Annotated in this window: 106 protein-coding genes and 1 pseudogene; 67 read left to right on the top strand and 40 right to left on the bottom strand. The window is 73.1% G+C overall.

Features of this window, described 5'->3' with window-relative positions:
• Window positions 1–136: 136 nt before the first annotated feature.
• Complete coding sequence (locus tag Q0994_RS27595; protein WP_299539602.1) at window positions 137–1,966, top strand: bifunctional UDP-sugar hydrolase/5'-nucleotidase; 1,830 nt, start codon at window positions 137–139, stop codon at window positions 1,964–1,966.
• Between the two features lie 127 nt (window positions 1,967–2,093).
• Here Q0994_RS27595 and Q0994_RS27590 read toward each other — a convergent pair whose 3' ends face one another.
• The 5 genes from Q0994_RS27590 to Q0994_RS27570 all read right to left on the bottom strand — a co-directional run bounded on the left by Q0994_RS27590 (window position 2,094) and on the right by Q0994_RS27570 (window position 7,580).
• The gene (locus tag Q0994_RS27590) at window positions 2,094–3,521 is read right to left on the bottom strand and encodes a cell wall metabolism sensor histidine kinase WalK (protein ID WP_299539600.1); all 1,428 of its coding nucleotides are present in this window, start codon (window positions 3,519–3,521) and stop codon (window positions 2,094–2,096) included.
• On the bottom strand, window positions 3,518–4,249 hold the full coding sequence (locus tag Q0994_RS27585) for a response regulator transcription factor (RefSeq protein WP_299539597.1): 732 nt from the start codon (window positions 4,247–4,249) through the stop codon (window positions 3,518–3,520). The genes Q0994_RS27590 and Q0994_RS27585 overlap by 4 nt, the downstream gene beginning before the upstream one ends.
• A 117-nt stretch (window positions 4,250–4,366) precedes the next feature.
• A complete protein-coding gene (locus Q0994_RS27580) occupies window positions 4,367–5,584 on the bottom strand; it encodes a S1C family serine protease (RefSeq protein WP_299539595.1) in 1,218 nt (405 codons plus the stop codon).
• A gap of 112 nt (window positions 5,585–5,696) precedes the next feature.
• Window positions 5,697–6,740 carry a LacI family DNA-binding transcriptional regulator gene (locus tag Q0994_RS27575; RefSeq protein ID WP_299539593.1) on the bottom strand — a complete coding sequence of 348 codons (1,044 nt, stop codon included), beginning with the start codon at window positions 6,738–6,740 and terminating at the stop codon, window positions 5,697–5,699.
• 24 nt (window positions 6,741–6,764) lie between these two features.
• The gene (locus Q0994_RS27570; RefSeq protein ID WP_299539591.1) at window positions 6,765–7,580 is read right to left on the bottom strand and encodes a response regulator transcription factor; all 816 of its coding nucleotides are present in this window, start codon (window positions 7,578–7,580) and stop codon (window positions 6,765–6,767) included.
• A gap of 301 nt (window positions 7,581–7,881) precedes the next feature.
• Here Q0994_RS27570 and Q0994_RS27565 point away from each other — a divergent pair.
• The 8 genes and pseudogenes from Q0994_RS27565 to Q0994_RS27535 all read left to right on the top strand — a co-directional run.
• Window positions 7,882–8,778 (top strand): annotated as a pseudogene (locus Q0994_RS27565) (alpha/beta fold hydrolase); the annotation flags it as partial.
• Between the two features lie 18 nt (window positions 8,779–8,796).
• The gene (locus tag Q0994_RS27560) at window positions 8,797–9,141 is read left to right on the top strand and encodes a MoaD/ThiS family protein (protein ID WP_363325582.1); all 345 of its coding nucleotides are present in this window, start codon (window positions 8,797–8,799) and stop codon (window positions 9,139–9,141) included.
• A gap of 340 nt (window positions 9,142–9,481) precedes the next feature.
• On the top strand, window positions 9,482–10,927 hold the full coding sequence (locus tag Q0994_RS27555) for a hypothetical protein (RefSeq protein ID WP_299539702.1): 1,446 nt from the start codon (window positions 9,482–9,484) through the stop codon (window positions 10,925–10,927).
• Between the two features lie 168 nt (window positions 10,928–11,095).
• Entirely contained in the window at window positions 11,096–11,788 is a 693-nt protein-coding gene (locus tag Q0994_RS27550; protein ID WP_299539589.1) for a DUF2993 domain-containing protein, read from the top strand.
• 260 nt (window positions 11,789–12,048) lie between these two features.
• On the top strand, window positions 12,049–12,129 hold the full coding sequence (locus tag Q0994_RS34200) for an Ms5788A family Cys-rich leader peptide (RefSeq protein ID WP_350751515.1): 81 nt from the start codon (window positions 12,049–12,051) through the stop codon (window positions 12,127–12,129).
• Between the two features lie 156 nt (window positions 12,130–12,285).
• Window positions 12,286–13,125 carry a sulfurtransferase gene (locus tag Q0994_RS27545; protein WP_299539586.1) on the top strand — a complete coding sequence of 280 codons (840 nt, stop codon included), beginning with the start codon at window positions 12,286–12,288 and terminating at the stop codon, window positions 13,123–13,125.
• Between the two features lie 43 nt (window positions 13,126–13,168).
• Complete coding sequence (locus tag Q0994_RS27540; RefSeq protein ID WP_030925040.1) at window positions 13,169–13,456, top strand: DUF1416 domain-containing protein; 288 nt, start codon at window positions 13,169–13,171, stop codon at window positions 13,454–13,456.
• A gap of 278 nt (window positions 13,457–13,734) precedes the next feature.
• Window positions 13,735–14,196 carry a DUF3099 domain-containing protein gene (locus Q0994_RS27535; RefSeq protein WP_299539580.1) on the top strand — a complete coding sequence of 154 codons (462 nt, stop codon included), beginning with the start codon at window positions 13,735–13,737 and terminating at the stop codon, window positions 14,194–14,196.
• 118 nt (window positions 14,197–14,314) lie between these two features.
• Here the strand turns inward: Q0994_RS27535 and Q0994_RS27530 are convergent, their stop codons facing one another.
• The gene (locus Q0994_RS27530; RefSeq protein ID WP_299539578.1) at window positions 14,315–14,677 is read right to left on the bottom strand and encodes a DsrE family protein; all 363 of its coding nucleotides are present in this window, start codon (window positions 14,675–14,677) and stop codon (window positions 14,315–14,317) included.
• Between the two features lie 104 nt (window positions 14,678–14,781).
• Here Q0994_RS27530 and Q0994_RS27525 point away from each other — a divergent pair, with 104 nt between their 5' ends.
• From Q0994_RS27525 to Q0994_RS27500, 6 genes are all read left to right on the top strand, one after another.
• Window positions 14,782–15,753, top strand: coding sequence for a hypothetical protein (locus Q0994_RS27525; RefSeq protein WP_299539575.1), 972 nt, complete (start codon window positions 14,782–14,784; stop codon window positions 15,751–15,753).
• Complete coding sequence (locus Q0994_RS27520) at window positions 15,750–16,796, top strand: hypothetical protein (protein WP_299539573.1); 1,047 nt, start codon at window positions 15,750–15,752, stop codon at window positions 16,794–16,796. The genes Q0994_RS27525 and Q0994_RS27520 overlap by 4 nt, the downstream gene beginning before the upstream one ends.
• Entirely contained in the window at window positions 16,793–17,749 is a 957-nt protein-coding gene (locus Q0994_RS27515) for a hypothetical protein (protein WP_299539571.1), read from the top strand. The genes Q0994_RS27520 and Q0994_RS27515 overlap by 4 nt, the downstream gene beginning before the upstream one ends.
• Before the next feature lie 248 nt (window positions 17,750–17,997).
• Complete coding sequence (locus Q0994_RS27510) at window positions 17,998–18,570, top strand: FABP family protein (RefSeq protein ID WP_299539569.1); 573 nt, start codon at window positions 17,998–18,000, stop codon at window positions 18,568–18,570.
• Between the two features lie 101 nt (window positions 18,571–18,671).
• On the top strand, window positions 18,672–19,130 hold the full coding sequence (locus tag Q0994_RS27505; RefSeq protein WP_299539567.1) for a Fur family transcriptional regulator: 459 nt from the start codon (window positions 18,672–18,674) through the stop codon (window positions 19,128–19,130).
• Between the two features lie 97 nt (window positions 19,131–19,227).
• Window positions 19,228–20,193 (top strand): folate-binding protein YgfZ, encoded by a 966-nt coding sequence (locus Q0994_RS27500; protein ID WP_299539565.1) that lies wholly within the window; start codon window positions 19,228–19,230, stop codon window positions 20,191–20,193.
• 47 nt (window positions 20,194–20,240) lie between these two features.
• Here the strand turns inward: Q0994_RS27500 and dtd are convergent, their stop codons facing one another.
• On the bottom strand, window positions 20,241–20,690 hold the full coding sequence (dtd, locus tag Q0994_RS27495; RefSeq protein ID WP_299539563.1) for a D-aminoacyl-tRNA deacylase: 450 nt from the start codon (window positions 20,688–20,690) through the stop codon (window positions 20,241–20,243).
• Between the two features lie 115 nt (window positions 20,691–20,805).
• Here dtd and Q0994_RS27490 point away from each other — a divergent pair, with 115 nt between their 5' ends.
• The 7 genes from Q0994_RS27490 to Q0994_RS27460 all read left to right on the top strand — a co-directional run bounded on the left by Q0994_RS27490 (window position 20,806) and on the right by Q0994_RS27460 (window position 29,457).
• Entirely contained in the window at window positions 20,806–21,492 is a 687-nt protein-coding gene (locus tag Q0994_RS27490; RefSeq protein WP_299539561.1) for an ABC transporter substrate-binding protein, read from the top strand.
• Window positions 21,493–21,534: 42 nt separating this feature from the next.
• Complete coding sequence (locus Q0994_RS27485) at window positions 21,535–22,515, top strand: asparaginase (RefSeq protein WP_299539559.1); 981 nt, start codon at window positions 21,535–21,537, stop codon at window positions 22,513–22,515.
• Between the two features lie 131 nt (window positions 22,516–22,646).
• The gene (locus tag Q0994_RS27480) at window positions 22,647–23,897 is read left to right on the top strand and encodes a GNAT family N-acetyltransferase (protein ID WP_299539557.1); all 1,251 of its coding nucleotides are present in this window, start codon (window positions 22,647–22,649) and stop codon (window positions 23,895–23,897) included.
• Window positions 23,898–24,016: 119 nt separating this feature from the next.
• On the top strand, window positions 24,017–24,946 hold the full coding sequence (locus Q0994_RS27475) for a GntR family transcriptional regulator (protein WP_299539555.1): 930 nt from the start codon (window positions 24,017–24,019) through the stop codon (window positions 24,944–24,946).
• 243 nt (window positions 24,947–25,189) lie between these two features.
• Complete coding sequence (locus Q0994_RS27470) at window positions 25,190–27,580, top strand: hypothetical protein (protein ID WP_299539553.1); 2,391 nt, start codon at window positions 25,190–25,192, stop codon at window positions 27,578–27,580.
• 51 nt (window positions 27,581–27,631) lie between these two features.
• A complete protein-coding gene (locus Q0994_RS27465; RefSeq protein ID WP_299539551.1) occupies window positions 27,632–28,657 on the top strand; it encodes a phosphotransferase family protein in 1,026 nt (341 codons plus the stop codon).
• 146 nt (window positions 28,658–28,803) lie between these two features.
• Window positions 28,804–29,457, top strand: coding sequence for a TetR/AcrR family transcriptional regulator (locus Q0994_RS27460; RefSeq protein ID WP_299539549.1), 654 nt, complete (start codon window positions 28,804–28,806; stop codon window positions 29,455–29,457).
• Window positions 29,458–29,613: 156 nt separating this feature from the next.
• On the opposite strand, the gene Q0994_RS27455 is transcribed toward Q0994_RS27460, so the two are convergent.
• From Q0994_RS27455 to Q0994_RS27445, 3 genes are all read right to left on the bottom strand, one after another.
• Window positions 29,614–30,210: a hypothetical protein gene (locus Q0994_RS27455; RefSeq protein WP_299539547.1), complete on the bottom strand. Its 597-nt coding sequence runs from the start codon at window positions 30,208–30,210 to the stop codon at window positions 29,614–29,616.
• Between the two features lie 49 nt (window positions 30,211–30,259).
• Window positions 30,260–30,892 (bottom strand): DUF4328 domain-containing protein, encoded by a 633-nt coding sequence (locus Q0994_RS27450; protein ID WP_299539699.1) that lies wholly within the window; start codon window positions 30,890–30,892, stop codon window positions 30,260–30,262.
• Between the two features lie 219 nt (window positions 30,893–31,111).
• On the bottom strand, window positions 31,112–31,744 hold the full coding sequence (locus Q0994_RS27445) for a DUF4328 domain-containing protein (RefSeq protein ID WP_299539545.1): 633 nt from the start codon (window positions 31,742–31,744) through the stop codon (window positions 31,112–31,114).
• A gap of 430 nt (window positions 31,745–32,174) precedes the next feature.
• Here Q0994_RS27445 and Q0994_RS27440 point away from each other — a divergent pair, with 430 nt between their 5' ends.
• On the top strand, window positions 32,175–32,996 hold the full coding sequence (locus tag Q0994_RS27440) for a sulfurtransferase (protein ID WP_299539697.1): 822 nt from the start codon (window positions 32,175–32,177) through the stop codon (window positions 32,994–32,996).
• 66 nt (window positions 32,997–33,062) lie between these two features.
• Here the strand turns inward: Q0994_RS27440 and Q0994_RS27435 are convergent, their stop codons facing one another.
• Both Q0994_RS27435 and Q0994_RS27430 read right to left on the bottom strand, forming a co-directional pair.
• On the bottom strand, window positions 33,063–33,746 hold the full coding sequence (locus Q0994_RS27435; RefSeq protein WP_299539543.1) for an aminoglycoside phosphotransferase family protein: 684 nt from the start codon (window positions 33,744–33,746) through the stop codon (window positions 33,063–33,065).
• Between the two features lie 185 nt (window positions 33,747–33,931).
• Entirely contained in the window at window positions 33,932–35,632 is a 1,701-nt protein-coding gene (locus Q0994_RS27430; RefSeq protein WP_299539541.1) for a bifunctional 3'-5' exonuclease/DNA polymerase, read from the bottom strand.
• Window positions 35,633–35,778: 146 nt separating this feature from the next.
• Here Q0994_RS27430 and Q0994_RS27425 point away from each other — a divergent pair, with 146 nt between their 5' ends.
• The 3 genes from Q0994_RS27425 (at window position 35,779) to Q0994_RS27415 (ending at window position 39,897) form a co-directional block, all read left to right on the top strand.
• The gene (locus tag Q0994_RS27425; protein WP_299539539.1) at window positions 35,779–36,981 is read left to right on the top strand and encodes a DUF2786 domain-containing protein; all 1,203 of its coding nucleotides are present in this window, start codon (window positions 35,779–35,781) and stop codon (window positions 36,979–36,981) included.
• A gap of 98 nt (window positions 36,982–37,079) precedes the next feature.
• Window positions 37,080–39,377, top strand: a complete 2,298-nt coding sequence (locus Q0994_RS27420; protein WP_299539537.1) for an FUSC family protein — start codon at window positions 37,080–37,082, stop codon at window positions 39,375–39,377.
• Between the two features lie 277 nt (window positions 39,378–39,654).
• Complete coding sequence (locus Q0994_RS27415; protein WP_299539535.1) at window positions 39,655–39,897, top strand: DUF397 domain-containing protein; 243 nt, start codon at window positions 39,655–39,657, stop codon at window positions 39,895–39,897.
• 159 nt (window positions 39,898–40,056) lie between these two features.
• Here Q0994_RS27415 and Q0994_RS27410 read toward each other — a convergent pair whose 3' ends face one another.
• Window positions 40,057–40,605: an ATP-binding protein gene (locus tag Q0994_RS27410; protein ID WP_299539533.1), complete on the bottom strand. Its 549-nt coding sequence runs from the start codon at window positions 40,603–40,605 to the stop codon at window positions 40,057–40,059.
• 339 nt (window positions 40,606–40,944) lie between these two features.
• Between Q0994_RS27410 and Q0994_RS27405 the strand changes: the two genes are divergently transcribed.
• The 3 genes from Q0994_RS27405 (at window position 40,945) to Q0994_RS27395 (ending at window position 44,072) form a co-directional block, all read left to right on the top strand.
• A complete protein-coding gene (locus Q0994_RS27405; protein ID WP_299539531.1) occupies window positions 40,945–41,808 on the top strand; it encodes a helix-turn-helix transcriptional regulator in 864 nt (287 codons plus the stop codon).
• A 58-nt stretch (window positions 41,809–41,866) separates the two neighbouring features.
• Window positions 41,867–43,324, top strand: coding sequence for an aldehyde dehydrogenase family protein (locus Q0994_RS27400; RefSeq protein ID WP_299539529.1), 1,458 nt, complete (start codon window positions 41,867–41,869; stop codon window positions 43,322–43,324).
• 106 nt (window positions 43,325–43,430) lie between these two features.
• On the top strand, window positions 43,431–44,072 hold the full coding sequence (locus Q0994_RS27395) for a PadR family transcriptional regulator (RefSeq protein ID WP_299539527.1): 642 nt from the start codon (window positions 43,431–43,433) through the stop codon (window positions 44,070–44,072).
• 19 nt (window positions 44,073–44,091) lie between these two features.
• Here the strand turns inward: Q0994_RS27395 and Q0994_RS27390 are convergent, their stop codons facing one another.
• The 4 genes from Q0994_RS27390 to Q0994_RS27375 form a co-directional block, all read right to left on the bottom strand.
• Window positions 44,092–45,513, bottom strand: coding sequence for a glutamate decarboxylase (locus Q0994_RS27390; RefSeq protein WP_299539525.1), 1,422 nt, complete (start codon window positions 45,511–45,513; stop codon window positions 44,092–44,094).
• A 42-nt stretch (window positions 45,514–45,555) separates the two neighbouring features.
• Window positions 45,556–46,179 carry an NAD(P)H:quinone oxidoreductase gene (wrbA, locus tag Q0994_RS27385; protein ID WP_299539523.1) on the bottom strand — a complete coding sequence of 208 codons (624 nt, stop codon included), beginning with the start codon at window positions 46,177–46,179 and terminating at the stop codon, window positions 45,556–45,558.
• Window positions 46,180–46,293: 114 nt separating this feature from the next.
• Window positions 46,294–47,580: an ion channel protein gene (locus Q0994_RS27380; RefSeq protein ID WP_299539521.1), complete on the bottom strand. Its 1,287-nt coding sequence runs from the start codon at window positions 47,578–47,580 to the stop codon at window positions 46,294–46,296.
• 91 nt (window positions 47,581–47,671) lie between these two features.
• Entirely contained in the window at window positions 47,672–48,037 is a 366-nt protein-coding gene (locus Q0994_RS27375; RefSeq protein ID WP_299539519.1) for a YbjQ family protein, read from the bottom strand.
• 149 nt (window positions 48,038–48,186) lie between these two features.
• Here Q0994_RS27375 and Q0994_RS27370 point away from each other — a divergent pair, with 149 nt between their 5' ends.
• Window positions 48,187–48,888: a DedA family protein gene (locus tag Q0994_RS27370; RefSeq protein WP_299539517.1), complete on the top strand. Its 702-nt coding sequence runs from the start codon at window positions 48,187–48,189 to the stop codon at window positions 48,886–48,888.
• Between the two features lie 66 nt (window positions 48,889–48,954).
• Here the strand turns inward: Q0994_RS27370 and Q0994_RS27365 are convergent, their stop codons facing one another.
• Window positions 48,955–50,652 carry a threonine/serine exporter ThrE family protein gene (locus tag Q0994_RS27365; protein WP_299539515.1) on the bottom strand — a complete coding sequence of 566 codons (1,698 nt, stop codon included), beginning with the start codon at window positions 50,650–50,652 and terminating at the stop codon, window positions 48,955–48,957.
• A gap of 237 nt (window positions 50,653–50,889) precedes the next feature.
• Window positions 50,890–51,381, bottom strand: a complete 492-nt coding sequence (locus Q0994_RS27360) for an inorganic diphosphatase (protein ID WP_299539695.1) — start codon at window positions 51,379–51,381, stop codon at window positions 50,890–50,892.
• An 86-nt stretch (window positions 51,382–51,467) separates the two neighbouring features.
• Here Q0994_RS27360 and dacB point away from each other — a divergent pair, with 86 nt between their 5' ends.
• The 6 genes from dacB (at window position 51,468) to folE (ending at window position 59,099) form a co-directional block, all read left to right on the top strand.
• Entirely contained in the window at window positions 51,468–52,955 is a 1,488-nt protein-coding gene (gene dacB, locus Q0994_RS27355) for a D-alanyl-D-alanine carboxypeptidase/D-alanyl-D-alanine-endopeptidase (protein WP_299539513.1), read from the top strand.
• A gap of 49 nt (window positions 52,956–53,004) precedes the next feature.
• A complete protein-coding gene (locus Q0994_RS27350) occupies window positions 53,005–54,138 on the top strand; it encodes a zinc-dependent metalloprotease (protein WP_299539511.1) in 1,134 nt (377 codons plus the stop codon).
• Between the two features lie 191 nt (window positions 54,139–54,329).
• On the top strand, window positions 54,330–55,427 hold the full coding sequence (tilS, locus tag Q0994_RS27345; RefSeq protein WP_299539510.1) for a tRNA lysidine(34) synthetase TilS: 1,098 nt from the start codon (window positions 54,330–54,332) through the stop codon (window positions 55,425–55,427).
• A 99-nt stretch (window positions 55,428–55,526) separates the two neighbouring features.
• On the top strand, window positions 55,527–56,066 hold the full coding sequence (hpt, locus tag Q0994_RS27340) for a hypoxanthine phosphoribosyltransferase (RefSeq protein ID WP_299539693.1): 540 nt from the start codon (window positions 55,527–55,529) through the stop codon (window positions 56,064–56,066).
• A gap of 242 nt (window positions 56,067–56,308) precedes the next feature.
• On the top strand, window positions 56,309–58,342 hold the full coding sequence (gene ftsH, locus Q0994_RS27335; RefSeq protein WP_299539508.1) for an ATP-dependent zinc metalloprotease FtsH: 2,034 nt from the start codon (window positions 56,309–56,311) through the stop codon (window positions 58,340–58,342).
• 151 nt (window positions 58,343–58,493) lie between these two features.
• Window positions 58,494–59,099 carry a GTP cyclohydrolase I FolE gene (gene folE, locus Q0994_RS27330; RefSeq protein WP_299539505.1) on the top strand — a complete coding sequence of 202 codons (606 nt, stop codon included), beginning with the start codon at window positions 58,494–58,496 and terminating at the stop codon, window positions 59,097–59,099.
• Window positions 59,100–59,164: 65 nt separating this feature from the next.
• Here folE and Q0994_RS27325 read toward each other — a convergent pair whose 3' ends face one another.
• The 6 genes from Q0994_RS27325 to Q0994_RS27300 all read right to left on the bottom strand — a co-directional run bounded on the left by Q0994_RS27325 (window position 59,165) and on the right by Q0994_RS27300 (window position 63,690).
• Window positions 59,165–59,647, bottom strand: a complete 483-nt coding sequence (locus Q0994_RS27325; protein WP_299539503.1) for a DUF3180 domain-containing protein — start codon at window positions 59,645–59,647, stop codon at window positions 59,165–59,167.
• A 103-nt stretch (window positions 59,648–59,750) separates the two neighbouring features.
• Complete coding sequence (gene folK, locus Q0994_RS27320; protein ID WP_299539501.1) at window positions 59,751–60,362, bottom strand: 2-amino-4-hydroxy-6-hydroxymethyldihydropteridine diphosphokinase; 612 nt, start codon at window positions 60,360–60,362, stop codon at window positions 59,751–59,753.
• Window positions 60,359–60,718, bottom strand: a complete 360-nt coding sequence (folB, locus tag Q0994_RS27315) for a dihydroneopterin aldolase (protein ID WP_299539499.1) — start codon at window positions 60,716–60,718, stop codon at window positions 60,359–60,361. Before folB ends, folK begins: the two co-directional genes overlap by 4 nt.
• A gap of 199 nt (window positions 60,719–60,917) precedes the next feature.
• A complete protein-coding gene (locus Q0994_RS27310) occupies window positions 60,918–61,424 on the bottom strand; it encodes a nuclear transport factor 2 family protein (RefSeq protein WP_299539497.1) in 507 nt (168 codons plus the stop codon).
• Window positions 61,421–62,281, bottom strand: coding sequence for a dihydropteroate synthase (gene folP, locus Q0994_RS27305; protein WP_299539494.1), 861 nt, complete (start codon window positions 62,279–62,281; stop codon window positions 61,421–61,423). Before folP ends, Q0994_RS27310 begins: the two co-directional genes overlap by 4 nt.
• Before the next feature lie 152 nt (window positions 62,282–62,433).
• On the bottom strand, window positions 62,434–63,690 hold the full coding sequence (locus Q0994_RS27300) for an ABC transporter ATP-binding protein (RefSeq protein WP_299539691.1): 1,257 nt from the start codon (window positions 63,688–63,690) through the stop codon (window positions 62,434–62,436).
• A gap of 141 nt (window positions 63,691–63,831) precedes the next feature.
• Here Q0994_RS27300 and Q0994_RS27295 point away from each other — a divergent pair, with 141 nt between their 5' ends.
• The 4 genes from Q0994_RS27295 (at window position 63,832) to Q0994_RS27280 (ending at window position 67,646) form a co-directional block, all read left to right on the top strand.
• Window positions 63,832–64,572, top strand: coding sequence for an ABC transporter permease (locus Q0994_RS27295; RefSeq protein ID WP_299539492.1), 741 nt, complete (start codon window positions 63,832–63,834; stop codon window positions 64,570–64,572).
• 2 nt (window positions 64,573–64,574) lie between these two features.
• Complete coding sequence (locus tag Q0994_RS27290; protein ID WP_299539490.1) at window positions 64,575–65,249, top strand: ABC transporter permease; 675 nt, start codon at window positions 64,575–64,577, stop codon at window positions 65,247–65,249.
• An 89-nt stretch (window positions 65,250–65,338) separates the two neighbouring features.
• Window positions 65,339–66,316, top strand: coding sequence for an ABC transporter substrate-binding protein (locus Q0994_RS27285; protein ID WP_299539488.1), 978 nt, complete (start codon window positions 65,339–65,341; stop codon window positions 66,314–66,316).
• A 232-nt stretch (window positions 66,317–66,548) separates the two neighbouring features.
• Entirely contained in the window at window positions 66,549–67,646 is a 1,098-nt protein-coding gene (locus Q0994_RS27280) for a hypothetical protein (RefSeq protein WP_299539486.1), read from the top strand.
• A 49-nt stretch (window positions 67,647–67,695) separates the two neighbouring features.
• On the opposite strand, the gene Q0994_RS27275 is transcribed toward Q0994_RS27280, so the two are convergent.
• Window positions 67,696–68,838: an NADH-quinone oxidoreductase subunit D gene (locus Q0994_RS27275; protein WP_299539484.1), complete on the bottom strand. Its 1,143-nt coding sequence runs from the start codon at window positions 68,836–68,838 to the stop codon at window positions 67,696–67,698.
• Window positions 68,839–68,935: 97 nt separating this feature from the next.
• Window positions 68,936–69,907 (bottom strand): SAM-dependent methyltransferase, encoded by a 972-nt coding sequence (locus Q0994_RS27270; protein ID WP_299539482.1) that lies wholly within the window; start codon window positions 69,905–69,907, stop codon window positions 68,936–68,938.
• A 95-nt stretch (window positions 69,908–70,002) separates the two neighbouring features.
• Between Q0994_RS27270 and Q0994_RS27265 the strand changes: the two genes are divergently transcribed.
• Both Q0994_RS27265 and Q0994_RS27260 read left to right on the top strand, forming a co-directional pair.
• Entirely contained in the window at window positions 70,003–71,205 is a 1,203-nt protein-coding gene (locus Q0994_RS27265) for a sensor histidine kinase (RefSeq protein WP_299539480.1), read from the top strand.
• 41 nt (window positions 71,206–71,246) lie between these two features.
• The gene (locus tag Q0994_RS27260; RefSeq protein WP_299539478.1) at window positions 71,247–71,921 is read left to right on the top strand and encodes a response regulator transcription factor; all 675 of its coding nucleotides are present in this window, start codon (window positions 71,247–71,249) and stop codon (window positions 71,919–71,921) included.
• Between the two features lie 12 nt (window positions 71,922–71,933).
• On the opposite strand, the gene Q0994_RS27255 is transcribed toward Q0994_RS27260, so the two are convergent.
• Complete coding sequence (locus Q0994_RS27255) at window positions 71,934–73,043, bottom strand: DUF5937 family protein (RefSeq protein WP_299539689.1); 1,110 nt, start codon at window positions 73,041–73,043, stop codon at window positions 71,934–71,936.
• A 104-nt stretch (window positions 73,044–73,147) separates the two neighbouring features.
• Between Q0994_RS27255 and Q0994_RS27250 the strand changes: the two genes are divergently transcribed.
• On the top strand, window positions 73,148–73,312 hold the full coding sequence (locus tag Q0994_RS27250; protein WP_299539476.1) for a hypothetical protein: 165 nt from the start codon (window positions 73,148–73,150) through the stop codon (window positions 73,310–73,312).
• A gap of 63 nt (window positions 73,313–73,375) precedes the next feature.
• Here the strand turns inward: Q0994_RS27250 and Q0994_RS27245 are convergent, their stop codons facing one another.
• A complete protein-coding gene (locus Q0994_RS27245; RefSeq protein ID WP_299539474.1) occupies window positions 73,376–74,539 on the bottom strand; it encodes a low specificity L-threonine aldolase in 1,164 nt (387 codons plus the stop codon).
• A gap of 178 nt (window positions 74,540–74,717) precedes the next feature.
• Here Q0994_RS27245 and Q0994_RS27240 point away from each other — a divergent pair, with 178 nt between their 5' ends.
• From Q0994_RS27240 to Q0994_RS27195, 10 genes are all read left to right on the top strand, one after another.
• Window positions 74,718–75,665 (top strand): Rossmann-like and DUF2520 domain-containing protein, encoded by a 948-nt coding sequence (locus Q0994_RS27240; RefSeq protein WP_299539472.1) that lies wholly within the window; start codon window positions 74,718–74,720, stop codon window positions 75,663–75,665.
• 74 nt (window positions 75,666–75,739) lie between these two features.
• Entirely contained in the window at window positions 75,740–76,768 is a 1,029-nt protein-coding gene (gene panC, locus Q0994_RS27235) for a pantoate--beta-alanine ligase (RefSeq protein WP_299539469.1), read from the top strand.
• Window positions 76,765–78,441, top strand: a complete 1,677-nt coding sequence (locus Q0994_RS27230; protein ID WP_299539466.1) for an L-aspartate oxidase — start codon at window positions 76,765–76,767, stop codon at window positions 78,439–78,441. The genes panC and Q0994_RS27230 overlap by 4 nt, the downstream gene beginning before the upstream one ends.
• A 97-nt stretch (window positions 78,442–78,538) precedes the next feature.
• Window positions 78,539–79,588 (top strand): carboxylating nicotinate-nucleotide diphosphorylase, encoded by a 1,050-nt coding sequence (gene nadC, locus Q0994_RS27225; protein ID WP_299539464.1) that lies wholly within the window; start codon window positions 78,539–78,541, stop codon window positions 79,586–79,588.
• A complete protein-coding gene (locus tag Q0994_RS27220; RefSeq protein WP_299539461.1) occupies window positions 79,588–80,385 on the top strand; it encodes a type III pantothenate kinase in 798 nt (265 codons plus the stop codon). The genes nadC and Q0994_RS27220 overlap by 1 nt, the downstream gene beginning before the upstream one ends.
• Window positions 80,386–80,522: 137 nt before the next feature.
• Window positions 80,523–81,104, top strand: a complete 582-nt coding sequence (locus tag Q0994_RS27215) for a hypothetical protein (protein ID WP_299539687.1) — start codon at window positions 80,523–80,525, stop codon at window positions 81,102–81,104.
• 80 nt (window positions 81,105–81,184) lie between these two features.
• Complete coding sequence (locus Q0994_RS27210) at window positions 81,185–81,361, top strand: hypothetical protein (protein WP_299539459.1); 177 nt, start codon at window positions 81,185–81,187, stop codon at window positions 81,359–81,361.
• Between the two features lie 240 nt (window positions 81,362–81,601).
• On the top strand, window positions 81,602–82,036 hold the full coding sequence (locus tag Q0994_RS27205; protein WP_299539457.1) for a BlaI/MecI/CopY family transcriptional regulator: 435 nt from the start codon (window positions 81,602–81,604) through the stop codon (window positions 82,034–82,036).
• Between the two features lie 9 nt (window positions 82,037–82,045).
• Window positions 82,046–82,615 (top strand): amino-acid N-acetyltransferase, encoded by a 570-nt coding sequence (locus Q0994_RS27200; RefSeq protein WP_299539455.1) that lies wholly within the window; start codon window positions 82,046–82,048, stop codon window positions 82,613–82,615.
• Between the two features lie 145 nt (window positions 82,616–82,760).
• Window positions 82,761–83,096, top strand: a complete 336-nt coding sequence (locus Q0994_RS27195) for an Lsr2 family protein (RefSeq protein WP_299539453.1) — start codon at window positions 82,761–82,763, stop codon at window positions 83,094–83,096.
• Here the strand turns inward: Q0994_RS27195 and Q0994_RS27190 are convergent.
• Complete coding sequence (locus tag Q0994_RS27190; RefSeq protein WP_299539451.1) at window positions 83,075–83,710, bottom strand: SCO3374 family protein; 636 nt, start codon at window positions 83,708–83,710, stop codon at window positions 83,075–83,077. The two genes, Q0994_RS27195 and Q0994_RS27190, sit on opposite strands and share 22 nt — an antisense overlap.
• A gap of 428 nt (window positions 83,711–84,138) precedes the next feature.
• On the opposite strand from Q0994_RS27190, the gene Q0994_RS27185 reads away from it, so the two are divergent.
• Both Q0994_RS27185 and Q0994_RS27180 read left to right on the top strand, forming a co-directional pair.
• Window positions 84,139–86,667, top strand: coding sequence for an ATP-dependent Clp protease ATP-binding subunit (locus Q0994_RS27185; protein WP_299539448.1), 2,529 nt, complete (start codon window positions 84,139–84,141; stop codon window positions 86,665–86,667).
• A gap of 1,257 nt (window positions 86,668–87,924) precedes the next feature.
• The gene (locus Q0994_RS27180; protein ID WP_299539446.1) at window positions 87,925–88,638 is read left to right on the top strand and encodes a M23 family metallopeptidase; all 714 of its coding nucleotides are present in this window, start codon (window positions 87,925–87,927) and stop codon (window positions 88,636–88,638) included.
• Here the strand turns inward: Q0994_RS27180 and cseC are convergent.
• The 5 genes from cseC to Q0994_RS27155 all read right to left on the bottom strand — a co-directional run bounded on the left by cseC (window position 88,595) and on the right by Q0994_RS27155 (window position 93,035).
• The gene (gene cseC / locus Q0994_RS27175) at window positions 88,595–89,962 is read right to left on the bottom strand and encodes a two-component system sensor histidine kinase CseC (RefSeq protein WP_299539444.1); all 1,368 of its coding nucleotides are present in this window, start codon (window positions 89,960–89,962) and stop codon (window positions 88,595–88,597) included. The two genes, Q0994_RS27180 and cseC, sit on opposite strands and share 44 nt — an antisense overlap.
• A complete protein-coding gene (gene cseB, locus Q0994_RS27170; protein ID WP_299539442.1) occupies window positions 89,959–90,669 on the bottom strand; it encodes a two-component system response regulator CseB in 711 nt (236 codons plus the stop codon). The genes cseC and cseB overlap by 4 nt, the downstream gene beginning before the upstream one ends.
• A 54-nt stretch (window positions 90,670–90,723) precedes the next feature.
• On the bottom strand, window positions 90,724–91,347 hold the full coding sequence (locus tag Q0994_RS27165) for a hypothetical protein (protein ID WP_299539684.1): 624 nt from the start codon (window positions 91,345–91,347) through the stop codon (window positions 90,724–90,726).
• 47 nt (window positions 91,348–91,394) lie between these two features.
• Window positions 91,395–91,958: a SigE family RNA polymerase sigma factor gene (locus tag Q0994_RS27160; protein WP_299539439.1), complete on the bottom strand. Its 564-nt coding sequence runs from the start codon at window positions 91,956–91,958 to the stop codon at window positions 91,395–91,397.
• Window positions 91,959–92,126: 168 nt separating this feature from the next.
• Window positions 92,127–93,035, bottom strand: coding sequence for an A/G-specific adenine glycosylase (locus tag Q0994_RS27155; protein ID WP_299539436.1), 909 nt, complete (start codon window positions 93,033–93,035; stop codon window positions 92,127–92,129).
• Window positions 93,036–93,266: 231 nt separating this feature from the next.
• On the opposite strand from Q0994_RS27155, the gene Q0994_RS27150 reads away from it, so the two are divergent.
• On the top strand, window positions 93,267–94,133 hold the full coding sequence (locus tag Q0994_RS27150) for a hypothetical protein (RefSeq protein WP_299539432.1): 867 nt from the start codon (window positions 93,267–93,269) through the stop codon (window positions 94,131–94,133).
• A gap of 196 nt (window positions 94,134–94,329) precedes the next feature.
• Here the strand turns inward: Q0994_RS27150 and Q0994_RS27145 are convergent, their stop codons facing one another.
• From Q0994_RS27145 to radA, 3 genes are all read right to left on the bottom strand, one after another.
• Window positions 94,330–94,854: an ATP-binding protein gene (locus Q0994_RS27145; RefSeq protein ID WP_299539430.1), complete on the bottom strand. Its 525-nt coding sequence runs from the start codon at window positions 94,852–94,854 to the stop codon at window positions 94,330–94,332.
• A gap of 393 nt (window positions 94,855–95,247) precedes the next feature.
• Window positions 95,248–96,372, bottom strand: coding sequence for a DNA integrity scanning diadenylate cyclase DisA (disA, locus tag Q0994_RS27140; protein ID WP_299539428.1), 1,125 nt, complete (start codon window positions 96,370–96,372; stop codon window positions 95,248–95,250).
• A 79-nt stretch (window positions 96,373–96,451) separates the two neighbouring features.
• Window positions 96,452–97,864: a DNA repair protein RadA gene (radA, locus tag Q0994_RS27135; protein ID WP_299539427.1), complete on the bottom strand. Its 1,413-nt coding sequence runs from the start codon at window positions 97,862–97,864 to the stop codon at window positions 96,452–96,454.
• A gap of 340 nt (window positions 97,865–98,204) precedes the next feature.
• Between radA and Q0994_RS27130 the strand changes: the two genes are divergently transcribed.
• Entirely contained in the window at window positions 98,205–100,190 is a 1,986-nt protein-coding gene (locus Q0994_RS27130; protein WP_299539425.1) for a BACON domain-containing protein, read from the top strand.
• Between the two features lie 127 nt (window positions 100,191–100,317).
• Here Q0994_RS27130 and Q0994_RS27125 read toward each other — a convergent pair whose 3' ends face one another.
• The gene (locus Q0994_RS27125; RefSeq protein ID WP_299539423.1) at window positions 100,318–101,175 is read right to left on the bottom strand and encodes a hypothetical protein; all 858 of its coding nucleotides are present in this window, start codon (window positions 101,173–101,175) and stop codon (window positions 100,318–100,320) included.
• A gap of 41 nt (window positions 101,176–101,216) precedes the next feature.
• Here Q0994_RS27125 and Q0994_RS27120 point away from each other — a divergent pair, with 41 nt between their 5' ends.
• The 4 genes from Q0994_RS27120 to ilvD all read left to right on the top strand — a co-directional run bounded on the left by Q0994_RS27120 (window position 101,217) and on the right by ilvD (window position 105,879).
• On the top strand, window positions 101,217–102,170 hold the full coding sequence (locus Q0994_RS27120; protein WP_299539421.1) for a Ppx/GppA phosphatase family protein: 954 nt from the start codon (window positions 101,217–101,219) through the stop codon (window positions 102,168–102,170).
• Window positions 102,171–102,333: 163 nt separating this feature from the next.
• Window positions 102,334–103,146, top strand: a complete 813-nt coding sequence (locus Q0994_RS27115) for a sugar phosphate isomerase/epimerase (protein ID WP_299539682.1) — start codon at window positions 102,334–102,336, stop codon at window positions 103,144–103,146.
• On the top strand, window positions 103,143–103,808 hold the full coding sequence (locus Q0994_RS27110; RefSeq protein WP_299539419.1) for a TetR family transcriptional regulator: 666 nt from the start codon (window positions 103,143–103,145) through the stop codon (window positions 103,806–103,808). The genes Q0994_RS27115 and Q0994_RS27110 overlap by 4 nt, the downstream gene beginning before the upstream one ends.
• A 220-nt stretch (window positions 103,809–104,028) precedes the next feature.
• Window positions 104,029–105,879, top strand: coding sequence for a dihydroxy-acid dehydratase (gene ilvD, locus Q0994_RS27105; RefSeq protein ID WP_299539417.1), 1,851 nt, complete (start codon window positions 104,029–104,031; stop codon window positions 105,877–105,879).
• A 78-nt stretch (window positions 105,880–105,957) separates the two neighbouring features.
• Here ilvD and Q0994_RS27100 read toward each other — a convergent pair whose 3' ends face one another.
• Entirely contained in the window at window positions 105,958–108,168 is a 2,211-nt protein-coding gene (locus Q0994_RS27100; protein WP_299539415.1) for a protein kinase domain-containing protein, read from the bottom strand.
• 140 nt (window positions 108,169–108,308) lie between these two features.
• Here Q0994_RS27100 and Q0994_RS27095 point away from each other — a divergent pair, with 140 nt between their 5' ends.
• The 6 genes from Q0994_RS27095 to proC all read left to right on the top strand — a co-directional run bounded on the left by Q0994_RS27095 (window position 108,309) and on the right by proC (window position 112,914).
• A complete protein-coding gene (locus Q0994_RS27095; RefSeq protein WP_299539413.1) occupies window positions 108,309–108,743 on the top strand; it encodes an SH3 domain-containing protein in 435 nt (144 codons plus the stop codon).
• Window positions 108,744–108,776: 33 nt separating this feature from the next.
• On the top strand, window positions 108,777–109,325 hold the full coding sequence (locus Q0994_RS27090; protein WP_299539411.1) for a hypothetical protein: 549 nt from the start codon (window positions 108,777–108,779) through the stop codon (window positions 109,323–109,325).
• Between the two features lie 171 nt (window positions 109,326–109,496).
• Window positions 109,497–110,309, top strand: coding sequence for a class I SAM-dependent methyltransferase (locus Q0994_RS27085; RefSeq protein ID WP_299539409.1), 813 nt, complete (start codon window positions 109,497–109,499; stop codon window positions 110,307–110,309).
• A gap of 65 nt (window positions 110,310–110,374) precedes the next feature.
• On the top strand, window positions 110,375–111,196 hold the full coding sequence (locus Q0994_RS27080; RefSeq protein ID WP_299539406.1) for an ABC transporter ATP-binding protein: 822 nt from the start codon (window positions 110,375–110,377) through the stop codon (window positions 111,194–111,196).
• A complete protein-coding gene (locus Q0994_RS27075; RefSeq protein WP_299539403.1) occupies window positions 111,193–111,948 on the top strand; it encodes an ABC transporter permease in 756 nt (251 codons plus the stop codon). Before Q0994_RS27080 ends, Q0994_RS27075 begins: the two co-directional genes overlap by 4 nt.
• A gap of 156 nt (window positions 111,949–112,104) precedes the next feature.
• Complete coding sequence (gene proC, locus Q0994_RS27070; RefSeq protein WP_299539400.1) at window positions 112,105–112,914, top strand: pyrroline-5-carboxylate reductase; 810 nt, start codon at window positions 112,105–112,107, stop codon at window positions 112,912–112,914.
• Window positions 112,915–113,261 lie beyond the last annotated feature (347 nt).

Raw genomic sequence — 113,261 nt, 5'->3', positions numbered from 1 at the left:
CGGCAACGCGCTCGTAACCCCGAACACCTGTCGCGCTACGCGCGTTGACCCTAGGCTTCCGCTCGCAGGATCCAGCCGTGTCATCACACGCCGGCGCCACACCACCGACCCTCACGCTGAACTCACAAGGGGACCGATGTCAGCGACTCCGCAGAAGAAACGCGCTTCCCGGCGGGTGCTCGCCGCCGCGACCGGCCTGGCCGCCGTGGGCGCCCTCGTCGCCGCGATGCCGGCCAACGCCCACGGCGGCGGGACGGGCCACGGGCCCGGCAAGGGCCACGGCCACGGACATCAGTCCCGCACCGTCGACGTCCAGCTCCTCTCCTTCAACGACCTGCACGGGAACCTGGAGCCCCCGTCGGGCTCGTCGGGCGCGGTCTCCGAGACGCAGGCCGACGGCACCGTGAAGTCGGTACCGGCCGGCGGCGTCGAGTACCTCGCCTCCTCGCTGCGCACCGCGCGCAAGGGCAACCCGTACTCGATCACCGCCGCCGGCGGCGACATGATCGGCGCGAGCCCGCTGCTGTCGGGCCTCTTCCACGACGAGCCGACCATCGAGGCGCTCAACGGGCTCGACCTCGACGTGACGGCGGTCGGCAATCACGAGTTCGACGAGGGCGTCGACGAGCTGACCCGCATGCAGAAGGGCGGCTGCCACCCGGTCGAGGGCTGTTACGAAGAGGGCAAGGAGTTCGGCGGCGCCGACTTCCCGTACCTCGCGGCCAACGTGACCAGCGAGAAGACCGGCAAGCCGGTGCTCAAGCCGTACACGGTGTGGAAGAAGAACGGCGTCAAGATCGGCTTCATCGGGGTGACCCTGGAAGGCACGCCGGGCATCGTCACCGCCAACGGGGTCAAGGGGCTGAAGTTCCACGACGAGATCGAGACGGTCAACAAGTACGCCAAGGAACTGGACCGGCAGGGCGTGAAGTCGATCGTCGCGCTCATCCACGAGGGCGGCGCCCCGGCCTCGACCTCGTACAACTACGACTGCGACAGCCCGGCGGCCGGCGCCGGCATCTCCGGCCCGATCCTGGACATCGCCAAGGGCATCACCCCGAAGGTCGACGCCCTCGTCACCGGCCACACCCACCAGGCGTACGTCTGCACGGTGCCGGACCCGGCGGGCAAGCCGCGCATGGTCACCTCGGCCGCGTCGTTCGGCAAGCTCTACACCGACACCACGCTCACCTATGACCGCCGCACCGACGACATCGTCCGTACGTCGGTCCAGTCCGCGAACCACGTGGTCAGCCGCGACCAGGCCAAGGCGACGGACATGACGGCGCTGATCGCCCGCTGGAACGCCCTGGCCGCGCCGATCGCCTCCCGGCCGCAGGGCTTCATCAGCGCCGACATCAACGGCCGCGGCTCCACCGCCCTGGAGAAGCCGCTCGGTGACCTGATCGCCGACGCCCAGCTCGAAGGGCTCGCCCCGGCGGACAAGGGCGGCGCCCAGTTCGCGCTGATGAACCCGGGCGGCATCCGCGCCGACCTCGTGTACGCGGCCACGGGCAGCGAGGGCGCCGGTGTGGTGACCTACGGCGAGGCGTTCGCCGTGCAGCCGTTCACCAACATGATGAACGTGATCGACCTGACCGGCGCCCAGGTGATCACCGCGCTCCAGCAGCAGGTCAGCGGCTCCAACGAGGCCAGCCCGAAGATCCTCCAGATCTCCGAGGGCCTCACCTACACCCTGGACCTCACGAAGACCGGTGCCGCCCGCGTCGTCGTGGACACGATCAAGCTGAACGGTGCGGCGATCGACCCGGCGGCCACCTACCGGGTTGCGATGAACGAGTTCCTCGCGGGCGGCGGCGACGGCTTCGCCGCCCTCGGCCAGGGCACGAACAAGCTGGTCGGCCCGTCCGACCTCGACCTGTTCAACGCGTACCTGACCGCCCACTCCACCGCTGCGGCCCCGCTGGCACCGCCGGCGGCGGACCGGATCACCGTCGTCCAGTAGCCGACCGGACGCACACGCACGACGCACACGCACGAGCACACGCACGACGTACGGACAGGGCGGCCCGGCCGGGAAGGCGGGGCCGCCCTCGTGCGTAGGGCGGCGAAGGAACTCCCCGGTGGTGCTTTCACGCCCCCGTCGTCAGCTCCGGCGGCGGCTGCGGGGCGCCCGGGAGGCGGATGACGGCTTCGGTGCCGTGGCCGTCGGGTGCCGGGCGGAGGGCGATGTCGCCGCCGGACTGCTGGACCGTGCGGGCGACGATGGACAGGCCGAGGCCGGAGCCGGGGAGCTGGCGGGCGGACGGGGAGCGCCAGAAGCGCTCGAAGACGTGCGGGAGGTCCTCGGCCGGGATGCCGGGGCCGTGGTCGCGCACCCGCAGCTCACCGCGGTGCAGGGTGACCTCGACCGTGCCCCGTGCGGGGCTGAACTTCACCGCGTTGTCCAGCACATTGACGATCGCCCGTTGCAGCGCGGCCGGCTCTCCGCGGACGTACCAGGGGGCCAGCTCCTCCGTGACGGTCAGCTCGGGGCCGCGCAGCCGGGCGCGTTGCAGGGCGGTACGGGTGATGTCGTGCAGCCCCACCACCTCCAGCGGTCCGGGCTGGGCGGCGTCCGGGCGGGCCAGCTCCTGCAGATCGCCGATGAGCGCGGCCAGTTCGGTCATCTGGGCGGTCACCGAGGCCATCAGGGCCTTGCGGTCTGCGGGCGGGATGGCCCGGCCGGTGTCCTCGCTGCGGGCGAGCAGCTCGATGTTGGTGCGCAGCGAGGTCAGCGGGGTGCGCAGCTCGTGCCCGGCGTCCGCGATGAGCTGGGCCTGCCGGTCGCGGGAGACCGCGAGGGACGCCGTCATCGAGTTGAAGGAGCGCGACAGCCGGGCGATCTCGTCCTCGCCCTCGACCGGGATGCGCACGGTGAGGTCCTCGGTGCGGGCCACGAGCTCGACGGCGTCGGCGAGTTCGTCCACCGGCCGCAGTCCGGACCGGGCCACCCACAGGCCGGCCGCGCCCGCTCCGACGACGCCGAGCCCGCCGACGCCGAGCAGCAGCCAGGCGAGCGAGGAGAGCGGGTCGGTGACCTCGTTCATGGGCCGGGCGATGGAGACGGCGTACTGGCCGGGGGGCCTGGTCGGCAGCTCGTAGGTGTAGACACGCATCTTCACGCCGTTCGCGGCGGTCTCGGTGTGCAGCGCGTAGGCGTGCCCGGCTGCCAGGACCTTGCGGTCGTCATCGGTCACCGGCAGCGCGGAGGAGTTCGGGGCGGTGCAGGCGGTGCCCTCGGTGTCGATGATCTGGACGGTGGTGGAGGAGGGGTTCAGGGACTGCGGCGCCTGCGACTGGCCGGCCCCCTGGCAGTAGGCGAGCAGGTCGCGGACGGCGTCCTCGTCCACCCGGGAGCTGCGCAGCGAGTCGTCCAGCCGGTGTTCCAACTGCTCGCGGGTGACGAACCAGCAGGCGACCGCGACCGCGGCGACCGCCACCGCGACGGCGGTGGCGACGAGCAGGGCGAGGCGGGAGCGGAGCGGCAGCGAGCGGAGCCGGCCCAGCAGGCGTCTCACCCGTCACCGCCGCCGGAGCGCAGGGCGTACCCGACCCCGCGCACGGTGTGCACGAGCCGGGGCTCGCCGCCCGCCTCGGTCTTGCGCCGCAGGTACATCACGTACACGTCCAGGGAGTTGGAGCTCGGCTCGAAGTCGAAGCCCCAGACGGCCTTGAGGATCTGCTCGCGGGTCAGCACCTGGCGGGGGTGCGCGAGGAACATCTCCAGCAGGGTGAACTCGGTCCGGGTCAGTTCCACGGGACGGGTGCCGCGGGTGACTTCGCGGGTGTTGAGGTCCATGCGGAGGTCGGCGAACGACAGCACGTCGTCGGGAACCGCGTCGGCGCCCGCCGCGGACGCGTAGGAACTGCGGCGCAGCAGGGCGCGGATGCGGGCGAACAGCTCGTCCAGCTCGAACGGCTTGACCAGGTAGTCGTCGGCGCCGGCGTCGAGTCCGGTGACCCGGTCGCCGACGGTGTCGCGGGCGGTGAGCATGAGGATGGGCGTGGTGGCACCGTTGGCCCGGAGCCTGCGGGCGGCGGTCAGGCCGTCCATCCGGGGCATCTGGATGTCCAGCACCACGAGGTCGGGGGCGTACGCCTCCGCCTTGGCGAGGGCGTCGTAGCCGTCGACGGCGACCTCCGTGCCGTAGCCCTCGAACGCGAGGCTGCGCTGCAGCGCCTCACGCACGGCCGGTTCGTCGTCGACGATCAGGATGCGCTGCGGATCGTCTTCGGCGGGGCTCATCGCTCGGCGTCCTCATCTCGTTCCGGTCCGGCGGTGGCGCCGGAGGTGGTCGTTCCAGCGTCGCACGGCGGGGGAAGGATGCCGAGATCCCCGCTCACGACCCGGTCGGGGTGCCGTTCAGGACCCGTCACCGGCACGGAGGGTACTGAGATCGGCCTTGACGGTGTCGATCGGGATGGCGAAGCCGAGGCCGACGCTGCCGGCGCTGGAACCGCTGGTGCTGCTGGACGAGGTGGGGGAGTACATGGCGGAGTTGATGCCGATGATCTCGCCGTCCATGTTGATGAGGGCGCCGCCGGAGTTGCCCGGGTTGAGCGAGGCGTCCGTCTGGAGCGCCTTGTACGTGGTGGTCGAGGTGCCGGTGTCGCCGTTGAACTGCCGGCCCCCGAACTCGAACGGCCACTGCTCGCCGCCGCTGCCTCCCTGACTCTGGCTCTGGCTCCACTGGTCGGAGCCGGAGGAGCCGCTGCCGTCGCTACCGCTGCTGCTGTCGTCCTTGGCGACGGTGACGTCGCGGTCGAGCGCGGAGACGATGCCGCTGGTGACGGTGCCGGTGAGGCCCTCGGGCGAGCCGATGGCCACGACCTCGTCGCCGACGGCCACCGAGGAGGAGTCGCCGAGGGCGGCCGTCTTCAGCCCGCTCGCGTTCCGCAGCTTGATCAGCGCCAGGTCCTTGTCGGGGTCGGTGCCCACGACGTCGGCGGTGTACGTCTTGCCGGTCGAGAGGGTCACCTTGATCTCGGAGGCGCCGGAGACGACGTGGTTGTTGGTGACGATCTCACCGTCCGAGGTGATGACGACCCCGGAGCCGGTCGACTCACCGGCGGTGGAGGTGGCGCCGATCTCGACGATCGCCGGGGAGACCGCTGCCGCGACGCCCGCCACGGTGCCCTTGCTGCTCGCCGAGACGGTGGTGCCGCTGACGGCGCTGACGGAGGAGCCGGCAGGGCCGCCGTCGGTGAACTGCCCGATCAGGGTGGCGGTGCCGCCTCCGATCGCGGCGGCGGCGAGGGCGACCGCGGCCAGCAGGGCGGTGGGGCCCTTCACGCGGCGCCTGGGCCCGGCCGGCGGCAGCGGGGCGGCCCAGGCGTGACCGGTCGCGGCGCCGTCGCCCCCGTCGCCGCCGTCCGCACCCGGTCCGGGCCACACGGTGGCGCCGGACTCCAGCGCGACGGGCTGCGACGGCCGGTACGCGGGCGGCGGCGGGTAGCCGGCCGGCGCGGTGGGGGTCGCTGCGCCGTACGCGTCGGTGCCGTAAGTCTCGGAGCCGTACGCGTCGGTGCCGTACGGGGGATACGTCGGGTACTCGCCGCTCGGGCGGTGGCTCTCAGTCATGTCCAGAGCCTGTCCAGCGAACATGAGAGGAGCCTGAGCCCCTGCTGAGAAGCCCGGCAGAACCTCGTGAGCCCGGCATAAAGGTCCCCCGTCCCGGTGGGGGGCCCAAGGGCTATCGGGCTTCGGGCGTCGCCTCTCCGCAGCCGCAGGAGCGCCGGACCACCAGCGCGGAGGGGAACTGCCGCAGGCGTTCCCGGCGCGAGCCGGAGACCCGCAGCGAGTCGTCCAGCACCAGGTCGACGGCGGCGCGGGCCATCGCGGGTCGGTCCGAGAAGACGGTCGTCAGCGGCGGGTCGGTGAGCCCGGCCTCCTTGACGTCGTCGAAGCCCGCCACGGCCAGCTCGCCCGGGACGTCGATGCGCAGCTCGCGGGCGGCCCGCAGCACCCCGATCGCCTGGTCGTCGGTGGAGCAGAAGATCGCCGGCGGCCGGTCCGGACCGGACAGCAGCCCGAGCGCCACCTGGTAGGCGTCGTACCGGTTGTACGGGGCGTGGAAGACCCGGCCCTCGGTGGAGCGGCCGGACTCCTGCATGGCCCGCCGCCAGCCCTCGACGTGGTCGGCGACCGGGTCGCCGACCGCCGGGGTCGATTCCATGCCGCCGAGGCAGGCCACGTAGGCGTAACCGTGTTCCAGCAGGTGGCGGGTGGCGAGCTGGGCGCCGCCGACGTCGTCCGTGACGACGGCGACATCGTCGATCGCCTCCGGCCGCTCGTGCAGCAGCACGACCCGGGCGTCCCACGCCTCGATCTCGGCGGCGGCGCGCTCGCTGGGGCCCTGGCTGACCAGGATCAGCCCGGAGACCCGCATGCCGAGGAAGGCCCGCAGGTAGTGGACCTCGCGCTCGTCGCGGTAGTCGGAGTTGCCGACCAGGACCATCTTCCCGCGCTCGGCGGCGGCCTGTTCGACGGCGTGCGCCATCTCCGCGAAGAACGCCTGCCGGGCGTCCGGCACGATCATGCCTATGAGGTCGGTCCGCCGCGACGCCATGGCCTGGGCCACCCGGTCGGGGCGGTAGCCGAGCTCCTTGATCGCGGCGAGCACCCGCTCGCGCGTGGCCGGGGCGACCGGCCGGGGTCCGTTGTTGATGACATAGCTGACGACGGCGGTCGACGTCCCCGCCAGTCTCGCCACATCGTCCCGCGTCACCTTGGCCACGCGCGGCAGTCTACGCGGATGGAACTACCTCTTGGCAGGCGCTGCCGGGGCTTCTTCCGCGATCTCCGACACCTCCGGCTGCTCCGGACGGGTGACGACCGCCGCGGTGGCCGCGGCCACCGCCTTGTCGTCGCTCCCGTCGCTCCCGTCGTTCTTGGAGCGGTCGCCCTTCTCCGGGGCGACGAAGCGGTACCCGACGTTGCGGACGGTGCCGATCAGCGACTCGTGCTCGGGGCCCAGCTTGGCGCGCAGCCGCCGTACGTGGACGTCCACGGTGCGGGTGCCGCCGAAGTAGTCGTAGCCCCAGACCTCCTGGAGGAGCTGCGCGCGGGTGAAGACCCGGCCCGGGTGCTGGGCGAGGTACTTCAGCAGCTCGAACTCCTTGAAGGTGAGGTCGAGGACCCGGCCCTTCAGCTTGGCGCTGTAGGTCGCCTCGTCCACGGAGAGGTCGCCGTTGCGGATCTCCATGGGGGAGTCGTCCGAGGTGATCTGCTGCCGGCCGGTGGCCAGCCGCAGCCGTGCCTCGACCTCGGCGGGCCCCGCGGTGTCCAGCAGCACGTCGTCGATGCCCCAGTCGGCGGTGACGGCCGCGAGACCGCCCTCGGTGACGACGAGGATCAGCGGACATCCCGGCCCGGTGGAGCGCAGGAGCTGGCAGAGCGAGCGCACCTGCGGAAGGTCACGCCGCCCGTCGATCAGGATGACGTCGGCACCGGGGGTGTCGACGAGAGCGGGTCCTTCGGCGGGGGCGACCCGCACGCTGTGGAGCAGAAGACCGAGGGCGGGAAGCACCTCCGTCGACGGTTGAAGGGCATTCGTCAGGAGCAGCAAAGAACTCATCGCCGTCCACCTGCCTGGGTCGTCGGTCGATCGTGGTGCACGGTTCGCTCGCCCATTACGTCGGTCCTCCTCGTTCCCTGCGAGAGGGGCACTCCCGGGTCGGACCCGGGGGAGTATGCGGCACTGCTTCGTACTGCTGTACGGCTGTGCCCTGCGGCATCCGTCATACAGTTTTTACCGGTGCGGCCCCGCGCCCTGGGACCGCTGAGCTTGTTGAAACGTCTCCGTAACAACGAGCCGAAAGCACAAAAGGACCCGGGGGCTGCTTTGCCCGGATCCTCTTCGCAGCAGAATAGCCCACATGAGTTCTGCGTCAGAGGGTCGATTCCCGACTTCTTCTGTTCCCTTGATCACGCGAACCCCGCTGCGCGCCACGTTGCTGACCGATGACGGGGTTCCGGTCGAGGCGGTGTACACCCCGTGTACGGCCGGTTTCGCGGCCGGCCGGGACTCCGCCGCGGAGCGGACGGCGATCGTCCTCGCACACGGTTTCACCGGCTCCGTCGACCGCCCTGCGGTGCGGCGGGCCGCAGCGGTGTTCTCCCAGCGTGCGGCCGTGATCACGTTCTCCTTTCGGGGGCACGGGAAGTCCGGCGGGAAGTCGACCGTGGGCGACCGCGAAGTGCTCGATCTGGCCGCCGCGGTGCGCTGGGCGCGGTCACTGGGACATGGTCGGGTCGTTACGGTCGGGTTCTCCATGGGCGGTTCCGTCGTGCTCCGGCACGGCGGTTTGTATACGGAAAACAATCAGCGTTCCAGCGGGGCCGTCCGGGGGCCGAACGGGGCGGCGCACGAGGGGCTCACGACGGCGCACGGGGGAGCGCACGCCGATGCGGTGGTCGCCGTCAGCTCTCCGGCGCGCTGGTACTACCGGGGCACCGCCCCCATGCGGCGGCTGCACTGGGTGGTGACACGCCCGACGGGCCGACTGGTCGGCCGCTACGGCCTGCGCACCCGCATCCACGACCGGGACTGGGACCCGGTGCCGCTGTCGCCGGTGGCGGCGGTCCCGCTGATCGCCCCGGCCCCGCTGCTCGTCGTGCACGGCGACCGTGACCCGTACTTCCCACTGGACCACCCCCGGATGCTGGTGGCGGCGGCGGCCGACGGGGCCGCCGAACTGTGGGTGGAGCGGGGGATGGGCCACGCGGAGAACTCGGCCGCGCAGGAGCTGCTGGCCCGCATCGCGGACTGGGCGGTTCCCGGCCGACCCATTATGGACGTGACCCATCATGGACAGCCGGAAGGCCAGGACGGAGCCGCGGCGCGAACCGCGCCGCGTCCCGACGACGAGGAAGGTGGCGCCATGGCGAGCGGGACGATCCGCTACTGGGCGGCGGCCAAGTCCGCGGCCGGCACGGCCGAGGAGCCGTACCGCGCGGCGACGCTGGCGGAGGCCCTGGACGCCGTGCGGGCGGCACACCCCGGGGAACTGACGCAGGTGCTGCGACGATGTGCGTTCCTGATCGACGGGAATCCGGTCGGGAACCGGGAGCATGAGACCGTACGCCTTGCCGAGGGCGGCACGGTCGAGGTGCTCCCGCCGTTCGCAGGAGGGTGAACCGGAGACCATGAGCAGCACGCGACAGCACGGTGACGACGAGGCCCGGCGCCTGCCGGGCGATCCGCACCCGGGCGACCAGCAGTACGCCCCGCAGCCGTACGGCGGCCCGCGCCACGGCCGCCAGGACGGCCCGGCGCACCCCGACGGCCAGTACCCGGCCCCGCCGCCCGCGGACGTTTCGTATACGGACACCTCGTATACGAACGGTTCGTATACGGACGGCCGGGCGGGTGCGACGTACCCGCCCGCGCCGCCGACCCACGGGACGCCGGACGGCCCGGACGCCTGGGCCGGGCGGAGCGCGGACGGCGCGGCACCCCATGGCCACGGCGACGGCATGGGTGCGGCCCAGACCTGGCAGGGACAGACCTGGGACACCCAGTACCAGCCGACCCTGCGGCCGGACCCGGCCACCGGACCGGTGCCCGGCGACCCCGGGCAGGCGGGGGCGGGCGCCCCGCAGGGCGGATACGCCCAGCCGGTGGACCCGTACGACCCACAGGGGCAGTACGCGCAGCAAGGGCCGTATGCCCAGCAGGAGCCGTACGCGCAGCCGGAGCCGTACGCCCAGCAGGCGGCGTACGTCCCGCAGGCGCCTCAGGGCCCTCAGGCACCCCAGGGTCCTCAAGCACCCCAGGCCGCGCCGGGCCCGTACGCCGCACAGGACCCGTACGCCGCCCAGGGCCCGTACGCCGCGCAGGACGGACAGGGCTCGTACACCGTGCCGGGTTCGTACGCCGCGCCGGACGGACAGGCCCCGTACGCCGCGCAGGTGACCCCGGCCCCGTCGCAGGCATCCCCTGTCCCGCAGCCCCCGCAGGAGCACACCACTCCGCTGCGGGTGCGGGGCGGGTCGGCGCCGCTGCCGCCGGAGGCGCCCCGGACGGGTGCGGGGCTGCCGCCCGCCGCCGGAACGCCGGGCTCCGCCGGAGCTGATCCGGCGACGGGCTCGGTGGCGGGTCCGGCCGTGCCGGACGCCGCCGGGGCCGACGGTTACGGTCCGGCCACCACCGTCGGCAACGCCCGGATCACCGACGCCCAGCGGGCGCGGGCCGAGGGAAGGTCTCCGATCATCGCTCCGGGCCTCCAGCCCGCCGTGATCACCGCCGGTCTCGGGCTGCTGCTGGCGCTCGGCGCGGCGATCGGCATCTACGCGCTCGTCGTCCCGCTGGTGCTGCTCCAGGCGGTGACCGCTGCCGGATGGTTCCGGCTCAACGGCATGTGGCCGGCCCGCCAGGGCATCGCGCTCGCCTTCGCCGGCGGACTCGTCGCCGACGCCGTGCTGCTCGCCGCCGGACGGGAGGACGGTCCGGCCGCGATGCTGGGCACCCTCGGCGTCTGGGTGCTGCTCACCCTCGTCCTGCAACTGCGCAGCCACGCGGGGGCCGACGAGCGGATGTACGGCCTGACGGCCACCGTCGTGTCCGCCGCGCTCGCCGTCCTCGCCGCCGGACACCTCGCGGCGGACCCGGACGCGGTGGTGGTGGGCGGCATCGCCGTCGCCGTCGCGACGGTGGTGCGCGCGTTGCCGCTGCGCGGGCCCGCCTCCGTACTCGCGGCGCTGCTCGCGTCGGCCGCCGCGGGCGTCGCCGCCGGGGCGCTCACCGACTTCGGCGCCGGCGGCGCGCTGCTCGGCGCGGCCGCCGGCGGTTGCGCCCTGATCGGGCTCCGGGTGGCGAGCTACGACTACCCGTCCCGGTTCGTCCACATGACGGCCGGAGTGGCCCTCCCGCTGACGGCGGCCGCGCCTGCGATGTGGCTCCTCGGGCGCATGATCGGCTGACCTCGGGGCAGGCCCCGGTCGGGGAACCGCACGCCGTCGCGCCGACGGTGACCGGGGAACCGGCCGGGGCCCGCGCGTCGTCGCTGCCCCCGGCGCGTCCCGTACGCACCAGCAGGCTCGCCGGCGCCAGGGCGGTTCCGGTCGTTCGAGGTGGGGGGAACAACAGGCATGCGTGCACTGCGCGTACTCGTGGTCGTCCTGGTGGTGCTGTGCGGGGTCTTCGTGGCGGTGGACCGCGCGGCGGTGTACTTCGCCGAATCCGAGGCCGCGGACCGGGTGCGGATCGCCGGCGGCGACGCCGAGTCCACCGACGTCTCGATCAAGGGCTTTCCCTTCCTCACCCAGGTCGCCGACAGACGGCTCGACCGGGTCGACGTCTCCCTCTCCGGCATCAGCGCCGCCAGCGGCGGCCGTACCGTCCGGATCAGCGGCCTCGACGCCCGGCTGGAGGACGTCACGCTCGGCGAGGGCTACTCCAGCGCCACGGCCGGCCGTCTCTCCGGCACCGCGGCCGTGAGCTACGCCGACCTGACCACCGCCGTGGGCGACGAGGCCGTCAGCGTGGCCTACGGCGGCGACGGCAAGGTCAAGGTCACCGGCTCGGTCTCGCTCCTGGGGCGCTCGTTCTCCCGCAGCGTGACCTCCACCGTGACGCTGATCGACGGGCGTACCGTCCGCGTGCACGCCGACAAGGTCCCCGGCGAGGGCATACCGGGGCTGGAAGACCTGGTGCGCACGAAGACCGACTTCGAGCGCGAGCTGAGCGGGCTGCCGGACGGACTGGAACTGTCGAAGATCGAGGTGGCCGAGAACGGCCTGCGGATCTCCGTGCGCGGCACCGGATTCGCGCTCACCGGCTGATCCGGCCACCAGGGCGGCGGGAGCCGGAGCGTGAGCGGGACGGCCGCGGCGACGCGTGGTGGCGAAAGCCCCCGCAGGACGGTCCTCCGCCCGTATGGTGAGACGCGGACGTCCGGTCCGCAGATGCGCGGCCCCTCCATCCGGACCGATCGTCCGCCGGACCTCCTCCCGTCGGAATTCATCTCACATAGCGGACGATCCTGTCTCATTATTCAACACGCCGGTGACATCCCGGCCGTAACGTCCCTACGATCGGACGCATGAAGCGACAGGCGGACCTCACGAAGCGGCGGGCAGTAGACCTGTGCCGCGTCGCCGCCATGCTCTGTCGCCCCTTCTGAGCGGGGCGGTTCCACCGCGCCCCGGTCCTCCCCGGCCCTTCGACCGCTGTCAGGGCCCATCCGTGCACGTGCGCCGCGCCCCGTGATCCGCGGCCGTGCGACCGCGCCCGTGCACCCAGCTTCATCCCGCCGCAGACTGCCCCGGAGGAGAATTTCATGAGCCGCAGTGACGTCCTGGTAGACGCCGACTGGGTCGAGGCCCACATCGACGACCCGCAGGTGGCCATCGTCGAGGTGGACGAGGACACCTCGGCGTACGAGAAGAACCACATCAAGAACGCCATCCGGATCGACTGGACCAAGGACCTCCAGGACCCGGTCCGCCGCGACTTCGTCGACCAGGCCGGCTTCGAGAAGCTCCTGTCCGAGAAGGGCATCGCCAACGACACGCTGGTGGTCCTCTACGGCGGCAACAACAACTGGTTCGCCTCCTACGCCTACTGGTACTTCAAGCTGTACGGCCACGAGAACGTCAAGCTCCTCGACGGCGGCCGCAAGAAGTGGGAGCTGGACTCCCGCGACCTGACCGACGCCGTCCCGACGCGTCCGGTCACCCAGTACAAGGCCAAGCCGCAGGACGAGTCGATCCGCGCCTACCGCGACGACGTCGTGGCGGCCATCGGCAGCCAGAACCTGGTCGACGTGCGGTCGCCCGACGAGTTCAGCGGCAAGCTGCTCGCCCCGGCCCACCTCCCGCAGGAGCAGTCGCAGCGCCCCGGTCACGTGCCGAGCGCCCGCAACATCCCGTGGTCGAAGAACGCCAACGACGACGGCACCTTCAAGTCGGACGACGAGCTCAAGGCCCTCTACGAGGACGAGCAGGTCGACCTGTCGAAGGACACCATCGCCTACTGCCGCATCGGTGAGCGCTCCGCGCTGACGTGGTTCGTGCTGCACGAGCTGCTCGGCCAGGCCAACGTCAAGAACTACGACGGTTCCTGGACCGAGTACGGCTCCCTCGTGGGCGTGCCGATCGAGCTCGGCGCCAACAAGTAACTCCGACGGACCCGCACGACCTCGACCAGAAGGACAGAAGACCATGTGTGGAGCAAAGGCCGGCGGCCCCGACGCCTCGACGATCAAGCCCGGTGAGACCACCATCCAGGGCAGCGTGACGCGTGACGGCGAGCCCGTCACCGGATATGTCCGTCTGCTGGACTCGACGGGCGAGTTCACCGCCGAGGTCCCGACCTCCGCGACCGGTCAGTTCCGTTTCTACGCGGCCGAGGGCACCTGGACCGTCCGCGCCCTGGTGCCCGGCGGCAGCGCCGACCGCACCGTGGTCGCGCAGACCGGTGGCCTCTCCGAGGTGGCCATCGCCGTCTGACGGACGGACGCGCGGTACGGCGCAGTGACGGCCGGAGGGCCGCTCCCCGCAGGGTTGGACGCCCGGGGAGCGGCCCTCCGGGCTTTTCGGCTCTCCCGTGCCCGAGGCTGCCTGTCCTCGAAGCCGCCTGTTCCTGCGGCTGCCCGTTTCCGCGGCTCCTGCCCGGCGTTCCTCAGGGGGCTCGGGGCGCTGCCGGACGTCGTCGGTCGTCCGCTGCCGGGCCGGGCCCGGCCCGGCTCGGGCGGCAGACGCCGGGGGTCCGGGCCTACGCTGGAGACATGTACGCCCGACGCAGGCGCGGCTATTTCCTGATGATGGGCGGATGCGTCGTTCTCTTCGTGTCCGCCTGGTCGTTCGTGCGCCTGTGGTCGATCCCGGCGGCCGTCGCCATGTGCGCGGTCGCGATGGTGATCCCGCCGGTGGCGGCGATCATCGCCAACCGGCGTGGCCCGGACGACCGTTGGTGGGACGAACCCGCCCCGCGCGCCCGGCCCCGGCCCGGCGCGCGGGAGAAGACCACAGGCGGTGAGGAACCCGGCGGACGCCGCAAACCCGGCGCCGGCCGGCCCGGACCCGGCCGTCCCCACCGCCCGGCGGGCGGTCCCGAACGCACGGGTCCGGAGCGCACGGGCCATGAGCGCCCTGCCCGGGGCGGAACGCCCGGAGGCGGCGGGGGCCGGACCGGCGACCCGACGTCGGACGCCTGGTGGGACGAACTGGACGGCCGCAAACGCCGCTGAGGTGCATCGGACGGCCGTTCGCCGAGCCGGGTCGGGCCGGGTCGGGTCGGGCCGGGCCGTGCGGTGGCGTGGCGCCCGAGCCGGTGCGGTCGGGGCGGTGCCGGGGCCGGTGCCGGACTCAGTAGACGAGCGCCTGGGTGTCGTCCGCCATCGCCTCCTGGACGAAGAGCTGCGCACCCGCGATCCGGACGCCGTCCAGCACATCGGCCTCGGTGATGTCCCGGCGCGCGGCGCACTGCGTGCAGAGCGTGATCCTGCCGCCCGCCCGGATCGACTCGATGAGGTCGGGCAGCGGCGCGGCGTGCGGCAGTTCGAACTCGGCCGCGCGGCCGGGCAGCGCGAACCACGCGGATTCCCCGGTCAGCCAGAGCGAGACCTCGACCCCGCTGGCGACGGCGACCGCCGCCACGGTGAACGCCTGCGAGCAGCGCTCGGCGGAGTCGGCCCCGGCGGTCACCTTGATCACGAGCTTCTTCGGCATATGCCGAACTGTAATCCTCCGCACGACAACCAGAACCGCCGCCGGTGAGTCAGTTGTGTGCGCGGATCATTCACATCCGCGCCCAGGTCTCATGGGGGGACCCTTTGGAACTGAACGACACCCGTTCCGAGCTGCCCGAAGAGCAGTCGGAATCCCCGGTGCCCACCGCCGCGTCCGGTACGCGGACCGCGCCGGACGCCACGCCGGAACCCGGTCCGCACGACGGGCCCGCACCAACTGCACCACTCGCGGGCACGGCGCCCGTTGCGCCCACCGGCGCACCCGCCGTGTCCGTCGCGCCCGACGAAGCGTCCACCGTGCCCGAGCACGGCACCACGCCGCCGGAGCGCACCCGCCCTCGCGGACGCACCACCCTGATCGTGCTCGCCGCCGCCCTGCTGGGCGTCTCGGCCGGCGCGGCGGTCGGCTTCGGCGTGCAGGCCGGCCGCGAGCCCACCCCGCTGCCCGTGCTGGCCCAGCACGGCCTCGGCTATCCGGCGAAGTCGCTGCCGGCCGACCAGGCGCCCGATCCGCTGCCGGCCGAGCAGGACCACCTGCGCACGACGGACGGCAACCTGCTGAAGCTGCTGGTGGACCGCCCCAAGGGCGCCCGCGACGTCGACGGCCTGCCCGCCGAGCGATGGGTGGGCCTGAGCGAGTACGCGAAGGAGTTCGAGGAGCCGGACTCCATGTTCACCTCGCTCGCCGACATGGACTTCCGGCGCAACGCGGCGGCGGTCTGGCTCCAGGGCGAGTACCGGACCACCTTCGTCAACCTGGTCCAGTTCCGCCCCGGCTCCCGGGCCGGCGCGACGGAGTTCTTCGAGGAGCAGAACGCGTACATGCCCTACGAGGAAGGCGGGGCCGGCAACGACGGCTTCCCGATCGACGGCTCCGGGAGCGGGCGTTACTACCTGTCCCCCGTCGAGCGGAAGGCGGGTTACGAGCCGATGTACGAGGCCCGTGCACTCGCCCGGCGGGGGGACATCGTGATGGACATCCACGTCTTCGACAACAAGCCCATCAAGAAGAAGAGCGTCGAGGCGCTTGCCGAGAAGCAGTGGGAGCGCCTGTGACCGAGGACGGCAACGAGAAGCCGACGGCCGCCGAGGCCGTCGAGGCCGAGGGGGCCGCGGAGCCCGTCGGGGCGCCCGGTACTGGCGGGACGCCCGGTGCTGAGGGGGCGAACGGTGACACTGCGGTGGATGCGACCGCCGTGGCGGATGTGACCGCCGCGGCGGACGGGACCGGCGCGGACGCCGGGCTCGCGTCCGTGCCGCCCGCGTCCGTGCCCGGAGAAGCGGAAGCGGACGGGGAAGCGGAAGCCGTGGACGGGGCAGGGGGCGGTGGCCGCCGTCGGGTTCGCCGGGCCTTGCTGACGGCGCTGTCCGTCGTGCTGGTGCTCGGCGCGGTCGGCGGCACCGCGGCGTACACGGTGCGCACCGTGGACCGGGCGGACCGCACCGTGCCGACCGTGCTCTGGGACGACGACGCGGCCAAGGCCGCCGAGAAGGCCGCCGAGAAGTCGGGAGCGGCCAAGGACCCCGCCGGGCGCCCGGACCGGGGCCGTAGTGACACCGAGCTGAGCCGTCTGCTGCTGCCCGTGCCCGACGGCTCCCGGCTCGGGCCGGACAACGGCGAGGACGGCAACGACGGGGAGATCAGCGGCAAGCGGGCCACGGCCACCATGAAGGAGGTCGGGCGCGGGTTGGCCGGCAAGGACCGCCGGGCCTTCGACCGGGCCGTCGACAAGCTGAAGGTGCAGGGGCTGGCGCAGCGCTCGTTCGCCAGCGTCGTCGGCGACCAGGTCACCGCCATCCAGCTCGTGAAGATGAAGGACAAGGGCGCGGTCCGCCGGATCTGGTCGCAGCAGACCGGGCTGATGGACTCGCTCGGAGTGCTGCGGGACGGCCCGAAGATCAAGGACCACAAGAACGTCCGCTGCTACCGGATGCCGAAGGGCGACGAGGGCCTCGACAGCGTCATCTGCCTCGCGTACGAGGCGGACCTGTACCTCACCGTCACGGTCGACGGGACGGAGCCCTTCGACCTGACGGCGGTCAGAACGACGGTCGGGGACCAGCTCGACCACATCGCGTCCCCGGGGGAGTACATATGAGCGAGCAGACGGCCACACCGGAAGCAGAAGCGGAACCGCAAGCGGAAACCGCGGTGGCGGTGCCCCCGCTGCCGACGGGAGCCCCGAACGCCCTGCCCGCCCCGAACGCCCTGCCCGACCCCACCGCCGTGCCCGACCCGAACACCGTGCCGGCGCCGGATGCCGTGCCCGCGCCCGGTGCGGTCCGGCGCTCCCGCCGGCCGTCGCGGCGGGTGGTGCGGGCGGTCGCGCGCTGGGCGCTGGCCGCGGTGGTCTTCGGCGCCGTGGGCGGCGGCACGGCTTGGGGGATCGCCGCCCTGGACCGCGGCGACGTGCCGGGCCTGGCGACCGAGACCGACGGCCGCTGGGACTACCCCGAGCTGTCGCTGCCCTCGCTGCCGGCCGGATCGCCCCGGCCGTACAGCGCGTCGAACCCCGGCGAGATCCACCACGCCGACCTCCGCGAGCTGCTGCTGCCGGCCCCGGCCGGAGCGGTGCCGGACAAGAAGCTCACCGGAGGCTGGATCACCACCGACGTGTTCCTGCGGGAGTACGAGGAGAACGAGCGCGAGAACCTGGGGCCGGCGATCGGCGACGCCGCCCCGCGCCACATCGCCGCCACCGGCTGGACGGTGCCGGACGGCACCCGGACCCGGATCTACCTGCTCCAGTTCAACTCGGTCGCCCTCGCCTCGGAGGTGTACGACGAGATCTCCGTCCTCGAAGAAGCCGGCGCCCCGCTGGTGGAGGCGCCCGAGGCGGAACTGGACGAGAGCTGGGACGGCGACAAGGTCAAGGGCGTCATCTCGTACGTCTTCCAGGAGACCGCGCCGTACGGCGCGGAGCACACCCGTCAGGCGTACGCCGTCGCGGGCGACACCCTGGCCCTGGTGGTGCAGGGAAGGCCCGGCGGGGAGGCGGCGCGGGTGCCGTTCCACCAGACGGTGATCCTGCAGAACCAGCTCCTCGGCTGAGGACCTGGACGAGAGGGCCGGGCTCCCACCCATTAGGCTGGGGCCCGGCCCGTACTGCCGTCATTCGCTCGTTCTGAGGAGCTCCCGTGCTTGAGGCATTCTTCACCGCTCTGTTGGTCCTGGTCTGCGTCGGCGTCCTCGCCTTCGCAGGTGTGACCGTGAAGAAGCTGTACCAGGGCCAGCGCTGACGTCGCGGACCTTCTGACACCGCAGGCCTTCCGCCCCCTCACAGATCGTCTGAGCCGCTCATGATCTCCATTCCGTCCGACCTCCACCCGGACCTCGTCCCGCTGGCGTTCCTCCTCGGCAACTGGGCGGGCGCGGGCGTCTCCGACTTCCCCGGCGCCGAGAAGTGCAACTTCGGCCAGGAGGTCACCTTCAGCCACGACGGCCGGGACTTCCTGGAGTACGTCTCGCACACCTGGGTCCTCGACGCCGAGGGCAACCAGGTGCGTCCGCTGGAGTCGGAGTCCGGCTACTGGCGCATCGACAAGGACCGCAAGGTCGAGATCGTCATGGTCCGCGACCAGGGCGTCGTCGAGGTCTGGTACGGCGAGCTCGCGCACCAGAAGCCGCAGATCGACGTCATCACCGACGCGGTGGCCCGCACGGCGGCCTCCGGCCCGTACAGCGGTGGCAAGCGGCTCTACGGATACGTGAACAGCGACCTCATGTGGGTCGGCGAGAAGTCCACGCCGGACGTCGAGATGCGCCCGTACATGTCGGCGCACCTCAAGAAGGTCGTCACGCCGGAAGAGGTCCAGGAGATGGCGAAGAGCCTCGGCGACCTGCCCGACGACGGCATCGCGTTCTTCAAGTAGGGCCCCCCACCCCGCAGCGGAAGGCCCACCGGGCCGGTGGCCGCGCGGGTGTCCCGTGTCCGGGGAGCGGAGCGCGGGCCGCCCCGCCCTACACTGGTCGGGTGGTGAGCACCGACTGGAAGACCGACCTTCGCCGGCGCGGCTACCGGCTGACACCCCAGCGTCAGCTCGTTCTGGAAGCCGTGGACGCGCTGGAACACGCGACGCCCGACGACATCCTCGTCGAGGTGCGGCGCACGGCGTCCGGGGTGAACATCTCCACGGTGTACCGGACGCTGGAGCTCCTGGAGGAGCTGGGCCTGGTCAGCCATGCCCACCTCGGGCACGGATCGCCGACCTACCACCTGGCCGACCGGCACCACCACATCCACCTGGTCTGCCGGGACTGCGCCGACGTCATCGAGGCGGACACCGACGTGGTCGCCGACTTCACCGCCAAGCTGCGGGGCACGTTCGGCTTCGAGACCGACATGAAGCACTTCGCGATCTTCGGCCGGTGCGCCGACTGCACGGCGAAGGCAGCGCAGGCCGGCGAGTCCGGCGGCCCCGCGGGCGCCTGACCCGCGCCCCCGCCCACCGACCGGCCTGGCGCCGGACCGACGCCGTCTCCGCCCGGCCGCGGGTCCGCCCGGCCGTGGGCAGCCGTACGCTTGTCGCATGAAGAGCCCCTTGCTGTCCCTGCCCGGCGCCGTCCCCGCCGAAGGCCGCGACGAAGGCGTCGCCGCGCACTACGGCGACCTTTTTCCCGAGCAACGCGCCCTCGCCCGGGGACAGGGCCTGGTCGACCTCTCGCACCGGGGCGTCGTCGCCGTCAGCGGGGACGACCGGCTGAGCTGGCTGCACCTGCTGCTGACGCAGCACGTCAGCGACCTGGCCCCGGGGCTGGCGACCGAGGCCCTGATCCTCTCCGCCAACGGCCACATCGAGCACGCGATGTACCTCGTCGACGACGGTTCGACGGTGTGGATGCACGTCGAGCCGGAGACCCGGGGCGACCTGATCGCGTACCTGGAGTCGATGAAGTTCTTCTACCGGGTCGAGGTCGCCGACCGCACCGAGGACTTCGCCGTCGTCCACCTCCCGGCCGGCTCGATCGCCGGGGCCCCCGACGGTGTGACCGTGCGCGAGACCCCGTACGGCCGGGACCTGTTCCTGCCCCGCGCCGACCTGGAGAAGTACGCCGCCGCCAACGGCCCGGTCGCGGGCCTGCTGGCGTACGAGGCGCTGCGCGTCGAGGCGCACCGGCCGCGCCTGGGCTTCGAAACCGACCACCGGACCATTCCCCACGAGCTGGGCTGGATCGGCACCGCGGTCCACCTCCAGAAGGGCTGCTACCGGGGTCAGGAGACCGTCGCGCGCGTCCACAACCTGGGGAAGCCGCCGCGCCGGCTGGTCTTCCTGCACCTGGACGGCAGCGAGGTGCACCTGCCCGGCCACGGCACACCGGTCCGGCTCGCCGCGGACGGAGCGGAAGGCCGGCAGATCGGCTTCGTCACCACCTCCGCCCGCCACCACGAGCTGGGGCCGATCGCCCTCGCCCTGGTGAAGCGAAACGTTCCGGTGGACGCCGAACTGCTGGCGGGCGACACCGCCGCCGCACAGGAGACGGTCGTCGAGCCGTAGGCCGGTCGTCGGGTCTCGTGGGGGCGGGACCCTCGCGGGGCCCCGGCTCAGACCTCGATCAGGACGGTGAACGGGCCGTTGTTGGTGAGTCCGACGCGCATGTCCGCCCCGAACCGGCCCGTCTCCACCTGCGCCCCGAGCGCCCGCAGTTCGGCGACGACCGCGTCGACCAGCGGCTCGGCGACGTCACCGGGCGCGGCGGCGTTCCAGGTGGGGCGGCGGCCCTTGCGGGCGTCCCCGTAGAGGGTGAACTGCGAGATCACCAGGAGCGGCGCGTTCACGTCCGAGCAGGACTTCTCGCCCTCCAGGACACGGACCGACCAGAGCTTCCGGGCAAGCTGGGCGGCCTTCGCCGGGGTGTCCTCGTGGGTCACCCCGACCAGTACGCACAGGCCCTCGCCGACGATCTCCCCGACCACCGACGGTTCGCCCGATCCGTCCGTCCCGCCGGGCACGGTGACCCGGGCGCCATCCACCCTCTGTACCACTGCACGCATACAGACCAACCTATCTTGGGCCGAACGGGTACAGAACACCTGCACCGGCCCCGTGCGGGGTGGCACCATGCACGATGGCGGTGTGCCGACGCACCGGTCGAGGGGACGGAACAGCATGAGTACCTATGGAGCGGGACGATCTCCCGGCGCCGTACCGGCGAAGCGGACCGGGACCATGCGGCCACCGGTGCAGCGGAGCGTACCGGGGCCGGAAGCGGCGCCGGGGCCCGGGGCGGGAGGCGCGGGACCGGTCCGGTCCTCGGCGTCCGTGCCGGAGCAGGGCGCTGCGGGCGGGGCCGCCGACGGCCTGGGCGCGGTGCGCCCGCAGGCCGGGTTCGGCGGGCTGTGCCTGAACGACCTGCGCGACCGGCGGCGGGAGGCGCAGCGCGACGAGGCGGACCTCAGCTACGTGCGCCGGCTGGTGCAGGGCCGGATCGACATCCTGCGCGCCGAACTGGCGCGCCGCCGGGACCCGGAGTCCCCGGTCGTCGACCGGCTCTCCGAGATCCTCACGGACACCCCGTCGCTGCACCGCTCGTCCGCCCGGCACGTCACGCTCACCACGCCGCGCGGCGACGAGTGCCGGAAGCTGGCCGCGGAGGCGCTCGCCGAGGTCGAGCTGTCCGACCTGGGCGCCCGGACCGACGAGGAACTGCACACCGCGATGGGACGGCTGGTCCGCTCCGAGCAGCAGGTCTCCCGCCGCCGCCACCAGCTCCAGCGCACCGCGGACGATTGCGGGGCGGAGATCGCCCGCAGGTACCGTGACGGGGAAGCTCACGTAGACGACCTGCTCACCTGAGGCGATCCTTCCGGGAGCGGGTCCCCGCCCCGGAAGGCACTCATGACCGCCAGCGCCGCCCAGCCCGCCCCCGCCGATACCCCCGCGCACCCGGTGCTCGCCGAGGTCGTACGGTCGGGGTTCACCGAAGGCCGCCACCGTGGTTCGCTGGTGCTGCTGGCCGCAGACGGAAGTGTGGAGCGGGCGCTGGGCGACCCCGCCGCGCCGGTGTTCCCCCGGTCCTCGAACAAGCCGATGCAGGCCGCCGCGATCCTGCGCGCCGGGCTGGAGCTGTCCGGCGAGCGGCTGGCGCTGGCCGCCGCGAGCCACTCCGGTGAGGGCTTCCACCTCGCGCTGGTGCGGCGGATGCTCGCCGAGCACGGCCTGACCGCCGCCGACCTGCGGACCCCGCCGGACCTGCCGCTGGACCCGGTCGAGGCCGAGGCGTACCTCGCGGCCGGGCACGTGCGGGAGCCGCTCACCATGAACTGTTCGGGCAAGCACGCGGCGATGCTCGCGGTCTGCGTCCGCAACGGCTGGGACACCGCCACCTATCTGGACCCGGCCCACCCGCTCCAGCGCCTGGTCCACCAAGTGGTCGAGGAGGCGGCGGGCGAGCCGGTCGCCGCCGTCGGCACGGACGGCTGCGGGGCGCCGCTGATGGCGATCGGCCTGGTGGGCCTCGCCCGCGCGTTCCGGTCGTTCGTGCTGGCCGAGCCCGGAACGGCGGAGCGCCGGGTCGCGGACGCCATGCGCGCCCACCCGGAGTACGTGGCCGGAACGCGGCGGCCCGACACCTGGCTGATGCGCGAAGTCCCCGGCACGCTCTCCAAGATGGGCGCCGAGGCGGTGCAGGCGGTGGCGCTGGCCGACGGCCGGGCCCTCGCCTTCAAGCTCGACGACGGCGGCACCCGGGCGCTCGGCCCGGTCCTGGCCCGCGCGCTGGAACTGCTCGGGGTGGACTCCCCGGTGGTCGCCCGGATCGGCGCGGCACCGCTGCTGGGCGGAACCGCGGAGGTCGGGGCGGTACGGGCGGCGTTCTGAGCGGGCGGGAAGGGCGGGCGTGACGTGCGGGCGTGAGGTGCGGGCGCGCGGCCGCCGCTGCCGGGGCACGGGTGCCGGTCCCCGGGAAAAACGGCGCGACGTCGCACAGGTGCGCTGCATAGCGTGGGGGCATGAGTCTTGTGCCCCGTACCGTCACCCCGCCCGAGTTCCGCGACTGGTTCCGCGCCAAGCGGGTCGGGTTCGCCCACCCCACCGGGGAGAGCGAGGAGGAGTCGGCCGTGCGGCTGGCGCACGTCGATCTCTCGCGCGTGCAGGGGGTGTTCGACGAGGGGCGGTGCGTGGCGACCTTCCGCTCGTTCGCCCAGGAGCTGACCGTGCCCGGCGGGGCGCGGCTGCCGGTGTCCGCGATCACCGCCGTCACGGTGTCGCCGTCGCACCGCAGGCGGGGACTGCTCGGCCGGATGATGGCTGAGGATCTGGCGGCGGCGAAGGAGCGGGGCGAGGTGCTGGCCACCCTGATCGCCGCCGAGTACCCGATCTACGGGCGGTTCGGCTTCGGCCCCGCGACCTCCGTCGTCGAGTGGGAGGCGGACGTGCTGCGGACCGGGCTCGACCCGCACGCGCGGGTGCCGGCGGAGGGGGACGGTGGGCGCGTCGACCTGGTGGACGGCGAGGAGGTGCGCGAGGCCGGCCCCGGCCTGCACGACCGGATCGCCGCGTCCCGGCACGGGGTGATCGACCGGCCCGAGCGCTGGTGGGAGCTGAGGACGGGAATCAGCGTGCCGGCCCACGAGGAGTGGACGCAGCCCTTCCACGCGCAGTACCGGTCGGCGTCCGGCGAGATCGAGGGTCTGGCCACCTACCGCGTCGAGGACCGATGGGGGGACGGCAAGCAGCCCATGTGCACCGTCGTGGTCCGTGACCTGCTCGCGGCGACCCCCGCCGCCGAGCGCGCGCTGTGGCACTTCCTCTGCTCGATCGACTGGGTCACCAGGGTCCGCACCGGATTCCGTGCCCCGGACGACCTGTTCCCGCTGCTCTTCCCGGACCCGCGGGCCGCCCGTGTCGTCACCGCGGCCGACTGGCTCTGGCTGCGGGTGCTGGACATCCCGGCCGCGCTGGAGGCCCGCACCTATGTCTGCCCCGTCACCCTGGTCCTGCAGGTCGACGACCCGGACGGTCCGGCGGACGGCCGCTTTCTGCTGGCGGCCGGGCCGGACGCGGTCACCTGCACGCCGACCGTACGGGACCCCGACCTGACCCTGGGAGCGGCCGAGTTGGCCCGCCTGTACCTCGGCGACGAGTCGGTCGAACGCCTGGTCGCGCTCGGCACGGTCCAGGAGCACCGCCCCGGTGCCGCCGCGGAAGCCGACGCCGCCTTCCGCACGGGCCGCAGGCCGTGGTGCCCGGACGTGTTCTGAGGGCGGGGTCTGCACCGGTGTTCAGGGCTCCGTCACGCGCCCATCGGGGTGCGTCCCGTATTGAGGCGCAGTTTCGCGGTCAACTGCGTCTCTCAGGGCGCTCGTTGTAAAATAGACACGTGGCAGAGGGCGATGCGTTCCCGCGCGACACGCGGCTGCACTACCGGCGCATCGCCGACGAACTGCGCAAGCAGATCAACGCCGAGACATGGTTGCCGGGCCAACGGCTGCCCACGCAGGAGGAGCTGAGCGAGCGGTACGACGTCGCCCGCGCGACGGTCGCCCACGCGCTCAGCCTGCTGCGGCGGGAGGGCCTGATCACCACCCGGCAGGGAAGCGGATCGTTCGTCGCCCTGGACAGGGCGGAGCGCCCCGACGAACACGGAACCGTACGCGGCGAGAGCAGCGACGTCTGGGCCGTCGTCTCGGAGCGGATGCCGCCGGTGCTCCTCAAGCCGTACCTGGAGGAGGCGTTCGAGGCCAAGGACGTCCGGCTGGACGTCTTCTCGATGACGACGGAGTCGCTCGCCGCCCGCGTCGCCGACCAGAAGGACCTCATCCTGGCCGGCCGGATCAGCCCGCCGAAGAGCATCACCGCGCGTCTGCTGCTGCCCGACACCACGTCGGAGACGCTGGCCATCCCGCGGCAGCTCTCCGGCGAGGACGATCCGCGCGTCAGGGCCCGGCTCGGCAGCATCCTGCACAGTCACGTCACGGTGTTGCGCTCCGCGCTGTACGAACTCCGGGGCCGGGACGCGGTCCCGGTGGTCGACGTCCAGGTGCGGCTGGTCCGCTTCTCCCCACAGCTGAAGCTGTACATCCTCAACAACCGCGTGGTGCTCCAGGGGTTCTACGTTCCCGAGGCGGGCACCGCGGTACTGGCGGACGGCGAGGCGGTCGCCGCGCTCGATTCCTACGGAAACGGCGCCACGCTCTACCCCTTCCGGGCCGCAGCAGACTCCACCCCGCAGCAGGTGGGCGTGGTCAGGGCCGCGCGGCAGTTCTTCGAATCGACGTGGGAACACCTCGGAGAAAAAGCGGACTTCTGAAGGAAGGCCCCTCGTCGGCCCATCGGAACGGACGGTCCGGCCCCGGCGCGATCGCGGCAGGGACGAATCACGGGGCGCCCACCGAGGGCGGCGCATACCGAGTCCCGACGGAGGGGTGCGGCGTGGCCTGATGGGTAAGACGTCGATGGCGAGTGCCCGCAGAGTCTCGGGGGATGAATGTCTGCAGCAAGGCAAAGACGCATGTCGGGAAGAAGCCGGACGTTCGTGGATCGTACCGCGCTGATGGCTCAGTTCCAGGATCAACTGGCGCTCAGGTCACCCGGTGCCAGACTTCTCAATGTGCACGGACTGCCCGGTGTGGGGAAGACGCGCCTTCTCGAAGAGTGGAAGCGCGTGGCTGAGCGTCGGGGGCGCACGGCCACGCTCGACTTGCGTCTGCCCGGAAGCCACCAGCTCGAATCCGCACTTGCCCAGCTGCGCAACGAGTTCGGAGCGCAGGGGGTGAAGTTCGAGCGCTTCGACGTCGCTTACACGGCCTATTGGCAGAAGATCCATCCGAACATGGAACTGAAGCGGACCGGTGAGGCATTAGGGGCCAATGGGGAGGCCACGGCGCGGATACTCGATGCGGCATCGGGCGCCAGCCTCATCGGTGCGGTCGCGGCCGGTCTGAAGTTCTCCGCTCAAGGGCTCAACGCCATGAAGAAGAGCAGACTGGTCCGCTCGGAACCAGACCTCGGGTACCTCGACGAGCTGCCGACGTCCGATCTCCTTCACACGGTGACACGTATGTTCGCGCAGGACCTGGAAGATGCCAGCGTCGCCGAACCGTACGTTCTTTTCGTCGACAGCTACGACATGCTGAGCATAGTCGGCAGCGATTCGACCGGTTCCTCGCACGATCGTTGGCTCCGTGATCTGCTCGGCCTCCTGAGGCGCGGACTGATCGTGTTGGCGGGCAGGGAGCCGGTGAGCTGGAAGGAGTGGGCGGGCCGATCGGACATGTGGCCCGTACTTCCCTTGGAAGCCGAGTACTGCCAGGAGCTGCTCACCAACGCCGGTGTCCTCGACGAGGACAAGCGGGACGTCATCACCCGAGCCAGTCAAGGAATCCCCTTCTACTTGGATCTGGCCATCGACACGCCCGAACGGGAAAGCGGCGAACGCGAGATTCCCCAGGATCGCATCAAGGACCGGTTTCTTGATCACGTGCCTGCCGATCACCGCAGGGTGCTCCAGCATCTCAGTCTTGCCAGGCTCTTCAACCGTGCTGTGTTCGCCCGTTTCGTCAGGGACGAAACGCTCTGGGACGAACTCGTCCAGTATTCCTTTGTCAGGCACCTCTCTGGCGGGTGGTACCAACTCCACCAGTTGATGGTCCACGCACTCCAGGCGGAGTGGTCCGCCGAGCGTCAACGTCCCGTCCATGCGGCGCTTCAGGGGTTCTGGGAGTCCTACGCGGAGAACCCCGAGAGCCAACTGGCGATGCCGGGAACGCCCGATCGTGCGGCGCTCGGGTTCTCGCCTTGGCAGGAGGCCGTCTACCACGGCCTGCGCTGTGACGGAATGACGGCCGAGAGGATCCTCGCCTGCGCGGACCGCAGCAAAGCCGTGTCGGGAAGCCAGTCGGCGACCGGTTTCATCTCCGACATCCGGGCTTACGTCGAGAGCGGAGAGGGTTCCGGGGCCCGGAATGAGGGGTGGTCACGAGTGGCCCGGTGTCTGGCGGCTGAAGACCACGTCCTTCGCGGGCGGGGTCACCTCGCGCAGACGGAGATCGGGGGTGATGATCCCGAGCCGGCCTCCCCGCTGGAGGCGAGGCTCGTGCTGGCGGCCGCGCATGCCCATCGGCTCATCGGGAAGAGCGTGGCGGCCCGGGACACCTTCGAGCGGCTGTGGACCGGACCGGTCGAGGAGGTCCGTGGCATGGCGGGTTACGCCTTGGCCGACATCACGATGTGTGCGGGAGACTTCCCGACGGCCTTCGCCCTTGCCGACGAGGTGTACGGGTCGGTGCCCCCCGGGGGAAGCGCCTTACAGGCAGAAGTGAAGCGCCTCATTCACCTCGCGCACCGTTTTCTTCTCGACTTCGAGTCCTCCCAGAGGGAGTTGGACGAGGCCGCTGTGCTCTTCCGGGCGAGCAACTCGCTGCACGGGCTCGCGGACATCGAGACGAATCGTGCCGAACTCCTCGCCTTCACCTCTCCCGGGGAAGCTGTCGCAGCGGCGAACAGAGCGCTCAGTGCGCAGGAGAGCCTGCATGTGGGGCACGAGGTGGGTAAGGCTCTGACGGCAAAAGGACTCGCGGAGACGCGTCTGGGCCTGTACGCCGAAGCTGGTGTCTCGTTCGACCGAGCCGTGAGGACTCTCGAACGTGTCCAGTACCGATCCGGCCGAGCCCGGGCCGAACTCTTCCGCGCTTTTCTCCACCTGAGGAAGGGGGACAGGGGAGCTGCGGTCACCAGCCTCCGCGAGGCCGTCCAGCGTCTGGAGCGCGCCGATGTCTACCCGTTCCTTTCCGTGCTGGCCGGTAAGGCGGCGGAGAGAATAGGGCATAGTGATCCAGAGATCACAAGAATTCGGGAAGCGGCGCAACGAAAGGTCATCCCCCTAGGCACCTTGAGTGACTATTACGGGCGGATGGACAGCGTTGTTGAAATGTTGCTGGAATAGGTGCTTCGCTTGCTGGAGCCGAGGTGATTCCTGTTGACGCGAGGGGCGCAGATGGACCTGAATGCTTCCGATTTCATGGGAATGTACAAAGTGGCGACCGCTAGAGAATCCGGCGAGAGAGGCCACTACCACCGCAACGTGAGGGTAGATGCTCATGGATCCTCCTTCGTGGTGCGCATACCGGTACCAGGGGTCCAGGTCATGGACCTGGCCCCCTGGCGGGAGGATCGCGTCGTGGGTTCCCTTCACCCGTGGGTGAGATCGGTCCCGAGGCTCCTCTTCGTCCACGAAGACCCCTATTTCCAGGTTCAGAATTTCTTGCCCGGAAAACCGGTGGCGCAGCTGTATCCAGCCGGCAGGGGAATCCCTGATCATCTCGCTGGAAACGTTGCCTCCTTCTTCGCGGATCTCCTCTCATTTCCAGTCGAAGAGATTCCAGAACTTCCTACGGATTGGCCGGCGGGGGGCGATGTGCGAGGATTCTCTGCCGTCATGGTGGAGTTCGGGCGTGCGTTGCGCCTGAAGTACGGAGAAGAGAACCCGAGACTCTTCGCTGATCTCGACATCCCGTACGACCCCTTCGAGGCCCTGGAACGGGAAGCATCGCGATTGACCATGAGGCCCTTCCGGCTGCTGCACGGGGACATGCATCGGGGCAACATGCTGGTGGAGGAGAGGCGGACGTCCCTGCTCGACTGGCAACTCGCCGCGTGGGGTGATCCCGTCTATGACTTGGCCGATCACCTTCACAAGATGGGCTACACGCGGTCGGACGAGAGGAGGGCCGTCGCTGATTGGATTGCCGTCGCGCCAGAGGCGTGCCGCCGTGGCTGGCGCGATGACCTGGAGTTCTACCTGAGATTCCAGCGGATCAAATCAGCGGTCGTGGACACGGTCCGCTGGTCGCGGCGGATCAGCTCCGCTCCACCGCGTTCGACGGAACGAAGGGACTTGGTGCTCTCGTTGACAGCGACCCTGGCACGGGCGAGGCCCTACTGGTCCACGGGTGCGGTGAACCCGATGGGAGAGGGGGAAGTCCTCCAAGCAGTGCTGAGGTCGGGGTCGGACCGTTACTGATCCGCCCCGTCCCTTGATGTCCCCCGATCGGGTGGTCCCTCGGGCGCGTGGTGGACGGTGGGGGCGTTGGGGCGGCGTCCGGGGGCGGGAGGCCGGGCCGGGGGGAGCGCCGGGGGCCGGGACCGGGGGCGGGTAGCTTCGGGGGCATGAATGGAGAGAGGCCCGGAACCGGCGCCGGTGCGCAGCCGCCGGTCGGTCTGCGGGAGCGCAAGAAGCTGCTGACCTACCGGGCGGTCTCGGACGCCGCGATCGCCATGTTCCTGGAGCGGGGCTTCGACAAGGTCTCGGTCGCGGAGGTGGCCGCCGCCGCCGACATCTCCAAGCCGACGCTGTTCCGGTACTTCCCCACCAAAGAGGACCTGGCACTGCACCGGTTCGCCGACCACGAGGACGAGTCGGCGCGGGTGGTCGCGGCACGGGAGCCGGGGGAGTCCCCGCTGGACGCGCTGCACCGCCACTTCCTGGACGGCCTGGAGCGCCGCGACCCGGTGACCGGGCTCTGTGACCACCCGCAGGTGCTGGCCTTCCACCGGATGCTCTACGGGACGCCGTCGCTGGTGGCCCGGATGTACGCCTACCAGGGGCGCTCCGAGGCGGCGCTCGCGCAGGCGCTCGGCGAGGGGCTGCCGCAACGGCTGGCCGCCGCCCAGGTGGTCGCGGTGCTGCGGGTGCTCGGTCTGGAGAACTGGCGTCGGATCGCGGAGGGCGGAAGCGCCGACGCGACGTATCCGACGGCGGTACGGGCCGCCGACCGGGCGTTCGACCAGCTCAGGACGGGACTGGAGCCGCTGGCCGGCTGAGCGCCGGGCCCGCGCCCACGGGGCGCGCCCCGGTCGGGTGGGGAGCGTCACCACGTCGGCGAGCGTGAACTGTTCCGAGGCTGCGACCTGCCCGAGGGTCAAGGTCAAACGCCCATGGCGGCCCGGCCCCGCGGTGTCCGGGGCGGCGTGCCCGGGTCAGCCGGTCAGGTCGCGCCAGAACGGCACGGTGACCTGCGGCTCCGGGGTCCCTTCGGCAGCCGGGGCCGCGTGGTCGAACTCGCGGGCCACGTAGTCGTCGAGATCGGCGCCGTAGACGATGAGGTCGGTCTGGTGCACCGACAGCACCGGATGGCCGTGCGCGCCGCGCCCGGCGGGCAGGTAGCGGTGGGAGTAGACGGGCACCAGCGGGGTCACGTCGGCGAGCAGCCGCCGGGCGCGGTCCACCGCCTCGGTGTCGGCGTCCGGGCGGTCGCCCCAGCCCTCGTGCCAGAAGGCGTTGTGCCCGACGTCGAAGAGCACCCCGTCGACCGGCGCCCGCAGCCGGTCCCGGAGCGCGGCGGGGTCTCCGTCGCGCCAGTCGGGCCACCGGGTGCGGCCGCGCCCGTCGGGCCGCCCCACCGGCAGACCGGCGGCGAGGAAGGCGCGGTGGTCGTCGGCGAAGGCGAACCCGAAGGTCTCCTCGACCCGCCGGAACTCCGCCTCGGTGAGCCCCGGCCGCACCTCCCGGGCCCCGGTCCGGGCCAGCCGCTCCGCCGCCCTCGTGCCGAGCCGGAATCCCGCGCCGTCGTCCATGCGGGGATCGTACGGGCACGGACAACGGGTACGGGCCTGGACCGTCCGGTCAGGGAGCGGCGACGGCGGGAGCGGTCGGGGCAGCGCGCTCCGCGACGGGCCGCCGGTGCAGGGCCATGAGGCGTACGGCGAAGTACGCCGCCGCGAGGGCCGCGCAGGCGTCCAGGGCGTCGGTCACCGCCAGGTACCCCATCGCGTCCCTGATCTCGCCGAGCGCGTGCGCGTCGTCGTACGCCCGGGAGGTGATCTGTTCGCCGACGAGCGACAGGACGAACAGGCCCCACCACACGCGCACCGGCCAGGCGGACGGATACCGGGCGGGTTCCGCGTACCGGGATCTCGTCGGGGCGCCCCACATCTCGAGGGCGATGCGGTACGGCATCCACAGGCAGGCGAGAGGGATGAACCACGTGCCGATCGCCCAGCCCGGGCCGCGGTCGAACGCGTCGAACGCGAGCGATCCGAGGTAGCGGCGCATCAGGAAGAACCAGACGACGAAGACGATCGCGCAGACGACGTACGCCGCGATCTGGGCCAGGGTGGCGATGCTCTGGAGCCGGTCCGCGGCGTCGATGTCCTCCGCGCGGAAGAAGGCGGGGGACGGGTCGTCACCGATCGCCGAGGCCAGTTGGAGGCGGGCGAACAGAGCGAAGACGTCGGTGAGACCCACCAGCGCCAGCATCGCCACCACCGCCTTCGTGAGCCTTTCCGGCCCGGCGGCCGGCGCGGGTCTCGGCCACCCGGACGGCGGCGCGGGCGAAGGTGGAACGGTGTGGATTCCGGACATGGCAGAGACCCCCCACGGGTACGGACGGATGCTGCCCGCCGAACGGCGGGCAGACGGACCGTACGCCCCCGCGGATGCGGCGTCCACCGGATTCGAGGGGAAGGAACCAGCAGGTCAGGACGGGGGTGCGGGCGTGACGGTCCCGGTGGGTACGGCGGGCCGCCGGTGCGGGGCCGTCAGGCGTACGGCGAACAGCGCCGCGGCGACGGCGGCGCATGTCTCCAGCCCGGCCAGGGCGAGGTCCGGCGCCGGCGACGTCCGCAGGCCGGGGACGGGGGCGAAGGCCTCGGCGCGCAGCGCGTAGGCCGCGAGCTGCGTCCCGGCGAACAGCAGCCACCAGAGGTTCACCGGCCACAGGGATCGCGCTCGCACCGGTCCGGGACGGGGGGCGGTCCACATCTGTACGGCGATGCGGTAGGGCATCCACAGGTTCAGGACGGGGACGAACCACGAGCCGATCGCCCAGCCGGGTCCCCGGTCGAACGCCTGCGGCGCGACCCGGCCGAGGTACCGGCGCAGCCGGAAGAACCAGGCGACGAACGCGCCGGCGCACAGGACGTACGCCGTCCCCCGGAACTGCTGGGCGATCCGCTCGATCCGCTCCGCTTCGGCCAGGTCCGCGGCGAGGGCGTAGCTGAAGTACTGGTCTCCGTAACGGGTGTGGTCCAGGCGGACGGCCGCGTATCCGGCGAGGAGGTCGCAGACCGCCACCGTGCCCAGCAGGACGACCACGGCGACGAGGAGCACCCCGAGGGTCCTCGGCGGGCTCGTCGGGGGTCGGCCGGCCGCCGGTACGGGCAGGCGTGGCAGCGCTCTCGGAGCCTTGAACTCGGACACGGCGGCGGCCCCCCACAGGCATGGTCGAAATCGCCCGCGGAGTGCGGGCAGACGGAAGGTACGCTGCCGTGCCGGGCGTGTCCACGCGTCGGCGCGCCGGGACCCGCGCCGTCGCGACGGGCCGCGTGCCCGGAACCGACGGCCGTCTCCCCCGGCGACTGCTTCCCCCGGTGAACACCGCCGCACGGCGGGGCCGTTCCTCCGCGCCGTCCGCGGAGGATAGGTTCCCGGCGGAGCGGTGGACGCGCGAAAGGGGGAGGCCGTGAACGTGACGACGTACGACGCAGCCGGGACGGCGGGCGGGTCCGGTGGCGCGGGCGGCCGGGACGCCGGGGACCGTGTGCCGCCGCTGGTCGGCGCGGCGTGGCTGGCGCGGCGGCTGGGGACGCCGGGGCTGGTGGTCCTCGACGCCTCGGTCGGTCGGGCCCGGGGCGCCGCCCGACGGGTGCCGGGGGCCGTCCGCTTCGACATCGACGGGGAGTTCTCCGACCCCGGTTCGCCACTGCCCCACATGTCGGTGGGGCCGGGGGCGTTCCAGTCCGGGGCGAGGTCCCTGGGGGTGGACGACCGGAGCACGGTCGTGGTGTACGACGCGGTGGGCGTCTACTCCAGCGCCCGCGCCTGGTGGATGTTCCGCGCGGCGGGCTTCGACCGGGTGGCGGTGCTGGACGGCGGACTGCCCGCCTATTCCGACGCCGGAATGCCGGTGGAGGACGAGCCGGCGGCCGAACGGGCGGACCGGCGGGGCGATGTCACGGTCCGGCCGCGTCCCGGCCTGTTCGTGGGGCGCGCCGAGGTGGCCGAGGCGCTCGCCGACCCGCGCACGGCTGTGGTCGACGCCCGGACGCGGGAGCGGTTCGCCGGCACGGCGCCCGAACCCCGGCCGGGGCTGCGCGGTGGCCACATGCCGGGTTCGGTGAACCTGCCGTTCGGCGGTCTCCAGGACGGAGGGCGCATGCGGGACGCCGGTCGGCTGCGCGCCGCGTTCCAGGAGGTGGCCGGCGACCGGGAACGTCTCGTCGTCAGTTGCGGGTCCGGCGTGACGGCCTGTGTTCTGGCGCTCGGCGCCACGCTGGCCGGGCGCACCCGGATCGCGGTGTACGACGGTTCGTGGAGCGAGTGGGGGCTCACCGGCCCGGTGGACGGGGCCGACGAAGGCTGAGGCGGACCCGCCTCCGTGTCCGTCGCCGGCGTCCCTGCGGTCAGGGGCTCCCGGCGGTCACGGCGGTCACGGCGCGTGCGTCAGGACCAGCTCCGTCGCCGCGGCGAGGGCCGACAGCTCCGCGCGGGACGCGTGGGGGCGGGCCGCGCGGCGGGCGGTGGCCCGCGCCAGTTCGTCCTCGCCGAAACCGCCGTCCTGTGCCAGGGCGGCGAGCAGTGCCGTGAGCAGTCCGGTGACCGGGGGGCCCGTCGCGCCCTCCCGGTCCAGCGCCGTCCGGGCCAGCATCAGCGCGGACATCGCCCGGTCGAGGCCGGGATCGCCCTCGCCGGTGTGGGTCCAGTCGGTGACCACCGGGCCGTTCTCCGTCAGCAGCACGTTCTCCGGACGCAGGTCCAGGTGGAGGATCCTGGCGTCCGGATCGCAGGACAACCGGGGCGGCAGGGAGTGCAGTTCGCGCAGCAGCCCGGCGAGCAGCGCGCCGCCTTCGTCCGCGTCCAGCCGGCCCGCGAGGAACGCCTCGGCCAAGGTGGGGCCGGTGAGCCGTTCCAGGACGAGATCGCCGGGCCCGGCGCCGTCGGCGGGCGGGCCGATGCGGGGGACCGGGAAGCCCAGGGCGGACAGGTACGACATCACCGCCATCTCGCCGGTGGCGTCGGACCCGTCCCGGTAGCGGCGCAGGACCCAGGCGCCGCCGCCGAGTGCGTACACATCGGCGCTGCGACCCGAGCCCAGGAGATGGCCTATGTCCATGTGCCGAACCTACCGGGGGCGTACGGGCGATGGGGAGCGGGCGGACGCCGGAACGGCCGTGACCGACCGCAGCCCGCCGGGCACGGCGGTGCGGTGGCCGGTGCGGCGGGCGCGTGCCCTTCCGAGCCGTTCACCGCCTACCGTGCCCGACCCGACCCGACCCGACCGCCACCCGTCCGCGCGCCTCACTTCGCGTCCGAGTACCGCTCCACGACCGCCGTGGTGAAGGGGAACCGTACCGGGGTCTCGCCGAAGGTGATCCGGCCGGCCAGCTCACCGGCCGCGCGGATCGCGGACACGACCGTCTCCGCCTCCTCGGCCGGGCAGTGCACGATCACCTCGTCGTGCTGGAAGAAGACCAGCTCGGCCCGCAGGCCGCCCTCGGAGAGGGACCGGCGCAGGGCGGCGAGCAGCAGCAGCGCCCAGTCGGCGGCGCTGCCCTGGACCACGAAGTTCCGGGTGAAGCGGCCCCGGGCGCGGGCGTCGGAGGAGGCGTAGCCCGGCGTGTAACCGCCGTCCCTGCCGCCGGTCGCGTCCTGCGCCGCGTCCTCCTGCGGGAGTCCGGCCTCGCCCTGGTCGCCGGAGCCCGCCGCGGGCGGGCTGGTGCGGCCCAGCCAGGTCCGGACGAGCCGGCCCTCCTCCCCGGCCTTCGCCGCGTCGTCCACGTAGGCCACGGCGAGCGGGAAGCGTCTGCGGAGCGCGGCGAGGTTCTTCAGCCCGTCGCCCGAGGTCTGGCCGTACACCGCGCCGAGCAGGGCGATCTTGGCGTGGTCGCGGTCGCCCTCGAAGGCCCGGTCCGAGAGCGCGGTGTAGAGGTCGCCGTCGTGGCCCGCCACCTCCATCAGCCCCCGGTCGCGGGAGACGGCCGCCAGCACCCGGGGCTCCATCTGGTCGGCGTCGGCGACGACGAGCCGCCAGCCCTCGTCCGCGACGACCGCGCGGCGGATGACCTTGGGGATCTGCAGCGCCCCGCCGCCGTTGGTGGTCCAGCGCCCGCTGACCGTGCCGCCCGGCTGGTACTCGGGCCGGAAACGGCCGTCGCGCACCCAGTCCTGGAGCCAGCTCCAGCCGTGCGCGGTCCAGATGCGGTAGAGCTTCTTGTACGCGATGAGGGGCTCGACGGCCGGGTGGTCGATCTCCGCGAGCTCCCAGCGCCGGGTGGAGGTGATCCTGACGCCGGCCCCGGCGAACGCCTTGACGACATCGACGGGCAGGTCCGGCCGGACCCGGCGGCCGAACGCGGCCGAGATCTCGTCGGTGAGCTCGGCCAGCCGCCGGGGCTCACCCCCCGCGTACCGCTCACCGAGCAGCTCGGCCAGCACTTCGCGGTGGACGTCGGCCCGCCAGGGGAGACCGGACCGGTGCATCTCGGCGGCGACCAGCAGCCCGGCCGACTCGGAGGAGGTCAACAGCCTCATCCGGTCCGGGTGTTCGGCCCGGTCGTGGCGGGCGAGCTGCTCCGCGTAGACGTCGAGCAGGTCCTCGAGCGACACCCCCGTCCCGGACGGCGGTTCGAACAGGGACGACTGGGAGCCGGGTTCCGCGCCGCGGGCCGGCGGGTCGGGCGGCACCGGGCCGCCCCGCAGCCGGGCCAGCGCGGCGGCGGCCGAGCGGGGTTCGCCGAGCCGGCCCTCGTGGCCGAGCAGCAGCTGTTCGGCGCACTCGACGTCGTAGCACCGCTCGACGCGCACACCTGCGGCGAGCAGACGGGGGTAGACCTCGGTGGTGGAGCGCCAGACCCAGCGCACCACGTCCGGGCGGGAGCGGACCGCCTCCGCGAGGTCGGGCTCGGCCAGCACCGGTCCGGCGGCCCGCCCGTCCCGACCCAGCGGTGCCAGCAAGGCCCCACCGCCCTCCACCGGCGCCACGGCCCACCGTTCGCTCATGCCTTCGAGTCTGGCATCCGGCACCGACAACGCCCTGCGGCGCGCGGCCCCACCGCGCGGCGTGACCGGCCGCATCCGTCCCGTCCCCGTCCCCGTCCCCGTCCCCGTCCGGCGGGCGGCGCCGGCCCGCCGCCTACGCTGGTCGCATGGAATCGGTGATCGACCAGGCCTTCGCGGCGGCTCTCTACTCGGACGGCGACGCCGGACTCGACACCGGCGCGTCCCTGCTCGCCGCCGCGCCGGACGCGGACGACGAACTGCACCGTCGCGGCGAGGAGTTCCTGCGCCGGGCCTGGACGCGTGGCTGGCAGCCGGCCGACGTGGTCCGGTTCGTGCGGCGGGAGCGGGACGAGGCGGACGTGCCGCTGGTCGCCGCGGTGATCACCGCGCAGACCGCGGCCTATCCGGCGCTGCCGCCGCGCTGGGCCGCCCAGCTCGCCGAGCTTCCGCCGCCGGCGCCGCGCGGCCGCCCGGACCGCTTCTCGTACGCCTCCGCGCTGCTCGGGCTGTACCGGCTGCTGCTGCGGCTGCCGCCGATCGAGCCGGTGGGGCCGCCGCCGGGGGCCTTGCCCGCCGGGTCGGTGCTGCCGCCCGCGCACGACGAACCCCGCATGCTCACCCGGATCCGGGCGCTGCTCGCCAAGGCCGAGGCCACCGGGTTCCCCGAGGAGGCCGAGGCGCTCACCACCAAGGCGCAGGAGCTGATGGCCCGGCACAGTATCGACGAGGCGCTGCTCGCGGCCCGTACGCACCGTGCCGACCAGCCGGGCGCGTGCCGCATCGGCGTCGACGCCCCCTACGAGACGGCGAAGGCGGTCCTGCTGGACGCGGTGGCCTCGGCCAACCGCTGCCGGGCGGTGTGGAACAGCGACCTCGGCTTCAGCACGGTCGTCGGCTTCGCACCCGACCTGGAGGCGGTGGAGCTGCTGCACACCTCGCTGCTGGTCCAGGGCACCGCGGCGATGACGAAGGCGGAGGCCGAACAGCGGGCCGGCGGCCGCAAGCGCACCAAGACCTTCCGCCAGTCCTTCCTGATGGCCTACGCCCAGCGGCTCGGCAGCCGGCTGGCCGACGACACGGCCCGGGTCACCGCCGAGACGGACGCGGGCGCCCCTGCGGGCACGGGGGCGGCCGACGGGACGGCGGGACTGCTGCCGGTGCTGGCCGCGCGGGACGTCGCGGTGGACGGCGCGGCGGAGCGGATGTTCCCGAAGACCACCACGGCGCGGGTGCGCGGTGTCACCGACGAGGACGGCTGGAACCACGGAACCGAGGCGGCGGACCGGGCGCGGACGGGTGCCGGACCGGGGTCCCGCGGGGGGCGGCCCGACCGGGGCATCACCCGGTAGCCGGTCAGGTCACGGCCCGACGTCCCAAGGCCCGCGAGATGGCCGCGACGCCTGACCGATAAGTCGGGATTGCTCGATATTCCGGTTACGCTCGCCGTATGAGCTGGCTCCGCGCGCTGAAGGAGACCGCGCGCTCGGGGCTGAAGATCGAGCGGCGCCGTCTGGAGCCCCTCGTCGCACTCCGCGGGGCCGCCGGACTGGCCATCGTCGTCGGCGTCTCCCTCGGTCTCTTCGGTCCGGCCATCGCGGCCAGCTCGGCCTTCGGCGCGTTCCAGGCGGCCACCGCCACCTTCCAACGCAGCTGGCGGCCCCGGCCGGTGCTCGCCCTGGTCTCCGGCGCGAGCCTCGCCGTGTCCACGTTCGTCGGCTATCTCACCGGCTCGCACACCGTGCTCTTCATGTGCCTGCTGGCGCTCTGGACCTTCCTCGCGGGGCTCGCCTGGGCGGCCGGGACGACGGCCGGCATCATCGCCTCGTCCAACGTGGCGATCATGCTGGTGACCGTCACCCTGCCGACCTCCGTCCTGGACGCCGCGGCGCACGCCGGGATGATGGCGGTCGGCGGGCTGGTGCAGGCCGCGCTCGTCTTCCTGTTCCCGGTGCGCCGCTGGGGTGCGCAGCGCGACGCGCTCGCCGACGCCTTCGCGGGCGAGGCCGACTACGCCCGCCGGCTGCGGCACGACCCGGTCGCCCCCTTCGACCCGCTGCCCCTGATGACCGCGCGCAGCGCCGCCGCCGTCACCCCGCACCAGGCACGGCACCGGCCCGCGGAGCTGCACGGCACCCGCAGTGTCGCCGAACGGCTGCGGCCGGTGCTCGCCTCGCTGGCGGACCCCGCACTGGGCGTACCCGCCGAGGGACCGGCGCGCGACCGGGCCCGCGAGCTGCTCGGGGCCGCCGGGGCGGTGCTCGACGCCGCGGCCCGCGCGGTGCGCCACGGCGACCCGGTGGAGCTGTCGGCGCCCGCCCTCGCGGTGCTCAGGACCCCGGACACGGGCGTCATCCTCACCGGGCCGCCGCGTCGGGCCGCCGACCGGCTGGCCGCCCTGCTCAAGGACGTCGTGGAGATCGCGGAGGGCACCGGCACCCGTGAGGCGCCCGGTCCGGATCCGTCCTCCCCGCACCGCCGCCGCCCCACCCTGCTGCGGCTGGTCCCGCAGGTGGGCAGGGCGATCCGGGCGGAGATGCGCCGGGACTCGCCGATCCTGCGGCACGCGGTCCGGGTCTCGGCGGTGGCCACCCTCGGCTACCTGCTGGGCGCCGCGCTGCCGCTCGGGCACGGCTACTGGGCGCCGATGACCGCCGTCATGGTGATGCGGCCCGACTTCACCCAGACGTACTCCCGCGCGGTCGCCCGGTTCGGCGGCACCGCCGTCGGAGTCGCCCTCGCCACCGGCATCGTGCAACTGGCCCACCCCGGCCCCGCCCTGTCGGCCGCCCTCGCGGTGGTCTGCGCCTGGCTCATGTACCTGCTGATGCGCACGGGGTACGCGGCCGGTCAGGCCTGCGTCGCCGCGTACGTGGTCTTCCTGCTGGGGATGGCGGGCGACGACTGGTCCCAGACCGTGCCGGAGCGCCTGCTGCTGACCGTGGTGGGCGGGCTGCTCGCGATGATCTCGTACGCCCTCTTCCCGGCCTGGGAGACGCCGCGCCTGCGGGGCCGGCTGGCGGTGTGGCTCCAGGCGGTGGGGTACTACGCCGCCACCGTCATCGACCAGTACGCCCACCCCGCCGAGAAGAGCAACGCCGATGTGCGGGCCGCGCTGATCGCCTCGCGCGAGGCGCGGATCGCCTGGCAGGAGGCGCAGGAGAAGGCGCAGCACGAACCCGTCCGGCACCGGGGCATCTCCCGCCTCGCCGCCGACGAGGCACAGCACGCGCTGGTGGAACTGGGGCGCGCCGCGATGCTCCTGGAGGCGCACCTGCCGGACCGTGCGGCGACCCCGGTGCGCGGGGCGGCGGAACTGGCGGCCGCGCTGCGGCGCTCGGCCGAGCAGGGCGCGAAGGCGGTCCGGGAGCGGCGGGTGCCGGAGTGGGGACCGGTCGCGGAGGAGGTGGCCCGCTGGGACTTCCTGGAGGCGCCGTACCCGGAACCGGGCGAGGACGCGGGACCCGACGCGGCGTCGGACGCGGGGCCGGCGGCCGGGGAGCCGGAGCGGCCCCCGACGCCGGAGGCCGGGATGCCGGCAGCCCCGGCAAAGCCGGAACCCGAGGCCCCGGCGGCCCCCGCGCATCCGGAACCCGAGGCCCCGGCGGCCCCGGAAACCGCGCACCGGGAGCCCGTGCCGGACCCCGTGGTCCGGCGCGGGTCAGCGTTGCTGCTCGACGCGTTGGTGGACCTGTCCCTCGCCCTCGACGACCGGGGCAGCGCCCCCAGCAGCAGACCGGTCCGGTAGCGCCGCCGGGGCGGTGAGTACGCGGATCCCCGGTCGCCTTGCGGCACGAGGGGCACCGGGGGTAGCGGCCGCCGCCGGGGGCATACGGACGCCAGGGGAAGGGGGCACGGGGAACCGTTCACACGCCGTTCGGCGTGGTGGGCAGAGGGGGCCGACGGGAGCTGTAACCGCAGGAACACCGCGCGTGCACGTGCATATGCTCATGCAGTGGCACGTGAAACCCAGCTATGATCCAGACTGGTTGACACTTGCACCTTGCAAATCGGGGGAGCGTCCTGTGCGTGACGTGTACAACGGCATGGCGGCCACGGAGCTGCACGGGGTCGTCTGGCAGAAGAGCAGGCACAGCAATTCGCAAGGGTCGTGCGTGGAGTTCGCCAAGCTGCCGGGAGGCGGCGTGGCCATGCGGAACTCGCGCTTCCCCGACGGTCCCGCACTCGTCTACACGCCCGCCGAGATCGCGGCGCTGCTGTTGGGCGTGAAGGACGGGGAGTTCGACCACCTGGCGGCGGGTGCCTGACGGTTCCCCGGGCGCCCGAGCCCCACGTACACGTACCCCCGGCGCACCGGCGCGCGCCGCCCGGAACCCGACGCCCGGCGGCTGGGCTCGAAATGGAAGCAGAACTGCCGGTTCGGTGGGCGGGGTGCGGTACACCCCGCGCCGGACCGACCAGGGGCGTCAGGCGGTCGCGCCGCCGACTGCGGCGTCGGGGACCGGCCCGGCGGTCAGCCGGAACATCGCCCAGACGACCTTGCCCATCAGGGCTCCCGCCGGTGCGTCGCTCTCCGAAGGGGGAGAGGGGTGCCAGCCCCAGCTGTCGCTGAACGACTCCACCAGGAACAGGCCGCGCCCGGACTCGGCCGAATCCTCCGCCTCACCGGCCACCGGGCCTTCGTGGCTGGGGTCGCGCACCGCGCACACCAGGCGCGAGGTCCAGCGCATCAGGTGCAGGCGTACCGGAGGCACCGCGGGCTCGGGCGCGGTGTCCGGGGGGACGGCGTGCCGCAGCGCGTTGGTGACGAGTTCGGAGACCACCAGGGCCACGTCGTCGAACCGCTCGTCCAGGTCCCACCGCGAAAGCGTCGTACGGGTGAACCTCCGTGCCCCGCCGACCGCTTCGAACCGGGCCGGCAGCGAGATCGACGCCGATCCGGCGGACGCCGCGGGATCGAAGGGGGGAAGGCCCCGCCGTAACGGTTCGAGCGTCGTCGATCCATTGGTCCTCATGCGAGGCACTCCCGGGATTCGCGGCTGCAGCGGCACTGCCGGTCAGCGGTACTGCGGGGAAACGGCGTCACAACATGAACGGGTACGCAGGTGCGCGACGACCATGCTTCCGAATGCGCAGGGCAGATGCAAGGGCAGATGCACGTGCACGTGACCGCCCTGCCCCATTCGGTAAGGGTTGTCGACCATTTCTCCCTTCACACATTTTCTTCGGATCCCGGCGAGTCTTCCCATTTCCGTAACCGAACGAGTACGGCCTGAAGCGTTTTGGTGGCACAATCCGGTTCTTGAGGTTCCGGGGGGCCTCGTTGCCCGGGAAGCGATGGGGAGGGTGGACCTGTGTCGGCAGGCGAGTCGAGTGGATCCGTGGTGCGGCGCATCCTGCTGGGCTCTCAGCTGAGAAGGCTCCGCGATGCCCGCGGCATCACCCGTGAAGCGGCGGGCTACTCCATCCGCGCCTCCGAATCGAAGATCAGCCGCATGGAGTTGGGACGGGTGAGCTTCAAGGCCAGGGACGTCGAGGATCTGCTCACGCTGTACGGGGTCGTGGACGAGGCGGAGCGCGAAGCCCTGCTCGGTCTGGCCCGGGAGGCCAACGTGACGGGCTGGTGGCACAGTTACGGCGACGTGCTGCCCGGCTGGTTCCAGACCTACATCGGTCTGGAGGGCGCCGCCTCCCTCATCCGCGTCTACGAAGTGCAGTTCGTGCACGGCCTGTTGCAGACCGAGGCGTACGCCCACGCGGTGGTGGAGCGCGGCATGCGCGGCGGGCCCGCGGCCGAGATCGACCGGCGGGTGGCGCTGCGGCTGGAGCGGCAGAAGATCCTGGTGTCCGAGCGTGCCCCCGTCCTCCATGTCGTCCTGGACGAGGCCGCGTTGCACCGTCCCTACGGTTCGCGCGAGGTCATGCGCGCCCAGCTCGACCACCTGCTGGAGATGTCGGAGCGCCCCAACATCACGCTCCAGGTGATGCCGTTCAGCTTCGGCGGCCATGCCGGGGAGAGCGGGGCCTTCACCATGCTGCGCTTCCCCGAGTCCGATCTCTCCGACGTCGTCTTCCTGGAACAGCTCACCAGCGCGCTGTACCTCGACAAGGCGGAGGACGTGGCCCAGTACGAACGCGCCATGTCCCGTCTGCACGACGACAGTCCGGGGGAGAAGGAGAGCCGTGAACTCCTGCACGGACTCCTCCGCGAGGCGTGATCCACGGGTACGATGACGCCCGATCAGGAGTATGCGTACGCCTGCAGTAAGGGATTGCATGTCCTTCTTCCATGAGCTGGCCCATCAGTACATAGACGGTGAGTGGCGTACCGGCACCGGCTCGTGGGACATCATCGACTTCAATCCGTACAACGGGGAGAAGCTCGCCTCCCTGACCGTCGCCACCGCGGCGGAGATCGACCAGGCCTACGCCGCCGCCGAGCGCGCCCAGCCCGCGTGGGCCGCGGCCCCGCCGTTCGACCGCCGCGCCGTGCTGGAGCGAGCGACCCGGATCCTCGGCGAGCGGTCCGGTGAGATCGCCGAGGCGATCATCGACGAGCTGGGGGGCACCCGGTCCCGGGCCGAGTTCGAGATCGCCCTGGCCACCGAGTTCCTCAAGGAGGCGGCAGGGCTGGCGGTGCGACCGCTCGGAGCGATCCTGCCGGCCGCCGCGGACGGCAAGGAGAACCGCCTGCGACGCGGGCCCGCCGGTGTCGTCGCCGTCATCAACGCCTTCAACTTCCCGCTGCTGGCCGCGACGAAGACCGTGGCTCCCGCGCTCGCCCTCGGCAACGCCGTCGTCGTGAAGCCGCACCAGAACGCGCCCGTGGTCGGCGGCGGACTGGTCGCCCGGATCTTCGAGGACGCGGGCCTGCCCGCCGGCCTGCTGAACGTCGTCGTCACCGACAGCGCCGAGATCGGTGACGCCTTCCTCACCCACCCGGCGCCCCGGGTGGTCGCCTTCACCGGCTCCGACCGGGTCGGCCGGCACGTCGCCGCGGTGGCCGCCGGGCACTTCAAGCGCTGCGTACTCGAACTCAGCGGCAACAGCGCCCTGGTGGTGCTGGACGACGCGGACGTGGAGCAGGCGGTGCGCGCCGCCGTGCACAGCAGGTTCCTGTTCCAGGGCCAGGTGGGGATGGCCGCCAACCGCATCCTGGTGGACCGGGCCGTGGAGCGGGAGTTCACCGAGCTCTTCGTGGCCGAGACGGCGAAGCTCACCGTGGGCGACCCCCGCGACCCGGAGACCCGGCTGGGCCCGGTGATCAACGCGTTCCAGGCCGACGCGCTGGCCGCCCTGGTGGACGAGGCGCTCGCGGCCGGCGCGACCGCGCTGCTGCGGGGGCGTACCCGCGGCAACGTGGTCGAGCCGACGGTGCTGACCGGCCTGCCGCAGGGGTCGCCGCTGCTGCGCCAGGAGATCTTCGGCCCGGTCGCCCTGCTGGTCCCCTTCGACGGCGAGGACGAGGCACTGCGGCTGGTCGACGACACCCCGTACGGGCTCAGCGGGGCCGTCCACACGGCGGACGTCGAGCGCGGGGTGCGGTTCGCGCGGCGGGCGGTCAGCGGGATGTTCCACGTCAACGGGCCCACCGTCCAGGACGACCCGCGGGCCGCGTTCGGCGGCGAGAAGATGTCCGGACTCGGCCGGCTCAACGGCGAGGCGGTCGTCGAGGCGTTCACCACCAGCCGCTGGGTGTCGGTCCAGTACGGCAGGACCAGCTTCCCGTTCTGACGCGGCCGTCCGCCCGCCGGAGTGCGGCCGCGGACCGGGGATAGCCTCGACCGTGGCGGTGCCGGACGGCGCCGTGCGACGGACGGCGTCCCGGAAGGCGGGTGGAATGTCGGCGATCCGGCTGCTGGTCCTCGGCGCGGTGCGGCAGCACGGCCGGGCGCACGGCTACCAGGTCCGCAACGACCTGGAGTACTGGGGCGCGCACGAGTGGTCGCAGGCCGGCCCCGGCTCGATCTACCACGCGCTGAAGCAGATGGCCAAGCAGGGACTGCTGGTCGCCCACGAGAGCGCGCCCTCCACGGCGGGCGGCCCACCGCGCACCGAGTACGGCGTCACCGAGCGGGGCGTGGCGGAGTTCTTCGCGCTGCTGCGCGCCGCGCTGACCGCGTACGACCAGCGGACCGACGTGCTCTCGGCGGCCGTCGGCTTCATGGTCGAGCTGGAGCGGGACGAGGCGCTGGCGCTGCTGCGGGAGCGGCTGGCGGGCATCGAGGAGTGGCGGGGATCGGTCACCTCGCACTACGTCCCGGAGGGCGGCACCGGCTCGCTCGGGCACATCGGCGAGATCATGAACCTGTGGATCCGCACCGCCGACGCGGGGGAGGCGTGGACCCGCGAGGTGATCGGCCGGATCGAGGCCGGCGCCTACACCTTCGCGGGCGAGGGGGAGCCGTTCGTCGGCGTGCTCGGCGAGGGCGAGGAGAACCCGTACGCCACCGGTGGACCGGACCCCGGCGACGACGGGTGACCGCCCGCCCGGACCTGGCTCAGTGGTGGAACGAGGTGGCCGCGTTCTTGTCGCGGTCGGCCGGGCCCGACTGGGCGCGCAGCTCGGGCAGCAGCAGCCGCAGGTCCTCGACCAGCAGCGCCGCGAGGTCGGAGGAGAAGCCGTTGCGGCAGACGATCCGCAGCACCGACAGGTCCTCGCGGTGGGCGGGGAAGGTGTAGGCGGGCACCAGCCAGCCGTGCTCGCGCAGCCGCCGCGACACGTCGAAGACGTCGTACGCCGTCACGTCGGGGCCGGTGGTGAAGGCGAAGACCGGCAACTCGTCCCCGCGGGTGAGGAGTTCGAAGTCGCCGAGCGCCTCGATCCGTTCGGCCAGCCCGCGCGCCACGTCCCGCGAGGCCTGCTGGACCGCGCGGTACCCGTCCCGGCCCAGCCGCAGGAAGGTGTAGTACTGCGCGACCACCTGCGCGCCCGGCCGGGAGAAGTTCAGCGCGAAGGTGGGCATGTCGCCGCCGAGGTAGTTGACGCGGAAGACCAGTTCTTCCGGCAGCTCCGCCGGCGAACGCCACAGCGCCCAGCCGACGCCCGGGTAGACCAGGCCGTACTTGTGGCCGGAGGTGTTGATGGAGGAGACCCTCGGGAGCCGGAAGTCCCAGGCCAGGTCCTCGTCGAGGAAGGGCGCGACCATCGCCCCGGACGCGCCGTCGACATGGACCGGGACGTCCGGGCCGCCGGACTCCCGGAGGGCGTCCAGGGCCGCGCACAGCTCGGCCACCGGCTCGTAGCTGCCGTCGAAGGTGGAACCGAGCACGGCGACCACGCCGATGGTGTTCTCGTCGCACAGCGCCGCCGCGGCCTCCGGGTCCAAGTGGTAGCGGTCGCCCTCCATCGGCACCAGCCGCGCCTCGACCTCCCAGAAGGTGCAGAACTTCTCCCAGCAGACCTGGACGTTGACGCCCATCACGAGATTGGGCCTGGCGGTCGACGGATAGCGGTCGGCGTTCTTCTTCGCCCAGCGCCGCTTGAGCGCCATCCCGGCGAGCATGCACGCCTCGCTGGAGCCGGTGGTGGAACAGCCCACCACGGCCGACGGGTCCGGTGCGTGCCACAGGTCGGCGAGCATCGCCACGCACCGCTTCTCCAGCTCGGCGGTGCGCGGGTACTCGTCCTTGTCGATCATGTTCTTGTCCCGGCACTCCGCCATCAGCACGCCCGCCTGGGGTTCCATCCAGGTGGTGACGAAGGTGGCGAGGTTCAGCCGGGAGTTGCCGTCGAGCATCAGCTCGTCGTGCACGAGCCCGTAGGCGGTGGCGGGCGGCAGCGGGCCGTCCGGCAGGCGGTGGCGGGGTGGGGCCGAGGTCATCCCCGCGGTCGGGTCCGCCTCCCCGAAGAACGGGTTGAGGGCCAGCCTGCGGCGCTCCTGCGAGTCGTCCGCGCCGTGCGGTCCCTTGTGCAGCGCCATGGCGGTCTCCTCTCGGCCCCCTCCCGGGGGTACTGCCGGGTGTCAGCCCTCGGCGGCGAGGCCGGCCTTGAGGGCCCGGGTGAACTTCACGACCCGCTCGGCCTGCACCCGGGCGGCGGTGAGGGTGGTGGCGTCGACCGGCAGGTCCCCCTGCCCGGACACGTGCGAGGTGCCGTACGGGTTGCCGTCGACGAACTTCGTCGGGTCCGTGTAGCCCGGCGCGACGAGGATGCCGCCGAAGTGGTGGACGGTGTTGTAGAGCGCGAGGAGCGTCGACTCCTGTCCGCCGTGCAGGGTGCTGCTGGAGGTGAAGCCGCTGTACACCTTGTCGGCGAGCTGCCCCGCCTGCCAGAGCCCGCCGAGGGTGTCGATGAACTGCTTGAGCTGCGCGGCCACGTTCCCGTACCGGGTCGGTGAGCCGAAGACCACCGCGTCCGCCCAGAGCATGTCGTCGGGGGAGACCTCGGCGATGCCGGCGGTCGCCTCGGCGTTGGCGGCCCAGGCCGGGTTGGAGTCGATCGCCGCCTGCGGGGCCAGCTCGGCCGCCTTGCGCAGACGCACCTCCGCGCCCGCCCGCTCGGCGTCCTCCGCGATGGCCTCCGCGATCCGGGCGACGGTGCCGGTGGAGGAGTAGTAGACGACGGCGACGTTGACGGGCGTGGGCATGCGGGGACCTCCGGTGCGGGACGGGCCGTACCCGAACGACGATACGGACAAATGGGGCACCCGGCGCGTCGGATCGGCGGACCGCGCGTCGCGCCCGTACCGCGTCCCGCGTGCTCACCGTGGAGCGGTGCCGTCCGCCCCGAGCTGCATCTGCGGGCGGCCCGTGACCAGCAGCCAGGCGGGCAGCGACGCCGCGCACAGCAGCGGCAGCACCGCCGTGTCGCTCACCAGCACCGCCGCCGTGAACAGACTCAGCCAGCCCTGCCGGGTGATGGCGAGCAGCACCCCGAGGACCGCGCACGCGACGGCGAGGGCGGGCGGCACGCCGTCGACCAGGGCGTGGGCGCACAGGCCGAGGGCGACCCCGACGAAGACCGCCGGGAAGATCCGCCCGCCCCGGAAGCCGCAGGTCGCCGAGACCAGCAGGGCGGCCGTCTTCACCAGCGCCATGGCCGCGAATCCGCCCGCCGACCAGCCCTCCGGGTCGGCGGCGAGCGTCTTCACCTCGTCCAGCCCCTTGAAGAGCGTCAGGTGGCCGCCCAGGGCTCCGAGCAGTCCGAGCAGCAGTCCGCCGGCGGTCAGGGCGAGCACCGGATGCCGCAGGGCCCGGAAGAGCCGGTGCGCCACCGGGAAGGCGTAGACGGCGACCAGGCCGAGCAGCGCGCCGGCCGGTGCGATCACCAGTGCCGCCAGCAGATCGCCCCAGGAGGCGTGGGTGTAGTCCGGCAGCGACAGGTCGAAGCTGGGGTGCGCGACCAGCGACATGGTCAGGGCGCCGGCCGCGCCCGCCGCCAGCGGGGCGAAGAGGCGGTCCCACAGGGCGCCGGGGCCCGGCCGGGAGGCGAGCGTCTCGGAAAGGATCAGGGCGGCGGCCACCGGTGTCCCGAACAGCGCCCCGACGGTGCCGGCCGCCGCCAGGGCCACCCACGCCTCGGCCGGCGCCCCGGGGGCGAAGCGGCGGCCCAGCCAGTAGACAAGCGCGATGTTGGCCGCGGTGATCGGATTCTCCGGACCGAGGCTGACCCCGCCCGCGAGCGCCAGCATCGTCGCCAGCAGCAGCCCCGGCACCACGCCGGGCGGCAGGGGGGCGTCGACCAGCCCCGTGGTGGACGGATCGGGACCGGCGTGCCCGGGGACGGCCCGGACGACGAGGCCGACCGCGAGCCCGGTGGCCGTCAGCATCACGATCATCCACAGCGAGGAGAACCGGCCGACGCCGAGGGCGTCCGGCAGTGTCTCCCACAGCACGTCCTGGAGCTGTTCCGCCAGCAGGCTCACGCCCAGCAGTACGAGCGCCGAGGCGACTCCCACGGTCAGCGCGGGGAGGACCGCCACCAGGAGCCGGCGGGCCGGGGCGGGAGCGGGCGCGGGCGGACCGGCGGACGGCGAGGGGGTGGCCACCGGCTCACCCTAGCGACGTGAAAGCCGCATACACCTGTAAACATGCGCATTCCGCGTGGATATGGTGTCCGGGGCGCTGCCCGACCGGCGCTCAGAGCTCGCTGATCACCACCGCGGTGCCGTAGGCGCAGACCTCCGTGCCGACGTCCGCCGCCTCCGAGACGTCGAAGCGGAACATCAGCACCGCGTTGGCGCCGCGCGCCCGCGCCTGCTCGACCAGCCGTTCCATCGCCTGGTTGCGGGTCTCGACCAGGGTCTTGGTGAGCCCCTTCAGCTCGCCGCCGACCATCGACTTCAGGCCGGCTCCGATCTGGCTGCCGAGATGGCGGGAGCGGACGGTCAGCCCGAACACCTCGCCGATCACCCGGGTCACCTGGTGGCCGGGTACGTCGTTCGTGGTGACGACGAGCACGTCCGCACGCTCCGCCTGGCCGCCGCCGTAATCCTCCATGCCCATGAGTGGCACCTCCTGCGGGCCAGCTTTGTCCCGGTTCGCCGGGTGCGCATCCCCGGTGCGCCCACTGGAACCGGGGGCGGTCCTGAGGCGTTGATAGCTTGGGGCCGCCCACGCCGCCCGCCCATCGAACGATCCTGGAGCCCGGACCCTTGAATACGCTTGCGCTCGGCCCGAGCTGGCTGGACCCGGACTATCTGATCAACACCTTCGGCCTCGCCGGTGTCCTCCTCATCGTCTTCGCCGAGTCCGGACTGCTGATCGGTTTCTTCCTGCCCGGCGACTCGCTGCTCTTCACCACCGGGCTGCTGGTCACCACCGGTCAGCTCGACACCCCGCTCTGGCTGGTCTGCGTCCTGGTGGCGCTGGCGGCGATCATCGGCGACCAGGTGGGCTACCTCTTCGGCCGGAAGGTGGGGCCGTCCCTCTTCAAGCGCCCCGACTCGCGCCTGTTCAAGCAGGAGAACGTCGAGAAGGCCCACGACTTCTTCGAGAAGTACGGTCCGAAGTCGCTGGTGCTGGCCCGCTTCGTGCCCGTCGTGCGCACCTTCACGCCGATCATCGCGGGTGTGAGCCGGATGAACTACCGCTCGTTCATCACCTTCAACATCATCGGCGGCATCCTCTGGGGCGTCGGTGTCACCGTCCTCGGTGCGCTGCTCGGCAAGATCGACTTCGTGCACGAGAACATCGAGATGATCCTCATCCTGATCGTGCTCGTCTCCGTGGTGCCGATCGCCATCGAGTACCTGCGCGCCCGCTCCAAGTCGAAGAAGGCCGCGGCCTCCGGCGACCGGGACGACGAGGGCCCGAGCTCCTCCACCGGCCAGCGCGGCCGTCACGCCAAGCGCTGACCCCGCCGTACGCACGCGGCGCCCGCTCCCCCCACGGGGAGCGGGCGCCGTCGCGTACGGGCGGGGTCAGAATCCGCGGGTACGCTTGGCGGCCCGCCGGTTGGCGCCGTCGACGGCGCCCGGCACCCGCATGAACAGCCGCGAGATCTCGCTCCCGAGGTTCACCCCGATCGCGATGGCCAGCGCCGTCGCCACCGCCGTCGAGAGCGAGGCGAGCCCGCGGTCCAGCTCGCCCTGCGCCACGCCGAGCAGCCCGAAGTACGTCGCCGAACCGGGCAGCAGCGGCCCGATCGCCGCCGTGATGAACGGCAGCGACGAGGTGTAGCGGTAGCGCGAGAAGAGCTGGCCGAACAGACCGACCAGACCGGCCGCCACCGCCGTGGCCGCCACCGGCGAGATGTCCCCGGTCCGGGCCATCGCCCCGTAGATGATCCAGGCGACGCCGCCGTTGAGGGTCACCGCGAGCACGGTGGAACGCTCCTGCTGGAGCAGGATCGCGAAGGCGAGGCTCAGCGCCATCGACGCGACGATCTGCAGCACCGGCTCGTCGTGCGCGACGAACCGCTCCTCCGGGTTGAGCTGCGCCCCCAGCTGGAGCCCCAGATAGATGACCACCAGGACGCCGACGACGATCCCGATGAAGAAGTACATGACCTCCAGCAGCCGGGCCGCCGCGGTGATGTAGTAACCCGTCAGGCCGTCCTGCACCCCGGCGACCAGGGCCCGCCCCGGCAGCAGGGCGAAGAGCCCACCGGTGATGACCGCGGACGGCCGCAGGTCGCCCCAGTGGGTGAGGGTGAGCGCCACCCCCAGCGCGGCGGGCGGCATCGCCGCTGCCGTGAACTGGTAGAACTCCGGCAGTCCCCGCCCGGCGCACAGCCAGGCCAGGCGGTCGCCGAGCATCGCGCCCGCGGCCGCCACGAAGAAGACCAGGAAGCCACCGCCGACCAGCACGGAGGCCGCCCCCGCGAGCAGCCCGGCGGCGGCGGTCAGGGCCCACCCGGGGAACGGGTGGCGGTTGCGCCGGATCTCCGCCAGCCGCCGGTAGGCCTCCTCCAGGGAGACCTCCTCGTCCTCGGCGGTGATGTCGTCGATCAGCCGGAACACGGCGGCCAGCCGGTTGTAGTCGGTGCCGCGGCGGCGCACCGTACGGCTCGCCGTCACCGGGTCGTCGACCAGCGACGGCTGGTGCGAGATGGACAGCAGCGTGAACGTGACCGTCGGCTCGCACCGGTCCAGTCCGTACGAGCGGGTGACCGCGAACATCGCGGCCTCGACGTCCTCGGCGCCCTCGCCGCCGGCCAGCAGCAGCTCGCCGATACGGAGCGTCAGGTCGAGCACCCGGGGGACCGCGGGACCGGAGTCGTCGGTGCGCTGCACGCTCTCGGCGGCGGGCCGCTCGGTGACCGGCATCCGCAGCATCGTGCGCATCCGGTCCTGCCAGGGCGCTTCCTTGGTCAGCCGGATCATCGGGATGCCCTGCGCCGGGGTGAACGCGGGCGGGGACTGCGCGCTGGAGGACCGCGGTGGCGCGAAGGCGGAGCTGAGCGTGTCCGAGTGCGGGAAGTTGCCCGTTGCGGAACCGGAAGCGGAACCACCCTGGGAGGGGTCGGGCTGGACGCCGGCGGGCAGCGCGAACTCCGAGGTCGGCGAGTCGTCCTCGGACGGCGCGGCAGGCTGCCCGACCCCGGCCGGTGGGGCGAACGCGCTGCGCGCCTCGTCGGACTGGGGCTTCTGGTCCTCCGGACCGCCCGGTTCCGCCACTGCTCGACCCCACTCCTTCTCGCCTGCGCGTTCTAGCCGCTCGTCTGCCCAGTATGGGCGCGGACAAGGGGGACGCATGCAGAACGGGCGGTACACCGGTGAGGGTGTACCGCCCGTGAGCGCTCCCGGAGCAGATCCGGATGAGCGAATTGCGCACCCGGCCCGGCCGTTCACCGCCGTGAAGCGGAATGACGAACGGAATCCCGTGCGCGGGGGCGGACCGGGACCGCGAAAGGGTCAGTGACCGCCCTGCTCCTGCAGGCGCTTGTAGGACGCCTCGATCTCGGTCTCGGCCTCGGCGCGGCCGACCCAGTCGGCGCCCTCGACGGACTTGCCGGGCTCCAGGTCCTTGTAGACCTCGAAGAAGTGCTGGATCGCCTGGCGCTCGAACTCCGAGACGTCGCCGATGTCCTGCAGGTGGTCCATCCGGGGGTCGCCCGCCTGGACGCAGAGCAGCTTGTCGTCGCCGCCGGCCTCGTCGGTCATCTTGAACATGCCGACCACACGGCACTTGATGAGGCAGCCGGGGAACGTGGGCTCGTCCAGGATGACCAGCGCGTCCAGCGGGTCCCCGTCCTCGCCGAGGGTGTTCTCGACGAAGCCGTAGTCGGCCGGGTAGGCGGTCGAGGTGAAGAGTCGACGGTCAAGACGGATCCGACCGGTCTCGTGGTCCACCTCGTACTTGTTCCGCGAACCCTTCGGGATCTCGATGGTGACGTCGAACTCCACGGGTGGCTCCTCCATGATCAACACATACGACTGGTGATTAAGTGTCCCCCACGCAGAAGAGTGCTCGCGAAAGGGGCTGGTCGACGGTGGCCGAGCCGGTGGATGAACCGTCCCGTGAACCGTCTTCCCCGAGGGACAGGCTGAAGGGCCTGACCGGCGCCCTGCCGGTCGTGCCGGACGACTGGCGGCTCGCCGCGGGCTCCGTGGTGCTCGGCCTGGCGGTCGCCGCCGGCGCCGTGTTCGCCGCCGGGCCCTGGGACTCGGGTCAGCGTACGGCCGAGCGGGAGTGGGCGGCCGACCGGGCCCCCGTGGGTGACGCAGCTCACCGGACCCCCGCGGCCGGTCCGCCCGCCCCCGAGCCCGCGCCCAGCGCCGCCGCGGTGCTCACCGCGCTCCGCGCCGGCGCCGCCCCGGCCGCCGCGGCCGGCCTCGCCCGCTCGCTCGACCCGCTGCTGAAAGCCCCCGCGCTCGGCACCCGCACCACCGCCGTGGTGGTCGACACCGCCACCGGCAAGCAGCTCTACGGGCGGTCCGCCGGTACCCCGATGACCCCGGCGTCCACCGTCAAGATCGCCACCGCCGTCGCCGCGCTCTCCGCGCGGGGGCCCGACCACCGCATCGCCACCACCGTCCGGGGGGCCGGGGACCTGCGCACCGTCACCCTGGTGGGCGGCGGCGACCCCACGCTGGACGAACAGGCCCTGCGCGGTCTGGCCGCCGCCACCGCCGCCTCCCTGCGCGAGGCCGGCGCCGACCGTCGCGGCCCGGTCACCGTCGCCTACGACGTCACCCGCTACAGCGGTCCCGGACATCACCCCATCGGCCCCAACGACAACATCGCGCCCATGACCGCCCTGATGGTCGACGAGGCGCGTCTCGACGACAGCGACAAGGGCCCCGCGCCCCGCTCCTCGGACCCGGCCGGCGACGCGGCCCGGCGCTTCGCCGGTCTCCTGACGGACGCCGGGGTGAAGACCACCGCGGACCCCCGCCGCCAGAAGGCCGCGGCCGGCGCCCGCACGCTGGCCACCCACCGCTCCGCGCCGCTCTCCGCCCTGGTGGAGCGGATGCTGACCAACAGCGACAACGACATCGCCGAGGCGCTGGCCCGTCAGACCGCCCTGGCGGCGGGGCGACCGGGCAGCTTCGACGGCGCCGCGAAGGCCGTCGCCGCGCAGCTCGGGAAGGCCGGGCTGCCGATCGCGGGGGCCCGGTTCGCCGACGGCAGCGGCCTCGACCGCGGCGACCGGGTCTCCGCGGGCCTCCTCGCCGCGCTGCTGGCCCGCGCCGCCGACCCCGCCCACCCCGAACTGCGGTCCGTCCTCACCGGCCTGCCGGTCGCCGGATTCAGCGGCACCCTCGGCGGCCGGTACGCCGCGACCTCGGACGCGGCGGGACTCGTACGGGCCAAGACCGGCACCCTCACCGGGGTCAACGCACTGGCCGGGACCGTGGTCTCCGAAGACGGACGGCTGCTCTCCTTCGCCTTCCTCACCTCCGGCACCACCGCCCCCGGCGCCGCCGAGGCGGCGCTCGACGACCTCGCCGGAGCACTGGTCCCGCGCACCCGTTGAGCTCTCCGACACCCCACCGCCCGGCGTCGGACTCACGTACGGTTGACGCATGACGAGCTTCGGTGGTCCCGAGATGGTCGACTGGAAACTCGCGGCGGCGACCGCGACGCGGCTCGCACGGCCGGGCCCCGAGATCGGGCGGGAGGAGGCGCGCGCCGTCGTCGCGGAGCTGCGGCGGCACGCCAAGGCGTCGGAGGAGCACGTCCGTTCCTTCACCCGGATGATCCCCGAGGGGACCGAGCCGGAGGACACCCCCGTGCTGGTGGTGGACCGGGCCGGCTGGATCCGGGCCAACGTCGCCGGGTTCCGCGAACTGCTCCGCCCGCTGCTGGGCAAGATGCAGGAGCGGCGCGGCGGCGGCGCCGGGAACGCCGTACTGGGCGCGGTCGGCGGCAAGGTGACCGGCGTCGAGGTGGGCATGCTGCTGTCGTTCCTGTCCTCCCGGGTCCTCGGCCAGTACGAGACGTTCGCTCCGTCCGGCCGCGACCTGCCGGCCTCCGCGGGCGGCGGCCGGCTGCTGCTGGTCGCGCCGAACATCGTGCACGTGGAACGCGAACTCGACGTGGACCCGCACGACTTCCGGCTCTGGGTGGCCCTGCACGAGGAGACCCACCGGACCCAGTTCACCGGGGTGCCCTGGCTCAGGGACCACCTCCAGGGCGAGATCCAGACCTTCCTCGAAGAGACCGACGTCGAGCCCTCCGCCTTCCTCGAACGGCTCCGCGAGGCCGCCCAGTCCCTCTCCGGGGCCGGCCGTCCCGAGGGCGAGCAGGGCGACGACGGCGGGCGCAGCCTCGTCGAGCTGGTGCAGACGCCCGCGCAGCGCGAGATCCTCGGCCGGCTCACCGCGGTGATGTCCCTCCTGGAGGGCCACGCCGACTACGTCATGGACGGCGTGGGGCCCGACGTGGTGGGCTCGGTGGGCGAGATCCGGGAGAAGTTCCAGCAGCGCCGGGCGCGCGGCGCGAGCCGGCTCGACCTGGCGCTGCGCAAGCTGCTCGGCCTGGACGCGAAGCTGCGTCAGTACCGCGACGGCGAGCGGTTCGTGCGCGCGGTGGTGGACGAGGTCGGCATGGAGGGCTTCAACCGGGTCTGGACCTCTCCGAACACGCTGCCGACCAAGGCCGAGATCGCCGCTCCCGCGGAGTGGGTCGCGCGCGTGCACCGTAAGGCAGATTCGTGATCTTGACGCGCCCCGCGGCCGCGGATCGCCCCACCAATCACCCATCCGAGGGACCATAAGGGCATGGGAAGCCGTGCAATGCTCGGTGGAGAGCTTGTCTCTGTCACCATCGACGCACTCTGAGTGACGGGGCCGTTCCGCGTCCCGCCGCCCGGAGGCACCCTCCCGAAACTCCACGAAGGGCACCGGACATGGGTCCCCATCCTGCGGTCGCGGCGATACGCCTGGCGGTCCGCCGCGTACTCCACGACGTCCTCACCGAACACAGCCTCCGGACCGGCCCACACGCCGCGGGCGCGGACCGCGCCCGTGCCGCGCACCCGCAGTTCGCGGACGCCGGGGCGACCGGCGCGCACGCCCTCCCCGAACGTCCCCCCGCCCCCCTCGTGCTGGTGGCGTGCTCCGGCGGCGCCGACTCCATGGCGCTCGCGTCGGCCCTCGCCTTCGAGGCGCGCAAGCTCGACGTCCGGGCGGGCGGCATCACCGTCGACCACAACCTCCAGGCCGGGTCCGGGCTGCGTGCCGCCGACGTCGTCTCCCGGCTGACCGCCATGGACCTCGACCCCGTCGAGGCCGTCGCCGTGCACGTCGGGCGCGACGGAGGCCCCGAGGCGGCGGCCCGCGACGCCCGCTACGCCGCCCTGGACGCCGCCGCGGAACGGCACGGCGCCGCCGCGATCCTGCTCGGCCACACCCGCGACGACCAGGCCGAGACCGTGCTGCTGGGGCTCGCCCGCGGCTCCGGCATCCGTTCCCTGTCCGGCATGGCCGCCGCCTCCGGCCCGGCCGGCCGCTACCGCCGCCCGTTCCTCCAGCTCGACCGGCAGACCGCCCGCAAGGCGTGCCTCGTCCAGTCGCTGCCCGTCTGGGACGACCCGCACAACACCGATCCCGCCTACACCCGCTCGCGCCTGCGCCACGAAGGGCTGCCCGCCCTGGAGAAGGCGCTCGGCAAGGGCGTCGTGGAGGCGCTGGCCCGGACCGCCCAGCTCTCCCGCGACGACGCCGACGCCCTCGACTCGTGGGCGACCGAGGCCGACCGCTCGGTGCGCGACGACGCGGGCGAGCTGGAGTGCGCCAAGCTCTTCACCCTGCCGTCCGCGGTGCGCCGGCGGGTGCTGCGCCGGGCGATCGTCGGGGCCGGCGCCCCGGCGGGTTCGCTCTTCGCCCGGCACATCGAGGAAGTCGACCGTCTGATCACCGGCTGGCGCGGCCAGCGGGCCATCAACCTGCCGGGCCGCGTCGAAGCGCGACGGCAGGGTGGCAGACTGGTCATTCGGCAGAGCTGAAAGCGCAAGCGGCTGACGTGCAGGCGAGTGTGCCGGTCCGGCCCGGGCACCTACCGGGCCGGAGCGGCGAAGAAAGAGACGCGGGTGAACGAGAAGGACATGGGTACCGACCTTCAGTCGGTGCTCCTCACCAAGGAAGAGATCGACGCCAAGCTGGTCGAGCTGGCCGCGAAGATCGACGCGGAGTACGCGGGCAAGGACCTGCTCCTCGTCGGAGTCCTCAAGGGCGCGGTGATGGTGATGGCGGACCTGGCGCGCGCCCTGTCCACCCCGGCCACGATGGACTGGATGGCCGTCTCCTCGTACGGCGCCGGCACCCAGTCCTCGGGCGTCGTCCGCATCCTGAAGGACCTCGACACCGACATCAAGGGCAAGCACGTCCTGATCGTCGAGGACATCATCGACTCCGGACTCACGCTGTCCTGGCTGCTCTCCAACCTCGGCTCCCGCGAGCCCGCCAGCCTGGAGGTCTGCACCCTGCTGCGGAAGCCGGACGCCGCGAAGGTCGCGATCGACGTGAAGTGGATCGGCTTCGACATCCCCAACGAGTTCGTCGTCGGCTACGGGCTGGACTACGCGGAGAAGTACCGCAACCTCCCGTTCGTCGGCACGCTCGCCCCGCACGTCTACGGCGGCTGACCGACCGTGAGGGGGCCCGGCGGCAGCCGCCGCGGCCCCGCCTCCCGGCCCGCGCCCCGAACGGGGCCGGCCCCCGGGGAACCCTCGCCGCCGTCCCGCCGTTGAAGGCTTCGAAAGCGGGTTTCCCGGACGTCCTCGGCGGTCGCGGGTGACAATGCTGGGGTACCGTCCGAAGAACAGTCTTTTCTCACAGCAGCATTTACCTACGGGCAGGAGGGACGGGGCGTCTTCGCTCCGTATGGATGGACGTGAAGCGATACTTCCGTGGGCCGGTCATGTGGATCGTGCTGGCCGTCCTCGCCGTGGTCGTGTTGATGCAGGTCGTCGGCTCGTCCGGCGGCTACAAAGCCGTGGACACGGGCCAGGTGGTCCAGGCGATCAGCAAGAACCAGGTGAAGTCGGCCGAGCTGACCACCGGTGACGAACAGATCATCAAGATCGAGCTGAAGAAGGGCCAGGAGCTCAAGGACGAAGACGGCAGCAAGTTCCAGGCGAGCTACATCGGCACCCAGGGTGTCGACCTCGCCGAGATGCTGCAGCAGAAGTACGAGAACGGTGACATCGCGGACGGCTACACCGTCTCGCCGTCGAAGCAGTCCCCGTTCCTGTCGATCCTGCTGTCGCTCCTTCCGTTCGTCATCATCGTGGTCATCTTCCTGTTCCTGATGAACCAGATGCAGGGCGGCGGCTCCAAGGTCATGCAGTTCGGCAAGTCCAAGGCCAAGCTGATCACCAAGGACACGCCGAAGACGACCTTCGCCGACGTGGCGGGGTCGGACGAGGCCGTCGAAGAGCTCCACGAGATCAAGGAGTTCCTCCAGGAGCCGGCGAAGTTCCAGGCCGTCGGCGCCAAGATCCCGAAGGGCGTGCTGCTCTACGGTCCGCCCGGAACGGGCAAGACCCTGCTCGCGCGCGCCGTCGCCGGCGAAGCGGGCGTGCCGTTCTACTCCATCTCCGGTTCCGACTTCGTCGAGATGTTCGTCGGCGTCGGCGCCTCCCGCGTCCGTGACCTCTTCGAACAGGCCAAGGCGAACGCCCCGGCCATCGTCTTCGTCGACGAGATCGACGCGGTCGGCCGCCACCGCGGCGCCGGCATGGGCGGCGGGCACGACGAGCGCGAGCAGACGCTCAACCAGCTCCTCGTGGAGATGGACGGGTTCGACGTCAAGGGCGGCGTCATCCTGATCGCCGCCACCAACCGGCCGGACATCCTCGACCCGGCGCTGCTGCGACCGGGCCGGTTCGACCGGCAGATCGCGGTGGACCGCCCGGACATGCTGGGACGCCTGGAGATCCTCAAGGTGCACCAGAAGGGCAAGCCGGTCGCGAAGGACGTCGACCTCAACGCCGTCGCCCGGCGCACCCCCGGCTTCACCGGCGCCGACCTGTCGAACGTGCTGAACGAAGCGGCGCTCCTCACGGCGCGCGGCAACAAGAAGCTCATCGACAACGCCATGCTCGACGAGGCGATCGACCGGGTCGTGGCCGGTCCGCAGAAGCGGACCCGGATCATGTCCGAGAAGGAGAAGAAGATCACCGCGTACCACGAGGGCGGACACGCCCTGGTCGCGGCGGCTTCCCCCCAGTCGGACCCGGTCCACAAGATCACGATCCTCTCCCGCGGCCGTGCCCTCGGATACACGATGGTGCTGCCCGAGGAGGACAAGTACTCCACGACGCGCAACGAGATGCTCGACCAGCTCGCGTACATGCTGGGCGGCCGCGCGGCCGAGGAGCTCGTCTTCCACGACCCGACCACCGGTGCCGCCAACGACATCGAGAAGGCCAGTGCCACGGCCCGCGCGATGGTCACGCAGTACGGCATGACCGAGCGGCTCGGCGCGATCAAGTTCGGCGGCGACAACACCGAACCGTTCGTGGGCCGTGAGATGGGTCACCAGCGCGACTACTCGGAAGAGGTCGCCGGGCTGGTCGACGAAGAGGTCAAGAAGCTCATCGAGACGGCGCACAACGAGGCCTGGGAGATCCTGGTCGAGAACCGCGACATCCTCGACGCCCTCGTCCTGCGTCTGCTGGAGAAGGAGACGCTCGGCAAGGAGGAGATCGCTGAGATCTTCGCCCCGATCGTGAAGCGCCCGGCCCGCCCGGCGTGGACCGGCTCCGCACGGCGTACCCCGTCGACGCGTCCGCCGGTGCTCTCGCCGAAGGAACTGGCACTCACCACCGGTGTCTCCACCGCCAACGGCTCGGGGGTCACCCCGACCGAGATCGGCCCGTCCACCGAGGCGGTCCCGGAGGAGCGTCCGGAGAGCTGATCCGTACGGCCCCGGTGTGATCGCCCTCACGGGCTCCCGCCGGGTACGGAATGGAAGCCGCGCCCCCACAGGTTTTAGCCTGTGGGGGCGCGGCTTTTCTGCACGCCCGTGCGCATACGCGCAGGTGGGACCAGACAGGAACGAGGCACAGATGACCGACCCGGTGACGCTGCGGGACCGAGGGCCGTTCGGCGAGTTCGACGAGAAGCGGGCCGAGGCGGCCGTGCGGGAGCTGCTCTTCGCCGTGGGCGAGGACCCGGACCGGGAAGGGCTCCGGGACACGCCGGGCCGGGTGGCCCGGGCCTACCGGGAGATCTTCGCCGGTCTCCACCAGGAGCCCGAGGACGTGCTGACGACCACGTTCGACCTGGGCCACGACGAGATGGTGCTGGTCAAGGACATCGAGGTGTTCAGCACCTGCGAGCACCACCTGGTGCCGTTCCGGGGCGTGGCGCACGTCGGCTACATCCCCGCCACCAGTGGAAAGATCACCGGGCTGTCGAAGCTCGCCCGGCTGGTGGACGTCTACGCCCGGCGGCCGCAGGTCCAGGAGCGGCTGACGACCCAGATCGCCGAGTCGCTGATGGAGATCCTGGAGCCGCGCGGGGTGATCGTGGTGATCGAGTGCGAGCACATGTGCATGTCGATGCGCGGCATCCGCAAGCCGGGGGCCAAGACGATCACGTCGGCGGTCCGCGGCCAGCTCCGCGACTCCGCGACCCGGGCCGAGGCGATGAGCCTGATCATGGCCCGCTGACGGGAAGCGGCCCGCGCCGGGCCCGTGCCCGCTGACGGGGAGCGGCCCCGCGCGGCGCGGCCGGGTCAGGCGGCGGCGGCCGTCGGGTCGTCGTCCCCGTCCTCCGGGAGCTTGCACACGTGCTCCACGAAGAGGGCCGCCGCGACGACGCCGAAGGCGGCCACGACGGCCGCACCGGCGTAGATGGCCTGGTCACGGCGGCCCGGCATGTCCAGGAAGCTCAGCAGGAAGAACCCGACGCCCGCGTACACGCCCGCGACGACCGCGGCGACCAGGGCGCTGGCCTGGCCGAAGACCAGCGCACGGGCGGCCATCAGCGGCTCGACGCCCTTGGCGCCTGGGCGCCGCTCGCGCTGGGCGCGCAGCCGGGCCCGCAGTGAGAGCGCGGTGGCGAGCAGGATCGCGGCGAGGGCGGCCAGCACCACCGAGGCGGCCAGCGGCACGCTCGGCAGGGAGCCCAGCGAGTTCCAGAGCCGGGCACCGGCCCAGCAGAGGACCCCCGCCCCGGCGAAGAGGCCGGCCAGCACCCTGAGCCGTAGTTGCTTCACCGAGTCAGCCGCCCTTTCGCCGCCCTTGCGCCGGCCCACCGGATGCGCCGGTGCGCCGGTCCACCGATTCCGTCGGTGACCGTATGCCCGTCGAGCCTAACGACTACTCGGGGAGACGGAGTTCCAGGTCGGCACGGGGAAGTACGCCTTCGCGGCTTACGCCGTCCAGCAGGGCGGCGACCGGACCGGCGCCCGGAAGCTGTGCCTCGGGCTCCACGTCGTGCCAGGGGGCCAGTACGAAGGCCCGCTCACCGGCGCGCGGGTGCGGCAGGGTGAGCAGCGGGTCGTCGGAGACCACGTCCGCGTAGGCGACGATGTCCACATCGATCGTGCGCGGGCCCCAGCGCTCCTCCCGGACCCGGTCGAACGCCTCCTCGATGGCGTGGCCGCGCTCCAGCAGCGAGGACGGCGGCAGCGTCGTCTTCACGATGACCACCGCGTTGAAGTACGAGGGCTGGGAGCCGGGCTCGACGCCCCAGGGCTCCGTCTCGTAGACCGGGGAGACGGCCTTCACCCGGAGGCCCGGGGTGTCCTCCAGAGCGTCGATGGCGCCCTGAAGGGTCTCCAGCCGGTTGCCGAGGTTGGAGCCGAGGGAGAGCACGGCGCGTTGGGGGTTGGAGAGGGTGACGTCGGCGGCGTCCACCTGCTCCACGACGGCGGCCGGGACCGGCTGGACGGTCGGGTCGCTCTGCCCTTCGGGCGAAAATGAGGTCATGCTCGGCTCCGGGTGATGGTGATGGTCACGTCGTCGAAGGGAACCGTGATCGGCGCGTCCGGCTTGTGGACGACGACCTCGACCTCCTGGACCCCTTCGTGCTTGAGGCACTGCTGCGCGATGCGCTCCGCCAGTGTCTCGATCAGGTCGACCGGCTCGCCCTTGACGATGTCGACGACCTCCTCCGCCACCACGCCGTAGTGCACGGTGCGGGAGAGGTCGTCCGTGGCGGCGGCGGGACGCGTGTCGAGGCCGAGCGTCAGGTCCACGATGAAGGTCTGGCCCTCCTCCCGCTCCCGGGGGAAGACGCCGTGGTGCCCACGGGCCTTGAGGCCCCGCAGCGCGACACGATCCACGCGAATCACTCCTGCTGTCGTTGGTCGTCGGAGCGCCGTCGTCGCGGGTCGCGGCGGCGGTGCCGTCCGTCGAATCTACCTGCGGGCTCCCACGTCACGTGCCCGCGGGGGCTCGGGCCCCGGTCCTGCGGGGTCGGTAGCGGCCCATACCCGGTGGGCCATGCATTCAACCCGGCAGGTGGGCCGGACGCGGAGCCGGTCAGGCGCCGGGTTCCTCGTCCTCGTCCTCGTCGGTGTCGGCCAGGACCGGGGAACCGTGGTGGGACCAGAGCTTCCAGCCGCCGGGAGTGCGACGGAACACGTTGGTGGCCACCACCAGCTGTCCCACCAGGGGCCCCAGCTCCTCGCCCTCCTCGGCCGGACCGCCGCTGAGGATGTTCTCCGTGCAGGTGACCGACGCGGTGTCCTCGGTCATCGCCACCGCGACGTCGGTGAGGAAGAACTGGATGTACTCGGTGTTGGCCATGATCAGCGCATAGCTGCGCAGCACGTCGCCGCGGCCCCGGAGCACCGGCCAGCCGGGGTGGACGCAGGAGACGGTCAGGTCCTCGCCGGGCAGCCAGGCGTCGGAGAGGCGGTCCAGGTCGCCGCCCTCCACCGCCTCGTAGAAGGCGGTGTTGGCCTCCTCGACGGCGGCGATGTCGGCCGCCGCGCCGGCGTGCTCGTCGGCCGCGCGGTGCGCGTCGTCCCCGCGCCCTGTGGTCACGCGGCTCCCTCGACGGCCCGGACGACCCGGACGGCGTCGGCGCTGGCGCGCACCTCGTGGACCCGGACGGCCCAGGCGCCGGCCAGCGCGGAGACCGTGGAGACGGCCGCGGTGGCGGCGTCGCGCTCGCGCGCGGGCGGCGGCGCCGAGTCCCGGCCGGCCAGGACCTGGCCGAGGAACCGCTTGCGGGACGCGGCCACCAGCAGGGGGCGCCCGAGCGCCCGCAGGTCGTCGAGGTGTGCGATCAGCGTGAGGTCCTGGGCGGTGTTCTTGGAGAAGCCGAGGCCGGGGTCGATCACGATCCGTTCCGGGGCGACCCCGCCGGCGACCACGGCGTCCATCCGCCGGCGCAGTTCGGTGACGACGTCGGCGACCACGTCGTCGTAGACCGCGAGGCTGTTCATGGACGCGGAGAAGCCGCGCCAGTGCATGACGACGAACGGAATCCCGGCGGCGGCGACCACGGGGACCATGTCGGGGTCGGCCAGGCCGCCGCTGACGTCGTTGACCAGGGCGGCCCCGGCGGCCACCGACTGCTCGGCGACCTTGGCCCGCATGGTGTCCACGGAGACCGCGACGCCCTCGGACACCAGGCCGCGCACCACGGGGACGACCCGGCGCAGCTCCTCGTCCTCGTCCACCCGGCTGGCGCCGGGGCGGGTCGACTCGCCGCCGACGTCGATCAGGTCGGCGCCCTCGGCCACCAGTTCCAGGCCGTGCTTGACCGCGGCCGCGGTGTCGAACCAGCGCCCTCCGTCGGAGAAGGAATCGGGCGTCACGTTCACGACGCCCATGACCGCACAGCGGTCCCACTCCGGCAGGCCTCGTACCGTGCCCCGTCCGCGCAACGTACTCATACCGTCAGCCTACGGGCAGTCCGCCCGCCACCGCCGGGGAGCGGACGCCCACCGGCGGCGGGATACGCGGCGGGGGCGGACGTGCGCGGGCGGAGGCCGCCGGTGGGTGTCGCCGGGGGCGTGGCGGAGGGGAGGGCGTCAGCGGGCGGGGGTCACCGGGCAGGGGTCACCGGGCCGTCCGGTTCCGCCGGGCGGGCGGTCCGGCCCGCGGTCTCCACGGTGACCTCGGCGCGGGGCAGGGACCGGGCGTCGGCGCCGACGGAGCGGCGCAGCGCCTCGTGCAGCCGGGAGGGGGTCAGGACGCCCAGGTGCCGGCCGTCGGCGGCGCCGTCGCCCTTACCGTCGACGACGGCGATCCAGCCGGCGTCGTGCTGGAGCATCGCGGCGAGGGCGTGCCGGAGCGGGGCGCCGAGGGGGAGCGCGTCGTCCATCGGGCGCAGCCGGTCGGCCACGGCGGTCGCGGAGCCCTTGACGGGGCCGGCCGGGGATGTCGCCCCGGCGGGCGCCGAGGCGTCGGCGGGCAGCCAGCCGCGGGGCCGGCCGTCGCCGTCGACGACCACCGCCCAGGAGGCGCCCTCGGCGCGCAGCCGGTCCAGGGCGGCGTCGAGCCGGTCGGTGAGCCGGACGACCGGCGGGCGGTCCAGGTCGCTCTCCTCCACCGGGGTGACCGCGAGCCGCTTCAGGCCCCGGTCGGAGCCGACGAAGTCCGCGACGTACGGGGTCGCCGGGGCGCCGAGGACGGTGGCGGGGGAGTCGAACTGCTCGATGCGGCCCTGGCCGTAGACCGCGATCCGGTCGCCGAGACGGACCGCCTCCTCCAAGTCGTGGGTGACGAACAGGACGGTCTTGCGGACCTGTTCCTGGAGGCGGAGGAACTCGTTCTGGAGCCGTTCGCGCACCACCGGGTCGACCGCGCCGAAGGGTTCGTCCATCAGCAGCACGGGCGGGTCCGCCGCCAGCGCGCGGGCGACGCCGACGCGTTGGCGCTGGCCGCCGGAGAGCTGTTCCGGGTAGCGGTCGCCGTAGACGGCGGGGTCGAGTCCGACGAGGTCGAGGAGTTCGGCGGCACGCTCGCGGCCCTTTCCGCGTTTCCAGCCGAGGAGATGGGGAACGGTTGCGGTGTTCTCCAGGACGGTCTTGTGCGGGAAGAGACCGACCTGCTGGATCACATAGCCGATGCGGCGGCGGAGCTGGACGGGATCGACGGCGGATATGTCCTCGCCGTCGACGGATATCCGCCCCTCGGTCGGCTCGATCAGCCGGTTCACCATCTTCATGGTGGTGGTCTTGCCGCATCCGGAAGGTCCGACGAGCGTGACCAGTTCACCCTCGGCGACCTCGAAGGAGAGGTCGTCCACGGCGACGGTTCCGTCGGCGTACCGCTTGGTGACGTGCTCGAAACGGATCATGATTCCCCACTGTGCGGCGCGTTCTGTGAAGGACATGTTGCTGGAATACGACAGCCCCGGCGATTGTCGGTGGTCGAGGATAGGCTCCTCGCACACCGGTTCGGGGCCGGTGGACGAGGGCGGATCGGGAGGTGGGGACGGATGGCCGCGGAGAACTGCCTGGTGACGAACGCCTGGATCTGCGGGGAGTATCTGCGTTCCCGCAGCGAGGAGTTGACGGACGCCGTGGTCCAGCACATCTGGATCACCGCGCTCTCGGTCACGATCGGGCTGCTCGTCGCCTTTCCGCTGGCCCTGCTCGCGCGCCGCGGACCGCGTTTCGCCGGTCCGGTGCTCGGGGTGACCACGGTGCTCTACACCGTCCCGTCGCTGGCGATGTTCTCCCTGCTGCTGCCGGTGTTCGGGCTTTCCGCCGCGCTGGTGGTGACGGGACTGGTGCTGTATTCGCTGACCATTCTGGTGCGGAACATCCTGGCCGGGCTCGAAGCCGTTCCGGAAGAGGCGCGGGAGGCCGCGCGCGGAATGGGATTCGGCCCGGCGCGGCTGCTGCGCGAGGTCGAGATACCCCTGGCGCTGCCCGCACTGATGGCGGGTCTGCGGATCGCCACCGTCTCGACGGTCGCGCTGACGACGGTCGGTTCGCTGGTCGGCAAGGGCGGCCTCGGCAATCTCATCGAGGACGCGCTGCCCAGCTTCTTCAAGGCCCAGATACTCACCGCGTCGGTGCTCTGCGTGGCGCTCGCGGTCGGTGCGGACCTGCTGCTCCTCGGCGTACAGCGGCTGCTGACGCCCTGGACCCGGATACGGTCCGCGGCGCCGGGCGCCCGCGCGGACCGGCCGGAGAAGACCGGCGGCCCGGCCGCGACCGTGGGGGCGAACTGAACGTGGGAGTCGTCGCGGACGCGTGGACCTGGCTCGTCACCGGGTCGAACTGGTCGGGGGAGAACGGCGCCGCCCACCGCCTCGCGGAGCACCTGTACGTGAGCGGGGCCGCGCTGGCGATCGCATGCCTGATCGCGCTGCCGCTCGCCTTCCGGCTGGGGCACGTCGGCCGCGGCGGTTCGTTCGCGGTCAACGTCTCCAACGTGGGCCGGGCCGTGCCGGTCTTCGCGGTGCTGGCGCTCTTCATGGTCACGCCGCTGCGCAACTCCGGTTACTGGCCCACCATCATCGCCCTGGTCCTGTTCGCCGTGCCGCCGCTGCTGACCAACGCGCACGTCGGCATGGCGGAGGTGGACCGTTCGGTGGTGGAGGCCGCCCGGGGCATGGGCATGTCGGGCGGCCAGCTCTTCCTCCGGGTCGAACTGCCGCTCGCCCTGCCCATGGTGATGACCGGGCTGCGGTCGGCCGCCGTGCAGGTGGTCGCCACCGCCTCGATCGCCGCGATGGTCGGGCTCGGGGGTCTCGGCCGCATCATCACGGCGGGTTTCAACACGTACGACACCGCGCAGGTGTTCGCGGGGGCGGTCCTGGTGGCCCTGCTCGCGCTCGCGGTCGAGGGCGTGCTGGCCGCCGCGGGCCGGTTGCTGACCCCGTCGCGCCGCCGCCGGGCGGTGTGACGGCCCGGTCCCGCACCGCGGTTCCGTGCCTACCCCGGTGCACCACCTCATCTTCTGTGTCACCTCATTCGCCGTGGACGGAGAACAACATGAGCAGGAACTCGCGCATAGCCGGCGCGGTCATCGGGACGCTCGCGCTGACCGGGTCGCTGGCCGCCTGCGGCGGCGACAGCCTGGAGGAGGGCAAGGGCGGATCGACGGCCTCCGCGGGCGCCGGCGACAAGAAGGGCTCGCTCGTGGTGGGCGCCGCCGCCTTCACCGAGTCCAAGGTCCTCGCCGAGCTCTACGCCCAGATCCTGGGCGACGCCGGATACAGCACCTCGATCACCACGGTGAAGAACCGTGAGCTGTACGAACCGTCGCTGGAGAAGGGGGAGATCGACGTCGTACCCGAATACGCGGCGACGATCGCCGAATTCCTCAACGCCAAGGTGAACGGCAGCGCCGAGGCGGAGAAGAGCCCCGTCGCCTCGGGCGACGCCGACGCGACGGTGGCGGCGCTGGAGAAGCTCGCCACACCGCTCGGACTGAAGGTGCTTCCGGCGGGAGAGGCGGTCGACCAGAACGCCTTCGCGGTGACCAGGGAATTCGCCGAGAAGAACAAGCTGAAGACGCTTTCCGACCTCGGCGCCTCCAAGATCAAAGTGAAGATCGCGGCCGGTGACGAGTGCGAAGTCCGCCCCTTCTGCGCGCCGGGTCTCAAGGAGAAGTACGGCATCGACGTCGTCGGAATCGACCCGAAGGGCGTCGGGACCCCGCAGGCGAAGCAGGCGGTCAAGGACGGCACGGACCAGCTCGTGCTGACCACCACCACCGACGCCGTTCTCGACCCCTACGACCTGGTGTTCCTGGAGGACGACAAGAAGCTCCAGAACGCGGACAACGTCCTTCCCGTCGTCAATGCCAAGGACGCCGGTTCCCAGGAGGTCGCGGACGCGCTCGGCAAGCTCACCGACGTGCTGACCACGGAAGACCTCGCCGAACTCAACCGGAAGGTCGACGCGGAGCGGGCCAAGCCGACCGATGTGGCGGGCGAATACCTGCGGTCCAAGGGCCTGATCGGCTGACCGTCCGGGCGGGCGGCCGAGCGTGAAATGCCGTCGCCCGGAACGACGGTGCGCGAAAACGCGGGGAAGCGGTCAGGCCAAAGCCCGCTTCCCCGTCTCCATGAGCGGGAAGAGCGCACGCGCGGGGCGAAAGGGACGGATACCGCCCGTCGTGGCTCCACGAGGTAACCGGCGGGGAACAAATTGTCGGGTGCACTCCCCTGTGGTCGGTGGGCGCGGTAAATTTCGGGCCATGCCCTCTGGACGCCACCGTCATTCGCCACCCCTCCACAAGATCCTGCCGCCGTCGGCGGTGGCCGGGGTGTCCGTCGTGCTGGCCGTCGCCGCCTGGCTGGTGGCCGAACCGCTGCCGCTGCGCCTGCTGGTGGCCGCCGCTGCGGCGACCGGCCTGGCCGGTGCGTATCTGATGCGCAGCTGGGACCGGGCCGCCGGGCTCCGGGTGGCGGAGCTGGAGCGGGCCCGCGCGGGCGACGCGTGGCGGGCCGAGGAACGCGTCGCGGAGCTGGAACAGGAGCTGGAGGAGGCGCACGAGGTGCGCACCCGGCTGGAGGCCAAGCTCCGTCGCAAGCGGGTCGAACTCGCCGGGCTGCGCGGGGAGCACGCCGGTCTGCTGCGCCGCTACGCCAACGCGGAGACCGAGCGGGCCAGCGCGCTGGAGGGCCGCCGTCAGCTCGCCATCGAGGCTGCCGTCCAGCCCCGCGAACTGCTCGCGGCCCGCTCGACCCCGACCCCGGCGGCGTACCTGCGCGCGGCCGAGGCGCTCGCCGGCCTCAGCCGGAACGCCGGCCTCCAGGAGGCCCGCCGGCGCGCCGACGAAGCCCGCCGCCGGGATCTCGCGGAGCGGGCCCAGGAGGAGCGCGTCGAGCGGGACCGGTCCGGCACCGGCGCCGCGTCGGGCCGGCACGCCGCCGCGTCCGCCCGCCCGGAGGCCCCGGCCGTCCACGCCCCGGCCGCCGACGTGCACCCGGCCCCCGGCCGTGTACCGCAGCAGGCGCTCCCGTCGTCGGGCTACCCGCAGTCCCCCCTGCCGCCCCTCGCGCCGGGCGCACGGACGGTGCCGGGCGCCTCGTCGGTCGTGCCGTACGCGGCGGCCCGCCGCCACCTGGTGCCGCAGGGCACCTTCGACTTCTTCGGCACGCAGAAGCAGCCCGCGGCGATCGAGTCGGTGCAGGAGGAGGACCTGGCGGACGTCGTCGGCGAGGAGGCGCTCGCCGACCACCGCGACCGGGACGGCGACCGGCGGGCGGTGGGCCAGGTCATCGACCTCGCGCACCATGACGAGGCCGACCGCAGGCATCCCGCCCCGGACCTGCGCCGCGCGATCTCCTAGCGGCCGGCGGCCCGGCGGCCGCCACCCTTCCGCGCGGCCCGCGCGACGGTCACTTGTCGATGTCGCCGACGACGAAGAACAGCGACCCCAGGATCGCCACCATGTCCGCGACCAGCGTGCCCGGCAGCAGTTCGGTGAGCGCCTGGATGTTGTTGTACGAGGCGGAGCGCAGCTTCAGCCGGTACGGCGTCTTCTCGCCCTTGGACACCAGGTAGTAGCCGTTGACGCCGAGCGGGTTCTCCGTCCAGGCGTAGGTGTGGCCCTCCGGCGCCTTGAGCACCTTCGGCAGCCGCTGGTTGATCGGCCCCGGCGCCAGCTGGTCCATCCGGTCCAGGCAGGCGTCCGCGAGGTCCAGCGAGTTGAGCGTCTGGTCCAGCAGGCACTCGAAGCGGGCCAGGCAGTCGCCCTCGGCGCGCGTGACCACCTTGAGGACGCCGGCCAGTTCGCCGTACGCCAGGTACGGCTCGTCGCGGCGCAGGTCGAAGTCGACGCCGGAGGCGCGGGCGATCGGCCCGGACACCCCGTAGGCGTGCACCGCTTCGGCGGAGAGCACGCCGACGCCGCCCGTCCGGCCGCGGAAGATCTCGTTGCCGAGCACCAGGTCCTCGTACACGTCCATCCGCGAACGCACCGAGGCGACCGCGTCCCGGACGCGGCCGAGCCAGCCGGCCGGCAGGTCCTCCTTCAGGCCGCCGACCCGGTTGAACATGTAGTGCATCCGGCCGCCGGAGACCTCCTCCATCACGGCCTGGAGCTCCTCGCGCTCCCGGAAGGCGTAGAACATCGGGGTGATGCCGCCGAGTTCGAGGGGGTAGGAGCCGAGGAACATCAGGTGGTTGAGCACCCGGTTCAGCTCGGCCAGCAGGGTCCGCGTCCAGACCGCGCGCTCGGGCACCTCCATGCCGAGCATCCGCTCGACCGCCATCACCACGCCCAGCTCGTTGGAGAACGCCGACAGCCAGTCGTGCCGGTTGGCCAGCATGATGATCTGCCGGTAGTCGCGGGCCTCGAAGAGCTTCTCCGCGCCCCGGTGCATGTAGCCGATGACCGGTTCGGCGTGCTGGACGCGTTCGCCGTCGAGGACGAGCCGCAGCCGGAGCACGCCGTGGGTGGAGGGGTGCTGAGGCCCGATGTTGAGCACCATGTCGGTGCTCTCCGCCGCGCCGCCGATGCCGACCGTCGTCTCCGTCATGCGGCCAGTATCGCCTGCGGCCCGGTGGTCCGGGCCGCCGGGACCGGACCGGGTCCCGCCCCGGCGACGGGACGCCGCCCCACCGCCGCCGGGCGCCTCACCCCACCTCCTGCGTCAGCCAGCCGAAGTCGCCCAGCCCGCCGCGGGCCGTCAGCTCCGCCGCCTCGCCGGCCGCCGACAGCGCCCGCAGGTAACCGGCCGGATCGGTGGAGGCCAGGGCCAGCGGCGGACGTCCGCCGGCGACCCCGAGCCGCCCCAACGCGGTCCGCTGGTCGAGCAGTTCGGGCGCCGGCCCACCGTCCGGGGCGCCCGCCGCCGCGCACGCGTCGAGGGCCACGTGCGTGGTGATGTCGCACGAGCCGTCCGGCACCGGACGCACCTCGCGCCCCTCCCGGAACCCGGCCAGGGTGCCGAACGGCGGCCGGGCGTCCCGCCGGTGCGCGTAGTCCACCGCGACCGCACGGCCCGCGCGCAGCGAACCGACCGCCGCCGCCCACGCCAGGTCGCGCGGCAGGCCGATCTCCGCGCGGTCCCCCGGACTCCGCAGCGGCCACCACCGCGCCAGCCACGCGGCGTCCGCCCCGTCCACCGGATCGCCGAGCCGCTCGGCGCCGTCCGGGGGGCGGACCAGCACGTACCGGGCCACGCCCTCCGGGTCCGCCTCGACGACGTCCACCGGCACGTTGTCCAGCCACTCGTTGGCGAAGAACAGCCCGCTGACCCCGACGGGCGGACGCGCGCACCACTCCACCCGCGGATCGAGTCCCGCGGGCCGGGCCGCGTGCTCGACGGCGTACGCGGTGACGCGGAGCCCCGCGGGGGTCGCCGCGAGCACCCCCGCGGTCAGCTCGCCGCGGCCCGCGCCCATGTCCACCAGCGCGATCTCGTCGGTGCCCAGCCCCTCGGCCGTCGCCGCCAGCAGCCGGGCCACGGCCGACGCGAACAGGGGGGAGGCGTGCACCGAGGTCCGGAAGTGCCCGGCCGGGCCCTCCGGTCTCCGGTAGAAGCCGTCCGGCCCGTACAGAGCGGTCCACGTCGCCTCGCGCCATCCGCGCCATCCGTCGTCCACGGCCCCAGTCTCCACCTTGGGGAGTACGGTGCCGGGGCCCGGATCGCCCCTCCGGCTGACCCCGCCGAACGCGCGCGGTCCCTACGCTGGGCGTTGTGCAGCGCCTCTACGCATTCCTCCGCAGACACCCGACGGGCGTCGACTGCTGCTGGGCGGTCGTCCTCCTCGGGCTGTCCGCCCTGGAGTTCGGCATCGGCGGCGGGACGGGGGGCCGGGAGCGGATCCTCGCGGTCCCGGTGATCCTGGCGCTGTGCACCGTCGTCGCGCTGCGCCGCCGGATGCCGGAGAAGATGCTGCTGCTCGCCATCGGCGCCGGGGTCGTCCAGCTGCTGGGCGGCGTCGAGCCGTGCGCGGCGGACTTCGCGATGCTCGTGGTCACCTACACCGTCGCCGCACAGGGCGAGCGCGGGGCGTCCCGGCTGGCCCTCGGGTGCAGCCTGGTCGCGGCCGGACTCGGGGAACTGCGCTGGCCCTCCGAGGGGACCGCCGGCGGCTGGGTCCAGCGGCTGTCCGTCGTGATCGTGCTGACCGTGCCGTTCGTGCTGGCCTGGGTGCTCGGCGACTCGATCCGCACCCGCCGGGCCTACTTCCGCCAGCTGGAGGAGCGGGCGGCCCGCCTGGAGCGCGAGCGGGAGGCCCAGTCCAAGGTCGCCGTCGCCGCCGAACGGGCCCGGATCGCCCGCGAGCTGCACGACGTCGTCGCGCACAACGTCTCGGTGATGGTGGTGCAGGCCGACGGCGCCGCCTACGTCATGGACGCCGCGCCCGAGCAGGCCCGGCAGGCCCTGGCCACCATCTCCGGCACCGGCCGGCAGGCGCTCGCCGAGATGCGGCGGCTGCTGGGCGTGCTGCGCACCGATGCCGAGGACGGCGGCACGTACGTCCCGCAGCCCGACGTCGAGCAGATCGGCGACCTGGTCGAACAGGTCCGCAAGGCCGGTCTGGCGGTCGACTACACCGTCGAGGGAACCCCGCGCCCGCTGCCCAGCGGGGTGGAGCTGACCGCGTACCGGATCGTGCAGGAGGCGCTCACCAACACCCGCAAGCACGGCGGCGCCGGTGCCGGCGCCAGTGTGCGGCTGGTGTACTTCGACGACGGGCTCGGGCTGCTCGTCGAGGACGACGGGCGGGGAGCCGCCCACGAGCTGTACGAGGACGGCGGTGCCGACGGCGCCGGGCACGGCATGATCGGCATGCGGGAGCGGGTCGGCATGGTCGGCGGCACCCTGGACGCCGGGCCGCGACCGGGCGGCGGGTTCCGGATCAGCGCCCTGCTGCCGCTCAGACCCGCCTCGTGACACCGCCCCGTACCGCCCCACTGGAGACAGGACACCCCCTCATGGCCATCCGCGTGATGCTCGTCGACGACCAGGCGCTGCTGCGCACCGGATTCCGGATGGTGCTCGCCGCGCAGCCGGACATGGAGGTCGTCGCGGAGGCGGGAGACGGGGCCGAGGCGCTCGACGTGCTGCGGGCCACCGCCGTCGACGTGGTGCTGATGGACGTGCGGATGCCCCGGCTGGACGGGGTGGAGGCCACCCGGCGGATCTGCGCCCAGCAGGACCCGCCGAAGGTGCTGATCCTGACCACCTTCGACCTCGACGAGTACGCGTTCTCCGGGCTGAAGGCCGGGGCCAGCGGCTTCATGCTCAAGGACGTGCCGCCCGGCGAGCTGCTGACCGCCATCCGCGCGGTGCACAGCGGCGACGCGGTGGTCGCGCCCTCCACCACCCGGCGGCTGCTGGACCGGTTCTCCCCGCTGCTGCCGAGCGGCACCCCGGAACCGGCCGACAAGCACGTGGCCAGGCTCACCGAGCGGGAGCGCGAGGTGATGCTGCTGGTCGCCCAGGGGCTCTCCAACGGCGAGATCGCCGGCCGGCTGGTGCTCTCCGAGGCCACCGTGAAGACCCACGTCGGCCGCATCCTCACCAAACTCGGCCTGCGCGACCGCGTCCAGGTCGTCGTCCTCGCCTACGAGTCGGGGCTGGTCCGGGCGGGCGGCGCCGGCCGCTGACCGTCGGCGCCCTCAGCGCAGCACGCCCTCCAGGAAGTCGCTGCCGAGCCGGGCGACGACGGTGAGGTCGAGCTGGTGCAGCACGTAGCGCCCGCGCCGGCGCGTGGTGACCAGGCCCGCCTTCTTCAGCACCGCCAGGTGGCGCGAGACCTCGGGCGGCGTGATCCCGAGCGAGACCGCGAGTTCGCCGGTCGTGTACGGGGAGCGGGCGAGGTCCCGGCAGAGCCGCATCCGCATCGGGTGGGCCAGCCCCTCCATCCGGAGCCGGAGCAGTTCGACGGACGCGGGCACCGGCAGCTCCGGGCGGTGCACCGGGTACTGGATCACCGGCCGCCAGCCGGGGGCGTGCAGCACCACCAGGTGCGGCCAGCCGAACGTCGTCGGCACGAAGGTCACCCCGGGCCCGACCTCCGGGTCGGTGGCCGTGGTGCGGCCGCGGGTCAGCTTGTCGACGGTGACCGTGGCGCCGTCCTCGCTCAGCGACACCGCCGCCGAGACCGCGCCGACCGCCTCCGCCGTCCCCTTGCGGCGCAGCAGCTCCGTCTTGTGCCGGGCGTCGGCGGTGAGCGGCACGCGCACCCGCCGCCAGGTGTCGGCGAAGAACGCGGCGTCGCAGTCCTCCAGCAGCCGGCGGATCCAGGTGCGTACGGAGCCGGGGTCGGCGAGCAGCCGTTCGGTGAAGTCGCTCTGCCGCGGGCCGCGCGCCGCGGCGGTCTCCCGCGCCCGTGCGCGCGAGGCGGCGTCCACGAGGGGCGAGGGCGTGCCCGCGTCGTACAGGTGGCAGCAGGTGAACTCCAGGGCGGCGGAGACGAACCGCTCGTCGTCCATCCGGTCCAGGGTGTCGAGGTCCTCGGCGAGGCAGGAACCCGTCCGGCCGTCGCCGGGCACCCCGGCGAACGGCGTGAAGATGTCGGAGAAGGTGTTCTGCCACAGGAAGTCGGCCTCGTGCAGCCGGTCCGCCAGGTCCGGTTCCAGCGCGGCGGAGGTCGCGGTCGCCCAGCCGTGCAGGCCGGGGTGGTGGCCGGGCTCCGTGAGCGCGTGCAGGGCTACCCCCAGCTCGGCCAGCGGCGAGGGCTCGAAAACGATGCGGTCGGCCGGCAGCCCGGCGATGTCTATGGTCACGCTCACCCGTCCATGGTGCGGTGTGCCGGGCGCCGCGCCCGCATCGTTTGACGGGGCCCGTCAATCGGCGCGCGCGGCGGGGCGGCGCCGCGCAGGCTGAGGACATGGACGCGATACAGCAGCACCTGCTCGACACCTACCGCACCGCCCGTCTCGGAGTGCCCCCGCCACCGCCGCCCGGCCGCCACGACGGGGAGGTCCTGCGCGAGCTGGGCCGCCGGCTCCGGCACGCGCTGGGCGCCCCGGACCGCCGCCCGGGGGCGCGCTAGCGGCGGCCATGGCCCCGGCGGGGTCCGCGCCGGGGCGGTGCCGGTGCGTGCGCTCGGCGTGCGCTAGCGGTCACCGGGCAGCCGGGAGACGAAGTCGGCGACCGCCGCGCGCACGTCCTCGGCCGACCACTCCAGCCCCGCGGCGGCCACCGTCACCTCGGTGAGCGACACCCCGGGCGGCAGCGGCGTCCCGCCCGACTCCGGGAACCAGCGGCGGAACAGGGTGACGCCCGTCTCCTCGGCCTGGCGCACCGAGGCCTCGTCCAGTTCGTCCACGCCGTACGGCAGCCAGACGTGGAACTGATGGGTGTGCGGCGGCTGCGGGTGCACCCGGAACCACGGCACGGCCGACGCGGCGAACCCCTCGGCCAGCGCCCCGGCGACGGTCCGGGCGTGGGCCGCGTACGCGGGCAGCCGGGGCAGTTCTCGGTCCAGGCCGATCAGGGCCGACAGGGCCGCCGGGTACTGCTGGAAGACCTGGCCGCCGTACCGGTGCCGCCAGGTCCTGGCCTCCGCCACCAGCGACTCCGGACCCGCCAGTGCCGCACCGGAGAGGCCGCCGAGGGACTTGTAGAACGAGACGTAGACGCTGTCGGCGAGGCCGGCGATCTCCGCGAGCCCCTTGCCGAAGTGCGGGGCGCACTCCCACAGCCGCGCGCCGTCCAGGTGCACCACCGCGTCCCGTTCGCGGGCCGCCGCCACCACGTCGGTCAGCTCCCGCCAGGTCGGCAGCACGAACCCGGCGTCCCGCAGCGGCAGTTCCAGCATCAGGGTGCCGAACTGATCCGCGCACGCACGGATCTCGTCCGCGGTGGGCAGGCGCCGGGCCGAGGTCGGGTGCACGGTCCGCAGCCCGCTCACCGCGCCGAGGGCGCCGCCCTCGTGCACCTCCGGGTGGGCCAGCGGGTGCAGGGCGACGACCGGGTTGCCGGTGCGGCCGGCCCAGCAGCGCAGCGCGACCTGCTGGGCCATGGTCCCGGTCGGGAAGAACGCCGCCGCCTCGGTGCCGAGCAGTTCCGCGACCCGCTGTTCGAGCGCGGCGACCACCCCGTCGCCGTAGAGGTCGGCCGGCTCGTCCAGGTCGTGGACGGTCCCGGCGTGTTCGGCCAGCTCCGCCAGCCGTTCGCCCAGCGTGCCGTCCGCCGGGGTGCGGGCGAGCAGCCGGTGCGACCGCGCCCACGCGGCCAGTCGGCGCCGCTTCTTCTTCTGTTCGTCCCTGTCTGCCATGGGACGATCATCACCCGGAAAGGGGCGCCGGCCCGCAGGGATATCCACCGGTATCCGCAGCTGCCGCAAAGTTATCCACAGACTGTGGACGGTGCGGCGGGCGGTCCGCGACGCTGGCGTAGCATGCAGATGAATCGTCCGGTACCCCCCGCGGACTGGAACGGAAGGCCGAAGCCGCGTGCACACGAACACTCCGAAGGAACCGCTCGACGCCAGGGACCGCCCCGCCCGGCTCACCGTCGGGGTGGTCGGGGCCGGCCGGGTGGGCCCCGCGCTCGCCGCGTCGCTCCAGCTCGCCGGGCACCGCCCGGTCGCCGTCTCGGGCGTCTCCGACGCCTCGGTCCGCCGTGCCGCCGCCCTGCTGCCCGACGTCCCGCTGGTCACCCCGGCCGAGGTGCTGGCCCGTGCCGAGCTGGTCCTGCTGACGGTGCCGGACGACGCGCTGCCCGGGCTGGTGCGGGGACTCGCCGAGACCGGGGCGATCCGGCCGGGCCAGCTCCTCGCCCACAGCTCCGGGCGGTACGGCGTCCAGGTGCTCGACCCCGCGCGCCGGGCGGGCGCGCTGCCGCTGGCGCTGCACCCGGCGATGACGTTCACCGGCACCCCGGTGGACGTCCCCAGGCTGGCGGGCTGCTCGTTCGGGGTCACCGCCCCCGAGGAACTGCGACTGGCCGCCGAGGCGCTGGTCATCGAGATGGGCGGGGAGCCCGAGTGGATCGCCGAAGAGGCGCGTCCGCTCTACCACGCCGGACTCGCCGTCGGCGCGAACCACCTGGTCACCCTGGTCGCCGAGGCGATGGAACTGCTGACCAAGGCGGGGGTGTCCGCGCCCGACCGGATGCTCGGCCCGCTGCTCGGCGCCGCGCTCGACAACGCCCTGCGCTCCGGCGACGCGGCGCTCACCGGACCGGTCGCCCGCGGCGACGCGGGCACCGTCGCCGCACACGTCGAGGAACTGCGCGCGCACGCCCCGCAGATGGTCCCCGGGTACCTCGCCATGGCCCGCGCCACCGCCGACCGCGCCCTCGCCCACGGCCTGCTCAAGCCGGAGCTGGCCGAGGACCTGCTCGGCGTCCTCGCCGACTCCGGCGCGAAGAGCGGCGGGGACGCGGAGGAGACCCCGTGACCGCCGCCCCGCACACGCCGGCCCCGGCGGCGCCCGCCGCGGGCCGCCCGGACGACCACCCGGCAGGAGCCCCGATGACCACCCCCGCGACCCCGGCCGGCCCGGCCGTCCTGCTGCGCACCGCCGCGGAGCTCGAAGCGCTGCCCCGCCCCGCGGGCGCGCGCCGGGCGGTCGTCATGACGATGGGCGCGCTGCACGAGGGCCACGCCGCCCTCGTGCGGACCGCCCGCGAGGTGGCCGGCCCGCACGGGCAGGTCGTGGTCACCGTCTTCGTCAACCCGCTCCAGTTCGGCGAGGCGGCCGACCTCGACCGCTACCCCCGCACCCTCGACGCCGACCTCGCGGTGGCCGCCGCCGCCGGCGCGGACGCCGTCTTCGCCCCCTCGGTCGAGGAGGTCTACCCCGGCGGCGACCCCCAGGTCCGGATCACCGCGGGCCCGATGGCGGAGCGGCTCGAAGGCGCCTCGCGCCCCGGCCACTTCGACGGCATGCTGACCGTCGTCGCCAAGCTGCTCCACCTCACCCGTCCCGACGAGGCGTTCTACGGACAGAAGGACGCCCAGCAGCTCGCCCTGATCCGCCGGATGGTCCGCGACCTGAACTTCGGCGTCGAGATCACCGCGGCCCCCACCGTCCGGGACGCCGACGGCCTCGCCCTCTCCAGCCGCAACCGCTTCCTCTCCGCCGAGGAGCGGTCCACCGCGCTCGCCCTGTCGCGCGCGCTGTTCGCCGCCCGCGACCGGCTGGCCGCGCTGCACGCCCTGCGCGAGCGGGCGACGGCCGAACCGGTCGCCCCCGGCCGGGCCGCCGGGCTCGACGCGCTCGGCGAGACCCGCGCGGCGGCCGACGCCCAGGCGCTCGCCCAGGCGGGGCCGGTCCGCACCGCCGCCGTGGTGCGCGACGCCGCCCGGACCGTCCTCGCCGAGGCGGCCGGCGCCCGGGTGCCGCTGGTCCTCGACTACCTCGCGCTCGTCGACCCCGCCGACTTCACCGAGCTGCCCGACGACCGCGACGAGGGCGGCGCGATCCTCGCCGTGGCGGCCCGGGTCGGCGCCACCCGACTCATCGACAACATCCCGCTGAACCTCGGAGCGTCCTCGTGACCGGTATACGGCTGACCGCCCCCGCCCCCGGCTGGGCCATCGACGCGGACGTCGTCGTGGTCGGTTCCGGCGTGGCCGGTCTCACCACGGCCCTGCGGTGCGCCGCCGCGGGCCTCGACACCGTGGTCGTCACCAAGGCCCGGCTCGACGACGGCTCGACCCGCTGGGCGCAGGGCGGCATCGCCGCCGCGCTCGGCGAGGGCGACACCCCCGAGCAGCACCTGGACGACACCCTGGTGGCGGGCGCCGGGATCTGCGACGAGGACGCGGTCCGCACCCTGGTCACCGAGGGGCCGGACGCGGTGCGCCGGCTGATCGGGACCGGCGCGCACTTCGACACCACGGACGCCGGATCCCTCGCGCTGACCCGCGAGGGCGGCCACCACCGCAACCGCATCGCGCACGCCGGGGGCGACGCCACCGGCGCCGAGATCTCCCGCGCCCTGGTCGCCGCCGTCCGCGACGCCGCCCTGCACACCATCGAGAACGCGCTGGTCCTGGACCTGCTCACGGACGCCGAAGGCCGTACCGCGGGCGTCAGCCTGCACGTCATGGGCGAGGGGCAGCACGACGGCGTCGGCGCGGTCCGCGCGCCCTCGGTCGTCCTCGCCACCGGCGGCATGGGCCAGGTCTTCTCCGCCACCACCAACCCCTCGGTCTCCACCGGCGACGGCGTGGCTCTCGCCCTGCGGGCCGGCGCGGAGATCTCCGATCTGGAGTTCGTCCAGTTCCACCCGACGGTCCTCTTCCTCGGACCCGGCGCCGAGGGACAGCAGCCGCTGGTCTCGGAGGCCGTACGCGGCGAGGGCGGGCACCTCGTCGACGCGTCCGGCACCCGCTTCATGACGGGACAGCACGAGCTGGCCGAGCTGGCCCCGCGCGACATCGTCGCCAAGGCCATCACCCGCCAGATGGAGCTGGACGACGCCGAGCACATGTACCTCGACGGCCGCCACTTCGGCGCCGGGATGTGGGAGAAGCGCTTCCCGACCATCCTGGCGGCCTGCCGGGCCCACGGCGTCGACCCCGTCACCGAACCGATCCCGGTCGCGCCCGCCGCCCACTACGCCTCCGGCGGCATCCGCACCGACCTGTGCGGCCGGTCCACCGTCCCCGGCCTGTACGCCTGCGGGGAGGTCGCCTGCACCGGAGTGCACGGCGCCAACCGGCTGGCGTCCAACTCGCTCCTCGAAGGACTCGTCTTCGCCGAGCGGATCGCCGCGGACATCGCCGCCACCCGGCCCGTCCGGACCGTCCCCGCCGACGCTCCGGACGGTGAGCCGGTGCCGCTGCTGCCCACCGAGGCCCGCACCGCGCTGCAGCGGATCATGACGCGTGGGGCCGGGGTGCTGCGCTCCGGGGAGAGCCTGGCCGCCGCGGCGGCCGAGCTGGAGGCGCTGCACGACGGCGCCGTCCCGGCCGCCGGGACCAAGGCCGCGGTCCCCGGTGTGGAGACGTGGGAGGCCACCAACCTGATGATGGTCGCCCGCGTCCTGGTGGCCGCAGCCCGCGCCCGCGAGGAGACCCGCGGCTGCCACTGGCGCGAGGACCACCCCGACCGCGACGACGACCACTGGCGCGCCCACCTCATGGTTCGCGTGGGCGAGGACCGGCAGCTCTCGGTGCACCGGACGGAGACCACGGCGTTCCCGCCCGTACGCCCGGAGAATTGAGCAGACTGCTTATCCGTCGCCGGACACCGGCGGCGCCCGCCTTGCCCCGTACGAACCCCGTCCCACCGCACCGCCGACGCCCCGAGGAGCCACCACCGTGAGCACGCCCGAAGAGAATCCGCGCCCGACACCGGTGGACGTACCGCTGATCCACATCGGCGCGCCCGCCCCGTCCGCCGGAGGCTGCGGCGACGGCTGCGGCTGCGGCGGTGGCGACTACGACGACGACGCCCTGGAGTGCGGGCTCGACCCCGCGCTCGCCCAGCTCCTGGCCGAGGCGGGGCTCGACCCCGTCCAGGTCGAGGACGTCGCCCACGTCGCGGTCGAGGAGGACCTGGACGGCGGGGTGGACGTCACCACGGTGGCGACCGTCGCCGAGGACGCCGTCGCCACCGGCGACTTCACCGCCCGCGAGGCCGGCGTGGTCGCCGGGCTGCGGGTCGCGGAGGCCGTGCTCTCCATCGTCTGCACCGACTCCTTCGAGGTGGAGCGGCACGTCGAGGACGGCGACCGCGTCGTCCCCGGCCAGAAGCTGCTGACGGTCACCACCCGCACCCGCGACCTGCTCACCGGCGAGCGCAGCGCCCTCAACCTGCTGTGCCGGCTCTCCGGCATCGCCACCGCCACCCGCGCCTGGGCCGACGTGCTGGAGGGCACCGAGGCGCAGGTCCGCGACACCCGCAAGACCACGCCGGGGCTGCGCGCCCTGGAGAAGTACGCGGTGCGCTGCGGCGGCGGCGTCAACCACCGGATGTCGCTCTCGGACGCGGCGCTGGTCAAGGACAACCACGTCGTCGCGGCCGGCGGGGTGGCCGAGGCGTTCAAGCGGGTGCGCGAGGAGTTCCCGGAGCTGGCCATCGAGGTCGAGGTCGACACGATGGAGCAGGTGCGCGAGGTGCTCGACGCGGGCGCCGACCTGATCCTGCTCGACAACTTCACGCCGGGCGCGACCGCCGAGGCGGTCGCGCTGGTCGGCGGCCGGGCGGTGCTGGAGTCCTCCGGCCGGCTCACCCTGGACACCGCCCGCGCCTACGCCGAGGCGGGTGTGGACTACCTCGCGGTGGGCGCGCTCACCCACTCCTCGCCGATCCTCGACATCGGCCTGGACTTCCGCGACGAGGCACTCTCCGGCGGGGCCGACGACTGATGCTGCTCACCATCGACGTGGGGAACACCCACACCGTGCTCGGTCTGTTCGACGGCGAGGAGATCGTCGAGCACTGGCGGATCTCCACCGACTCCCGGCGCACCGCCGACGAGCTGGCGGTGCTGCTCCAGGGCCTGATGGGCATGCACCCGCTGCTCGGCATGGAGCTGGGCGACGGCATCGAGGGCATCGCCATCTGCTCCACCGTCCCCGCCGTCCTGCACGAGCTGCGCGAGGTGACCCGCCGCTACTACGGGGACGTGCCCGCGGTCCTCGTGGAGCCCGGCATCAAGACCGGCGTGCCGATCCTGATGGACAACCCGAAGGAGGTCGGCGCCGACCGCATCATCAACGCGGTCGCGGCCGTCGAGCTGTACGGGGGCCCCGCGATCGTCGTGGACTTCGGCACCGCCACCACCTTCGACGCGGTGTCGGCGCGCGGCGAGTACACCGGCGGGGTGATCGCCCCGGGCATCGAGATCTCGGTCGAGGCGCTCGGCGTGAAGGGCGCGCAGCTCCGCAAGATCGAGCTGGCCAGGCCGCGCAGCGTGATCGGCAAGAACACCGTGGAGGCGATGCAGTCCGGCATCCTGTACGGCTTCGCGGGCCAGGTCGACGGCGTGGTCGGCCGGATGAAGAAGGAGCTGGCGGCGGACCCGGAGGACGTCACCGTGATCGCGACCGGCGGCCTTGCTCCGATGGTGTTGGGCGAGTCCTCCGCGATCGACGAGCACGAGCCCTGGCTGACGCTGATCGGGCTGCGGCTGGTCTACGAGCGGAACGTCTCCCGGACGTAAGGACACGCCGGGCACCTGCGAAAACCCCGGAAGCGGGGGCCGCGGCCCGGCGCGCCGTCCGCGACCAGTTAAGCGGATTTTGTCCCTTTAGCACCTATTGTCGCGTTATGCCCACGCCCTACGGATCACGAGGCGGCATGGCGTTCGGTGCGGACGAGCTGCGGGTGCTCCGACGCGCCCTCGCTGTCGCCCTCCACCCCACGCCCCTGCCCGACGAGGATGTCCAGGACTGCCTGCGGCTCGCGGGCGCGGTGGACGAGGCGGCCGGTGAGGCCGGCCGGCTGCGCGCCTTCCTGCTCGCGGACCTCGCCCGCTACCGCGAAGCCCTGCCCGGTTCCGCGAGCGGCTACCTGGAGCTCCTCCAGGACGCCCTGGCGGCCGGGTACGACCCGCGGCCCGACGACCTGGCCGCACTCCGCGCCCTGCGCGGCGCTCCCGTCGCCACGGCGCTCCTGGAGCGCTGTCAGGTGATCGCCGAGCGCTCGGTGCGCGCCCGGCTGGCCGGCCGCTCCGTCCCGCTCTCCGCCCCGGCGCCGCGCAGTCGGCTGCTCGCCCTGCCGGGCGGCCGGGCCGACGCCGGGGAGCCCGAGCGCCCGCCCGCGCCGACCACCCCGGCGCGACGGCCCGCGCCCGGTGACCGGCCGATGCCCAAGCCCTCCGAGGTGTTCCCGCCGCGCCGCCGTCCGGCCCCCGCGCCGGAGGAACGCGCCGCCGGTTAGCGCCCCTGTCCCGCCCGGCCGACGCGGCCGGGCGGGAGGGTGCCGTCGGCCGCCGGACCCGGATCGCTACTCTGGTCGGCATGGACTACGTATCCGCGCTCGTTCCCCCCGTGGTGATGGCCGCCTTCTTCATCGGCCTCGTCGTGACGATCGTCAAGAGCCAGGGCGGCCCGAACAAGGCCAAGGAGGACGCGGCCGTCGACGCCGCCGTCGCGCGCGCCGAAGCGGTGACGGCCGCGCCGCGCACCGAGGCCTGACCCCCGCCCCTCCGCGCCGCGGACCGCGATCCGTGACCGGGGCGCCCCGGACGGCGTCCTCGCAACGGACCGCGCGCGCCGTTACCGCGGCGTGCGCCCCGGCGCGCGGAAGGAATTCCGCGCCCCCGGTGCGACCCTGTGCGACCCGAAAAACATGAGGGCGTACGGCTCTGCGAAGCCGTGCGCCCTTTATCGTGTAAACACCTGCGCATTTCGGACATCTAGCCCTAAGGTGATCCTGTGCCTCGCCCCTTGGGAGACCTGGAAGACGCCGTCATGACGCGCGTCTGGCAATGGAACCGACCGGTCACCGTGCGAGAAGTTCTGGAAGACCTCCAGAAGGAACGCTCCATCGCCTACACGACCGTGATGACGGTAATGGACAACCTTCATCAGAAGGGCTGGGTGCGCAGGGAAGTCGACGGCCGGGCCTATCGATATACGTCCGTCTCGACCCGTGCCGCCTACGCGGCCGCACTCATGAACGAAGCGTGGTCGAGAAGCGACAACCCCGCCGCCGCCCTCGTCGCCTTCTTCGGCATGATGTCGGCCGAGCAGCGCGAAGCTCTTCGCGACGCCATGCGCATCGTTTCCCCCGATCTGTCCGAACGGAGCGAGGCCGCCGACGACCGGGCGGGCCCGGCCGATGCGGCGGAGGGGGAGAGCGGGCGATAGCGTCGGGGCATGTCCTCAGAGCTGTCGCAAACCGAACAGGAAACCGGCGGGAAAACCGACCCGGCGGTCGCTAAAGTCGCCATCACCGTCCGCCGCGCCAGGACCAGCGATGTCGCGGCGGTCCGCCGGCTCCTCGACGGGTACGTCGCGCAAGGCATCCTGCTCGACAAAGCGATGGTCACCCTTTACGAGGACATCCAGGAGTTCTGGGTCGCCGAACGCGACGAGGACGCCCGCGTCGTCGGGTGCGGCGCACTGCACGTGATGTGGGAAGACCTCGCCGAAGTGCGCACCCTCGCCGTCGACCACACCGTCCGCGGCGGCGGCGTCGGCCACCAGGTCCTCGACAAGCTGCTCCAGACCGCCCGCTGGCTCGGAGTGCGCAGGGTTTTCTGCCTGACCTTCGAAGTCGCGTTCTTCGCGAAGCACGGCTTCACCGAGATCGGCGAGACCCCGGTGGACATGGATGTCTACAGTGAGCTGCTGCGTTCCTATGACGAGGGAGTCGCGGAGTTCCTCGGTCTCGAACGAGTGAAGCCGAACACCTTGGGCAACAGCCGCATGCTTCTGCACCTGTGATCCGCCGGAAGAAACGGTAGCCCTATGTCCGAATCGCTCCCGTTTCCCGTCTTCCCCGCCCCCTGAACCTCGCTCAGGGGTTTGTGTTTTCCGGGGAAAAGCGGTTTCCTTTCCGCGTACTGCATTTTCGATGAAAGGAAATCCGGTGGCGCAGAAGGTTCAGGTCCTTCTTGTCGATGACATCGACGGCGGAGAGGCGGACGAGACCGTCACGTTCGCTCTCGAGGGGAAGACCTACGAGATCGACCTCACCACGGCCAACGCGGAGAAGCTCCGTGGCCTTCTCGAGCCGTACACCACGAGCGGGCGTCGTACCGGTGGCCGCACGGCGACCGGCCGGGCCAAGGGCCGTGCGACCGGCGGCGGCAACAAGGACACCGCGGAGATTCGCAAGTGGGCCCGCGAGAACGGCCACAACGTGAATGACCGCGGCCGCGTTCCCGCGGAGATCCGTGAGGCTTACGAGAAGGCCAACGGCTGAGACGCCGGCTCTCGGGCCGGACGTTGCCGCTCACGGGCGCCCGCCAATCGGGCCCGATGGCATTCCGTCGCCGCCGCGTCCACCAGTCGTACGAGATCGGGAGCACCCCCACCCCTGCTCCCGAAGCCCGCGAGGGCCGGAAGCGCCGACCGTCCTTCGCCGGGCGGACCGGGAGGCCGCAGCCAGAACGCGGCCCCCGGCGCGCGCACCGGCATGCCCGGCGGGACCGGCGCCGCGACACGGCCGCCGGAGCCCACGCCGCGCAGGTCCAGTTCCACGCCGCCCCACTCCAGCCAGTCGAGCAGCCCCGGCAGCTCGTCCGCGCTCCCTGCGGCCACGAAGAAGTGCGTGCGGCCCGCCGCGCGTGCGACGGGACCGGCGAGCCCGGCCCTGCGCAGCACGGCCCGGCCGGCTTCGGCGGGCAGGTCGAGGACGTCGAACCGCGTTCCCGTCTCCAGCTCGGCCGGAGGTCCGGTGCGCACCGGCCAGCCCAGCACGTCCGCGTACCACCCAAGGGCCGCAGAAGCGGTGCCCGCGGGCACCGGCGAGCCACCCGTGGGTCGCGCGGGACGGACGCCGGGCGCCGAGCGGGGAGGGGGAACGGGGAGGGCCATGCCCGGTGAACCGTTCCGGCAGCCCCGAGGTTACGCACCGTACGCGTCCGAACGCACGTGGTGTGCGGAGCGGATGCGCCCCGCGCGTCCGGGGCGGTTCCGTTGTTCGCCCGTAGCGGAGGGACGCGCCGCGGACGGCATGGACTGTCTGTAATGGCGGGTAGGACATCACTGGTGGGAAGGGGCGACACGCGGGTCCCCGGCGTCTCACGTTCGCCATCGGCGTACTGGCGACCGGCGTATATGCCTGGCCTGCGGGAACATCGTCTCCCACCATCGGGTTGGAGCAGATGTCGGCGTTCGGGGCAGGAGGCCAAGAACGGTGTCGGCAGTTGGAATGAGCGGTCCCCGCCTGCGGGACTAAGCTGCGGAAGGACAGGGAGGGGACCGACCCCTTACTGCCTGACCGCTCTGAGGAGCGATTAACGATGTTCGAGAGGTTCACCGACCGCGCGCGGCGGGTTGTCGTCCTGGCTCAGGAAGAAGCCCGGATGCTCAACCACAACTACATCGGCACCGAACACATTCTCCTGGGCCTTATCCACGAGGGTGAGGGTGTCGCCGCTAAGGCCCTGGAGAGCCTCGGGATTTCGCTCGAGGCGGTCCGCCAGCAGGTGGAGGAGATCATCGGTCAGGGCCAGCAGGCCCCGTCCGGCCACATCCCCTTCACGCCCCGAGCCAAGAAGGTCCTGGAGCTGTCGCTCCGCGAGGCCCTCCAGCTCGGCCACAACTACATCGGCACCGAGCACATCCTGCTCGGCCTGATCCGCGAGGGCGAGGGCGTCGCCGCCCAGGTCCTCGTGAAGCTGGGCGCCGACCTGAACCGGGTCCGGCAGCAGGTCATCCAGCTCCTGTCCGGGTACTCCTCCGGAGGCAAGGAGGCCGCCACCGCCGGCGGTCCCGCCGAGGGCACCCCCTCGACCTCCCTGGTGCTCGACCAGTTCGGCCGCAACCTCACCCAGGCGGCCCGCGAATCCAAGCTCGACCCGGTCATCGGGCGCGAGAAGGAGATCGAGCGGGTCATGCAGGTGCTGTCCCGCCGGACCAAGAACAACCCGGTCCTCATCGGCGAGCCCGGCGTCGGCAAGACGGCGGTCGTCGAGGGCCTGGCCCAGGCCATCGTCAAGGGCGAGGTGCCCGAGACCCTCAAGGACAAGCACCTCTACACCCTGGACCTCGGCGCCCTGGTCGCCGGCTCCCGGTACCGCGGTGACTTCGAGGAGCGCCTGAAGAAGGTCCTCAAGGAGATCCGCACCCGCGGCGACATCATCCTGTTCATCGACGAGCTCCACACCCTCGTGGGTGCGGGCGCCGCCGAGGGCGCGATCGACGCCGCCAGCATCCTGAAGCCGATGCTGGCCCGCGGTGAGCTCCAGACCATCGGCGCCACCACGCTGGACGAGTACCGCAAGCACCTGGAGAAGGACGCGGCCCTCGAGCGCCGCTTCCAGCCCATCCAGGTCGCGGAGCCGTCGCTGCCGCACACCATCGAGATCCTCAAGGGCCTGCGCGACCGTTACGAGGCCCACCACCGGGTCTCCATCACGGACGAGGCGCTGGTCCAGGCCGCCACCCTGGCCGACCGGTACATCTCGGACCGCTTCCTGCCGGACAAGGCGATCGACCTGATCGACGAGGCCGGCTCCCGGATGCGCATCCGCCGGATGACCGCGCCGCCGGACCTCCGGGAGTTCGACGAGAAGATCGCGGGCGTCCGCCGCGACAAGGAGTCGGCCATCGACTCCCAGGACTTCGAGAAGGCGGCGTCCCTCCGCGACAAGGAGAAGCAGCTCCTCGCGGCGAAGGCCAAGCGCGAGAAGGAATGGAAGGCCGGCGACATGGACGTCGTCGCCGAGGTCGACGGCGAGCTCATCGCCGAGGTCCTGGCGACCGCGACCGGCATTCCGGTCTTCAAGCTGACGGAGGAGGAGTCCTCCCGTCTGCTGCGCATGGAGGACGAGCTGCACAAGCGCGTCATCGGCCAGAAGGACGCCATCAAGGCGCTTTCGCAGGCGATCCGCCGTACGCGGGCCGGCCTGAAGGACCCGAAGCGCCCCGGTGGCTCGTTCATCTTCGCCGGCCCGTCCGGCGTCGGTAAGACCGAGCTCTCCAAGACGCTCGCCGAATTCCTCTTCGGCGACGAGGACGCGCTGATCTCCCTCGACATGTCGGAGTTCAGCGAGAAGCACACGGTTTCCCGCCTCTTCGGTTCGCCCCCCGGTTACGTGGGCTACGAAGAGGGCGGCCAGCTCACTGAGAAGGTGCGCCGCAAGCCGTTCTCCGTCGTCCTCTTCGACGAGGTCGAGAAGGCCCACCCCGACATCTTCAACTCCCTGCTCCAGATCCTGGAGGACGGTCGCCTGACCGACTCCCAGGGCCGGGTCGTGGACTTCAAGAACACGGTCATCATCATGACGACCAACCTCGGGACCCGGGACATCTCGAAGGGCTTCAACCTGGGCTTCGCCGCCCAGGGCGACGTCAAGACGAACTACGAGCGGATGAAGGTCAAGGTCAACGAAGAGCTCAAGCAGCACTTCCGGCCCGAGTTCCTCAACCGCGTCGACGACACGGTCGTCTTCCACCAGCTCAGCGAGGAAGACATCATCCAGATCGTCGACCTGATGGTCGACAAGGTGGACGAGCGACTGAAGGACCGCGACATGGGCATTGAGCTCAGTGCCGAGGCCAAGTCGCTGCTCGCCAAGAAGGGCTACGACCCCGTGATGGGCGCCCGGCCGCTGCGCCGGACGATCCAGCGCGAGATCGAGGACATCCTGTCGGAGAAGATCCTCTTCGGCGAGCTGCGCCCCGGTCACATCGTGGTCGTCGGCACGGAGGGCGAGGGCGAGGAGAAGAAGTTCTCGTTCCGCGGCGAGGAGAAGGCGGCCCTGCCGGACGCCCCTCCGATCGAGTCGGCGGCGGGCGGCGGCCCGAACCTGACCAAGGAGGCGTGACGCCCACGGGCGTACGCCGGGCACCGCGCATCGCGTAGTGCGAACGAAGGGGCTGCCCCGGACCCGATGGGTCCGGGGCAGCCCCTTTTTCCGCGCCCGGGGGCGTCGCCGGTGAACGGTCGGCGAATCCTGACGGCGGGCGAGGGCTCGCACCCCGACCCCTCGCGGGCCGAACGGGGACGCAGGGCGGCAGGCAGGGGAGGCTCGGCCTGTCGCCCCTTTGGTGCCCGCCCGCCCGGCCTGCCGCCCGCCCCGCTTGGCCTGCCGCCTGCCTGCCGCCCGCCGCCCGCCCCGCTCGGCCCGCTGCCTGCCCTGGCTTGGCCTGCCGCCTGCCCTGGCGCCTGCTACCCGTCCCGCTCGGCCTGCTGCCTGCCCGGCCCACCGTCCACCTCACCTGTGCCGGCAGTGGGGCGGGGATGCGGCTCCGGCGCCGGGCATCGGCCCCCAGGGGAGTGGTCCCCCGACAGGACGTGCGCGCCGACCGGTCCGCACGCACGTGGCCCGGTGGAGCGAAAGGCGTGGCCTGCCCGGCGTCCTGGAGGGACGGCGTGCCGCGTCGGCGTGCCGCGCCGAGTGCCACGGCGCGGTCGCCGCGTCCGGCAGGCGGCTCGTCCGGCAGGCGGCTCCCTCCCCGTCCGCAGCCACCTGCCCGGCAGGCGGCTCTCCCCGCACGGCGGTCCCCTGCTACCTCATCGCGATGCCACGGCCATCCCGTCGCGCGGCCCCGAGACCGCGCGAGACCGCGCGGCGTAACCGCAGCGCCGGGAGCGTGCCGCCGTCGCGGCGGCCGGCCACGGGTCCCCCGGCGCTCGCGGGCTGCGCGACGACCGGCCGCGCACCCCCTGGGCCCCGGGGCCGAAGGTCCCGAAACGGACACCCCTAGGTCCCACCGGCGGTGACAAGGCGCACAGCCCGATTCGTGCCTACTAGTCGGCTTAGCAGAGGGGGCCGGGAGAGCCGGAGGGTCTTTCGGCCCCCGGCGTACCGGGACCTTGGAGCCGCCGTTCGGCGCGCCGCGGAGGCGGGGTGGTGCTGGGGGCGGACCGCGTGGAGCTGGGGTTAAACCTGTTGGCCGACCGAGATCCGGAGGAAGAGCGAATCGCCCATAACGGATCATCTTCAACTAATTCCCTATGTCCGTTCTACGGCTTCAGGTCGTAGATGGGGGGTTTGAGTCGGGGGTGGGTGCCGGGTTACCAAGGTGGGGCAAGCCCGGACAGAGCGTCCGGGTTCCCCCATTCACGGAGGACTTCTCGTATGTCGAAGCGCGTCACCACTCAGCACTCCCACCGCCCGTCCGTCTCCCGCGTCGGTGGTGCACTGGTCACCGCGGGTCTCGGAGCGTCGCTGGTGTTCGGTGCGGGCGCCGCGTTCGCGTCCGACACCTCCGGCTCCGGCGCCCTGACCAACAGCGTCACCGCCGAATCCATCGCCAAGCAGGCGTCGGCCCAGAAGAGCCACGCCGACCACGCCAAGAAGAGCGCGGCCGAGAAGAAGGCCGCGGCCAAGAAGAAGGCCGCCGAGCGCAGGGCCGCCGCCGCCAAGAAGGCGAAGGCCTGGGAGACCCCGGTCGACCGCTACGCGCTGAGCGCCTCCTACGGCACCGGCGGTGCCCGCTGGGCCCACAAGCACTCCGGCCAGGACTTCGCGGTCGCCATCGGCACCAAGGTCGAGGCCGCCCACTCCGGCACCGTCGTCAAGGCCGGCGGCAACGGCGCCGGCGACGGCCCCGCGTACGGCAACGCCATCGTGATCAAGCACGCCAACGGCAAGTACTCGCAGTACGCGCACCTGTCGAAGATCGACGTGCACATAGGCCAGCACGTGAAGACCGGCCAGAAGATCGCCCTGTCCGGCAACACCGGCAACTCCAGCGGTCCGCACCTGCACTTCGAGATCCGCACCACGCCGAACTACGGCTCCGCGATCAACCCGGTGTCGTACCTGAAGACCGTGCACGTCTCCGTCTGATCCGCTGCTCACCCACCCGCAGCACCGGGAAGCTCCCCGTGTTCGTCGGGGCGCGCTCCGGCAGCCACAGCACCGCGACCGCCCCTCCCGTGCCCGCGGCGGCACCCGGAGGGGCCGCGTTGCGGAAGGTCAGCCGGGCGCCCAGCACCCGCGCCTGACCCGCCGCGATCGTCAGCCCCAGACCGTGCCCCCGGCCGGCCCGGTCGCTGCTCCCGGTACGGAACCGGCTCGGTCCCTCCCGCAGCAGTGCCTCGGGGAAGCCCGGCCCGTGGTCCCGGATCCGGAGCAGCCGGCCCTCCACCACGACCTCCACCGGTCCCGCCCCGTGGGTCGCGGCGTTCCCCAGCAGATTGCCGAGGATCCGCTCCAGCCGGCGCGGATCGGTGGACACCCACGACTCGTGCACCACCCGCACCGTCGCGCCCGGAGCAACGCGTGCCACCCGCCGGGCGACGAACTCGCCCAGCGCCAGCTCCTGCAGCTCGGCCCGCTCCGAGGCGCTGTCCAGCCGGGCCACCTCCAGCACGTCCTCGACCAGCGTCCGCAGCGCCTGCGCCCGGTCCCGCACCAGCTCGGTGGGGCGTCCGGGCGGCAGCAACTCGGCCGCCGTGAGCAGCCCGGTCACCGGGGTGCGCAGCTCGTGCGCGATGTCCGCGGTGACCCGGCGCTCCGCCTCGATCCGCTCGTTCAGCGCGTCCGTCATCGCGTCGACAGCCCGCGCCAGCTCGTCGGTCTCGTCGCGCACCACCCCACCGACGGCCACCCGCACCCGTACGTCCGTGTCGCCCTGCGCGACCTTGCCCGCCGCGGCGGCCGCCTTGCGCAGCCGCCGGGAGAGCTGTCCGCCGATCAGGACGCCGAGGGCGCAGCCGCCCACCACCACCGTCACCGAACCGATCAGCAGCGCCCGGTCCAGATCCCCCGTGACCGTGGCGCTGCGGTCGCTGAACCGGGTGTGCAGCGACAGCACGTCCCCGTTGGCCAGCGGCACCGCCGCCCAGACGTCCGGCACCCCGCCGTCGTAGGCGTCGACATGGGTGGCGCGCCGGTCGCGTTCCACCGCGGCCCGCAGGCTGTCGGGGAGCGCCGGGTCGTTCACCTTCACGCCGAAGGCCGGCGCCGACTTCGCGGCGCTGCTCGACTCGTACAGCCGCTGCGCGAAGAGCAGCCGCTCCAGCTGGACCTCGCGGGCGTTGTCGATCATCGAGACGCGCGCGGCGTTGTGGACGACGAGGCTCAGCGCCACCGCGACCAGCGCCCCGACCGCCGCGATGGCGAAGCTGATCTTCCAGCGGACCCCCGTCCGCAGCGCGAACCGCTTCATGGGCGCAGTTTGTAGCCGAAGCCGCGGACCGTCTCGATCCGGTCCTGCCCGATCTTCGTGCGCAGCCGCTGCACATGGACGTCCACCACCCGGGTGTCGCCGCCCCAGCCGTAGTCCCAGACCCGCTCCAGCAGCCGGTCGCGGGAGAGCACGGTGCCGGGGGCCGCCGAGAACTCCAGCAGCAGGCGCATCTCGGTCGGCGTCAGCGCCACCGGCTCACCGGCCCGGCGCACCTCCATGCCCTCGGTGTCGATCTCCACGTCGCCGAAGGCCAGCCGGCCCCCGCCGTCCGCCGCCCCGCCGCCGTCTCCCGCCGAGCGGGCGTCCGGGCCCGCCGCGTGGCCGAACCGGCGGAGCACCGCGCGGATGCGGGCGACCAGCACCGCCCCGTCGAACGGCTTGGTGACGTAGTCGTCGGCACCCGCCTCCAGGCCCAGCACCACGTCGATCGAGTCGGCGCGGGCCGACAGCATGATGACGGGCACGGTCGACTCGTCCCGGATACGACGGCACAGGCTCACCCCGTCCAGCCCCGGCACCATCACGTCGAGCAGGGCGATGTCGGGCCGCCGCGCCCGGAACGCCTCCAGCCCCCGCAGCCCGTCGGGCATCGCGGTGACCGTGAAGCCGACCCGCTCCAGGGCGAGCTGGGTGGCCTCACGGATGACGTCGTCGTCCTCGACGAAGAGAACATGGGTCTCGGCCATGCGACTGCTTCCGCCGCCTCTCGGTGCCTGTGGTGGTCTCTTGCCGCCGCCGGGTCAGCCCTTCGTGGTGCGGGCGGGCTCCGGCTCCTCGTCCGCGCTGCCGACAGCCCGGTTGAACTCGTTGTGCACGCGGTCCGCCTCGCGGAACCGGCCGTCCGTCCAGCGGTAGGTGACCACGTCCTCGCCGGAGGGGTAGGCGACGGCGTCCTCGGAGCCGTACACCCGCGTCGTCACCACCAGGTCCCCCCGGTCGATCGTGCCGTAGGTCGCGGGCAGCTCCACGCCGAAGACGTGCTCGTACGTGCCGCCGGCCGTCCTGCGGTACACGTACGTACCGATGCCGAGCGCGTCCCCGCAGGTCATCACGTTGGCGACCACGTCGGGAGCCGAACCGCCGGTGAGCGAGCCGTACGACGTGTCCACGGGGTACGCGTCCCCCGCGCACGGCTTCAGCCCGGCCCGCACCCCGGCGGACACCTGCGGGTCCCGCTTCAGCAGCGCCACCGCGTCCACCCGCTCGGCCGGGCGCGCGGTCCCGTCCGCCGGGACCGGGGACGGGATGGGCCGGGCAGCCGGCTGTGTGCCGGCGGCCGGCCCCTCGTCACGGGTGCCGGTCCCCCCGGCGGAACAGCCGGCGGCCACCAGGACGAGGACGGCCAGGGCCGGCAGCGCCGCCAGGACGCCCGTCCGCCGCCCCGCGTCGTCTTCGGCGTCCCCCGCGCACGTCAGGCCGCGCACCGCTCCCGCCCCCGCTCCTCGTGGCGGGCACCCGCTCCCGCACCCGTCCGCCCCGCCGCCGTGCCGCGGCTCTCCAGCTCCTGCCGGAGACGGGCCAGCGCCCGGTGCAGCGTGCTCTTGACCGTCCCCGGGGACATGCCGAGTGCGGCGGCGGTCTCCTCGGTGCTCATCTGCTCCCAGTGTCGCAGCACGACCACGCTCCGCTGCTTCGGTGCCAGCACCCCCAGCACGTCCCGCAGCAGCGCCCGGTCGGCCCGCTGCTCCGTGCCGTCGTCCACGCTGTTCTCGGGGAGCTGTTCGGTGGGCACCTCGTCCAGCTTGCGCGCCCGCCACCATTCCGTACGCGTGTTGATCATGACGCGGCGCAGATAGGCGTCGGCCAGGGACTTGTCGGCGATGCCGTCCCAGCGGCCGTAGGTGCGCACCAGGGCGGTCTGCAGCAGGTCCTGCGCGTCCAGCGGGTCCGGCACCAGCCGCCGAGCGCTGCGCAGCAGCGCCTCCTGCCGGGTGCGGACGTACTCCTCGAACCCGAGCACCTCGCCCTGCGCCATTCCAACCGCCTCCGTCCCCGTGGATGCCCCGTGCGTCGTCCTGGCAGACGCTACGGAGGCGGTGTCACGGGGCTGTGCGGAGCAGCCGTACGCGGACGCACGGCTGCCCATCGGTTGTGTAACAGTGCCCGTCGCCGCCCCCTGTCACAGCGGCGCGGCGTGCCGCGCTCAGGTCAGCGGGAGCCGGTACATCCCGTTGGCCAGCGGCTCGACCAGCCCGTCGGAGACCAGCCCGTCGAGCGCGCGGGCCCGCTGCACCGGTTCGTCCCACACCGCGTCCAGCGCGGCCTGCGGCACCGGCGCCACCGAGTCGCGCAGCACGGCGAGCAGCCGCCCGCGCACCTGCCGGTCGGTTCCCGCGTACGTCTGCCCCCGGCGCGCCGGGCCCTGGTGGGCGGGCTTGCCCGCCAGCCGCCAGGCGCACTGCGAGGCGATCGGGCACCGGGCGCAGTCCTCGTTCTTCGCGGTGCAGACCAGCGCCCCGAGCTCCATGGTGGCCGCCGCCCAGCGGGCCGCGCGCCCGTCCTCCTCCGGGAGCAGGGCACGGGCGAGCTTGCGCTCGGCCGCGGTGGTGGCGTTCGGGGGGTACTGGATGCCCGCCGCGGCCCGCGCGAACACCCGGCGCACGTTGGTGTCCAGCACCGCGTGCCGCTGCCCGTACGCGAACGAGGCCACGGCGGCCGCCGTGTACTCGCCGATACCGGGCAGTGCCAGCAACTGGCCGTGCTCGCTCGGCACGTCGCCGCCGTGGCGTTCCGTTATGGCCTGGGCGGCGCCGTGCAGGCGCAGGGCCCGGCGCGGGTAACCGAGCCGCCCCCAGGCGCGGACCGCCTCGCCCGGCGCCTCGGCGGCCAGGTCGGCGGGGCGCGGCCAGCGGGCCAGCCACTGCTCGTACACCGGGAGCACCCGGCTCACCGGGGTCTGCTGCAGCATGAACTCGCTCACCATCACGCCCCAGGCGCCCGCCTCGGGGCGGCGCCAGGGCAGATCGCGGGCGTGCTGGTCGAACCACCCGATGACGGGGGCGTGGAGGGAGGCGGCGGCGGGGGGCGTCTGTGTCGAAGTCGTGGCAGTCATCGCACCCCCGATCCTGGCACGGAAGCGGAGGCCGCGGTCACGGGCACGGGGGTGTCGCCGCCGACGTCGGCCAGGTGCCCCACAACGCCACCCGTTCTGTCCCCTCTGCCCGGTCTGCGGTGCCTTCGGCGTGCCTCAACGACCCCTGCCGGAATGATGATCGGCAAAAGATGTCGATCGGAGCGGCGGGTGGGGCCGGAGTGCACCCCGATCTCTCGTACAGTTTGCGACGTGGGATCTCTGCGCAATCCGGTCGGTCCGCTTCCCTCCACCATCTACTGGCGTCGGAGGGCGGTAGCGGGCGTTCTGGTTGCGCTGATCGCGGTCCTCGTCGCGTGGGTCGTCACCTCCGGGGGAGGCGGCCGGAACAACGGCGACGGCAAGCCGGGAGGTTCCGGTCCGGTCGAGTCGATCACGCCCGGACCCTCCGGCTCGGGGCCGGCGATCAGTCAACAGCCGGGCGGGCGTTCGGATTCCGGAGGCTCGGGTGACTCCGGCGGCTCCGGTGACGGTACGTCAGCGGGCTCGGGGTCCGGTGCGGGCTCGGGCGGCGGCTCCGCCGACGGCGGCCCGGCCACGGCCGGTTCGTCCGGCGGCACGGGCTCCGACGCCACCTCCGGTGCGGGCGGCGCCGGTTCCTCCGGCTCCTCCGGTTCAGCCTCGGGCCGGCAGGTCCCCGCGGGATCCACGCTTCCCGACTGCGCCCCCGCAGCCGTGCAGTTGACCCTCCGCACGAAGAAGGTGACGTACGGACCCGACGACCGGCCGAAGTTCGAACTGGTCGTCAAGAACACCTCGTCGGCGGAGTGCAAGGCCGACGTCGGGCCGAAGACCGCGGTGCTGACGATCACCGAGGCGGGCGCGGACGACGACGAGATCTGGTCCTCGGCGGACTGCCCGAGCGGTCCCGGCAGTCTCTACCTCGCCGTCCCGGCCGGCTCGACGGTCGTCCACGCGGTGGACTGGAACCGTGCCAAGAGCGCCCCCAAGTGCGCCACACCGTCCGCGGGCAAGGCCGGCCCCGGCACCTACCTCCTCGAAGCCAAGGCCCCCGGCGAACCCGTCCAGCGAGCGTCCTTCGTCCTGGCCAAGGACTGACCCACCCGAAAGGGCCCGCCCAAGCCCTCGCCCGCGCCGGCAGCAGGAGTACCGCGCGCCCTCAGCCGGAGTCTGCGCCCCTCAGCCGGGCCCCCAGCTCAGCTTGGGTCCGCGCACCCCTAGGTGCTGTCCGGCGGATCATTTCGGACTGGCACGGGCGTGCTCGGTATGGCCGAGTTGCCGTGGGCCGCAGCCGTCACGCGAACGACGGCCACCGGACGGCGGCCCACTCCCGCCAGCCGACCCAGCCGGGCGGCGGGCCGGCGATCCTGCGGCCCTCCAACTCTGCCGCGTCGGGCTCCTCGAAATGCGCCCGCCCGTGCAGGATGTCGGCCTCGGACATCTGCAACGTCTCCTCAGGAACGGTCGTCCAGCGGTGAGCGATACGGGCGCGCTGGGTCTCGCCGTCCACCGGCAGGTAGACCATGCGGATGCACGCCTCCTCGGCCTCCACCAGCCAGCGGATCGCAGACCGTTCGTCCCGTGACCAACAGCCGAAGTCCACGACGACGTCGGTGCCCAACTTGACCGCCTCCAGGGCGAGCCAGAGCATGCGGCCCTCCAGCACATCGCGCTTTCCGTCCGCTTCCGCCTTGCCGAACAGGGGAATCATCCAGTCGTCAGGCGTCAGACGCAGCGCGCCGTGTTCTGCGGCGAGCTGCCGGGCCCGCGTGGTCTTTCCGGCCCCTGGCAGGCCGATCATCAGGAACAACGTGGTCATGCACGGATCGTTGCAGGAAGCCGATCGGACGACCACCGCTTTCCCCGCGCCACGAACCGAACAATGGCCCGGACGCGAGGCCGTCGTCACATGATCCGCCGGACAGGGCCTCGGCCCTCGAAGTCCGGGCCAACCCGCCCGGAGCCCCCGAGCCCGCTCCAGCCCGTCCGGCGTTTGAGGACGGAACCCCCGTGCCGGGGTTCCCGGCGCGCTGCATGTCCCCGCACCCCGCACCCCGCACCCCTCAGCCCGGCCGGCGGTTCAGGACGGACCCGCCCATCCGTGGATCCCGGCCCGCAACGGTCCCCGCACCGGCACCCCCGTACCCGCCCCGCGTCGGCCCCGACCCGCCCGCAGGGCGAAAGAACCGGCCGCCGGACGCCCCCGGCAGTCCTACACGTACCGCTCCAGGATCGACGACTCCGCCAGCCGCGAAAGCCCCTCGCGCACGCTGCGCGCCCGCGCCTCGCCGACCCCGTCGACCGCCTGGAGGTCGTCCACGCTCGCCGCGAGCAGCTTCTGAAGCCCGCCGAAGTGCTCGACCAGTCGCTCCATGATCGCCCCCGGCAGCCTCGGCACCTTGGCCAGCAGCCGGAAGCCGCGCGGCGAGACCGCCGAATCCAGCGTCTCGGGCGATCCGCTGTAGCCCAGCGCGCGCGCCACCACGGCGAGTTCGAGCAGCTCGGTGTGGCTCAGCGCGTCGAGCTCCGCCAGCGCCTCGGTCACCGTCCGGGACCGCTTGGCCGTCGGCTCCGGCACGTAGTCCCGCACCACCAGCTCGCGTTCCGGTTCCACGCCCGCGATCAACTCGTCCAGCTGGAGCGAGAGGAGGCGGCCGTCGGTGCCGAGCTCGATCACGTACTCCGCGATCTCCGTCGCGATCAGCCGGACCATCTCCAGCCGCTGCGCGACCGCGGTGACGTCCCGGACGGTGACCAGGTCCTCGATCTCCAGCGCGGAGAGCGTGCCGGCCACCTCGTCGAGGCGGAGCTTGTACCGCTCCAGCGTGGCGAGGGCCTGGTTGGCGCGGGAGAGGATCGCGGACGACTCCTCCAGCACCCGGCGCTCACCGTCGACGTAGACCGCGATCAGCCGCATCGACTGGGAGACCGAGACCACCGGGAAGGCGCACGCCTTGGAGACCCGGTCCGCGGTGCGGTGGCGGGTGCCGGTCTCCTCGGTGGGGATCGCCGCGTCCGGGACGAGCTGCACCCCCGCCCGGAGAATCTTGGTCATGTCTTTGTCGAGGATCAGCGCACCGTCGAGCTTGGCCAGTTCGCGCAGCCGGGTCGCGGTGAACTCGACGTTGAGCACGAAACCACCGGTGCACATCGATTCGACGGTCTTGTCCATGCCGAGCACCAGCAGGCCGCCGGTGTTGCCCCGCAGGATGCGCTCCAGGCCGTCGCGCAGGGCGGTTCCGGGCGCGACCGCGCTCAGGGAGGCGCGCATCAGCGCCTCGTTACCGGTGCCTTGGCCGGACTTTCCGGGCGATGCTGCCCGGTCGTTGGCTGCCACTGCACTCCTCGGGTTCCAGGTCTGCGGTGCCTCGCGTCCCTCGTGCCGCGCGTGCGGGCGGGCGAGACCAGGGCAAAGTCTACCGGCGTGCGCCGTCCTCCCGTGGTGCCTCCGAACGGGACCGGCGCGGCAGCACCCGCAGAGCATCACCCATGTCGGCTACTTCTGTGACCTTCATACCGGCCGGGACCTTGCCGGGATCGCTCGGGACCAGGGCGTGGGTGAAGCCGAGGCGGTGCGCCTCGGACAGCCGGCGCTGGACGCCGGTGACCCGGCGCACCTCGCCGGCCAGCCCCACCTCGCCGATCGCGACCAGGTTCTTCGGGAGCGGGGTGTCGCTGGCGGCGCTCGCCAGCGCGAGCGCGATGGCGAGGTCCGCCGCCGGCTCGGTGAGCTTCACCCCGCCGACGGTGGCGCTGTAGATGTCCCGCTTGCCCAGGGCGCTGATCCGGCCGCGCTGCTCCAGCACCGCCAGCATCATCGAGACGCGCGAGGTCTCCAGGCCGGAGGTGGTGCGCCGGGGCGAGGGGATCTGCGAGTCGACGGTCAGCGCCTGCACCTCGGCGACCAGCGGGCGCTTGCCTTCGAGGGTGACGGTCAGACAGGTGCCGGGGACCGGCTCGTCGCGGCGGGTGAGGAAGAGGCCCGACGGGTCGGCGAGACCGGTGATGCCCTCGTCGTGCAGTTCGAAGCAACCGACCTCGTCGGTCGCGCCGTAACGGTTCTTGACGCCGCGTACGAGCCGCAGCCGCGCGTGGCGGTCCCCTTCGAACGAGAGCACCACGTCCACCAGGTGCTCCAGCAAACGGGGACCGGCGATGGCGCCGTCCTTGGTGACGTGGCCGACCAGCAGCGTCGCCATGCCGCGTTCCTTCGAGGCGCGGATGAGCGCCCCCGCGACCTCGCGGACCTGGGCCATGCCGCCCGGCGCGCCGTCGATCTCCGGGGAGGCGACGGTCTGTACGGAGTCCAGCACGAGCAGGGACGGCTTGACGGCGTCGAGGTGGCCGAGCACGGCGGAGAGGTCGGTCTCGGCGGCGAGGTAGAGGTGGTCGTTGATCGCCCGGATGCGGTCGGCCCGCATGCGCACCTGGCTCGCGGACTCCTCCGCGGTGACGTAGAGCGTGCGGTGGTCCTCGCTCGCCGCCTTGGCGGCCACGTCGAGCAGCAGCGTCGACTTGCCGACGCCCGGCTCGCCGGCCAGCAGCACGACGGCGCCGGGCACCAGCCCGCCGCCGAGCACCCGGTCCAGCTCACCGACCCCGGTCGAGCGCGCGGTGGCCTGCCGACTGTCGACCTGCCCGATGGGCACGGCGGCGGTGGAGACCCGGCCGGCAGCGGTGGTGCGCACGGCGGGCGCGCCGCCGAACTCCTCGACGGTGCCCCACGCCTGGCACTCGGGGCAGCGGCCGAGCCACTTGGCGGTCGTCCAGCCGCACTCGGTGCAGCGGTAGGACGGCCGGTCCTTCGCGGATTTCGTACGGGTGGCCATGGCGCCACCGTATAGGGGAGGTACGACAACGGGTCACGGCGGCGGTCCCGCGGGCCCCCGCCGCCCGGTCCCGGCGGCGCGCCGCCTCTCGGCCCAGGAGTCCCGGGCGGCCCCGGGGCTGCGGGGGCGCACGGGGCGGACGGGGCGTGCGCCCCGGCGGACCGGGGCGCAGAGGTCCGGAGTGATGCGGGCGGAAAGACCACGGGTCAGGCGCAGCAGGGGTGAAACAGACGCCAGAAGAAAGGATTGCTGTCCCCTTTCGAACGAAACGTTCACTCGCAAGGGTTAAATGTCAGGAAGAGGTACTAAGGGACCTCTTCTCTCTGCCTACGGTCGCCGGGTGACGAGCAGCAGGCTGGAGCCCTCCACGCACACCACCGGCGCACACCGATCACGCCGTCGCGCGCCCCACCTCCCGGCGCAGCGGCCGTCCGCGTACGACGAGTCCCACCTCGACGGCCTGTTCACCTACTGCCTGTCCGTGCTCTGCGACCACGAGACAGCAACCGACGCCCTCGGCATGGTTCTCGCCGTCGCGGAACGGCAGCAGGGGCGCTGTCCCGCCGGCGAGGAGGAACGTAAATCCTGGCTGTACGCGCTGGCCCGGTGGACCTGCATGCGGGTGCTCACCGAGCAGCGGCACGGCCGTCAGGCGCACCGGCGGACCGGCCGGGGCGGCGTCCCGGCCGCCCGCTCCCACACCGGTCCCGCCCCCGCGTATGCGGTCTCCGGCGTGCACGCCCCCGGCGCGCACGAACCGCACCCGCACGCCCCCGACCGGGTCACCGCCGGTCACGCGGTGCTCCCGGGTTGCGCGGAGCCCGCCGGTCACGCGGAGCCCGCCGGTCACGCGGAGCACGCCGGTCCGTCCGGGAGCAGGGAGGCGGATGCGCGGGCGTCCGCGGCCGCCGAGGCGCGCCGCCGCGAACTGGCGCGGCTCGCCTGGCCCGAGGCGGCCGGCACCACCCCCGAGCAGCGCGAGGCACTCGAACTCTCCGTGCGCCACGGGCTCGCCCCCGCCGCCGTCGCCTCCGTCCTCGGCCTCGAACCGGCCGCCGCACAGGAGTTGCTGGCCGCCGCGACCTGCGAGGTGGAGCGCACCCGCGCCGCGCTGGCCGTGGTGGAGAGCAGCGACTGCGCCGCCGTCTCCCGGCTCGTCGGCAGCCGCCAGTCCCTGTTCTCGGCCCCGCTCCGCCGCGAACTGGTCCGGCACGTCGACGACTGCCCGTGCTGCCGCCGCGCCGCCGAGCGCGCCGGGGCCGCCGGCCCGTGGCCCGGCGCCGCCATCGCCCCCGCCGCACCGCTGACCGTGCTGGAGGCGCCGCGCCCCTCCGTGCGGGTCGCCCTGGCGCACGCCCGGCGCTCGCGGGCCGGTACCCCGCGGTTCGACCGCACCGGTTACCCGTTGGACCCCAAGGACCACGCCGCCCGCCGCGACCGGCTCCGGGCCCGGGTCATGACGACGACCGTCGTCGCCACGGTGGTCGCCGCCCCGGTCATCGCCCTCTGGGCCGCCTACCGCGGCGCCCCGCTCACCGGCGAGGGCCACGGCGGCTCCCCGGTCACCGCGACCGAGCGGGACGGCGTCGCGGGCGAAGACGGCGACCCGTACGGGCCGTACGAGAACGCGGGCAACGCCAGTCCCGGCGATCCCCGCCCCCCGGCGGGCGCGGCGGCCCTCGACGCGGTCACCTCCGAGGTGGTGCCCGCGGGCGGACCCGCCCCCGGCACCGGCCGGCTCATCGTCACCGCGCACTCGGCCGGCGACCTCACCACGATCACCCTCACGGCCACCGGTCCGGCGCCGGTCGCCTGGCGGGCCAGGACCGACGCGGGCTGGCTGCGCCTCAGCCGCTCGGCCGGCCGGCTCGACCCGGGCGAGAGCGTGACCTTTCACGCCCACGTGATCCGGGCGGCGGTCCCGGACGGCCCGTGGAGCGCCCGGATCTCCTTCTCCCCGGCCGGTTCGGCGGTGCTGATCGACGGCTACGGCCACCGCGCCACGCCGACGTACACCCGGCCCCCGTACACCGGGCGCCCGTCCCGTCCGCCGCTCACCCCGCCCGGCCCCACAGGACCCACCGGTCCGAGCGGTCCGAGCGAGCCGGGGCAGCCCACCGATCCGGGCGGTACCACCGGGCCGTCGGAGCCCACCCCGGACCCGGCCGCGCCCACCCCGGACCCCACGACTCCGACCGGCCCGCCGCCCACCACGGACCCCACCGCGCCCGGTCCGTCCGGCACCGCCGATCCCACCGACGACCCCGCAGGCCCGTCCGGTCCGGTCACCGACCCGGCCGGTCCCGGCACGCCGCCGTCCGCCTGACGGCCGCGGACGGAGGGAGCGCCGCCCCGCAACGCGCCGGGACCCCGGAACGCGCCGGAGCCCGCCCCCCGAAAAAAGGGGCGGGCTCCGGCCGCGCCGCCCGCTGTGCGGGCGGCGGGACGACGACTCAGACGCGCGGCGCCGGGTGCGCAGGGTCCGCCGGGTGCGGGGCCATCGGCAGCAGCGAGGACAGCCGCTCCTCACAGAGTTCGACCAGCCGGTCGTACGCCTGCTTGCCCATCAGCTCGACGAGTTCGGGACGGTACGAGACGTAGACCGGGTCGCCGGCCCCGTGCGCGGACGTGGCCGAGGTGCACCACCAGTGCAGGTCGTGGCCGCCCGGCCCCCAGCCCCGCCGGTCGTACTCACCGATGGACACCTGGAGCACCCGCGTGTCGTCCGGGCGCTCGATCCAGTCGTAGGTGCGCCGGACCGGCAGCTGCCAGCAGACGTCCGGCTTGGTCTCCAGCGGCTCCTTGCCCTCCCGCAGGGCCAGGATGTGCAGCGAACACCCCATGCCGCCCTCGAACCCCGGGCGGTTCTGGAAGATGCACGAGCCCTTCCAGCGGCGGGTCTGGCGCTCTCCGTCGTCGTCCACGCCGACCCAGCCGGTCTCCGTGCCCTCGGCATGGAACTGCCAGATGTCCGGGGTGAGCCGGGCGACGTGACCGGCGACCCGCTTCTCGTCGTCCTCGTCGGAGAAGTGCGCGCCCAGCGTGCAGCAGCCGTCGTCGGCCCGGCCCGCCTGGATGCCCTGGCAACCGCTGCCGAAGATGCAGGTCCACCTGGAGGTCAGCCAGGTCAGGTCGCAGCGGAACACCTGCTCGTCGTCGGCGGGGTCGGGGAACTCCACCCAGGCCCGAGCGAAGTCGAGGCCCTTCTCGTCGTCGGACCGGAGCGGTCCGTTCATGTGCGGCTGCGGTGTCACCTGTTCCTTCGACGTCTTCGTTGCTTTGCCCGGCTTCGCCTTTTTCGTCTTTGGCACGGGGCCAAGAGTAAGTCCGACACCGGCGTAGCGTTCCGCCCATGAGACTCGGAGTCCTCGACGTGGGTTCGAACACGGTGCATCTGCTGGTGGTGGACGCCCACCCCGGCGCCCGCCCGCTGCCCGCGCATTCGCACAAGGCGGAGCTGCGGCTGGCGCAACTCCTCGACGCCGACGGGGCGATCGGGCCGGCCGGCGTGGACCTGCTGGTGTCGACCGTCGCCGGCGCCGTGCAGGCCGCCGAGGACAAGGGCTGCGAGGACGTCCTGCCCTTCGCCACCTCCGCCGTCCGCGAGGCGACCAACGCCGACGCCGTGCTGGAGCGGGTGCGCCGGGAGACCGGCGTCGACCTCGCCGTGCTCAGCGGCGAGGAGGAGGCCCGGCTCACCTTCCTGGCGGCCCGGCGCTGGTTCGGCTGGTCGGCGGGGAAGCTGCTGGTCCTGGACATCGGCGGCGGCTCCCTGGAGGTCGCCTACGGCATGGACGAGGAACCCGACGTGGCCGTGTCGCTGCCGCTCGGCGCGGGCCGGCTCACGGCCGGCTGGCTGCCCGGCGACCCGCCCGGCCCGTCGGCGGTACGGGAACTGCGCCGCCACGTGCGCGCCCGGATCGCGGGCACCGTGGGCGACTTCGCCCGGCTCGGCCGCCCCGACCACGTCGTCGCCACCTCGAAGACCTTCAAGCAGCTCGCCCGGATCGCCGGCGCGGCCCGCTCCACCGAGGGCCTGTACGCACAGCGCTCCCTCACCGCGCGGGCGCTGGCGGAATGGGTGCCCAAGCTGGCCGTGATGACCACCGAGGAACGCGGCGCGCTCCAGGGCGTCTCGCCCGCGCGGGCCGGCCAGCTCCTGGCCGGGGCGCTGGTGGCGGAGGCGGCGATGGACCTGTTCGAGGTCGAGGAGCTGGAGATCTGCCCGTGGGCGCTGCGCGAGGGCGTCATCCTGCGCCGCCTCGCCCACCTCCCGCTCCCCGCGGGACGCGTCGCCCTGCGCTGAGCCGGCTCCGCCGCGCCGGACCGGGCGCGTTGCGGGACAGGGGGCGTGCGGACCGGGGGCGCCGGGGCGGCGACGCGACCGCGCCCATGGCCCTGGTCACTTCTCGACCCGGTCCCTCGGCGGCGCGGGCGACTGCCCGTACGCTGTCCTGGTGGCAGATCCAGTGGTGCGCATCCCCGATGCGAAGGTCGCCCTGTCGACTGCTTCGGTCTATCCGGAGTCGACGGCGACGGCCTTCGAGATCGCCGCACGCCTCGGCTACGACGGCGTCGAGGTCATGGTGTGGACCGACCCCGTCAGCCAGGACGTCGAGGCGCTGCGCCGCCTCTCCGATTACCACGGGGTGCCGATCCTCGCCGTGCACGCCCCCTGTCTGCTGATCACCCAGCGGGTCTGGTCGACCGACCCCTGGGTGAAGCTCCAGCGGGCCAGGGCCGCGGCCGAGAAGCTCGGCGCCTCGGCGGTCGTCGTGCACCCGCCGTTCCGGTGGCAGCGCACCTACGCCCGCGACTTCGTCCACGGCATCTGGCGGATGGCGGACGAGACCGACGTCCGGTTCGCCGTGGAGAACATGTATCCGTGGCGCTACCGGGACCGCGAGATGCTCGCGTACGCACCGGACTGGGACGTCACCCACGACGACTACCGGCACTTCACCGTCGACCTCTCGCACACCGCGACCGCCCGCACCGACGGGCTCGCCATGGTCGACCGGATGGGCGACCGGCTGGCGCACGTCCACCTCGCCGACGGCAAGGGCTCCGGCAAGGACGAGCACCTGGTGCCCGGCCGGGGCGACCAGCCCTGCGCCGAACTGCTGGAGCGGCTGGCCCGCACCGGCTTCGACGGCCATGTCGTCATCGAGGTCAACACCCGCCGGGCCATGTCCTCCGCCGAACGCGAGGCCGACCTCGCGGAGGCCCTCGCCTTCACCCGCCTCCACCTGGCCTCGTCCGCGCGGACCCCGGGGCCGTGACCCCCGGACCGGCGCCCGAACGCCCCGCCGCGCCCCGCCGCCGCGGCCGTCCGGCCCGTACCGAGTCGGCCGGGGGCCCCGACGCCCGGACCCGGATCCTCGCCTCGGCCCGCGCCGAGTTCGCCGAACGCGGCTACGACAAGACCTCGATCCGGTCCATCGCCCGCGCCGCCGGCGTCGACGCGGCGCTGGTCCACCACTACTTCGGCACGAAGGACGACGTGTTCGCGGCGGCCGTCGAGGTCTCCTTCGAACCGGCCCTCCTCGTCCGCGAGGTGCTCGGCGGCCCCGCGGACGCGGTGGGGGAGCGGCTGGCCCGCTACTTCCTCGCCGTCTGGGAGAACCCGGCGACCCGGGCCCCGCTGCTGGCGGTCGTCCGCTCCGCGCTCACCAACGAGACGGCGGCCAACGTGCTGCGCGGGTTCCTGCTGCGGCGGCTGCTGGAGCGGATCGCGGCCGAACTGGACGTGCCGGACCCCACCTTCCGCGCCGAACTCGCCGCCTCGCACATGGTCGGCATCGCGCTGCTGCGGTACGTGATCCGTGCCGAGCCGCTCGCCTCGGCCGACCCGGAGAAGATCGTCGGGATGGTGGCACCGACCCTCCAGCGCTACCTGACCGGTACGGACCCGCCGGCCGGTGCCGCCGGCCCGTCCGCGTAGGCGCGCCCCCGGCCCGTCCGCGTGGGCGCTCACCGGCCGTCCGCGCAGGCGCTCCGCGACCGGTCCGGACGACGGCGCGGACCCCGGACTCCGCGGGCCGAGGACGCCCGGAGCCGCCCGCCCGCTGGACCGGCGTCCCGCGATCCGGACGCATTGTCCGGATCGTGGAGGCAGGCGTACGCTCGGAGACAGTCTTTTCACGTCGAAGGAGCGAGCGACGATGCCGCAGCTGAGGTCCCGCACAGTCACCCACGGCCGTAACATGGCGGGCGCCCGCGCCCTTATGCGGGCCTCGGGCGTAGCGAGCGAGGACATCGGCAAGCCGATCATCGCGGTGGCCAACTCGTTCACCGAGTTCGTGCCCGGCCACACCCACCTCGCCCCCGTCGGCCGGATCGTCTCCGAGGCGATCAAGGCCGCGGGCGCGGTGCCCCGCGAGTTCAACACCATCGCGGTGGACGACGGCATCGCCATGGGCCACGGCGGGATGCTCTACAGCCTCCCCTCCCGCGACCTGATCGCCGACTCCGTCGAGTACATGGTCGAGGCGCACTGTGCGGACGCGCTGATCTGCATCTCCAACTGCGACAAGATCACGCCGGGCATGCTGATGGCCGCGATGCGCCTCAACATCCCGACCGTCTTCGTCTCCGGCGGTCCGATGGAGGCCGGCAAAGCCACCCTGGTCGACGGCACGGTCCGCAAGCTGGACCTGGTCAACGCGATCAGCGACGCCGTCGACGAGAGCATCTCGGACGCGGACATGCTGCGCATCGAGGAGAACGCCTGCCCCACCTGCGGCAGTTGCTCCGGCATGTTCACCGCCAACTCGATGAACTGCCTGACCGAGGCCCTCGGCCTCTCGCTTCCGGGCAACGGCTCGGTCCTGGCCACCCACACCGCCCGCCGGGCGCTGTACGAGCGGGCCGGCCGCACGGTGGTCGAGATCACCCAGCGCTACTACGAGCAGGACGACGAGTCGGTCCTGCCGCGCTCCATCGGCACCCGCGCCGCGTTCGACAACGCCATGGCGCTCGACATCGCCATGGGCGGCTCGACCAACACGATCCTGCACCTGCTGGCCGCCGCCGAGGAGGCCGAGCTGAGCTACGGCCTCGACGACATCAACGAGGTCTCGCGGCGCGTCCCCTGCCTGGCGAAGGTCGCCCCCAACGTGGCTCCCGGCGGCACGTACTACATGGAGGACGTGCACCGGGCCGGCGGCATCCCCGCCCTCCTCGGCGAGCTCCAGCGCGGCGGGCTGCTGGACGAGGGCGTGCACTCGGTGCACTCCGCCACCCTCGCCGAGTGGCTGAAGGACTGGGACGTGCGCGGCGGCTCCCCGTCGCCCGAGGCGGTCGAGCTCTGGCACGCGGCCCCCGGCTGCGTCCGCTCCGCGACCGCGTTCTCGCAGTCGGAGCGGTGGGACACCCTCGACCTGGACGCGGCCGGTGGCTGCATCCGCGACGTCGGGCACGCGTACTCCAAGGACGGCGGCCTGGCGGTCCTCAAGGGCAACCTCGCCGTGGACGGCTGCGTCGTCAAGACCGCCGGCGTCGACGAGTCCATCTGGACCTTCGAGGGCCCCGCGGTGGTCTGCGAGTCCCAGGAGGAGGCCGTCGACAAGATCCTCCGCAAGGAGATCCAGCACGGTGACGTCGTCGTCATCCGCTACGAGGGCCCGCGTGGCGGCCCCGGCATGCAGGAGATGCTCTACCCGACGTCCTTCCTCAAGGGCCGTGGCCTCGGCAAGACCTGCGCCCTGATCACGGACGGCCGCTTCTCCGGCGGCACCTCCGGCCTCTCCATCGGCCACGCCTCGCCCGAGGCGGCCTCCGGCGGCACGATCGCCCTGGTGGAGGACGGCGACCGGATCCGGATCGACATCCCGAACCGCTCGATCGAGCTGCTGGTCCCGGACGCCGAACTGGAGGCCCGCCGCGCCGCGCTGAACGGCGTGTACGCCCCCAAGGCCCGCGAGCGCAAGGTGTCGGCCGCCCTGCGCGCCTACGCCGCGATGGCGACCAGCGCGGACCGCGGCGCCGTCCGCGACGTCTCCAAGCTCGGCTGACCCACCGCACCCCGGACCCCCGCGCCCGGCCCCTCCTCCGGGGGGCGCCGGGCGCGTTGTGTGCGCCGGGCCCGGCCCTCACCAGCCAGCCGGGTCGTCCCCGTCCACCGCGAAAACGGAACCGTCGGGGGCGGTTCCGATCACGTTCCGGCCGAGGACCGCGGGGGCCGGGAGCCAGGAGGCGAGGGACAGCTTGCCCTCCTTCAGCCGTGCCCCGGTCTGCCCGAGCAGCGTGCCCTCACCGGTGTCCACGGCGAGCAGCCTGCCGTCCGCCGCGGTGAAGTAGAGCCGCCGGCCGCCGCTGCCGAGCACCGGTGACGAGGTCAGACCCACGGCCGTCTCCAGCCGCCACCGCTCGCCCCCGCCCCCGCTCGCCACGCCGACCGCCACCAGGGTGCCGCCGCGGGCCAGCAGATAGGCGCTGTCGTCGCCGACCACGACTTCCGGTTCGGCCATCCGGAACGGCAGCGGCAGCCGCTCGGCGCGGGCGCGCCCGGGGTCGTACCGCACCAGGGCGTCCGTCTGCGAGGTCAGGTCCGCCGACGTCAGCACCAGCGCCCCGTCGCCGGTCGTGCCCCTCGGTGTGAGCAACCCGTCCAGCCGACGCTGCCAGTGGGTGGCCCCGGTGCGCGCCTCCACCGCGGTGACCAGGGTGGTGGTCCCGTCCGCCGCGTTCTCGAAGAGGTGGACGAGCCCGGTCACGGCGTCGTACGAGCCGTAGTAAGGCCGCACGTGCCCGTCGAGCCGGTGGTGCCAACGGGAGTCGCCGGTGGCGGAGTCCAGCCCCCGCACGGTCCCGTCGGAGCCGATCAGCAGCAGGGTGTTCCCGGCCGGGAAGGCGCCGCCGGAGCCGTCCTGCGGCCTGGTGTCCCAGAGCGGCTTCCCGCCGTCCGGCCCGTACGCCCGCAGTGCCCCCGTCGCGGAGGCGAGCAGCGGGCCGCCGGGGGAGGTGCTCAGCGCGACCGCTTCCCGCGACGCGTCCCGGTGCTCCCAGACCACCCGGCCGTCGGACGGGTCCAGCCGTGCCGTGCCGTATCCGGCGGCGGTGCAGAAGAGCGCGCCGTCCGCGCCCCCCGCCCCGGCCGACCCGACGCAGGACGGGGTCGAACCCGCCGCGGCCGACAGCGCCGTCCGCCAGGCGGTGAAGGCGGCGGGGGCCGCCGGGGACCGCGCCCCGGGTCCGGAGGGGGCGGCCGGGTCCCCGTCGGCCGAGGAGAGCGCGACGGCCCCCGCGCCGACGAGCACCGCCAGGGCCGTCGCGACGACGGCCGTCCGGCCCGCCGGCCACCGCCGGCCGCGGACCGCGCCGCCGCCGTCCCGCAGGTGCGTCACCGGTGTCTGCGGCCCCTCCGCCGGCTCCGCGGCCCCGGCACCCGCGTTCCCGCGCCCCGCGACCGGCCCCGGCTCCACGGGCGGACCCGTGGGCGCCCGCCGCTGGGCCGGTACGAAGGCCGCGGCCTCGTACGACGGAGGGCGCAGCGCCGCCATGATCCCGTCCGGGGTGGGCCGGTCCGCCGGGTCCTTCGCCAGGCACCGCCCGACCAGCGGCGCGAGGTCCTCCGGCACCCCGGCGAGGTCGGCCTCGTCGTGCACCACCTGGTAGGCCACCAGGTAGGGGCTGTCCGAGTCGAACGGGCCCCGGCCGGTCGCGGCGTGCACCAGCACCGCCCCCAGCGCGAACACGTCGGCGGCCGGGCCGACTTCGCGCGGGCGCTGGAACTGCTCCGGCGCCATGTAGGGCGGCGATCCGATCAGCTTCCCCGTCTCGGTCCGCAGATCGCTGTCGTACGGCCGCGAGATCCCGAAGTCGATCACCTTGGGGCCGGAGTCGGAGAGCAGCACGTTGCTCGGCTTGAGGTCGCGGTGGATCACCCCGGCCCGGTGGATGTCCCGCAGCGCCTCCGCGAGTCCCGCGGTCAGCCTGCGCAGTTGGGCCGGGGACAGCGGGCCGTTCCGCTTCACCTGGGCGGCGAGGGTGGGGCCGGGGATGTGGAGCGTCGCCATCCACGGCAGCGCGGCGTCCGGGTCGGCGTCCACGACGGGGGCGGTGAAGGCTCCGCTGACCCGCCGCGCGGCGGCCACCTCCTGCCGGAAGCGGGCCCGGAAGTCGGGGTCCGCGGCGTACTGCCGGTGCACCACCTTGACGGCCAGCCGCAGTCCGGACGCGGACCGCGCCAGATGGACCACGCCCATCCCGCCTTCGCCGAGACAGGCCTCCAGGCGGTACTGGCCGGCGTACTCGGGATGTTCCGCTTCCGGATCGGGTCCGGCCCCTTGCAGCGGCGCCATCGCCCACCCCCGTGTGTTCGACCGCAAGCGCGACGCACGGAGCCTAGTCGATGCCTCGCCGGGGCCCGGCAGGGGTTGCTAGCCTGCGCGCCACACATACCGATCCCCTTGCGGGATCCCATGGTTCGGGGGAAACGAACATGACTGTGGAAGAGCACGTCCAGCCCACCGCGAGAGCCGTGCCGGACGACGGCGCACCGGGTGCGGGGGGCACGGTCCTCGCCGCCGCCACCGCCCCGGCGGCAGCCGGAACGGCCGTCGCCGAGCCCGCCGCGTCCGGCACCGCACTCCCGCTCGTCGACGTCACCGCGTACGCGTCCACCGGCGTCGCCCGCTACCCGGTCGCGCCGGGGTACCGGGTCAACGTCCGCACCGGGCCGGGCACCCAGTACGCCGTCGTCCGCCTCCTCCCCTACGGGGTGAGCGTGCCGGTCTACTGCCAGAAGCCCGGCCAGACGATCACCGGGCCCTACGGGACCTCGAACATCTGGGACTGCATCGCCGGGGGCGAGTTCGTCTCGGACGCGTACGTCCGCACCGGCAGCGACGGGTACATCGCACCGCGCTGCGACTGACGTCCGGCGGTCGGCCGGGGGATAATCGGGTCCGTGAGCGAGAACAGCGACGCACCCGGCACCCCTTCCTCCGGCCGGGCCGCGCGGGCCTCCACCGCCCCCGGCCCGCAGCCCGAGCCGCTCCGCTTCTTCGGCACGACCTGGGTCGACCACGACGGCCACTACGGGCTGCGGCGGGCCGGGGTCGCGGTGGGCTCGCTGGCGCTGGCCGCCCTCTCCTGCGTGGTGCTGAGGGTCGCCTTCTCCGGGCTGGCGATCGCGGAGGTGGGCAGCCTCCTGAACATCCTGGTGGTGCTCATGTTCGCGGTGTGCAGCGCCATCGCCTTCCGCAAGACCTGGGAGGGCTTCCGCGCCCGCCCCGCCGACCCGGGCCGCGAGGACAGCCTCCGGGGCCTGAAGACCATCGGGTTCATCGGCTCGCTGCTCGCCTACTTCGTCCGCTCGTTGCGGGAGGCGCCCGGCGAGGCGCTGGCCCGCGCGGAGTACGAGACGGCGCTCGCCCGCTACGCCAAGCGCCGCACCCACCGCGCCGGCAACCCGGCCGCCCGCAAGCCGACGACGGGCCGAGCCCGGCGCACGTAGCCCGTACCGGGCGCCTGCCTGCCGCGGCGCGTGCTTGTACCGGCCTCTGCCCGTGCCCCGTCTGCTTGCGGAGCGCGCCTCCCCGCTCCGGCGTTCTCGCCGCCGGCCGTTCCCGGCTCCGCGCGAGCCCATGGGGTACCCGGCTACGACGCCTACGGGAAGGATGCCGTCATGTCACCTTCCGACTCCGCACCCGCCTCCGCGCCCCGCCCCGCCGACGGCGCTCCCGCCCGCGCGCTCTCCTTCGACCTCGCCGCCGCCCAGTACGCGGCGGCGCGCCCCGGCTACCCGCCCGTCCTCTACGAGGCCGTGGAGGAACTCGCGGGGCGTCCGCTGCGCGGTGCGGTCGTCGTGGACGTGGGCGCCGGCACGGGCCTCGCCACCCGTGGGCTGACCGGGCGCGGGGCGCGGGTGATCGCCGTCGAACCCGGCCCCGCGATGGCGGCCGAGCTGCGCCGGGCCCTCCCGGAGGCCGCCGTGGTCCGCGGCGACGGCAACCGACTCCCGCTGGCCTCCGGCTCTGCCGACCTCGTCACGTACGCCCAGTCCTGGCACTGGACCGATCCGCCCCGCTCCTACCCCGAGGCCGTACGCGTCCTGCGGCCCGGCGGCGCGCTCGCGCTCTGGTGGAACGTCGCCGACGAGGACGTGCCCTGGGTGGCCGCCCAGGACGCCCGCCTCCGCCGCTTCCTCGGCGCGCGCAGCGGGGCCCACGACACGCCGCAGGCAGTCCGGCGCGACCTCGCCGGGCCGGCGGCCGACCCCGTGCTCGCCGGACGCCTGCTGCCGTGGACCCGCGCAGTGCCGGTGGAGACCCACCTCGCCAACCTCTCCAGCCACTCGGCCTTCCTCGTCCTCGGCCCGGACCGCGCCGGGGACGTCCGGCGCTTCCTCGCCGACGAACGCGCCCGCCTGCTGGAACGCTTCCCCGACGGCGTCGTGGAGGAGCGGTACGTCGTCGAGCTGACCGTGCTCACGCCCTGAACTCCGACGGGGGACGCGGCGTCGCGGGGCTTGACGGGACGGGTCGGCCGCCCGATATTCATCACATGATGAATAAAACTCGGGGCGCGGCCGACGACCCCGCGCCCCCGCCGCCCGCCGACCCCGCCGTCGAGGCCCGCTCGCTCACCGTCGTACGCGGCCGCCGCACCGTCCTGTGCGACCTCGGATTCACCGTGCGCCCGGGGGAGATCACCGGTCTGCTCGGCCCCTCCGGCTGCGGCAAGTCGACCCTCATGCGGGCCGTCGTCGGCACCCAGGCACACGCCACCGGCGGCCTCGACGTCCTCGGCCGGCCCGCCGGGCACCCCGCTCTGCGGTCCCTGGTCGGCTACGTCACCCAGGCGCCCTCCGTCTACACCGACCTCACCGTCCGGCAGAACCTGGACTACTTCGCCGCCGTGCTCCGGCCGGGCCGCGCCGAGCGCGAGGCCCGCCGGGACGCGGTCGGACGCGCCCTCTCCGACGTCGACCTCACCGGCCACGCGGACTTTCTGGCCGGAAACCTCTCCGGCGGGCAGCGCAGCCGCGTCTCGCTCGCCGTCGCCCTCCTCGGCACCCCGAAACTCCTGGTGCTGGACGAACCGACCGTGGGACTCGACCCGGTGCTCCGTCGCGACCTGTGGGACCTCTTCCACACGCTGGCCGCCCGCGGCACCACGATCCTGGTCTCCTCCCACGTGATGGACGAGGCCGAACGCTGCCACCGGCTGCTCCTCATGCGCGAGGGGGAACTCCTCGCCACCGGATCGCCCGACGACCTCCGCACCCGCACCGGGCGCGCCACGGTCGAGGAGGCGTTCCTCCACCTGGTCGACGAGGCGTCGGCGCCCGCCGCGCCCACCACCGCGCAGGAGGCCCCGCGATGACCGCCGACCGCCCTCTCGGCACCGCCCGCACGCTCGCCACCGCCGGTCGCGTCCTGCGCCAGCTCCGCCACGACCCGCGCACCATCGCGCTGCTGCTGGTCGTCCCGGTCCTGATGATCACGCTCCTGCGCTACGTGTTCGACGGCAGCCCGCGCACCTTCGACTCCGTCGGCGCCTCGCTGCTGGGCATCTTTCCGCTGATCACGATGTTCCTGGTGACCTCCATCGCGACCCTGCGCGAGCGCACCTCCGGCACCTTGGAACGTCTGCTCGCCATGCCGCTCGGAAAGGGCGACCTGATCGCCGGGTACGCCCTCGCCTTCGGCGCGGTGGCGGTCGCCCAGTCCCTGCTGGCGACCGCGGTCTCGGTCTGGCTGCTGGGCCTGGACGTCGTCGGCTCGCCCTGGCTGCTCCTGCTGGTCGCCCTGCTCGACGCGCTCCTCGGCACCGCGCTCGGCCTGTTCGTCTCGGCCTTCGCCGCCTCGGAGTTCCAGGCGGTCCAGTTCATGCCGGCGGTGATCTTCCCGCAGTTGCTGCTCTGCGGCCTCTTCGTCGCCCGCGACCGGATGCAGCCGGTGCTGGAGGCCCTGTCGAACGTCCTGCCCATGTCGTACGCCGTCGACGGGATGAACGAGGTGCTCCGCCACGCCGACGTGACCGGCGACTTCGTCCGGGACGTCGTGGTGGTCGCCGGAAGCGCCCTGCTCGTCCTCTTCTTGGGAGCCGCGACCCTCCGCCGCCGTACGGCCTGACGGGGGCCGGTGCGAGGATGGCCGCGCGGCGCCCCGCACGGGCCGTGCCCGCGGGTACGCCCCGTGGCGCGCCGAGAGTCGTCAGCACCTTGGAAACCTGAGCCCCGACAGACCTGAGCACCGAGAAGCGTGAGCACCGCCCGGAGGGTGAACCCCATGACCCAGACAGTCGCAGTCCTCGGCACCGGCAAGATCGGCGAGGCCCTGCTGAGCGGCATGATCCGGGCGGGCTGGCGTCCGGCCGACCTGCTCGTCACCACCCGCCGCCCCGACCGGGCCGAGGAGTTGCGGACCCGGTACGGGGTCGCGGCGGTCACCAACGCGGACGCGGCCAAGTCGGCCGACATCCTGATCCTCGCGGTGAAGCCGCAGGACATGGGCACCCTGCTCGCCGAACTCACCCCGCACGTCATGGCCGACCGGCTCGTCATCAGCGCCGCGGCCGGCATCCCGACCGCCTTCATCGAGGAACGCCTCGCCGAGGGCACCCCGGTCGTCCGGGTGATGCCGAACACCCCTGTCGTGGTGGACGAGGGGATGTCCGTCATCTCGGCGGGCAGCCACGCCACCACCGCCCACCTGGGTACGGCGGAGGAGATCTTCGGCGGGGTGGGCAAGACGCTGCGCGTCCCGGAGTCGCAGCAGGACGCGGCCACCGCTCTCTCCGGCTCGGGCCCCGCCTACTTCTACTTCCTGGTCGAGGCGATGACCGACGCCGGCATCCTGCTCGGCCTGCCGCGCGCCCAGGCGCACGACCTGATCGTGCAGGCCGCCATCGGCGCGGCGGTCATGCTCCGGGACAGCGGGGAGCACCCGGTGAAGCTGCGGGAGGCGGTCACCAGCCCGGCCGGCACCACCATCAGCGCCATCCGCGAGCTGGAGAACCACGGGGTACGGGCCGCCCTGATCGCGGCCCTGGAGGCGGCCCGCGACCGTTCCCGCGCGCTGGCCTCCGGCCAGGGCTGACGCGCCGGCCGGAAGGGGAGGCCGGGGCAGGGTTGACACGGCCCCGGCCGATCCGTAGTGTGCTCCGAGTTGTCCGACGTGAGCGCCGACTCCGGTCGGTCCCCGGACAGCCATTCCGCACGAACCACGAAAAGACCGCGACTCTTCAGTCGTATGCCTTCGCGTGCGCCTGTGCGAAATGAGGATTGCACGTTCGAAAGAGCGGGCCCGATTAGCGTCGGAGCCGCGGAATCCGCTAAAGTCTCACTCGTCGGAACGGCCCAACGGCCAGGAAGGCAAACCCCACTGACTGGGAATCAGGCCCGAAAGGATCTGATAGAGTCGGACTCGCCGGAAAGGGAAACGCG

It is taken from the genome of uncultured Streptomyces sp. (assembly GCF_947488945.1).
In the GTDB taxonomy this organism is placed as follows: Bacteria; Actinomycetota; Actinomycetes; order Streptomycetales; family Streptomycetaceae; genus Streptomyces.
This window is presented reverse-complemented; position numbering and strand designations above follow the sequence as displayed.

Coding starts and splice junctions, on each gene's coding strand:
- Q0994_RS27595 (WP_299539602.1), top strand. CDS start 137: ATGTCAGCGACTCCGCAGAAGAAACGCGCTTCCCGGCGGGTGCTCGCC.
- Q0994_RS27585 (WP_299539597.1), bottom strand. CDS start 4,249: ATGAGCCCCGCCGAAGACGATCCGCAGCGCATCCTGATCGTCGACGAC.
- Q0994_RS27580 (WP_299539595.1), bottom strand. CDS start 5,584: ATGACTGAGAGCCACCGCCCGAGCGGCGAGTACCCGACGTATCCCCCG.
- Q0994_RS27570 (WP_299539591.1), bottom strand. CDS start 7,580: ATGAGTTCTTTGCTGCTCCTGACGAATGCCCTTCAACCGTCGACGGAG.
- Q0994_RS27560 (WP_363325582.1), top strand. CDS start 8,797: ATGGACGTGACCCATCATGGACAGCCGGAAGGCCAGGACGGAGCCGCG.
- Q0994_RS27555 (WP_299539702.1), top strand. CDS start 9,482: ATGGGTGCGGCCCAGACCTGGCAGGGACAGACCTGGGACACCCAGTAC.
- Q0994_RS27550 (WP_299539589.1), top strand. CDS start 11,096: ATGCGTGCACTGCGCGTACTCGTGGTCGTCCTGGTGGTGCTGTGCGGG.
- Q0994_RS34200 (WP_350751515.1), top strand. CDS start 12,049: ATGAAGCGACAGGCGGACCTCACGAAGCGGCGGGCAGTAGACCTGTGC.
- Q0994_RS27545 (WP_299539586.1), top strand. CDS start 12,286: ATGAGCCGCAGTGACGTCCTGGTAGACGCCGACTGGGTCGAGGCCCAC.
- Q0994_RS27540 (WP_030925040.1), top strand. CDS start 13,169: ATGTGTGGAGCAAAGGCCGGCGGCCCCGACGCCTCGACGATCAAGCCC.
- Q0994_RS27535 (WP_299539580.1), top strand. CDS start 13,735: ATGTACGCCCGACGCAGGCGCGGCTATTTCCTGATGATGGGCGGATGC.
- Q0994_RS27530 (WP_299539578.1), bottom strand. CDS start 14,677: ATGCCGAAGAAGCTCGTGATCAAGGTGACCGCCGGGGCCGACTCCGCC.
- Q0994_RS27515 (WP_299539571.1), top strand. CDS start 16,793: ATGAGCGAGCAGACGGCCACACCGGAAGCAGAAGCGGAACCGCAAGCG.
- Q0994_RS27510 (WP_299539569.1), top strand. CDS start 17,998: ATGATCTCCATTCCGTCCGACCTCCACCCGGACCTCGTCCCGCTGGCG.
- Q0994_RS27500 (WP_299539565.1), top strand. CDS start 19,228: ATGAAGAGCCCCTTGCTGTCCCTGCCCGGCGCCGTCCCCGCCGAAGGC.
- dtd (WP_299539563.1), bottom strand. CDS start 20,690: ATGCGTGCAGTGGTACAGAGGGTGGATGGCGCCCGGGTCACCGTGCCC.
- Q0994_RS27490 (WP_299539561.1), top strand. CDS start 20,806: ATGAGTACCTATGGAGCGGGACGATCTCCCGGCGCCGTACCGGCGAAG.
- Q0994_RS27485 (WP_299539559.1), top strand. CDS start 21,535: ATGACCGCCAGCGCCGCCCAGCCCGCCCCCGCCGATACCCCCGCGCAC.
- Q0994_RS27480 (WP_299539557.1), top strand. CDS start 22,647: ATGAGTCTTGTGCCCCGTACCGTCACCCCGCCCGAGTTCCGCGACTGG.
- Q0994_RS27470 (WP_299539553.1), top strand. CDS start 25,190: ATGGCTCAGTTCCAGGATCAACTGGCGCTCAGGTCACCCGGTGCCAGA.
- Q0994_RS27465 (WP_299539551.1), top strand. CDS start 27,632: ATGGACCTGAATGCTTCCGATTTCATGGGAATGTACAAAGTGGCGACC.
- Q0994_RS27460 (WP_299539549.1), top strand. CDS start 28,804: ATGAATGGAGAGAGGCCCGGAACCGGCGCCGGTGCGCAGCCGCCGGTC.
- Q0994_RS27455 (WP_299539547.1), bottom strand. CDS start 30,210: ATGGACGACGGCGCGGGATTCCGGCTCGGCACGAGGGCGGCGGAGCGG.
- Q0994_RS27450 (WP_299539699.1), bottom strand. CDS start 30,892: ATGCTGGCGCTGGTGGGTCTCACCGACGTCTTCGCTCTGTTCGCCCGC.
- Q0994_RS27435 (WP_299539543.1), bottom strand. CDS start 33,746: ATGGACATAGGCCATCTCCTGGGCTCGGGTCGCAGCGCCGATGTGTAC.
- Q0994_RS27430 (WP_299539541.1), bottom strand. CDS start 35,632: ATGAGCGAACGGTGGGCCGTGGCGCCGGTGGAGGGCGGTGGGGCCTTG.
- Q0994_RS27425 (WP_299539539.1), top strand. CDS start 35,779: ATGGAATCGGTGATCGACCAGGCCTTCGCGGCGGCTCTCTACTCGGAC.
- Q0994_RS27420 (WP_299539537.1), top strand. CDS start 37,080: ATGAGCTGGCTCCGCGCGCTGAAGGAGACCGCGCGCTCGGGGCTGAAG.
- Q0994_RS27410 (WP_299539533.1), bottom strand. CDS start 40,605: ATGAGGACCAATGGATCGACGACGCTCGAACCGTTACGGCGGGGCCTT.
- Q0994_RS27400 (WP_299539529.1), top strand. CDS start 41,867: ATGTCCTTCTTCCATGAGCTGGCCCATCAGTACATAGACGGTGAGTGG.
- Q0994_RS27395 (WP_299539527.1), top strand. CDS start 43,431: ATGTCGGCGATCCGGCTGCTGGTCCTCGGCGCGGTGCGGCAGCACGGC.
- Q0994_RS27390 (WP_299539525.1), bottom strand. CDS start 45,513: ATGGCGCTGCACAAGGGACCGCACGGCGCGGACGACTCGCAGGAGCGC.
- wrbA (WP_299539523.1), bottom strand. CDS start 46,179: ATGCCCACGCCCGTCAACGTCGCCGTCGTCTACTACTCCTCCACCGGC.
- Q0994_RS27375 (WP_299539519.1), bottom strand. CDS start 48,037: ATGGGCATGGAGGATTACGGCGGCGGCCAGGCGGAGCGTGCGGACGTG.
- Q0994_RS27350 (WP_299539511.1), top strand. CDS start 53,005: ATGACGAGCTTCGGTGGTCCCGAGATGGTCGACTGGAAACTCGCGGCG.
- tilS (WP_299539510.1), top strand. CDS start 54,330: ATGGGTCCCCATCCTGCGGTCGCGGCGATACGCCTGGCGGTCCGCCGC.
- hpt (WP_299539693.1), top strand. CDS start 55,527: ATGGGTACCGACCTTCAGTCGGTGCTCCTCACCAAGGAAGAGATCGAC.
- ftsH (WP_299539508.1), top strand. CDS start 56,309: ATGGACGTGAAGCGATACTTCCGTGGGCCGGTCATGTGGATCGTGCTG.
- folE (WP_299539505.1), top strand. CDS start 58,494: ATGACCGACCCGGTGACGCTGCGGGACCGAGGGCCGTTCGGCGAGTTC.
- folK (WP_299539501.1), bottom strand. CDS start 60,362: ATGACCTCATTTTCGCCCGAAGGGCAGAGCGACCCGACCGTCCAGCCG.
- folP (WP_299539494.1), bottom strand. CDS start 62,281: ATGAGTACGTTGCGCGGACGGGGCACGGTACGAGGCCTGCCGGAGTGG.
- Q0994_RS27300 (WP_299539691.1), bottom strand. CDS start 63,690: ATGATCCGTTTCGAGCACGTCACCAAGCGGTACGCCGACGGAACCGTC.
- Q0994_RS27295 (WP_299539492.1), top strand. CDS start 63,832: ATGGCCGCGGAGAACTGCCTGGTGACGAACGCCTGGATCTGCGGGGAG.
- Q0994_RS27285 (WP_299539488.1), top strand. CDS start 65,339: ATGAGCAGGAACTCGCGCATAGCCGGCGCGGTCATCGGGACGCTCGCG.
- Q0994_RS27280 (WP_299539486.1), top strand. CDS start 66,549: ATGCCCTCTGGACGCCACCGTCATTCGCCACCCCTCCACAAGATCCTG.
- Q0994_RS27275 (WP_299539484.1), bottom strand. CDS start 68,838: ATGACGGAGACGACGGTCGGCATCGGCGGCGCGGCGGAGAGCACCGAC.
- Q0994_RS27260 (WP_299539478.1), top strand. CDS start 71,247: ATGGCCATCCGCGTGATGCTCGTCGACGACCAGGCGCTGCTGCGCACC.
- Q0994_RS27250 (WP_299539476.1), top strand. CDS start 73,148: ATGGACGCGATACAGCAGCACCTGCTCGACACCTACCGCACCGCCCGT.
- Q0994_RS27245 (WP_299539474.1), bottom strand. CDS start 74,539: ATGGCAGACAGGGACGAACAGAAGAAGAAGCGGCGCCGACTGGCCGCG.
- panC (WP_299539469.1), top strand. CDS start 75,740: ATGACCACCCCCGCGACCCCGGCCGGCCCGGCCGTCCTGCTGCGCACC.
- Q0994_RS27220 (WP_299539461.1), top strand. CDS start 79,588: ATGCTGCTCACCATCGACGTGGGGAACACCCACACCGTGCTCGGTCTG.
- Q0994_RS27215 (WP_299539687.1), top strand. CDS start 80,523: ATGGCGTTCGGTGCGGACGAGCTGCGGGTGCTCCGACGCGCCCTCGCT.
- Q0994_RS27210 (WP_299539459.1), top strand. CDS start 81,185: ATGGACTACGTATCCGCGCTCGTTCCCCCCGTGGTGATGGCCGCCTTC.
- Q0994_RS27200 (WP_299539455.1), top strand. CDS start 82,046: ATGTCCTCAGAGCTGTCGCAAACCGAACAGGAAACCGGCGGGAAAACC.
- Q0994_RS27190 (WP_299539451.1), bottom strand. CDS start 83,710: ATGGCCCTCCCCGTTCCCCCTCCCCGCTCGGCGCCCGGCGTCCGTCCC.
- Q0994_RS27185 (WP_299539448.1), top strand. CDS start 84,139: ATGTTCGAGAGGTTCACCGACCGCGCGCGGCGGGTTGTCGTCCTGGCT.
- Q0994_RS27180 (WP_299539446.1), top strand. CDS start 87,925: ATGTCGAAGCGCGTCACCACTCAGCACTCCCACCGCCCGTCCGTCTCC.
- cseC (WP_299539444.1), bottom strand. CDS start 89,962: ATGAAGCGGTTCGCGCTGCGGACGGGGGTCCGCTGGAAGATCAGCTTC.
- cseB (WP_299539442.1), bottom strand. CDS start 90,669: ATGGCCGAGACCCATGTTCTCTTCGTCGAGGACGACGACGTCATCCGT.
- Q0994_RS27160 (WP_299539439.1), bottom strand. CDS start 91,958: ATGGCGCAGGGCGAGGTGCTCGGGTTCGAGGAGTACGTCCGCACCCGG.
- Q0994_RS27155 (WP_299539436.1), bottom strand. CDS start 93,035: ATGACTGCCACGACTTCGACACAGACGCCCCCCGCCGCCGCCTCCCTC.
- Q0994_RS27145 (WP_299539430.1), bottom strand. CDS start 94,854: ATGACCACGTTGTTCCTGATGATCGGCCTGCCAGGGGCCGGAAAGACC.
- radA (WP_299539427.1), bottom strand. CDS start 97,864: ATGGCCACCCGTACGAAATCCGCGAAGGACCGGCCGTCCTACCGCTGC.
- Q0994_RS27120 (WP_299539421.1), top strand. CDS start 101,217: ATGAGACTCGGAGTCCTCGACGTGGGTTCGAACACGGTGCATCTGCTG.
- ilvD (WP_299539417.1), top strand. CDS start 104,029: ATGCCGCAGCTGAGGTCCCGCACAGTCACCCACGGCCGTAACATGGCG.
- Q0994_RS27100 (WP_299539415.1), bottom strand. CDS start 108,168: ATGGCGCCGCTGCAAGGGGCCGGACCCGATCCGGAAGCGGAACATCCC.
- Q0994_RS27095 (WP_299539413.1), top strand. CDS start 108,309: ATGACTGTGGAAGAGCACGTCCAGCCCACCGCGAGAGCCGTGCCGGAC.
- Q0994_RS27085 (WP_299539409.1), top strand. CDS start 109,497: ATGTCACCTTCCGACTCCGCACCCGCCTCCGCGCCCCGCCCCGCCGAC.
- Q0994_RS27080 (WP_299539406.1), top strand. CDS start 110,375: ATGATGAATAAAACTCGGGGCGCGGCCGACGACCCCGCGCCCCCGCCG.
- Q0994_RS27075 (WP_299539403.1), top strand. CDS start 111,193: ATGACCGCCGACCGCCCTCTCGGCACCGCCCGCACGCTCGCCACCGCC.
- proC (WP_299539400.1), top strand. CDS start 112,105: ATGACCCAGACAGTCGCAGTCCTCGGCACCGGCAAGATCGGCGAGGCC.